Genomic DNA, 109349 nt, shown 5'->3' on the forward strand with positions numbered 1-109349 from the left:
GCTGTGCGGGGGCCGGGCGGGCCGGAGCGGCGGCGCGCGGGGCCGGCGCGGCGCCCTCCTCCAGCGGCGCGCCGGCGCCGTCGCGGCTGCCGAGCAGCTGCAGCTCGGTGGCGATGATGTCCACCGTGTTGCGCTCGATGCCGTCCTGCCCGGTGTATTTGCCGTACTTCAGCCGGCCCTCGACGTAGACCGGGCGGCCCTTGCGCAGGTATTCGCCGGCGATCTCGGCCAGCCGGTCGTAGAAGGTGACGCGGTGCCACTGGGTGTCTTCGACCGTCTCGCCGGTGGTGCGGTCCTTGCGCCGGCTGGAGGTGGCGATGCTGACGCTGGCCACCGGCTGGCCGGAGGGCAGGTAGCGGATCTCGGGGTCGCGGCCGCAGTTGCCGACGAGGATGACCTTGTTGACGGAAGCCATGGTGCGGGGAAACCTTCGCTGCAGGGGGATGGTGGAATGCGTGACGTCGATTGTGCACCACGCCGCCGCCGGCGCGCGCTCGCCCGGATGGGGGAGGCGGGCGGCGGCGCGGAGGCGAGCGTCACGCCGCGGGGGCCGTGCGCGCCCGGTGCCAGCGCCCGTCGCCGCGCGTCAGCACATCGTCGTCGGGCAGCAGCGCGTCGGGCGCCAGCGCCGGCATGGCCGCGACCCGTTCATAGAGCGGGGCGAAGTCGATCTCGGCCAGGCGCAGCAGATCCTCCAGCCGCTCCAGCACGAAGTAGGTCTGCTGGAAATCGTCGATGCGGTAGCGCGTGCGCATGACGCGCTCGAGGCGGAAACCCACCCGGTTGGGACTCGCCGACTCGAGGCAGAACACGCTCTCGGCCGCCGAGGAGGCGATGCCGGCGCCCAGGATGCGCAGCGCCCCGCCCTCGCGCACGAGGCCGAACTCGACCGTGTACCAGTAGACGCGCGCCAGCAGCTCCAGCGCCCCCAGCCGCTGCGCGCGCAGGCCGCCCTCGCCGTAGGCCTGCATGTAGTCGGCCATGACCGGATGCATCAGCATCGGCACGTGGCCGAACACGTCGTGGAAGACGTCGGGCTCCTGCAGATAGTCGAGCTGGTCGGCGCGGCGGATGAACTGCCCGGCCGGGAAACGCCGGTGGGCCAGGTGGTCGAAGAACACCTCGTCGGGCACCAGCCCGGGCACGGCCACGACCCGCCAGCCGGTGTGGCGCATCAGCACCTCGGACAAGCGCTCGAAGTCCGGGATGCGGTCCGGCTCGATCGGCAGGCTGCGCAGCCCTTCGAGGAAGGCGGCGCAGGCGCGCCCCGGCAGCAGGGCCGCCTGGCGCCGGTACAGCGTCGCCCAGGTGGCGTGCTCCTCGGGCGTGTAGGACGCCCAGTCCTGCGGGATGGTCCAGTCCGGGCTGGCCGGGCGGCCGGCCTCGCCGGCGGCCCAGCCGTGCAGCGTGACGGCCTCGGCGGTCATGGTGCAGGTCTCCTCGGTACGCCCGTGCCGCGACGGGCGGGTGGACGGACGGCGGCGCGGCTCAGGCGGGCCGTCCGCCCAGCGCGCCGGCGGCGACGTCGATGAAGCGCGCCAGCGCCAGGTCCCGCTCAGTGAGGCCACCGGCGTCGTGGGTGGTCAACACGATCTCGACCCGGTCGTAGACGTTGCGCCACTCCGGGTGATGGTCGGCGCGCTCGGCCTGCAGCGCCACGCGCGTCATGAAGGCGAACGCCGCGTTGAAGTCCGCAAAGCGCAGCGTGCGGCCGATCGCGTGGCGGGCTGGATCGAACGTCCAGCCCGGCAGGGCGGCCAGCGCCGCCTGCAGCGCGGCGCCGTCGAGCTTCGGCATCGGCATCCTCAGGTCTCCAGGGAGAGTTGGTCAGGACGGGGACACGCGGCTCAGGCCGGCTGGGGCGGCGCCGGCGCGGCGACCTTGAGCGTGCCGCGGCGGATCTGATCGCGCTCCAGGCTTTCGAACAGCGCCTTGAAGTTGCCCTCGCCGAAGCCCTCGTCGTTCTTGCGCTGGATGAATTCGAAAAACACCGGCCCGAGCAGCGGCTGGCTGAAGATCTGCAGCAGCAGGCGCTTCTCACCCCCCGCGGTGGAGCCGTCCAGCAGGATGCCGCGCGCCTGCAGCTCGGCCACCGGCTCGCCGTGGCCGGGCAGGCGCTCCTCCAGCATCGCGTAGTAGATGTCGTTGGGCGCGCTCATCAGCGGCACGCCGGCCATCTGCAGCGCGTCCACGCTGGCCAGCAGGTCGTCGGTCAGCAGCGCGATGTGCTGGATGCCCTCGCCATTGAACTGCAGCAGGAATTCCTCGATCTGGCCGCCGCTGCCGCCCTCCTCGTTGAGCGGGATGCGGATCAGCCCGTCGGGGGCGGTCATCGCGCGGCTCTTGAGGCCCGTGTACTCGCCCTGGATGTCGAAATAGCGGATTTCGCGGAAGTTGAACAGGCGCTCGTACCACTGCGCCCAGTAGGCCATGCGGCCGCGGTAGACGTTGTGCGTGAGGTGATCGATGACCTTGAAGCCGTGGCCGACCGGGTGGCGGCGCGCCGGATCCTCGAAGCCGGGCAGGAACTCGAAGTCGATGTCGTAGATGCTTTTGCCATCCTCGTAGCGGTCGATCAGGTACAGCGGCGCGCCGCCGATGCCCTTGATCGCCGGCAGGCGCAGCTCCATCGGGCCGGTGGGGATGTCGATCGGCTGCGCGCCGAGCTCCAGCGCCCGATAGTAAGCCTTGTGCGCATCACGGACGCGAAACGCCAGCCCGCAAGCGCTGGGGCCGTGCTCCTGCGCGAAGTAGTAGGCCAGGCTGCGCGGCTCGCGGTTGACGATGAAGTTGATGTCGCCCTGGCGCCACAGGTCCACGTCCTTGGAGCGGTGGCGCGCGATGCGCGTGAAGCCCAGCTTCTCGAACAGCGGCTCCAGCACGCCGGGGGTGGGCGCGGCGAACTCGACGAACTCGAATCCGCACAGCCCCATCGGGTTGTCGAACAGATCGGCCATGGCAGCGGCTCCTCATCGTTGGAATTGAACCCCTGCAGCGTATGCCCGCGGCGGCGCAATGGGATTGCGTCGTGGAGGCGGACTTTCCCGCATCCGTGCAATGATCTTGCGTCTTCGACCCCGAGGAGGAACGCATGACCCCACCCGAACCGCTCGACGCGGTGGATCGCCGCATCCTGCAGCGGCTGCAGGAAGACGGCCGCATCAGCAACCAGGCGCTGGCCGAGGCGGTGCACCTGTCGCCGGCGCAGTGCAACCGGCGCCACCGCCGGCTGGAGGAGCGCGGCCTGATCCGCCGCTACGAGGCCCGGCTCGACGCGCAGCGGCTGGGGCTGGGCGTGACGGCCTTCGTGCACGTGACGATGGAGCGCGGCCACATCCGCGAGGTCGAGCGCTTCCGCGCCCAGGTGCGCGCGATGCGCCAGGTGCAGGAGTGCTGGGCCGTCACCGGCGACTTCGACTATGTGCTGAAGGTGGTGGCGCGCGACCTCAAGGGTTTGTCGGACTTCCTGCTCGGCACGCTGGCGCAGCTGCCCGGGGTCAACGGCGTGCGCTCCAGCGTCTGCCTCGACGAGATCAAGTGCACCAGCGCGCTGCCGCTGGATACCTGAGTACCTGAGCGCGGCGCGGGGTGAAGGCGGCCCGTCCGGCGATCCGTGCTAAAAACGCGGGGCAACGTGAGCTGGGATCTCCCATTCGCCGCCTGCGGCAGGAGGGACCTCCAGGGGAGGAGAGGTTGACGACCACGACGACGGCCGCGATCGCCTGGGCGCTGGTGGCGCTCGTGCTGCTGGCCTTGGCGGCCGCTTGGGTGGCGGCGCGGCGCGCCCGCCGGGCCGAGCGTGCGCAGCGCGAACTGGCGGCGCAGCACGCTGCGTTGCTGCACGAGCTCGATGCGCTGCGGCGTGCCATGGCGGCAGCGCGCGTCGGTGTCTGGCAGGCCGACGCCGACGGCACCCTGCGCCACGCCGACGAGACGGCCCGCTCGCTGTGGCAGCGTGCCGACCTCGGCGACGGGAAGCCTTGGCCCCGCCTGTCCGAGCTGCGTGCGCCCGAACACCGGGCCGGACTCGCCGAGCGGTTGCGCGAGGTCGTGCAGCGGCACCGGCCGCTGGTGCGGCTGCCGAACCTGATCGTGCGCGGCGGCGGCGACCGCCTTTGGGTCAGCACCACCGCGGTGCCGCTGCTGGACGAGCACGGCACGGTGCGCGGCCTGCTCGGCTGCGACGTCGACATCGACACCCGTCAGCGCCTGCTGCTGGCGCTGCAGGCCGCCGAGCGGCGCTACCGGCTGCTGGCCGAGCACACGCAGTCGATCATCTACACCATCGACGCGGCCGGACACCTGACCTATGTGTCGCCGAGCTGGACCGCGCTGCTCGGGCACCCCGTCGAGGAGGTGATCGGCCGCGACTTTCGCCCCTTCGTCCATCCGGAGGACGTGCCGCTGTGCGAGGATTTTCTGGCGCGCACGCTGCGCGAGCGGCGCGTGCTGCCGCCGCTGACCTACCGCGTGCGGCACCGCGACGGCCGCGTGCGCTATCACCGCAGCGTGCTGGCCCCGGTGCTGGACGACGACGGCCGTCTGCAGGCCGTGGTCGGCAACGCGATCGACATCAGCACCGACGTCGAGCTGCGCGCCGAACTGGAACGGGTGGCGACCCACGACGCGCTGACCGGCGCGGCCAACCGGCGCCTGTTCCTCGAGCTGCTGCAGCGCGAGATCGAGCGCGCGCGCCGCCACGCAGCGCCGCTGGGCCTGCTGATGCTGGACCTGGACCACTTCAAGGCCATCAACGACACCCACGGCCATGCGGCCGGCGACGCCGTGCTGCGCGGCTTCGTGCAGCGCTGCGGCGCGGCGCTGCGTCCGAGCGACGTGCTCGGCCGCCTGGGCGGGGAGGAATTCGCCGCCATGCTGCCGGGCGCCGAGCCGGCCCAGATCGGCGCGATCGCCGAGCGGCTGCGCGCCGGCGTGGCCCAGCAGCCCTTCGCGTTGCCCGGGGGTGCGACGCTGGTGGCCACCGTCAGCGTCGGCGCCGTGGCGGCCCGCCCCGACGAGGACGCCGACGCGCTGCTGATGCGCGCCGACCGCGCGCTGTACGAGGCCAAGCGCAGCGGCCGCGACCGCGTGGTGCTGGACGGCGTGGCCGCCACCCCTGCCGGCGGTGGCGGGGCGCGGGCGGCGCTGCCGCCCTTTCCGCCGCTGGCGCGCCTGTAGCGCAGCCGCACGGCCGGCCCTGGCCTCAGCCGCGACCGACGAACGGCATCCTGGTGGCCATGACGGTGGCAAACAGCACGTTGGCTTGCAGCGGCAACCGCGCCATCGTCATGAAGGTCTGCACCACGGCGTCCATGTCCATGCGCGGCTCCGGGCGCACGCTGCCGTCGGCCTGCAGCACGCCGGCGGCCATGCGCTCGGTCATGTCGCTGGCCACGTTGCCGATGTCGAGCTGCCCCACCGCGATGTCGAAGGCTCGGCCATCCAGTGCCGCCGCCTTGGTCAGGCCGGTGATGGCGTGCTTGGTGGCGGTGTAGGCGATCGAGCCGGGCCGCGGCGCGTGCGCCGAGATCGAGCCATTGTTGATGATGCGCCCGCCGCGCGGCTGCTGCGTCTTCATCAGCGCGAACGCCGCGCGCAGGCAGTAGAAGGCGCCGTTGAGGTTGGTCTGCACCGCACGCTGCCAGTCCTCCAGCGCTACCGCCTCGGGCGCGGCCGCCGGCGGAAAGATGCCGGCGTTGTTGAACAGCAGGTCGAGCCGGCCGTGGGTGGCGCGGATGACGTCGAAGAGGCGCTGCACGTCCTGCGGCTCGCCCACGTCGGCCTCGAACGGGTGGACGCGCGCCGCGGCGGCCTGGCCGGCCAGGCGCGCCGTCTCCTGCAGCGCCGGCAGACGCCGGCCGGCCAGCCACACGGTCCAGCCCTCGGCCAGCAGCGCCAGGGCGCAGGCGCGCCCGATGCCGCTGCCGGCGCCGGTGACCAGGGCGATGCGGGAGGAGGAAAGGGCCTGTTGCATGGCCACGCATTGTGGCCCAGACGCCGGCGCGGCGGCACAATCGGCACCGGACCACTGCACAGGAGCCCGCCCGCATGGAGCCCTCCTCCGCCGCCACCGCCCAGACGCACCCGCAGCCGCGCACGCCCGCCGAGCTGTGGTCGCTGCTGGACAGCCCCGATGGCCAGACCCTGCGCGCGCGCCACGTCGGCGAGGCGCTGCTGCATCTGGGCCTGATCGACGAGCGCCAGCTGCGCGAGGCGCTGCAGGCCCAGCGCGAGGAGCGTCGCCTCGGCCTGAGCCGCCCGCTGGGCGAGCTGCTGGTGGAGCGCGGCGCGATCACCGAGACGCAGCTGCGCCAGGCCATCGCCGCCTGGCTCGGCAACCGGGTGGTGGATCCCACGCACTACCAGTTCGACCCGGCGGCGCTGGCGCTGGTGCCGCGCGTGGTGGCCGAGCGCGAGTCGGTGCTGCCGCTGGCGCTGCGCGGCGACGAGCTGGTGATGCTGATGGCCGACACGCTGGATCAGGCGCTGCTGGACGAGCTGCGCTTCATGACGCAGCGACGCATCGTGCCGGTGCTGGCCGCCGCCGGCACGCTGCCGGCAGCGCTGGCGCGCGCCTACGACCAGCCCGCCGCCCCCGCCGTCGCCGGCAAGGTGCCGCTGCGCCCGGGCGCACCCGGCCGACCCAAACCGGCCGCGCGCGAGCTGCTGGCCGACCTGCAGCAGGCCAGCGACATCGGCACCGAACAGCAGGCCGACATCGTCAGCGAATCCGACAACACGCTGGTGCGGCTGGTGCACACCATCATCGAGGAAGCCATCGCGCAGAAGGCTTCCGACATCCACATCGAGACCGAACCGCCCCCGAAGCCGGTGCGCGTGCGGCTGCGCATCGACGGCGAGCTGGTCAAGTACCTGGAGATCGAGTCGCGCTTCCGCTACGCGCTGGTGGCGCGCATCAAGATCATGGCCGGGATGGACATCTCGGAGCACCGCAAGCCGCAGGACGGCAAGATCGACTTCGCGCGCTTCGGCGGGCCGCGCACCGAGCTGCGCGTGGTCACCGTGCCCACCACCGGCGGGCTGGAGGACGTGGTGCTGCGGCTGCTGGCCGGCTCCAAGCCGATGCCGATCGACAGCATCGGCCTGGCGCCGCGTGACCTGGCGGCGCTGCGGCGCATGGCACTCAAGCCCTACGGGCTGATCCTGGTCTGCGGCCCCACCGGCAGCGGCAAGACCACCACGCTGCATTCGCTGATCGCCGACATCAATACCGAAAACCGCAAGATCTGGACCGCCGAGGACCCGATCGAGATCACGCAGCCGGGGCTGCGCCAGGTGCAGATGAACCCGCGCATCGGCTGGACTTTCGCCGCGGCGATGCGCACCTTCCTGCGCGCCGACCCCGACGTCATCATGATCGGCGAGATGCGCGACGAGGAGACCGCGCGCATCGCGGTGGAGGCCTCCCTCACCGGGCACCTGGTGCTGTCGACCCTGCACACCAACAGCGCGCCGGAGAGCATCACGCGGCTGCTGGAGATCGGGCTGGATCCGTTCAATTTCTCCGATTCGCTGCTGGCGATCCTGGCGCAACGGCTGGTGCGGCGGCTGTGCAGGCAGTGCGTGCAGGCGCGGCCGGCCACCGACGACGAGCTGGAGGCGCTGGCCACGCACTACCTGGAGTCGTGCGCCGCACCGGGCGAGCGGCTCGACGTGGCCGGCCAGATCGAGCGCTGGCGCGCCCAGTATGGCGTCGAGGAGGGCGGCCGGCGCATCCTGCGCACGTACGTCAAGCACGGCTGCCCGGCGTGCGAGGGGCGCGGCTACAAGGGGCGGCTCGGCATCTACGAGCTGATGCTCAGCGACGACACCATCCGCCACCACATCCGCCACCGCGCCTCCGCCGGCGAGATCCGCGCCAGCGCGCTGGCCGCCGGCATGCGCACGCTGCGCCAGGACGGCATCGAGAAGGTGCTGGCCGGGCTGACCGACCTGGCGGAGGTCATCGCCGCCACCAACGTCTGAACCGCGCCCCGGCCGGTCTGCCGCCCGGCCGCTACCTACAATGACCGCCATGCTGCGCTACGCCACCATCCCGGTCACCCCGTTCGCCCAGAACTGCTCGCTCGTGTGGTGCGACGCCACGCGCGAGGCGGCGGTGATCGACCCCGGCGGCGACCTCGACGCCGTGCTGGCCGAGGTGCAACGCCTGGGGCTGGACCTGCGGCAGATCTGGCTGACGCACGCGCACATCGACCACGCCGGCGGCGCCGGCGAGCTGGCCGAGCGGCTCGGTCTGCCGATCGTCGGCCCGCACCGCGGCGACCAGTTCTGGATCGACGGCCTGCCGCAGCAGAGCCGCATGTTCGGCTTTCCGCCGGCGCGGCCGTTTGCGCCGACGCGCTGGCTGGACGACGGCGACGAGGTCACCGTGGGGCAGGAGCGGCTGCACGTGCGCCACTGCCCGGGCCACACGCCGGGCCACGTGGTGTTCCATGCACCGCAGATCCGGCGCGCCTTCGTCGGCGACGTGCTGTTCGCCGGCAGCATCGGCCGCACCGACTTCCCCGGCGGCAACCACCAGCAGCTGCTCGACAGCATCACGCAGCGCCTGTGGCCGATGGGCGACGACACCGTCTTCATCCCCGGCCACGGGCCGGAGAGCACCTTCGGCGAGGAGCGCCGCCACAACCCGTTCGTCGGCGGCACCTGATCAGCGCGCGATCCCGAGGAAGAGCGCCAGGCAGCGCTCGACCTGCAGCATCGTGTCGGCTTCCAGCCGCCCGAACGCCGGCCCGAGCTTGTCGCGTGGCAGCGTCATCACCTTGTCGACCATGACTTGCGAGGTCTTGCGCAGGCCGTTGGCCGGCGACGGCTCGACGGTGACGCGCAGCAGGGGCGCTTCCACCAGCGTGCCGGTGACGAGCAGCACGCAGACGCTCGGGTGGGTGTCGAACAGGTCCGACTGGATGACGAGCGCCGGGCGCGGCTTGCCGAAGTCGCCCGACAACGCCACCGTCACCAGATCGCCGCGGCGCGCCATCGCGCTTGACCCGGTTCAGTCGGTCCAGCCATCCACCCGGGCCAGGGCCTCGTCCGTCCAGCGCGCCAGCTCCGCATCGCGCGCATCGGCCTGCGCCACGCGCGCACTCTGCTGCCGGCACGTCTCGGCGAAGCCGGGCTGGCGCGTGTCCGGCACCCAGATCTGCACCAGCCGCAGGCCGCTGCGGCGCTTGCGCTCGCGGGCGCGGGCGACACGGACGGCGGCGGGGGTGGACACGGGGCAGGCTCCTCTTTGCAACATGTTGCAGCATAGCACCGGCTGTGGCCGTGGCGCAACGGGCCGCCGCTACCCCGCGCGGCGCGCCTGTTCGTACAGCGCCTCGACCTTGGGGATGTTGGCCTCCAGGTCGCGGATGCGGCTCGGGCCGCTGGGGTGGGTGGAGAGGAACTCCAGCCCGTTGCCGCCGGCCACCTGCGCCATCTTCTGCCACAGCGTGACGCTGGCGCGCGGGTCGTAGGCGCCGCGCGCGGCCAGCTCCAGGCCCACCAAGTCGGCCTCGGTCTCGTCCTCGCGGCTGAACTTGAGCGACAGCAGCTGCGTACCCAGATCCGCCGCCAGCCGCCCGAGGTCGCCCAGCCCGAGCAGCTGCGCCCCGAGCGACAGGCCGATGCCCGTGGCCTGCGTCTTGGCAATGCGCGAGCGCGCGTGCTCGCGCAGCGCGTGCGCCATCTCGTGGCCCATGACCATCGCCGCCTCGTCGTCGCTCAAGCGCAGCTGGTCGAGGATGCCGGTGAAGAAGGCGATCTTGCCGCCCGGCATGCAGAAGGCGTTGATCTGCTTGCTGCCGATCAGGTTGACCTCCCAGCGCCACTGGCGCGCGCGCTCGTTCCACGGCAGCGTGTGCGGCACCAGCCGCTGGGCGATGGCGCGCAGCCGGCGCAGCTGCGGATGGTCGTCTGGAGCCAGCGCCCCCTTGGCGCGCGCCTGCGCCAGCAGCTGCGCGTACTGCTGCGCGGCGGCGGCCTCCAGCTGGCCGGCCGGCACCAGGTTGCGCATCGTCGACGGCGGCCCGACCTGCACCTGGGCCGGCGCCGGCGCGAACGCCAGCCCGGCCGCCGCCGCCCCGGCGGCGCGCAGAAACCCCCGGCGGTCGGCCAGGGCCCCCTTGGCGATGCACATCCAGCACATGCGCGCATGATAGGCACAATGGATGCCCGCGTGCGTGACGAAGCGTTGCGCCGCGCAACCGTCCGTCACCACCCGATGCCCGCCCTCACCGAGCCCGCCCCCCGCCCCGCCGCCGGCCGCGAACCCTGGTGGCGCCTGCTGCGCGACGCGCGCGTGCTGGTGATGCTGGCGCTGGGCTTTGCCGCCGGGCTGCCGCTGCTGCTGATCTTCTCGTCGCTGTCGCTGTGGCTCGGCGAGGCGGGCGTGGAGCGGCGCGCGGTGACCTTCTTCAGCTGGGCGGCGCTGGCGTACTCGTTCAAGTTCGTCTGGGCGCCGCTGGTGGACCGGCTGCCGCTGCCTGGGCTGACCGCGCGTCTCGGCCGGCGGCGCGGCTGGCTGCTGCTGGCGCAGCTGGGCGTCATCGGCGCCATCCTCGGCATGGCCGCCACCGATCCGGCCGCCGGCCCGGCGGCGCTGGTGCGCATGGCGGCGTTTGCGGTGCTGCTGGGCTTTGCCTCGGCCACGCAGGACGTCGTCATCGACGCCTACCGCATCGAGCTGGCGCCGCCCGAGCGGCAGGGGCTGCTGTCGGCGGCTTACGTGGCCGGCTACCGGCTCGGCATGGTGGTCACCGGCGCCGGCGTGCTGTTCCTGGCCGCGGCGTGGGGCTCGGCCAAGGGCGCCTACGCCTACGAGGCGTGGGCGGCGGCGTACGCGGCGGCGGCGGCGGCGATGCTGCTGGGCGTGCTGACCACGCTGCTGGCGCCGGAGCCGTCGGTGACCGTGGCGGACGGCAGCGCGCCAGCCGGCGGCCATGCGCGGCTGCTGGCGGTGTTCCTGCTGGCGGTGGCCGCGTTCGTGGCCGTGTTCTGGGGCGTCGGCGCGGGGTACGCCCGGCTCGGCTGGGGGGAGCTGTCGGCCCTGCCGGCGCTGCTGCTGGAGGCGCTGCGCCTCGGGGCGGCGCTCGCGGCGGCGTTCGGCGTCGGCGCGCTGCTGGTGCGCGCGGGGCTGGCCAGCCGCGCCGCGGCACGCGAGACGTGGGTCGAGCCGGTGCGCGCGTTCTTCGTGCGCCACGGCGTGCGCGACGCCGTGCTGCTGCTGGCGCTGATCGGCACCTACCGCATCGCCGACATCGTGCTCGGGGTCATCTCCAACGTCTTCTACCAGGACCTGGGCTTTGCCAAACCGGACATCGCCGCCGCGGTCAAGACGTTCGGCGTCATCGTCAGCATCGCCGGCGGCTTCGTCGGCGGGGTGCTGGCCACGCGGCTGGGCGTGCTGCGCGCGCTGGGCTGGGGGGCGCTGCTGGCGGCGCTGACCAACCTCGGTTTCGTCGCGCTGGCGCTGGCCGGGCCGGTGCGCTGGGGGCTGTACGCGGTGGTGGCGGCGGACAACCTGGCCGCGGGGTTTGCCAGCGCGGCCTTCGTCGCGTTCCTCTCCAGCCTGACGCAGGTGCGCTTCACCGCGGTGCAGTACGCGATCTTCAGCTCGCTGATGACGCTGCTGCCCAAGGCGCTGGGCGGCTACGCCGGCGCGCTGGTCGACGCCCTGGGCTACCCGGGCTTCTTCGTGCTGACGACGCTGCTCGGGCTGCCGGTGCTCGCGCTGGTGGCACGGGTGCGGCGGCGCTGGGGCACGGCGGTCGGCTGATGCGCCGCCTCCCCCAAACGGGGGATGTGCAGGCGCAGCAAACGGTTCGAAAATATCACTTGAGCGCTGTCACACGCCACCCGCCCCTCGGCCCCAGCCGCAGGCGGGGTCGAGGGAGCCGCAGGTGTGGCGTGGCAGTCGCCCCGTTCCCAACGACGTCCTGATGGACTTGGCCGCTTCGGCTCTGCCCGGGCGGCCTCTTTTTTCGCCTCGTGCCGGCTCGGGTGTGGCCTTCAGCCCGCCGACGCGGGGGCGCCGGCCGGTGCCGCGGGCTTGGGCACCGGGCGCGGGCGCCCATGTTCGTCGATCGCGACGTAGGTCAGCGTCGCCTCGGTGACCTTGACGCACTGGTACTGCGGGCGCTGGCGCTCGGCCCACACCTCCACCTGCACGGTGATCGAGGTGTGGCCGATGCGCTCGATGTGGGCGTAGAAGCTGAGCAGGTCGCCGACCTTGACCGGCTGCTTGAAGACGAACTGGTTGACCGCCACGGTGGCGAAGCGCCCGCCCATGTGGCGCGCCGGCAGCACCGAGCCGGCCAGGTCCACCTGCGCCATGACCCAGCCGCCGAAGATGTCGCCGTTGGCGTTGACGTCAGCCGGCATCGGGATGACGCGCAGCACGAGCTCCTTGTCCTGGGGGAGGCAGGCCCCCGTGGGGGGCGGTACGATTGCAGGTTTCGGTTCCATGACGGCGGATTGTCGACGATGAAGCGTGAGCGCGCGCTGCCGCTGCCGGCCGGCGCCCAGCCGGCAGCGGGTGCCCCGGCGGCACCGGACGAGGACATGCGCACGCTGCGGCGCCTGCTGCCGTGGCTGCGGCCGTGGCGCACGCGGGTGGCGCTGGCCCTGCTGCTGATGGTGGCGGCCAAGCTGGCCACCGTGGGGGTACCGCTGCTGCTCAAGGCCCTGGTCGATGCGCTCACGCCGCTGCCGGGCCTCGGCGCACAGGGCACGGCGCTGGTGCTGGTGCCGGCGGCGCTGGTGGCGGCCTACGGGCTGCTGCGCTGGTGCAGCTCCCTGCTGGCGGAGCTGCGCGAGCTCGTGATGCTGCGCGCCACCGAGGGGGTGACGCGCGCGCTGGCGCTGCGCGCCTTCGAGCATCTGCACGCGCTGGGCCTGCGCTTCCACCTGGAGCGTCAGACCGGCGCGCTGACGCGCGACCTGGAGCGCGGCACGCGCGCGTTGCAGTCGCTGGTGTCGTACGCGCTCTACAGCGTGGTGCCGACGCTGGTGGAGGTGGCGCTGGTGCTGGCGCTGCTGATCTGGCGCTTCGACGTCGGCTACGCCGCCATCACCGCCGCGGCGTTGGTGCTGTACGTGGTCTTCACCGTGCGCGTGACGCAGTGGCGCACCCGCATCCGCCGCCGCATGAACGAGCTGGAATCGGCCAGCAGCGCACGCGCGGTCGATGCGCTGCTCAACTTCGAGACCGTCAAGTACTTCAACAACGAGGCGTGGGAGGCGCGCCGCTACGACGACAGCCTGCAGCGCCTGGGGCGCGCGCGGGCGCAGACGCAGCAGTCGCTGTCGCTGCTCAACGCCGGCCAGCAGCTCATCATCGCCGTGGCGCTGGTGGCGCTGCTGTGGCGCGCCACGCAGGGCGTGCTGGACGGCCGCCTGACGCTGGGCGACCTGGTGATGATCAACGCCTTCCTCATCCAGCTCTACCTGCCGCTGAACTTCCTCGGCGTGCTCTACCGCGAGATCCGTCAGAGCCTGACCGACCTCGGACGCCTGTTCGCGCTGCTGGACCGTGCGCCGGAGGTCACCGACGCGCCGGATGCCCGGCCGCTGCAGCTGCGCCATGCACCGCAGGTGCGCTTCGAGGACGTGCGCTTCGGCTACGACCCGCGGCGCCCGATCCTGCACGGGGTCGATCTGGAGATCCCGGCCGGCCGCACGGTGGCGGTGGTGGGGGCCTCCGGCGCCGGCAAGTCGACGCTCGTGCGCCTGCTGTTCCGCTTCTACGACGTCGACGGCGGCCGCATCACGGTCGACGGCCACGACATCCGCACGCTGACGCAGGCCAGCCTGCGCCGCGCCATCGGCATCGTGCCGCAGGACACCGTGCTGTTCAACGACACCATCGAGGTCAACATCCGCTACGGCCGCCCGGATGCCAGCTTCGAGGAAGTGCGCGAGGCGGCGCGCGCGGCGCACATCCTGGACTTCATCGAAAGCCTGCCGCAGGGCTGGCAGACGGTGGTCGGCGAGCGCGGGCTCAAGCTGTCCGGCGGCGAAAAGCAGCGCGTGGCGATCGCGCGCACGCTGCTGAAGAACCCGCCGATCCTGGTGCTGGACGAGGCCACCTCGGCGCTCGACTCGGCCAGCGAGCGCGCGATCCAGACCGAGCTGCGGCGCCTGAGCGAGCGGCGCACGACACTGGTGATCGCGCACCGGCTCTCCACCGTGGTGGAGGCGCACGAGATCGTCGTGCTCGAGCAGGGCCGCGTGGTGGAACGGGGCACGCACGCCGAGCTGCTGGCGCGCGGCGGCGCCTACGCGCGGCTGTGGGCGCTGCAGCACAGCGCCACCGCGCCAGGCACCTGAACACACGACCGACACGAGGGAGGAGGCACAGCATGGAGACCAAGTGGCTGGAGGATTTCGTCACGCTGGCCCAGACCGGCAGCTTCAGCCGCGCCGCGCAGCTGCGTCACGTGACGCAGCCGGCGTTTTCGCGCCGCATCCAGGCGCTGGAGGCATGGGCCGGCGTCGACCTGGTGGATCGCAGCACCTACCCGACGCGGCTGACCGAGGCCGGCCGCACGCTGCACACCCAGGCGCAGGAGCTGCTGCAGCAGCTGCACGCCACGCGCGCGCTGCTGCGCCTGCACGCGGCCGCCGCCGGCGACACGGTGGAATTCGCGGTGCCGCACACGCTGGCGTTCACCTTCTTTCCGGCCTGGCTCGGGCGGCTGCGCGCGCATCTGGGCACCGTCAAGACGCGGCTGGTGGCGCTCAACGTGCACGACGCGGTGCTGCGCTTCACCGAGGGCGGCTGCGACCTGCTGCTGGCCTACCACCACCCGAGCCAGCCGCTGGGACTGGATCCCGAGCGCCACGAGATGCTGACGCTGGCGCGCGAGGTGGTGGCCCCCTTCTGCCGCCCCGGTCCGGACGGCCGGCCGCTGATGCGACTGCCTGGCTCGGCCCACGCGCCGGTGCCCTACCTCGCCTACGCGCCCGGGGCTTACCTGGCGCGCGTGGTGGACTGGCTGCTGCGCCAGGCCCCGCAGCCGGTGCACCTGGAGCGCGTCTACGAGACCGACATGGCCGAAAGCCTCAAGGCCATGGCGATCGAAGGCCACGGCGTGGCCTTCCTGCCGGCCAGCGCGGTGCGGCCGGCACTGGCCGACGGCCGGCTGGTGGCCGCCGGCTGCGCCGAGGAAGGCTGGCACGTCGAGCTCGACATCCGCCTCTACCGCCGGCGTGGCGGTCGGCCCAAGCCGGCGGCGCAACGCCTGTGGGACGACGTGGCGCGGCTGCTGGCGGCGGAGCCGCCCTGACCGGGGCAGGGTTTACCGCCAGCCGGGCGCGCGTCAGGAAGCGGTAAGATCGCCCCACCTTCGAACCACCCGAGAAAGGAACGCAGCATGAAAAAGTCTGTGCTCGCGCTGGCCCTGGCGGCCCTGGCGGCCACCGCCGCCCACGCCGACACCCTGGCCAAGATCAAGTCCACCGGCTCGGTCACCATGGGGGTGCGCGAATCGTCGGGCGTGCTGTCCTACACGCTGGGCGACGGCAAATACACCGGCTACCACGTCGAGCTGTGCCAGCGTGTGCTGGCCGACATCCAGAAGCAGCTCGGTCTGGCCAAGCTGGACATCAAGTACCAGCCCGTGACCTCGCAGAACCGCATTCCGCTGGTGCAGAACGGCACGGTCGACATCGAGTGCGGCTCCACCACCAACAACCAGGCGCGCCAGCGTGACGTGGCGTTTGCCGTGACCACCTTCGTCGAGGAGGTGCGCATCGCGGTCAAGGCCAACTCGGGGATCAGCTCGATCAAGGACTTGAACGGCAAGACGGTGGCCACGACCACCGGCACCACCTCGGTGCAGACGCTGCGCCGGCACGAGCGCGCCGGCGGCGTGGACTTCAAGGAGGTGTTCGGCAAGGATCACGCCGACAGCTTCCTGCTGCTGGAGTCGGGTCGGGCCGATGCCTTCGTGATGGACGGCTCGCTGCTGGCGGGGCTGATCGCGCGCTCCAAGAACCCCTCGGACTTCAAGATCGTCGGCGAGGTGCTCAGCGTCGAGCCGATCGCCATCATGTTCCGCAAGGACGACCCGGCGTTCAAGAAGGCGGTGGACGACTCCATCATCGCGATGATGAAGTCCGGCGAACTCGCCAAGATCTACGACAAGTGGTTCATGCAGCCGACCCCGCCCAACGGCGTGCGCATGAACATGCCGATGAGCGAGGCGCTCAAGGCCGCCATCGCCAACCCGAACGACCGTCCGATGGAGGCGTACCAGGCCAAGTGACGGCCTGAGACGCCGCCGCGACGCACGACCCCGGGCGCCCAACGCGGTGCGCCGGGGATCGTTTTTTGGCTTCGCCGGAGTCGATGCATGCAATGGGACTGGCAAGTCTTCTGTGAGGACACCCTCACGCGCGAGGTGCAGCCGCGCTGCTTCGGCCAGGGCGGCGACATCACGTACCTGGAGTGGATGCTGTCGGCCTGGGGCTGGACGGTGTCGGTGTCGCTGCTGGCGCTGCTGCTGGCGCTGCTGGTCGGCAGCGCCGTCGGCACGCTGCGCACGCTGCCCGCAAGCCCGTGGCTCGTGCGGCTGGGCAACGCCTGGGTGGAGCTGTTCCGCAACATCCCGCTGCTGGTGCAGATCTTCCTCTGGTACCACGTGATCCCGGCGCTGGTGCCGCCGCTCAAAGGCGTCTCAGGGTTCGTGCTGGTGGTGATCGCGCTGGGCCTGTTCACCTCGGCGCGCATTGCCGAGCAGGTCAAGAGCGGCATCCTGTCGCTGCCGCGCGGGCAGCGCAACGCCGCCCTGGCGCTGGGCCTGACGCAGGCGCAGGCATACCGCCACGTGCTGCTGCCGATGGCGTTTCGCATCATCATCCCGCCGCTGACCAGCGAGGCGATGAACGTGTTCAAGAACTCCTCGGTGGCGTTTGCGGTGTCGGTGGCGGAGCTGACGATGTTCGCGATGCAGGCGCAGGAGGAGACCGCGCGCGGCATCGAGATCTATCTCGCGGTCACCGCGCTGTATGTCGTGTCGGCGTTCGCGATCAACCGGCTGATGGCCTTCATCGAGCGGCGCGTGCGCGTGCCGGGCTTCATCGCCGCCGGCGGCGCGGGAGGGCACTGACCATGCTGGCCAACCTGGACTGGTCGTTCTACCGCTGGGACGTCATCGGCCCGTTCGTCTGGAAGGGGCTGCAGTTCAGCGTGATGCTGACGGTGGTGGCCACGCTCGGCGGCATCGCGCTGGGCACGCTGCTGGCGCTGATGCGCCTGTCGGGCCGGCCGTGGCTGGCGCTGCCGGCCACCGTCTACGTCAACGGCATGCGCAGCATCCCGCTGGTGATGGTGATCCTGTGGTTCTTCCTGCTGGTGCCGCTGATCATCGGCCGGCCGATCGGCGCGGAGCTGTCGGCGGTGATCACCTTCATCGCGTTCGAGGCGGCCTACTTCAGCGAGATCGTGCGCGCCGGCATCCAGTCGATCCCGCGCGGGCAGGTCTACGCCGGCCAGGCGCTGGGGCTGACCTACGGACAGAACATGCGCTACGTGATCCTGCCGCAGGCGTTTCGCAACATGCTGCCGGTGTTCCTGACGCAGACCATCATCCTGTTCCAGGACACCTCGCTGGTGTACGCGATCGGCGCCTACGACCTGCTGAAGGGCTTCGAGATCGCCGGCAAGAACCACGGCCGTCCGATCGAGGCGTATCTGGCCGCCGCGGTGGTCTATTTCGTCATCTGCTACACGTTGTCGGCGCTGGTCAAGCGCCTGCACGCGCGCATCGCCATCATCCGTTGAACCCTCATCCGGGGCCGCGCGGCCCGGCGCCCCGCCCCAGGCCGCACGCCGCCCCGCCGCCCACCGAAGGAGTCGTCATGGAACGACCGATGATCGAACTGAAGAACGTGTCGAAGTGGTACGGCGCCGTGCAGGTGCTCCACGACTGCTCCACCGCGATCCGCAAGGGCGAGGTGGTGGTGGTCTGCGGGCCGTCGGGCTCCGGCAAATCGACGCTCATCAAGACCATCAACGCGCTGGAGCCGATCCAGAAGGGCGAGATCTGGGTCAACGGCCAGCCGGTGCACGACCCCCGGACCAACCTGCCCAAGCTGCGCAGCCACGTCGGCATGGTATTCCAGCACTTCGAGCTGTTTCCGCACCTGACGGTGACCGAGAACCTGACGCTGGCGCAGGTCAAGGTGCTGGGCCGCAACCCGGAGGATGCCAAGAAGCACGGCCTGAAGTATCTGGAACGCGTCGGCCTGATCGCGCACAAGGACAAGTACCCGGGGCAGCTCTCCGGCGGTCAGCAGCAGCGCGTGGCCATCGCGCGCGCGCTGTCGATGGATCCGATCGTGATGCTGTTCGACGAGCCGACCTCGGCGCTGGACCCGGAGATGGTCGGCGAGGTGCTGGACGTGATGATCGGGCTGGCGCAGGAAGGCATGACGATGATGGTCGTCACGCACGAGATGGGCTTTGCGCGCAAGGTCAGCGACCGCGTCATCTTCATGGACGTCGGCGGCAAGATCCTGGAGGACTGCCCGAAGGAAGAATTCTTCGGCAACCCCGAGGCGCGCCAGCCGCGCACCAAGGATTTCCTCAACAAGATCCTGTCGCACTGAACGGGGATGCGCCAGCGGACCGCGACCGGCTTGGCGCCGCGGACCGCAGCCGCGGGCCGGCATGCCGGCCCGCTCGATGTGTCAGGGCCAGGCCGCCGTGATGCGTACGTTCCCCCAAACGAAAGGACTCCCCGCGGGGAGCCCTTTTGCGCTGGCGACGGGCGGGCGGCGTTCGCCCCCCTTCGGGATCACATCGCCGCCGGCACCGGCGCGTTCATCGCGCGCTTCTCGAGCGTCCACTGGTGCAGCGAGCCGTCGAAGTTGCGCGCCTGCGCGTTGCCCAGGATCTCACGGACGATGAACCAGGGCAGCGAGGAGTCGTTGCCGCTGTTGCAGTAGGTGATCAGCGGCTTGGACGGATCGACGCCGAGGGACTGAAACACCGCGCGGTAGGTCTCGGGTTTGAGCAGCCGGATCGCGCCGCCGCGGGTCACGAACAGCGTCTCCAGCGGCACGTTGCGCGCGCCGGGGATATGGCCGTAGGCGGAGACGTAGTCACGCTTGAAGACACCGAGGTACATGGCCGTCGAGCGGGTGTCGACCAGCTGCACGTCCTTCTTCTCCATCGCCGCGGCCACGTCCGGCGAGTCGGCCACGAGGCTGGCGAAGCGGTCGGCGGTGGCCTTCCAGGTGGTGGTCAGCGGCGCCGGGGCGTCCTTGCTCCACGCCCGCCCCTCCAGCAGCCAGGCCACCATGCCGCCGTCCAGCAGCGCCACCGGCGTGTCGGCGTACGCCTTGAAGAGGATGTGCAGGCGCGCCGCGTCGTTGAAGTCGGAGATCTTCTGCCCCTCGGGCACCAGCACGATCGGCTTGTCGGCCAGCACGCCCACCGACTGCACGACCTTCTCGAAGGTGGCGCGGTCCGGCAGCAGGTACTTGACCTTGTTGCCGCCGATCTCGCGCTCGGTGCGCAGCTCCTTGGCCAGGAACAGGCGCGAGCCGGGGATGTGGCCGCCGAACTCGTCCAGCACCTTCTTGCCGTCCTTGGTGGTCTCGAACTCCGGCTCGCGCGTGAAGCTCTTGGCGTCGGTACGGATCTCGATCACCTGGACCTTGTCGAGGTTGTCGGCCAGCCACTGCGTGCTGACCACCGGGCCGGGCAGCACGCCCTGGGCCCAGGCGCTGGCGGCCAGCGCGGCCGCGCCCAGCGCCACTGCGATGCGTCGAAGCGTTTTCATCGTCGTCTCTCCTTGGGGGCAAACAATCGGTCAGGTCAGGCCCAGCCGCCGCAGGCGCGGCGCCAGCGCCGCATCGGTGGCGCTGAGCACCTCGAGCGTGCGGTCCTCCCACACCTGCTCGGCCGCCCGGCGGCGCAGGTGGGGCTCCAGCGCCGCGTCGCGCGCGCGCAGCAGCGCGGCGAGCTCGTCGGCGAACAGCTGCACCATCGCGGTCAGCCAGCGCGCCAGCGGCGCCAGCCGCCCGCCGCGCCGCACGATGCGAAACGCCGGCAGGCGCGCGATCAGCTCCGCCGCCGGCGCCCAGCGCCCGGCGGTCACCCAGCGGTTGGTGGTGAACCAGCGCAGCGGCTGGCCGCGCGCATCCAGCGCCAGCGCCGCCAGGTGCACGTGCTCGCCCGGGGCGGGGCCTTCCCAGAACAGGTGGAAGTGGCCGTGCTCGGGCGCGGCGTCGGCGCCCCAGCGCTGCGCGCCGCCGTGCGCGTGGTAATAAAAACGCGTGCCGTGCGCCGCATCGACGACGTCGCGCGCCGGGTAGTGGCGCAGCTCCTCGAAGCGGCGCGCGCCGCCCAGCGCCGCCTGCGCCAGCGACACGCCGCGCTGCGCCAGCGCCAGCGGCACCTCCAGCGCCACGCGCGCCGCGGCGGCCAGCGCGGCGCGGTCGGCAGCGGCGGTGGGCATCCGGTCCATGGCGGTCGCGGACGGATCAGGCGCGCGCGGGCGATCGGGCGGTGGCGTCGCTCAGCGCTTCGGCGCGCACGGGTTGGCCGGCGCGCAGGGGTTGTCGCCCTCAATGCGCTTCTTCTTTTTCTTCTTCTCGGCGCCGGGCGCGCACGGGTTGCCCGGGGCGCACGGGTTGCCGGCGGCGCTGGCGGCCGGCTTGCCGTCGGCCTTCGGCGCCGGCTGCGCCATCGCGGCCGGGGCCACGAGGCTGGAGGCGACCAGCAGCGCGGTCAGGGTCTGGGTCAAGGGTTGCTTGCGGGTCTTCATGGTCGGTTTCGGTGTCGGTGACGAGGAAAGGAGGGTGGAGGGCGCCGGGCCGCGCGGAGGGTGCAGGTGGCCCCGGCGCACGGGAACCGCGCGGACGGGCTCAGCCGGCCTGACGCGCCTGCGTGGCGGTGCCGCAGCCCTGCGCGCCGCAGCCGCAGCCGGCCTCGCCGAGCACGGCCTCCTGCGCGTCGATCGGGCCGCCGTGGCGCTGCTCGAACCAGCGGCCGAGGTGGTACACGCCGACCAGCGCGGCGGCCATCGCGCCGATGATCCACCACGGCGAGATGCCCCAGGCGTCGTGCAGCGTGTCGCCCGACTCGACCTCGGCCATCGCCATGATGGCCTCGATCGCCGGGCCGTAGAGGCCCGCGAAGGCGAACGTGCCGACGATCAGCCCGGCGAAGAACACCAGCGCGTCCAGCCGGCCCGAGGCCACGCCGACCACCGAGGTGCCGGGGCAGTAGCCGCCGATCGCGAAGCCGGCGCCGACCAGCACGCCGCCGATGGCCGAGGCCATCATCAGCGACGTCGGCACGAACACCGCGTCCAGATCCAGCACGCCGGCCATGCCGAGCAGCTGCAACCCGACGGCGGCCACCACGATGGCCGTGAACATCACCTTCAGCACCGACCAGTCGCGCAGCGTGAACTGGCCGGTCAGCTTGCACGGGCTGCCGAAGCCGGCGTTTTCCAGAATGAAGCCGAACGCCACGCCGACCAGCAGCGCCGACCAGACGGTTTCCTGCAGCGGGAACATGGCCTCAGACCCCCTTGACGAGACGGCTGACGATCAGCCCGGTGACGAAGAACGCGCCGAGGAAGACGAACGCGGCGATCGACAGCGTGGCCGCGCCGGACAGGCCCAGCCCGCTGGTGCAGCCGGCGGCGATGCGCGCGCCGAAGCCGGCCAGCAGCCCGCCGATCAGCGCGGTGGCGATGCGCTTGCCGGTGCCGACGCGCGCGGCGCCATCGAGCTGCACGCGCAGCCGCCCGCCCAGGAACGCCGCCAGCAGCGCGCCGGCGAACACGCCGATCACCTGCCAGGTGATCCAGCCGTCGAGGATGTCGGGCCGCGCCATCGCGCCGAGGTAGGCGTTGGCCTGGATCACCTCCGGGGCGGCCTGCAGCCCGAGCCAGGCGCTCAGCCGCGTGGTGAAGCCGGTGGCACCCAGCCCGTGCCCGGTCAGCACGAAGGTGACCAGCAGCGTGACGCCCAGCGCCACGCCCGCCAGCCACGGGTTCCAGAGGGGTTTCGGGGTCGTCGTCATGATGGCGATCGTGAGAAAGATCAATGAACCTTACCCGGCAGAGTATAGGCAACGACGGCGACGGGTGCAACGGTCAGGCCGCCGGACCTGGCGGATCGCGGCGCGGGCGGGACCGTGGCGGCGTCGTTCAGACGCGCTCGACCGTGCCGCCGTAGCGCGCCACCGTGGCGTCGTGCGTCAGCAGGCGCATCGGCTCCACCCGTGCCTGCGCCACCAGCAGGCGGTCGAACGGGTCGGCATGCAGCGGCGGCAGGTCGGCCACCGCGACGGCGTGCTCCGGCGCCACCGGCAGGAAACGGTAGCCGGACGCCTCGAAGTAGCGCAGCGCCTCGGCGCCGGAGACCGGCATGTCGCCGCGCGCCAGCGCGTGCTTGATCGTGATCTCCCAAAGCGTCGCGGCGCTGATCCAGACGGTGGCGCGCGGCGACTCGATCAGCTCGCGCGCCCGCGCCGACAGACGGGGGCTGTCGGTGATGGCCCACAGCGCCACGTGGGTGTCGAGCAGCAGGTTCACGCGCCGCCCCCGAGGAACAGGCGCGCCACCTCGTCGTTGTGCGCGTCGATGTCGTCCGGCACGGTGAAGCGCCCCTTGGCCACGCCGATGCGCGGCCCCGCCGGCGCGGCCTCCAGCGGCACCAGCCGCGCCGCCGGGCGGCCGTTGCGCGCGATGACGATCTCGCGCTCGCGCCCCTCCTCCAGCGCCTGCACCAGGCGCGACAGCGAGGACTTGGCCTGCAGCATGTTGACGGCGGTCATGGGGACTCCTGCGTCATGGCACTGGTCTTAGTCTGGTCTGGCCAGAATGGTTTGTCAACCTGTCCGTCTGCCATCCGCCGCCGGGCCATGGCGTCCCCGAATCGCGCCGGATCCGGCCCCGCTCTGCGACAATGCCGCCCGATGAGCCCCGCCCCCGACACCCTGACCCTGATCCGCCCCGACGACTGGCACGTGCACCTGCGCGACGGCGCGGCACTGGCCACGACGGTGGCGCACACGGCGGCGCAGTTCGCGCGCGCCATCGTCATGCCCAACCTGAAGCCGCCGGTGACCACCGCGGCGCAGGCGGCCGCCTACCGCGAGCGCATCCTGGCGGCGCGGCCGGCCGGCGTGGCGTTCGAGCCGCTGATGACGCTGTACCTGACCGACCACCTGCCGCCGCAGGAGATCGAGCGCGCGCGCGAGGCCGGCGTGGTGGCGGTCAAGCTCTACCCGGCCGGCGCCACCACGAACAGCGACGCCGGCGTCACCGACCTGCGCCGCACCTACCGGACGCTGGAGGCGATGCAGCGCGCGGGGCTGCTGCTGCTGGTGCACGGCGAGGTCACCGACGCCGAGATCGACATCTTCGACCGCGAGGCGGTGTTCATCGAGCGGGTGCTGGAGCCGCTGCGGCGCGACTTCCCGGGTCTCAGGATCGTGCTGGAGCACATCACGACGAAGGAGGCGGCGCAGTACGTCGCCGACGCCGGGCCGAACCTGGCGGCCACGATCACCGCGCACCACCTGCTCTACAACCGCAACGCGCTGCTGGCCGGCGGCATCCGGCCGCACCACTACTGCCTGCCGGTGCTCAAGCGCGAGGTGCACCGCCAGGCGCTGGTGGCGGCGGCCACCAGTGGCCATCCGCGTTTCTTCCTCGGCACCGACAGCGCGCCGCACGCGGTGCAGCTCAAGGAGCACGCCTGCGGCTGCGCCGGCTGCTACACCGCGCCGGCGGCGCTGGAACTCTACGCCGAGGCGTTCGAGGCCGCCGGCGCGCTGGACAGGCTGGAGGGCTTCGCCAGCCTGCACGGGCCGGATTTCTACGGCCTGCCGCGCAACACGGAGCGCGTGACGCTCAAGCGCGAGGCGTGGACGGTGCCCGAGCGCCACCGCTTCGGCGACGCGGAGGTGCGGCCGCTGCGCGCCGGCGAGACGCTGCGCTGGCGGCTGCAGCCCGCCGGCGCAGCCTGAGGCGGCGTGCGCGGCGCCACCGCGCCCGCTACGATGCAGGCCACGCCAGCCCGCGCAACCGGACTGGCACCGGAGACGGCGATGCGCATCCTGACCTGGAACGTGCAGTGGTTTCGCGGCATGGACGGCCGCGTGGACGTGACGCGCGTGCTGCGCCACGCGCTCGAGTGGGGCCGCGAGCCGCACGTGATCGGCCTGCAGGAGGTCGCGCAGCACTACCCCGGGCTGGAGGGGGCGGGCGAGGCCGACCAGGTCGCGCAGGTGCGCGCGGCGCTGCCCGGCTACGAGGTCTTCTTTGCCGCCGCGATCGACGAATGGCGCCCAGGCCGCCCCACCCGGCAGCGCTTCGGCAACCTGATCGCCACGCGGCTGCCGGTGCTGCGCGTGCAGCCGCTGGCGCTGCCGTACCCGGCGGATGCGGCGGTGCCGTCGATGCCGCGCGTGCTGGCGGCGCTGACGGTGCAGGCGCCGTGGGGGCCGCTGCGCGTCGGCGCCACGCACCTGGCCTACTACAGCGCGGCGCAGCGGCTGGCGCAGGCGCGCTCGCTCGTGGCCTGGCAGCGCGAGGCCGCGGCCATGGCCGCGCAGCCGCCGGCGCTGGGCGAGGAGCTGCCCGACACGCCGTTTCAGCCGCGCCCGCATGCCGCCGAGGCGGTGCTGATGGGCGACTTCAACGCGCCGCCGCACGATGCCGCCTGCCTCGAGCTGACCGCCGCCACCGACGGCGCGCCGGCGTTCCTCGACGCCTGGGCGCTGGCGCACCCCGGCACGCCGCAGCCGCCGACGTTTCGCGTGCACGAGCCGGGGGCGCAGCCGGTGACCTGCGACTACCTGTTCATCACCCCGGGGCTGGCGCGGCGCGTGCGGCGGGTGGCGCTCGATTCTGCTACCCTGCTGTCCGACCATCAGCCGCTGCTGATGGAACTCGACGATCGCGATGGGGTCTGAGCGGGCTGCACGCCCCTGCGGCGCGCAGCGCTTGCGTGCGGGCGCCGCGCCCCCATCTACCGACCGATCCTCCCTCTCAACCTCGATTCCGGAAACGCCATGAAACGCATTCTGTTGCTGGTTCTGACCAACCTCGCCGTGATGGCGGTGTTGTTGATCACCACCCGCATCCTGGGCGTGGATCGCTTCCTGACCGCCAACGGGCTGGACGTCACGGCGCTGGCGTTGTTCTCGCTGGTGATCGGCTTCGGCGGCGCCTTCATCTCGCTGCTGATCAGCAAGCCGATGGCCAAGTGGAGCACCGGCATGGTCATCATCGACCAGCCGCGCAACGCCGACGAGGCCTGGCTGCTGGCCACCGTGCGCAGGCTGGCCGACAAGGCCGGCATCGGCATGCCCGAGGTCGGCATCTACGAGGGCGAGCCCAACGCGTTTGCCACCGGCGCGTTCAAGAACGACGCGCTGGTGGGCGTCTCCACGGGCCTGCTGCGCAACATGACGCGCGAGGAGGTGGAAGCGGTGCTGGCGCACGAGGTGGCGCACATCGCCAACGGCGACATGGTGACGATGACGCTGATCCAGGGCGTCATGAACACCTTCGTCGTGTTCCTGAGCCGCGTCATCGGCTACGTGGTCGACAGCTTCCTGCGCCGCGGCGACAGCGAGCAGTCCGGCCCTGGCATCGGCTACCTGGTCACCAGCATCGTGATGGAGGTGATCCTTGGTTTCTTGGCCGCCATCATCGTGGCCTGGTTCAGCCGCCAGCGCGAGTTCCGCGCCGACGCCGGCGCCGCGATGCTGATGGGGCGCAAGCAGCCGATGATCAACGCGCTGGCGCGCCTGGGCGGGCTGGAGCCGGGCGCCCTGCCGCAGGGCATGCAGGCGCTGGGCATCACCGGCAGCCTGGGCAAGCTGTTCGCCACCCACCCGCCGATCGAGGAGCGCATCGCCGCGCTGCAGGCGCTGTGACCGCGGGCTGACGACGTCCGCGTCAGCCGTAGGCCAGCGCCAGGCGCGCGGCGCGGTCGGGCGGCGGGCTTGGCGAGGCCCGCCGGAATGGTTACACTGGCGCCACCATGCGCGTCGTGCTCGACACCTCGGTGCTGGTGGCCGCCGCTCGCTCCCGCCGCGGGGCCAGCCACCGAATCGTGGCCGCCCTGCCGCACCCAAGGTTTCAGATCGCGTTGTCGGTGGCGCTGTACACCGAATGGCAGGCGGTGCTGACGCGGCCCGAGCATCGGCCTGCCGGGCTCGGCGTGGAGGACGTGCTGGATTACCTGCGTTACCTGGCGTCGATCGCCCACCTGCAGGACGTGCACTACCTCTGGCGCCCTTTCCTGCGCGATCCCGACGACGACATGGTGCTCGAGTGCGCGGTGGCCTCCGGCAGCCGCTACCTCATCACCCACAACGTCGCGGATTTCCGCGGCGCTGAGACGCTGGGCGTGCAGGCCGTCACGCCCGCGTGGTTCTGGACCGAAGGGCTGGGAGCCGAACCATGACCGCCTTGACCGTGCGCCTTCCGACCTCGCTGCATCAGCGCATCCGCGAACTGGCCGCCCGCGACGGCATTTCCGTCAATCAGTTCATCGCCAGCGCCGCCGCCGAAAAGCTGGCCAGCGTGCTGACCTTGGAATACCTGCGTCGGGAGGCATCCGGCGCCACGCGCACGGCGTTCGAGCGCTACCTGCAGGCGGTGCCGGACGTCGAGCCTGCGTTGGATACCGACCGGTTGCCCGCACCCACCGCGGGCCGAGACCCTCAGCCGTAGGCCAGCGCCAGGCGCGCGGCGCGGTCGGGCGGCGGCGGCTCGGCGCCGAGCAGGTGGCAGCCCAGCGCCTCGGCCACGCGCGTGCCGTCGATGGCCGCCGACAGGATGCCGCCGGCGTAGCCGGCGCCTTCGCCGGCGGGGTAAAGGCCGGCCAGTTGCGGGTGCTGGCAGTCCGGCCCGCGCGGGATGCGCAGCGGCGAGGAGGTGCGCGTCTCCACCCCGGTCAGCACCGCATCCGGCAGGTCGAAGCCGCGCAGCTGGCGTGCCAGCTGCGGGATGGCCTCGCGCATCGCCTGCACCGCCCACGGCGGCAGTACCGCGGCGAGGTCGACCGGTTTGACGCCGGGCTTGTACGACGGCACGACGTCGCCGAGCGCGCTGCCGGCCCGGCCGGCCAGGAAGTCGGCGACGCGCTGCGCCGGGGCGTCGTAATCGCGCCCGCCGGCCTCGAAGGCGGCCGCCTCCAGCGTGCGCTGCAGCACCACGCCCGCCAGCGGATGCACGCGCCCCTCGCGCGCCAGCCGCGCCGCCTCGCGCGCGTAGCGCTCGCCGGCCTCCGCGCCGAAGGCGGCGCGCCACGCGGCAGGGTCGGCCATGGCATAGTCGCGCGGCTCCACCCCAACCACCAGGCCGGCGTTGGCGTTGCGCTCGGCGCGCGAATACTGGCTCATGCCGTTGGTGACGACGCGCCCGGGCTCGCTGGTGGCGGCCACCACCGTGCCGCCCGGGCACATGCAGAAGCTGTAGACGCCGCGGCCGTTGGCGGCGTGGTGCACCAGCTTGTAGGCCGCCGCGCCCAGCAGCGGGTGGCCGGCGTGGCGACCCCAGCGCGCGCGGTCGATCAGGCTCTGCGGGTGCTCGATGCGCACGCCCACCGAGAACGGCTTGGCCTGCAGCGTCACGCCGGCGGCGTGCAGCGCCTCGAAGGTGTCGCGCGCGCTGTGACCCAGCGCCAGCACGACGTGCGTGGCCGGCACTTCGTGCAGCGCGCCGCTGACGAGATCACGCACGCGCAGCGCGCGCAGCCGCCGCGCACCGTGCTCGTCCTCCTCGACCTCGAAGCCCTCGACGCGCTGCTCGAAGCGGACCTCGCCACCGAGCGCCTCGATGCGCGCGCGCAGGCCCTGCACCACCTTGACGAGTTTGAAGGTGCCGATGTGCGGGTGCGCCTCGTAAAGGATCTCGGGCGGTGCGCCGCAGTCGACGAACGCCTGCAGCACGCGCCGGCCCAGGTGGCGCGGATCCTTGACCTGGCTGTAGAGCTTGCCGTCGGAGAACAGCCCGGCGCCGCCTTCGCCGAACTGGACGTTGGACTCGGGGTTGAGCACGCGGCGGCGCCACAGGCCCCAGGTGTCCTGCGTGCGGCGGCGCACCGGGCGGCCGCGCTCCAGCACGATCGGGCGCAGGCCCATTTCGGCCAGCGTCAGCGCCGCGAAGATCCCGCAAGGTCCGAAGCCCACCACCACCGGCCGCGCCCCACCGGGCGGCATCCAGCCGGCCGGCGCCAGCGCCGGCGGCCGCCACGTCATGTCCGGCGTCGGCTGCACGTGCGGATGGCCGGCCAGGCGCGCCAGCACCGCCGCCTCGGCGCCAGGGTCGGCCAGCGCGACGTCGACGATGTAGACCGCACGCACCTGCGCGCCGCGCGCGTCGAAGGCGCGCTTGTGCACCTGCAGCCGCGCGATCGCCGCCGGCGCCAGCCCCAGCACCTGCGCGGCCAGCGCGCGCAGCGCCTCCTCGGGGTGCGGCGGCGGGGCGCGGTCGGCCTCGGTCTCGGGGCCGGCGTCGGCGGCGCGCCGCTGCGGCAGCGGCAGCGCCGACAGCGGCAATTTCAGTTCGCTCAGGCGGATCATGGCGGTGCGCAGGGCCCGTGGTGATCGGGCAGGAAACCGGCGAGGTCCGCGATGATAGCCCCGTGGCGGCCCGCGCGGGCTGGACGCGGCTGCGGGATAATCGCCAGCGGTGAAGCCCGCCCGACCGTCGCCGGCGCAAGGCCCGCAAGGGCGCGCTGGAGGAACGTCCGGACTGCACAGGGCAGCGTAGGAGGTAACGCCTCTCCACCGTGAGGTGCGGATCAGAGCCACAGAGACGAGCCGGTTCAGACCGGGGTGAAACGCGGCAATCTCTACGCGCAGCAACACCAAGTAGGCCAGCCTGGGGGCGCCCCCTGCCCGTGGCCCGCGGGCCGTGCTGGCGGGTAGGTGGCATCGAGCCGTCCGGGTGACCGGCGGCCCAGAGGAATGACGGTCACGCGGGGGCTGCGGCTCTCCGCGCACAGAATCCGGCGTACCGGCGGACTTCACCCCTTCTTGCACGCCGGCGCTCGACCGCGGCCTCAGCGCGCGCCGGCCGCGATCCAGCGCACCAGGCGCAGCGACTCCTCGGGCGTGAGCTTCTCGTGCGCGGCGATGCCGCCCAGCAGCCGGTGCTCGCAGAGCTTTTCGGCCTTGCTGGCCAGCTCGGCGGCGCTCAAGCCGGCGTAGCGCTGCGCCAGCGCCGCCAGCGTCGGCGCCTTGCCGCGCGGCGGCTCGCCATGGCAGCTGAAGCAGCCCTTGTCCAGCGCCAGCGCGGCGTCGGCGTGCGCGCTGCCGACGGCGCCGAGCCAGGCGGCCGCCAGCGCCGCCGCGCGCAGCGCGCGCCACCGCCTGACCGCGCGGGGTCCGGGGGCATGTCGCAGGGTCATGCGTCGGTCTCCAGCAGGGCTTCGAAACGGGCGGCGTCGAGCCGCTTCAGGTGCGCCAGCAGCGAGCGCCGCGCCACCGGCCACAGCGCCGGCGAGACGTCATCGTAGGCCAGGCGCACCAGCGTGTCCAGATCGCCCTGCGGGTGCGCGGCCAGCGCGGCGGCCACCTTGGCCTCGCGCTGCAGCCGGTGCGCGATCAGCCGCTCGATGGCGGCTGGCGCCTCGCCCAGCACGTGGCCGTGCGCCGGCAGGATGAAGCGCACCCCCTCCTCGAGGCACAGCGCGCGCAGGCGCTCGAGCGACCTCAGGTAGGCGTCCATGTCGCCGTCGGGAGGGTCGATGACGGTGGTGCTGCCGTTGAGGATGTGGTCGCCGCTGAACAGCAGGCCGTCCTCCTCCAGCAGCAGGCACAGGTGGTTGGCGGCGTGGCCGGGCGTGTGCACCACGCGCAGCGTGTGGCGCACCACGCCATCGGGACCCGCCAGCGTCAGCCGCTCGCCGTCCACGAGCGAGCGCTCGGGCGCCCAGCGGCTGTGCGGCCGCGCCGTCGCCGCGCTGGCCAGCCCCAGCACCGGCGGGGCCGGCCGCCCGGCCGCGCGCACCCGCGCCTGCAGCGGGTAGGCACCCGGGGCATGGTCGGGGTGCGAATGGGTGCAGACGATGGCGCGCACGTCGCCGCCGGCAGCCGCGAACAGACGCTCGAGGTGCCCGGCATCGTCGGGGCCGGGGTCGACGACGATGCAGCCGGTGTCGGGCTCGCCGACGAGGTAGGCGTTGGTGCCGGGGCCGGTCATGCGCCCGGGGTTGGGCGCGGTCAGGCGCCGCAGGTGGCGCAGCAGGGGGACGGCGCTGTCGTGGCGCCAGTCCAGCGCGTGCACCAGCTGGCCGTCCGGCGCCACCAGCTCGAGCTCGCCGAACGGCGGTTCGTGCTCCATGAAACGCGCCTCCTGTCCGCCCAGCCAGCCGGCACGCGGGCAGCTGACCCAGGCCGGCGCACCGCGCGCGGCGCAGTCGGCCAGCAGCGCCGCGGCGCTCGTGTAGCGCTGCAGATGCTGCAGCGTGCGCACGGTGGGGAACACCATCGGGAAGTCGCCCCCCTCGTGGCGCCGCAGCGCCTCGGCCGGCGTCACCCACAGCGGCTCGAACTGCTCGCGCCCGTCGGCCTGCGGCGCCTGCTGCGGCGGCATCGGCGCGACGAAGAACGGCACGTCGAAGCGGATCGGCAGGTCACGGTCGGTGATCCAGTACGCCAGCCAGTGCACCTCGTCCAGCGCCAGCTCGAGCCCGTGCGCGCGGCACTGCGGCAGCAGCGGGGCATGGCGGTCCAGCACGGCCAACTCCCGCCCCTCCACCCAGCGTCCACGCGCATCGCGCGCCAGCAGCACGCCCAGCTCCTCGAAAGCCTCGCGCACCGCCGCCAGCATCGCCGCGACGGTCGCCGGCTCCTCGCCCGGCCGGCAACGCAGCGCCACGCCTTCCCGCACCGCCGCGTGGTCGGCGGCATCCACCGCCCCGCCGGGAAACACGTACGCCCCCGGCGCGAAGCGCGCCTGCGCCGAGCGGCGTGTCATCAGCAGCTGCGGCCCCTCGGGGCCGTCACGCACGAGCAGCAGCGTGGCCGCCGGACGCGGCGTCACCGGCGGCGCCGGGGGGTGCAGGAGCAGGTGGGGGCGAACCATGGCGGCCGTGTGGCAGTCGTTGCAAAGTGTGACCGCGCGGCCGGCAGGACTGGGCGGCGCGGCGGGGCTCGGGCACAATGGTAGCGGTGCGGCGCCGCCGGCGCCGGTCGTTCGATGAGGAGCCCGCCATGACCACCCACGCTGCCTTCGCCCGTCCTGCCATCCTCGCGGCGCTGGCCGCCGCGCTGACGCTGGGCGGCTGCGCCAACATGAGCGAGGAACAGAAATCCGGCACCGCCAAGGGCGCGATGATCGGCGCGGCGGCCGGGGCGGTGCTCGGCGCCGTCACCGACGGCGGCAAGGGTGCCGTGCGCGGCGCGGCGATCGGGGCCGCGGCCGGCGCGGCCGGCGGCTACATCTGGTCCAGCCGCATGGAGCAGCAGAAACGCGAGATGGAGCAGGCCACCGCCGGCACCGGCGTGGCGGTGACGCAGACCGCCGACAACCGGCTCAAGCTCGAGATCCCGAGCGACATCTCGTTCGACGTCGGCCGCGCCGACATCAAGCCGAACTTCCGCAGCGTGCTGGACACGTTCGCCGACGGGCTCAAGCGCAACCCGGCCGCGCGCGTGACCATCATCGGCCACACCGACAGCACCGGCAGCGACGCGGTCAACAACCCGCTGTCGATCAACCGCGCCGCCGCCGTGCGCGACTACCTGGTCAGCCGCGGCGTCGGCATCGAGCGCATCGCCATCGACGGCCGTGGCTCGCGCGAGCCGATCGCCAGCAACGCCACGCCGGAAGGGCGCGCGAAGAACCGCCGCGTGGAGATCTTCGTGGCCGAGCAGGCGAGCTGATGCGGCTGCGCTTCACCAAGATGCACGGCGCGGGCAACGACTTCGTCGTGCTCGACGAGACGCGCCAGCGCCACGGCCTGACCCCCGCGCAGTACCGCTGGCTGGCTGACCGCCACTTCGGCATCGGGGCCGACCAGATCCTGACCGTGCGCCCGGCGCCGACGCCCGACGTCGACTTCGAATACGTGATCCACAACGCCGACGGCGGCGAGGTGGAGAACTGCGGCAACGGCGCGCGCTGCTTCGTGCGCTACGTGCACGATGCGGGCCTGACCGCCAAGCGCCGCGTGCGCGTGGCCACGCGCGCCGGCGTGCTGACGCTGCAGCTGCAGGACGACGGGCGCGTGACGGTGGACATGGGCGCGCCGGTGTTCGAGCCTGCCGCGGTACCGTTCGACCCCGCGGGGCTGCAGCCCGAGCCGCTGGGCGACTGGCAGCGCTGGCCGCTGCCGCTGCCCGGCGTGGCCGAGCCGCCGCGCGTGGCGGTGCTGTCGATGGGCAACCCGCACGCCGTGCTGCGCGTGGACGATGTCGAGACCGCGCCGGTGGCCGCCTGGGGGCCGGCGATCGAGCAGCATCCGCGCTTTCCGCGCCGCGTCAACGCGGGCTTCCTGCAGGTGGTGGATCGCGGCCACGCGCGGCTGCGCGTGCACGAGCGCGGCGCCGGCGAGACGCTGGCCTGCGGCACCGGGGCCTGCGCCGCGGTGGTGGCCGGCATCCGCCTGGGCTGGTTCGACGAGACGGTGGAGGTGCAACTGCGCGGCGGGCGGCTGACGATCGAGTGGCCGCGCGGCCGCGACGGCCTGGGCGCGCACGTGCGCATGACCGGGCCGGCCGAGCCGGTCTTCACCGGCGAGGTGGAGGTGCCCGACCTGCCGTGACGGGTGCGCCTGCGCGACAATCGGCGCCGGCGGCCCGTCCCGGGCCGACGCCACCAGGAGAGAGCGCCTTGAACACGACGCCCCCGCTGCAGCCTTTGACCGAGGACGACATCGCGCAGTACCTGCTGAACCGGCCGGACTTCTTCGAGCGCCACGCCGAGCTGCTGGCCGCGGTGCAGCTGACCAGCCCGCTGACCGGCCGCGCCGTCAGCCTGCTGGAGCGTCAGGCCGAGATCCTGCGCGAGCGGCTGCGCCAGCTGGAGCTGCGCGCCGCCGAAATGATCCGCCACGGCCAGGACAACATGGGCCTCATCGACCGGCTGCACCGCTGGACCTGCACGCTGCTGGCATGCGACGAGCCGGCGCGCCTGCCCGCGCTGGTCAGCGAGGGGCTGGCGCAGACGTTCGCGGTGCCGCAGGTGGCGCTGCGGCTGTGGGACGTGGCGCCGGACTGGGCCGGCGCGCCGTGGGCCGCGCCGGTGGAGGAGGAGACGCGCGCCTTCGTGCAGTCGCTGCCGCGGCCGTTCGTCGGCGCCAATCCCGGCGTGCGGCCGCTGCAGTGGCTGCCGGATCCGGCTGCGGCGGCGTCGGTGGCGCTGCTGCCGCTGCGCCCGCTCGCGCAGGCGCCGGCCTTCGGCCTGCTGGTGCTGGCCAGCGACGACGCCCAGCGCTTCGGCGCCGACGCCGGCACCGACTTCCTGCAGCGGCTGGCCGAACTCGCCGCCGCCGCACTGGGCCGGCTGCGGCCGGCCGCGGCCTGATCGTCACCGTGCCGTCATGACCGCCGCGCCACCGGACGATGCCGCGCTGGTGCAGGCTTACCTGCAGCACGTGGCCACGCAGCGCCGCCTGAGCGCGCGCACCGTGGCGCTTTATGGCGAGCACCTGGCGCTGCTGCTCGAACGCACCGGCGGCGAGGGGCTGGAGCTGCGGCGGGTGCTGCCGGCGCACGTGCGGCGCTGGGTGGCGCAGCTGCACGCCGCCGGACGCCAGCCGCGCGGCCTGGCGCTGGTGCTGTCGTGCTGGCGCGGCTTCTACACCTGGCTCGGACGGCAGGGCGGACTCGACGTCCACCCGGTGCAGGGGGTGCGCGCCCCCAAGGCACCGCGGCCGCTGCCCAAGGCGCTGCCGGTGGAGGCGGCGCTGCGGCTGGCCGAGGGCGCGGGCCGGCGTCCGGACGGCGCGGCCACCGAGGCGGCCGCCGCCGAGGACGCGCGCGACCGCGCGCTGGTGGAGCTGCTGTACGGCAGCGGCCTGCGCCTGGGCGAGCTGCTCGGGCTGGACGTGCAACCCGGCCCGGCGGCGCGCGGCTGGGTCGACCTCGATGGCGGCGAGGTGCACGTGCTGGGCAAGGGCGGCAAGTGGCGCACGGTGCCGGTGGGCGCACCGGCGCTGGCGGCGCTGCGCACCTGGCTGCAGCGGCGCGCGACGCTGCAGCCCGCGGGTACGGCCGGAGAGCCGGCGCTGTTCATTGGCGCGCGCGGGCGGCGCCTGACGCCGCAGGTGGCGCGCCGGCGGCTGGCGCACTGGGCCCGGCAGGCCGGCCTGCCGCAGCACGTCCATCCCCACATGCTGCGCCACAGCTTCGCCAGCCACCTGCTGCAGTCCAGCGGCGACCTGCGCGGCGTGCAGGAGCTGCTCGGCCACGCCAGCATCGCCACCACGCAGGTCTACACCCGGCTGGACTTCCAGCACCTGAGCCGCGTCTACGAGGCTGCGCATCCGCGCGCACGCCGCCGCGGGGCCTGAGCCGCCGACCCGCGGCGCAGGCGGGGGCGCGGCGGCCGGTTCAGCCGCCAACAACCCCCGCCGGTATGTGGGAATATCCCATCTGGGCATGGAACGCCGGCACCTTGATAATAATCAAACCACCTGCCCTGACGTCGTTGACGAGGAGACCACCATGCGCACCCTCTGGCGTTTACTGACCGCCTGGCTGGCGGCGATGGCCCTGACGACCGCGGCACACGCCGCCGAACCGATCAAGGTCGTCTACCACCTGAGCGAAGGCATCCCGCAGGCCTCGCGCGCGATCGGCAACATCCGCAACCACCTCAACGCCGACCCCACGGCCAAGATCGTCGTCGTCACGCACGGGCTGGGCATCGACTTCCTGCTGGAAGGCGCCACCAACCAGCAGGATCAGCCGTTCGCTGGCGCCATCGCCGATCTGGCCAACCGCGGCGTGGAATTCCGTGTCTGCAACAACACGCTGGTGGCGCGCAAGATCGATGCCGGCAAGCTGGTGCCGGAGGCCAAGGTCGTGCCCTCCGGCGTCGCGGAGGTGGCCAAGCTGCAGGCGCGCGAGGGCTTCGTCTACCTGCGTCCCTGAGGCGGGTGCACCGCCATCGGGGGTGGTGGGACAATCCACCCCCATGAAGACGATCCGACTCAAGGCGGGCAAGGAGCGTTCGCTGCTGCGCCGCCATCCCTGGGTGTTCGACACCGCAATCGAGGGTGGCCGCGCCGACGATGGCGAAACGGTGCGCGTGCAGGCGGCCGATGGCCGCTTCCTCGCGTGGGGAGCGTACGCCCCGGCCTCGCGCATCCGCGTGCGCGCATGGAGCTTCGACGAGGGCGAACGCATCGACGCGGCGTTCTTCGAGCGGCGGCTGCGTGCGGCGCTGGCGCTGCGCGCGCGGCTGGCCATCGACAGCGACGGCGTGCGTCTGGTGCACGGCGAATCCGACGGCCTGCCCGGCCTGATCGTCGACCGCTACGCCGACACGCTGGTGGCGCAGTTCGGCGCCTGCGGCGTGGAGCGGCACAAGGCGCTGCTGGCGGATCTGCTGGTGCGCCTGACGGGTTGCACGCGGCTGTACGAGCGCTCCGACGCCGGCGTGCGCCAGCTCGAGGGGCTGCCGCCGGTGACCGGCTGGCTGCGCGGCGGCGGCGCCACCGAGGTGACGATCCGCGAGCACGGCTGGCGCCTGACGCTGGACGTGGCCACCGGTCACAAGACCGGCTATTACCTCGACCAGCGCGACAGCCGGCGCGCCTGCGCCGAGCTGGTGCGGCGCTTTGGCTGCGCCGAGGTCCTCAACGCCTACTGCTACACCGGCGGCTTCACGCTGGCGGCGCTCAGCGGCGGCGCGCGCCACGTCGTCTCGATCGACTCCAGCGCCCCGGCGCTCGAGCGCGCGCAGGCGCACGTGACGCTCAACGGCATGGAGGCCGCGCGCTGCACGTGGCTGGACGCCGACGTCAATGCCACGCTGCGCGCCTTCGTCGCCGAGGGGCGGCGCTTCGACCTGATCGTGCTCGACCCGCCCAAGCTCGCCCCCGGCGCGGCACACCTGGAGCGCGCCGCACGCGCCTACAAGGACGTCAACCGGCTGGCCTTCAGGCTGCTGCCGCCCGGCGGCGTGCTGCTGACCTACTCCTGCTCGGGCGCCGTCAGCGTCGAGCTGTTCCAGAAGATCGTCGCCAGCGCGGCGCAGGAGGCGGGCGTGGAGGCGGCCATCGTCGCGCGCCACGGCGCGGCCGCCGACCATCCGGTGGGACTGGCCTTCCCGGAAGGCGAATACCTCAAGGGCCTGGTGGTGGTGCGGCGCTGACGGCAGCGCCGTTCACACGCCCGGCTGCAGCGTCACCGTCACCTCGCGCGTCTGCTCGCCGCGGCGCACGCTCAGCCGCACCGAGTCGCCGACGCGGAAGTCGTCCAGCCGCGCCAGCAGGCGACCGGGGCCGTCGACGGGCCTGCCCTCCACCGCCACGATCACGTCGCCCGGCACCAGCCCCTCGGGCGTCATGCGCACGCCCTGCAGCCCGGCCTGCTCGGCCGCGCCGCGCGGCTGCACGCGCAGCACGTAGACCCCCTCCACCCCGGTGGCGGTGGCCAGGCGCCGGTTGAGCGTCTCGTCCACCTCGATGCCCAGCGCCGGGCGCACGTAGCGGCCGTGCTGGATCAGCTGCGGCACCACGCGCGCCACCGTGTCCACCGGCACCGCAAAGCCGATGCCGGCCGAGGCGCCCGACGGGCTGTAGATCGCGGTGTTGATGCCGATCAGCCGCCCGGCCGAATCGAGCAGCGGCCCACCGGAGTTGCCGGGGTTGATCGCCGCGTCGGTCTGGATCAGGTGCTCGATCGGCGGCTTGCCCGGGCCGCCGTCCAGCGTCCTGTCCAGCGCCGAGACGATGCCGGTAGTCAGCGTCCAGTCCAGCCCGAACGGGTTGCCGATCGCGAACACCTTCTGCCCGACCTTGAGGTCGTGGCTGGTGCCGATCGGCACCGGCGGCGGACGCTTGAAGCCGACCCCGATGCGCAGCACCGCGATGTCGTGCGCGGGCGACGCTCCCACCAGCGCGGCGCGGTAGTCGCGCCCGTCCGCGAGCCGCACGATGGCCGACGACGCGCCCTCGATGACGTGGTAGTTGGTGACGACGTGGCCGGCGTCGTCCCAGATGAAGCCCGAGCCGTTGCCGCGCGGCACCTCCCAGACGTTGCGCGTCCAGGCGTCGCGCACCACCTGCGCGGTGGAGATGAACACCACCGAGTCGCGCGCCTTCTCGAACAGCTCGATGGTGGCGCGCTCGTCGGCGGCCAGGTCGCCGCGCGGCGTGACGGTGCGCTCGGCCGCCGGCGCGGGCGCCGGCGCCAGCCAGCGCGCCTGCAGCGCCGGCAGCCACTGCCACAGCACCATCAGCGCCGCCACCACCAGCGCCAGCCACAGCAGCCGGCGCACGAAGGCATCCCCGCGCCGGGGCGCGGGCGAGGTCCACGGATCAGGGCGCATGGCGGGACTCCCCCTGCGCGGCGGCCGCGGCCCGCTCGGCGTCCAGCGCGCGCTGGTCACGCTCGCGCATCAGCCAGTAGACGATGCCCAGCGCCAGCGCCGCGCCCGACAGCGCCGCCACCTTGGCCGGCGAGGTCTCCGGGTCCAGGATCACGAACTTGCGCGACAGCGCGATCAGCGCGATCAGCACCACCGTCTTGACCTGCACGATGCTGTCCTGCCCCATGACCACGCGCACGATGGAGTGCTTGAACTCCATCGCGATCAGCAGCGTCATGATCATGCCGAACACCGTCTGGAACACCGTGTGGTCGAGCGGGTTGAAGGCGTCGAGCACCAGCAGCGTGAAGACGACGCGGATCAGCTGCACCAGCGACGTCACGATGATGACCGCGATCACCGCCGACAGCACGATCGCGACGACCTGCTCGAAGCGCTCGTACAGCGTCATCATCGGCCAGCGATCGCGCAGCGTCGGCCGCGCGTGCGCGCGTGGGTCGGGGGGATGGGGATGGGACACGGCTCCTCCTGCGGGAATCGACACGCCGCGGCAGCACGCGGCCGGCGCCATGCGGCCGAGTCTAGCAAGGCCGCCGCTCAACCCTCGGCCGTCGGCCAGACGACGTCGTCGTACACCGCGGCCACCGGCAGCTCGAGCCCGACGCTGGCCAGCCGCACCCGCTCGCCCTCGGCATAGGGGTGCAGCACCCAACGCCCGTCGTCGCCGCGGCGGAAGACCTCGACGCTGATGCGCTCGCTGTCCACCAGCGCCACCTCTTGCAGCGAGGGCAGCGTGCGGTACCACGCGAACTTCAGCCCGCGGTCGCAGCCGCCGGTCGAGGGCGACAGCACCTCCACCACCAGCACCGGCTCCTCCTTGACTTCCGGCCGTGCGCGGTCCGCCGCGGCGCAGGTGACGAACACGTCCGGGTAGACGAAGGCGTCGGCCGCCGCGATGCGCAGCTTCATGTCCGCGATGTAGGTGCGGCACGGGGTGCCGCGCAGATGCTGGCGCAGCGCCGTGTAGAGGTTGCCGGCGATCGTGACGTGGGCATCGCTGGCCCCAGCCATCGCGTAGACCTCCCCCCGCACGTACTCGTGGCGTACGGGTTGAGCGCGCTCCCACGCCAAATAGTCGTCGGGTGCCAGGCGGGCGGACTTCGGCACGGCGGTCATGACCGCGATGCCAAGGCAAGGCCGACGGTGGCACCAGAGCCGACCGCCGGTCGCCCCGCCGGGGATAATCGCCGCCATGAACGATGCCACCGTCCCGCCTCCCGGCCCCGGCCTGCAGCGCTGGCTGGCGCTGGACACGAGCGCCTCGACGCTCAGCGTGGCCGTGGGCGCGGCCGGCGCCGCCGAGCCGCTCGCGTGGCACGAGGGCGAGGGCGGCGCGCAGGCCTCGGCGACGCTGCTGCCGACGGTCATGGCGCTGCTGCAGCGCGCCGGCTGGCGGCTGGCGGAGCTGGACGGCATCGTCTTCGGTCACGGGCCGGGCTCCTTCACCGGGCTGCGCACCGCCTGCGCGGTGGTGCAGGGGCTGGCCGCCGGGGCGCGGCCGGGCGGCGTGCCGGTGCTGCCGCTGGGCACCCTGCTGGCGGTGGCGGAGGCCGCGCGCGCGCGCCATGCGCCGCGGTCCGCGCAGCTCACCGTGCACGCGGCGCTGGACGCGCGCATGGACGAGGTCTACGTGGCCCGCTACGCCTGGGACGCCGCGCACGGTTGGCGCGAGCTGGACGGCCCGCACCTGCGCCGCCCCGAGGACCTGCCGCAGGAGGACGGCGCGCTGCACGCCGGCAACGTCGCCGGCGTCTACGGCGAACGACTGCCGCCTGCCTGGCGCACCGAGGCCGGCGGTGCGACGCTGCCGTGTGCGCGCGCCCTGCTGCGCCTGGCGGCCGCGGGCGTGGCCGCCGGCCGCTGCGTCGACGCGCACGGGGCGCAGCCGCTGTACGTGCGCGACAAGGTGGCGTTGACGGTGGACGAGCAGGCCGCGCTGCGCGCCGGCCGCGCGGCGCGTTGAAGGGAAGCTGGACGGTGGGCGACACGGGGCCGACGGAACCCGCCGCCGGGGGCCGGCTGATCTGGCGGCCGATGACCGCCGCCGACCTGGACACCGTGGCCGAGGTGGCCAAGACCGCGCACGCGCACCCGTGGAGCCGGCGCCTCTATGCGGATTCGCTGGCCGCCGGGCACTGGGCGCGCGTGCTGGCGCTGCGCCCGGATGCGGCGCTCGATCCGCCGCACTGGGTGCATGCGCCGCGCACGCCGCAGGGCGACTGGCTGCTCGGCTCCCTGGTGACGATGGAGGGGGTCGGCGAGGGGCATCTGCTCGACGTCACGGTGGCGCCGGTGCACCAGCGCCAGGGCTGGGGTCGCTGGATGCTGCGGGCGCTGGCGGACTGGGGCCGCGCGCAGGGCTTGGCGCAACTGTGGCTGGAGGTGCGGCGCAGCAACGCCGCCGCGCGCGCGCTCTACGCCCGCTGCGGGTGGGTGGAAGCCGGCGTGCGCAAGGGGTACTATCCGGAAACGGCGCAGCGCCGCGAGGACGCCATCGTCATGCGGCTCGACCTGTGCCCGGCCCCCGACGCCACCGCGACGACCCGATGAACCTGCCGCGCGCCCTGCCCTGGCTCGACGAGCGCCGCTCGGCCCTGCTGGCCGAGATGGGCGTGCCCCCGTGGTGGCGACCGCGTGCGCTGCTGCCGTGGCCGCCGCAGACGGGTGAGACCCCGACGCCCGGCGCGACGACGGCCGACCCGGCGGCCAACGCCTCGGGCGGGGCGGCACGACCGGCCGCCGCGGCCACGGCCTGCCACCAGCCCGCGCCGGCCGAGCCAGCCCGGGGCGCTCGGCCCGTGTCCTTTCGGACCGAGGCCGGTCCCGGCGCCGCCGCCCCGTCCCAGCCACCGCGCAGCCCCTCGACGGTGTCGCCCGATCCCGGGCCCGGGGCCGAGATCGCCGCGCTCGACTGGCCCGAACTGGAGGCCGCGATCCACGCCTGCCAGCGCTGCGGGCTCGCCGCATGCCGCCAGCGCGCGGTGCCGGGCGTTGGCGACCGCCGGCCGACCTGGCTGATCGTCGGCGAAGCCCCGGGCGAGGAGGAGGACCGCCAGGGTGAGCCGTTCGTCGGCCGCGCCGGGCGGCTGCTGGACCGGATGCTGGCGGCGCTGGACCTGCAGCGCGGCCACGGCGTCTACATCGCCAACGTGCTCAAATGCCGCCCGCCGCGCAACCGCAACCCGGAGCCGGAGGAGATCGCGCGCTGCGCGCCGTACCTGCTGCGGCAGATCGCGCTGCTGCAGCCGCGCATCGTGCTTGCGCTGGGGCGCTTTGCGGCGCAGACGCTGCTGGCCGAAGGCGGCTGCCTGCCGCCGGCCGAAGCCGCGCGCGCGCCGCTGGGCCGGCTGCGCTGGCGCGTGTTCCAGGCGCGCCTGGGTGAGCTCACGCTGCCGGTGGTGGTCTCCTACCACCCGGCGTACCTGCTGCGCAACCCCGCCGACAAGGGCAAGGCGTGGGCGGACCTGTGTCTGGCAGCGGACACCCTCGCGGGCCCGAGCCCATGATCCAGCACCGGACCCACGTCTTTGCCGACCTGGACGGCTTGCAGGCCGAGCTTTCGTCCGAAGCCTTCACCCGCCTGGCCGAGTCCTCGACGGCGCTGCTGGTGCAGATCTACAGTGCCGAGACCGATCGCGCGCACATGCGGCCGATCGTCTCGCTTATCGCAGACCGGCTGCCCCGCGCCACCGTGGTCGGGGCCTCGACGGTGGGGGAAATCGCGCACGGGCGGCTGCTGACCCACCACACGGTGATCGGCTTCACCTTCTTCGCCTCGTCCGAACTCACCGTCGTGGCGATGGCGTGCCACGGCGGCGATGAACGGGCGGTCGGCGCGGAGATGGGCCGGCGCATCCGTCAGTGGCGGGCCGATGCGGCGGGCGTGCTGCTGCTGGCCACGCCCCTGAGCATCGACGCGGCCGCCCTGCTGGAGGGGATGGAATCCGCCGCCATTGGCTGCCGGGTCTTTGGGGGCGGCGCGGGTGACTACGCCGCCATGGCCCGATCCCTGGTGTTCGCCGGGTCGGAATTTTTTGACCAGGGCGCGGTGGCCGTGGTGTTCGCGGGCGGCGGGCTGTCGATCGAACCCCGGACCTACCTGGGCTGGCGGCCGTTGAGCCGCCCCATGCGGATCACCCGGGTCGATGGCATGCGGGTGCAGACCATCGACGAGCGCCCGGCCTTCGAGGTTTACCAGCGCTACCTGAATATCGCCAACGACGATCAATTCTTCCTCAACGCGCTGGAGTTCCCGCTGCTGCTGGAACGCGACGGGGAGCTCCTGGCCCGGGTCCCGATCGCGGCCGACGAAAGCGGCGCCCTGCAGTTCGTGGCCGATGTCCGGGCCGGCGAGGTCGTCCGCCTGGGCTATGGCGACCTGGACCTGATCGTTCAGGATGCGAAAGCGCTCCACCGTTCGATGACGCGCTTTTCGCCCCAGGCGGTCTTTCTCTACACGTGCGGTTGCCGCCGCTTCCTCATGCAGGAGGACGTGGAGCTGGAGACCCTGCCGTTCGAGACCCTCGCCCCCACGTTCGGCTTCTACACCTACGGTGAGTTTTTCGGTGCCGCGCGGCTGACCTTGCTGAACTCGACGATGGTGGCGGTGGGCCTGCGCGAGGGCCCGCCCGCGCGCCAGGCGTCGGCCCAACCGTCGCAGACCGAACCGGCGCCACCGGCGCTGCGCGACCCCTATGCCAACAAGCACGCGCGCATCATCGCGCGTCTGCTGCGCTTCATCGGCACGGTGACTGCGGAGCTCGAAGCCTCCAACCGGGAAATCACGAAGCTGTCGATCACCGACCGCCTGACCCAGCTGGTCAACCGCATTCGCCTGGATCAGATGCTCGACGAGCAGGTCGAGCTGGCCCGCCGATACGGCACACCGTTTGCCGTCATCCTGGTGGACGTGGATCATTTCAAGCAGGTCAACGACCTCCACGGCCACCTGGTCGGCGACGAGGTGTTGATCCGCATCGCCCACGCGTTGCGGGACCACACGCGCAAGGTGGATGTCGTCGGCCGCTGGGGTGGCGAGGAGTTCCTGGTCATCGCCCCGAACGCGGGCGTCGAGGAGGCGGCCCGGCTGGCCGACAAGCTGCGCGCGGCCATCGAGCGCCTGGTCATGCCCGGCGTCGGGCACCGGACGTGCAGCTTCGGCGGCGCCGCCTACGAGCGGGGCGACGATCCGACCACGCTCGTCTCCCGGGCCGATGCGGCGCTGTATGCGGCCAAGGCCGCGGGACGGAACCGGGTGGAAATCGGCACGCGCGGCGCGTGACGACACCCCACCCCATCGCGTCAAATCCGCCCCTCCTGCACCGCGTGGCAGGCCACGCGCACGCCGCCGATCGTCTGCAGCGCCGGACGCTCGGCCTGGCAGCGCGCATCCGCATGCGGGCAGCGCGGGTGGAACGCGCAGCCGCCGGGCGGATTGAGCGGGTTGGGCACCTCGCCCTGCACCGGCGTGCGTGCCTGGCCGGTGGCGTGCAGCTTGGGGATCGCCTCCAGCAGCATGCGGGTGTAGGGGTGGCGCGGCTGCGCGAACAGCGTGCGCTTGTCGGCCAGCTCCACCAGGCGCCCCAGGTACATCACGCCGACCTGGTCGCTGACGTGGCGCACCACCGCCAGGTTGTGGCTGATGAACAGGTAGGTCAGGCCGTGCTGGCGCTGCAGGTCCTTCATCAGGTTGAGCACCTGCGCCTGCACCGAGACGTCCAGCGCCGAGGTCGGCTCGTCGCAGACCAGGAACTGCGGCTGCGTGGCCAGCGCGCGCGCGATCGAGATGCGCTGGCGCTGCCCGCCGGAGAACTGGTGCGGGTACTTGACCATGTCGTGCGGGCTCAGGCCCACCGCGCGCAGCAGCTCGGCCACGCGCTCGCGCAGCGCGGCGCGGTCGCGCACCAGCCCGTGCTCGCGCAGCGGCTCGGCGACGATGGCCTCGACGCGCCAGCGCGGGTTCAGGCTCGCGTACGGATCCTGGAAGATCATCTGCACGCGCCGCCGCAGCACCCGGCCCTGACGCGTCGCCAGCGTGGCGTGCACGTCCTGCCCCTCGAACAGCACGCGACCGCGCGAGGGCCGGTACAGCCCGACCAGCAGCCGCGCCACGGTGCTCTTGCCGCAGCCGGACTCGCCCACCAGCGCCAGCGTGCACCCGCGCGGGATGTCGAAGGTGACGCCGTCGACGGCATGCAGCAGCTGGCGCGGCTTGCGCTCCAGCACGCGGTTGAGCCACGGCGCCGACACGTCGAACGTGCGCGCCAGATCGTGCACCGCCACCAGCGGGATGGCGGCCGGGTTGGTCACGGGGGTGCTCATCGGGCGGTCTCCGCGACGGCCGCGGTGGCGGCCGGCTCGTGCAGCCAGCAGGCGGCGCGGGTGGCGCCGGCCGGCATCAAGGGGGGGCGCGCGTCGTGGCAGCGCAGCATCGCCTGCGGGCAGCGCGGGTGGAAGGCGCAGCCATGCGGGATTTCCGACAGCCGCGGCATCGCGCCGTCGATCTGGTGCAGCCGCTCGCGCTCGGTCTCCATGTCGGGGATGCAGCGCATCAGCCCGGCGGTGTAGGGGTGCGCCGGCCGGTGGATGACCTCGTGCACCGGGCCGATCTCGGCCACGCGGCCGGCATAGAGCACGGCGACGCGGTCGCAGGTCTCGGCGATCACGCCCATGTCGTGCGTGATCAGCATCACCGCCGCGCCGCGCTCGCGGCAGATGCGCTTCAGCAGCGTGATGATCTGTGCCTGGATCGAGACGTCCAGCGCCGTGGTCGGCTCATCGGCCACCACCAGCTGCGGCTCGGCCGCCAGCGCCAGCGCGATGACGACGCGCTGGCGCATGCCGCCGGAGAACTGGTGCGGGTAATGGTCGATGCGCTCCTCCGCCGCCGGGATGCCGGTGTCCTTCAGCAGCTCGATGGCGCGGCGGCGCGCCTCAGCGGCGGAGACGTCCAGGTGCGTCTGGATGGTCTCGGTCAGCTGCCGCCCGATGGTGTAGAGCGGGTTCAGCGACGTCAGCGGATCCTGGAAGATCGCCCCGATGCGCCGGCCGCGGATGCGCCGCATCTCGTGCGGCGGCAGGTCGTCGATGCGCCGACCCTGCAGCCGGATCTGCCCGCCGGCGATGCGTCCCGGCGGCTCCAGCAGGCCGATGATGGCCGCACCGGTCAGCGACTTGCCGGCGCCGGACTCGCCCACCACGCCCAGGATCTCGCCCGGCGCGATGTCGAACGAGACGCCGTCCAGCGCGCGCAGCACGCCGCGACGGGTCGGGAATTCCACCACCAGGTCATGCACCTCGAGCAGCTTGTCCATCGTCACCCTCCCATCCGTCAGCGCAGGCGCGGGTTGAGCGCATCGCGCAGCCAGTCGCCCAGCAGGTTGACCGACAGCGCGATCAGCACCAGCATCAGTCCGGGGAAGATGGTGATCCACCACTCGCCGGAGAACAGGTAGTCGTTGCCGATGCGCACCAGCGTGCCCAGCGACGGCGCGGTGGGCGGCGCGCCCACCCCGAGGAACGACAGCGTCGCCTCGGTGATGATGGCGGTGGCGACATGGATGGTGGCCAGCACCAGCACGGGCCCCAGCACATTGGGCAGGACGTGACGCAGCATGATGCGCCACGGCGCCACGCCGATGACGCGCGCGGCCTGCACGTATTCCTTCTGCCGCTCCACCAGCGTGGAACCGCGCACCGTGCGCGCGTACTGCACCCAGCCGGTCAGCGTGATCGAGGTGATCAGCACGCCAAACGCCAGCGTCTCGTGCGCGTTCGGAAACAGCGCCTTGCCCACGCCGGCGATCAGCAGCGCGATCAGGATCGCCGGAAACGACAGCATCACGTCGCACAACCGCATCAGCAGCGCATCGAGCCAGCCGCCGACGAAGCCGGCCAGCAGCCCCAGCGCCACGCCGATGGCCACCGACAGCGCCACCGACACCAGCCCGACGAACAGCGAGATGCGCGCGCCGTAGATCAGGGCCGAGAGGATGTCGCGCCCCTGATCGTCGGTACCGAGCGGGTAGCGCCACGTGCCCTCCGGGTACCACACCGGTGGCAGGCGCGCGTCGGCCAGGTCGAGGCTGGCCAGGTCGAACGGGTTGTGCGGCGCCACCCAAGGCGCCAGCAACGCGGCCAGCCCGCACGTCAGCGCGATCGCCGCCGCCAGCATCGCGGTGGGCGAACGGCGCAAGCTGTAGCCGAGGTCGCTGTCCCACCAGCGCATCCAAGCTGCACGCATGTTCGGGGTTCCTTTCAAAAAGCGACGGCGCCGCCCGCTGCCGGCACGGCGGCGCATGCCCTGGTTCAGTGACCGCTGCCGCGCTCCACGCGCAGGCGCGGATCGACCGCGAAGTACAGCAGGTCCACGATCAGGTTGATGACCACGAAGATCAGCGCGATCAAGCAGAGGTAGGCCGCCATCACTGGAATGTCGGCGAACGTCACCGCCTGGATGAACAGCAGCCCCATGCCGGGCCACTGGAACACCGTCTCGGTGATGATCGCGAACGCGATCAGGCCGCCCAGCTGCAGCCCGGTGATCGTGATGACCGGCACCAGCGTGTTCTTCAGCGCATGGCCGAAGTGGATCGCGCGGTCGGTGAGCCCGCGCGCGCGCGCGAACTTGATGTAGTCGGTGCGCAGCACCTCCAGCATCTCGGCGCGCACCAGCCGCATGATCAGCGCGAGCTGAAACACCGCCAGCGTCAGCGCCGGCAGCACCAGGTGGCGCCAGCCGCCCGGCGCCAGCAGCGCGCTCGAGAACCAGCCCAGCTGCACCACCTCGCCGCGGCCGAAGCTGGGCAGCCAGCCCAGCTGCACCGCAAACACCAGGATCAGCACGATGCCGATCAGGAACGTCGGCAGCGACACCCCCAGCAGCGACAGCGTCATGAACAGCTGCGCCAGCCAGGTGCCGCGCCTGAGCGCCGCGTACACCCCCATCGGGATGCCCAGTGCCAGCGCCAGCGCCGCGGCCAGCAGCGCCAGCTCCAGCGTCGCCGGCAACCGCTCGGCGATCAGCTGCGCCACCGGCACGCCCTGGCGCAGGCTGACGCCGAAGTCGCCGCGCAGCGCCTGGCCGACGAAGTGCGTGAACTGCACGACGAAGGGTCGGTCCAGCCCCAGCTCGGCGCGCACGCGCGCCACCTCCTCGGGCGTGGCGTCCTGGCCCAGGATCTGCAGCACGGGATCGCCCACGTACTGAAACAGCATGAAGGCCACGAACGCCACGGCCAGCATCACCAGCGCCGCCTGCAGCAGGCGGCGCAACACGAAGGCCAACATCGGCAAAACCCTCCGGACGGCGCGCGCGGCACGGCGGACACGCGCGTCGTGACGACGTCAAGCGGACCCGGGCGCCCGCGACCGAGGGCGACGCCCGGGCGGCGGCAGGCGGCTCAGTTCACCTGGATCAGGCGCCAATCGAGCCGGTTGTCGGCGCGGTGCACGACCTCGACGTTCTTCTTCATCGCCCACGGAATGATCTGGTTGTGCAGCGGAATGTGCACCACGTCGTCGTTGTGCATCTGCAGCGCCTCGGTCAGCAGGCGCGGGCGGATGTAGGGGTCGGTCTCGGTCTTGGCGCGGTCGATCACGGCGTCCAGCTTCGGGTTGCTGTAGCGCCCGACGTTGTAGTTGCCGTCGCCGCCCGGCCCCGGCGTGTGCACCAGCGACTGCAGGCTGTAGAGCGCGTCGAACGTCGGCACCCCCCAGCCCAGCATGTAGATGCTGGCCTCGTAGCGCTGGATCATCGGGAAGTAGGTGGTCAGCGGCAGCGTGCGCAGCTTGGCCTTGACGCCGATGCGCGCCCACATCGCGGTGACCGCCTGGCAGATCTGCTCGTCGTTGATGTAGCGGTTGTTCGGGCAGGCGAAGTCCACCTCGAAGCCGTCCTTGTAGCCGGCCTCGGCCAGCAGCCGCCTGGCCGCCTCGACGTCGTACGGCAGACGCTTGTGCACCGACTCGCTCCAGCCGGCCACCTGCGGCGCCACCAGCGCGCCGGTGGGCTGGCTCAGGCCCCGCATCGTGACACGGTGGAGGGTGTCGATGTCGATCGCCTGGTACAGCGCCTTGCGCACGCGCAGATCCTTCAGCGGGTTCTTGCCCTTGACGTTGCTGCCGGGCAGCTCGTCACGGAACTGGTCCATGCCGAGGAAGATGGTGCGGTTCTCGACGCCGTCGATGACCTTCAGGTTGGGGTTGGCGCGCAGGCGCGGCAGGTCCTGCGGCGTGGGGTCGAGCACGAAGTCCACCTCGCCCGACAGCAGCGCGGCCATGCGCGTGGCGTCGGCCTTGATCGGGGTGTAGACGATCTCGGTGACGTTGGTGGCGGGCTTGCCCCAGTAGTCGGGGTTGCGCTCCAGCACCAGGCGCTGATCCGGCACCCACTGCTTCAGGCGGAACGGACCGGTGCCGTTGGCGTTGCGGTGCGCGAAATTTTCCTCCGCCGACTTCATGTCCTTGGGCTGCACCGAACGGTTTTTCTCGGCCCAGGCCTTGTTCATGATGCGCAGCTCGGTGAGCTGGTTGAGCAGCACCGGGTTGGGGCCCTTGAGCAGGATGTCCACCGTCAGGTCGTCCACCTTGACCACCTTGTCGATGCCCTGCGTGTAGATGGCGAAGTTGGAGGTCCTGGCCATCGCGCGCTGCACCGAGAAGACCACGTCGTCGGCCGTCAGCGGCGCGCCATCGTGGAACTTGACGCCCTTGCGCAGCGTGAAGCGGATCTGCGTCGGGCTGATCTCGCGCCAGCCCTGCGCCAGCAGCGGCTCGACCTTGAAGGTCTTGCTGTTGTAGTAGACCAGCGACTCGTAGACGGCGGCGTGGATGCCGTTGGACAACGCGTTGTTCTGCGAATGGATGTCCCAGGAGGGAATCTCGCCGGCGCTGGCCCACTTGAACGTCTTGGCCCACGCGCCGCCCATGCCGAGCGCAAGCGCGGCGGCCACGGCGATCACGGTGCGTTGCATGTCACTCACCTGTCAGGATGTTGAAAGCCTCTACTATGCCGCATCCGCCTCGCCGGGCGGCCGCAGGGAAACCCTCGCGCCGACGGGGAAAGCGCCCAAGGCGCCCGGAGTCGGCGGCGCGGTTGTCGTCTGCGCGACAGGTGAAGAGGCCGCAAGACGCCGGCCGGCGGCGCCTCAGCCGGCCGCCGGCTCGCCCAGGCTGACGCCGATCTGGCGCGCGGCGCGCAGCAGCGGGTGATCGAGCGGCACCTGGCGGTTGCCGTGCGCGGCGTCGGCCAGCGCGACGCTGCTCAGGCGCCCCTGCTGCAGCGTGACCATGCGGCCCCAGGCGCCGGCCATGACCAGCTGCGCGGCCTCGTTGCCATACTGCGTGGCCAGCACGCGGTCGAACGGCGTCGGGCTGCCGCCGCGCTGCACGTGGCCGAGCACGGTGGCGCGCACCTCCACCGGCACGCGCGGCTGCAGCGCCGCGGCCAGCACGTGCGCCACCCCGCCCAGGCGCAGCGGCTCGGGGCGGTCGGCGTGCACGGCCTGCACGGCGGGCTCGCCGCCGGCGGGCCTGGCGCCCTCGCCGATGCACACCAGCGTGTGGCGCCGGCGCTGCGCGCGCGCCCGGCACACCGCCGCCACCGCCTCGACGTCGAACGCGATCTCCGGCAGCAGGATGACGTCGGCCGCGCCCGCGAGCCCCGCCTCCAGCGCGATCCAGCCGGCCCAGCGGCCCATCGTCTCGACGATCATGACGCGGCCGTGGCTCTCGGCGGTGGTCTGCAGCCGCTCGATCGCCTCGGTGACGGTGGCCACCGCGGTGTCGAAGCCGAAGCTGCGCTCGCAGCCCGGGATGTCGTTGTCGATCGTCTTGGGCACGCCGACGACGCGCAGGCCGCGCTGCGCCAGCCCGTGCGCCAGCGCCATCGTGCCGTCGCCACCGATCACCACCAGCCCCTCCAGCTGCAGCGCCTGGGCGTGCCGCAGCACGCGCGCGGTGGTGGCCTCGTCCTGCAGCGGGTTGGCACGGTTGCTGGTGCCCAGGATCGTGCCGCCGCGCATCAGGATGCCGCTGACCGCCTCCCACGCCAGCGGGCGCACGCGGGGGCTCGCCTCCATCAGGCCGGCAAAGCCGTCCTCGATGCCGACCACCTCGGCGCCGCACTGGCGCATCAGCGACTTGGCCACCGCGCGGATGACGGCGTTGAGGCCGGGGCAGTCGCCCCCGCCGGTGAGGATGCCGATGCGTCGGGTCATGGATGCTCCTTGTTCTGCGTTCGGTCCCATCGTTGAGGCGCGCCGCGCCACGGTCGGGTCATTCGGCGGGCGGGGGCGGCAGCGGCTGCGCGCGCGGCCACAGCGCCCACAGCTGCAGCGGCTGTTTCAGCCCCGCGGCCAGCGGGTAGGCCTGCTCGCCCCAGCCAGTGAAGAAGTCCGCGCGCGCCGCACCGACGATGGCCGCGCCGGTGTCCTGCGCCACCACCAGGCGCCGCAGGCGCGCCACCGGCCCGCTGGAGACCAGCCACAGCGGCGTGCCGTACGGCACCGCGTCGCGGTCCACCGCCACCGACCGCCCCGGGGTGAGCGCCACGCCCTGCGCGCCACGCGGGCCGGCCTGCGCCGCCAGCGCATCCAGCGGCTCCTCGCGAAAGAACACCACGCGCGGGTTGGTCCACAGCAGCTCCTCGACGCGCTGCGGGTTGGCCGCGGCCCAGGCACGCAGCGCCTCCCAGGTGCCTTCGCGGATCTCGCCGCGCTGCAGCAGCGTGCGCATCACGCTCTGATAGGGGTGGCCGTTGTGCGCGGCAAACGCCAGCCGCACCAGGCGCACCTGGCCGTCCGGCTCGGTCAGGCGCAGCCGGCCCGAGCCCTGGATGTGCAGCAGCAAGGCATCAAGCGGGTCGGCCAGCCACGCCAGCGCGTGCGGCGCCAGCAGCGCCTGCACCTGCGGGTCGGCGTCGATCTGGCGCCGCGTGCGCCACGGTTGGCCGGCCGCGGCGGCCAGCGCCGGCGGCGGCGCATACAGCGGCACGCGGTGCACGGCGTCGCGCTGGCGCCGTGCCGGCAGCTCCGGCTCGTAGTAGCCGGTCAGCAGCCCGGCGGGCGCGCTGCCGTCCGTGGCCAGCACGCGGTACGGCTGCCAGTGGCGCATGACCCAGACGTGGCGCGTCTCGGCGTCGGCCAGCGTCAGGCGGCGGATCTCCGGACACAGCGCCCCCCAGGGCGCGGCCGGGCGTTCGCAGCTGCGCAGCCACGCGTCCCAGACGTCGTGCAGCGCATCGGTGCCCCAGCCGGGCAGGTCGCGGTAGCGCACCGGCTGCCACAGCGCCTTGCCGCGCGGCAGCGGCGGCGGCAGCGGTGCCGCATCGGCCCAGCGCCAGATCGGGTGCTGCGGCGCCAGCACCGGTTCGGCGCGCGTGTCGTCCAACGCCTCTGCCGTCGCGGCGGAGCCGGACGGCGGCGCCGGCACCGGGGCGGGAACCGCCGGGGCCGGCGCCGACTCTGCCGGTACAGTCGTGTCGCCCGGCGTGGCCACCGGCGCCGGCGTGCCGCAGGCCGCCAGCGCCAGCGCCAGCCCCGCCGGCCACGTCCGGCTCCACCCAACGCCGCCCGCGCCCTGCCCCATGACGCTGCTGCTGCTCGAAGCCCTCGGTGCCCTGCTGCTGTTCGTGTTCATCGTCTGGTGGACCATGTTCGCCGGCCGCAAGCGCGGCGAGCCGCCGCCGGTCGACGCCCCCGCGCCACCGGCGCGCGAGGACGACCCGCCGCGCTGAACCCGCCGGCGCGCCCCCATCACAGCCGCCGGTGCTGCAGCGCCGGCAGGCGGCGGCGCACCTCCTCCAGCCGGGCGCGGTCCAGCTCGGCCACCACGACGCCGGGCCCGGTGGCCTGCTGCGCCAGCACCACGCCCCAGGGGTCGACCACCATGCTCTGGCCCCAGGTCTGGCGGCCGTTCTCGTGCACGCCACCCTGCGCACTGGCGATGACGTAGGCCTGGTTCTCGATGGCGCGCGCGCGCAGCAGCACCTCCCAGTGCGCCTGCCCGGTGACGTGGGTGAAGGCCGCCGGCACCACCAGCACGTCGGCCGCCAGGGCGCGGTACAGCTCCGGAAAGCGCAGGTCGTAGCACACGCTCAGCCCCACGCGCCACGCGGTGCCGCCGCGGTCGGTCAGCGTGAAGGCCACCGGCTGCGCGCCGGCCTTGAGCACCGCGGCCTCGTCGTAGCCCTGCTGGCCATCGTGGAAGCGGAACAGGTGGATCTTGTCGTAGCGCGCCACGCAGCGGCCCTGCGGGTCGTAGACCAGCGTGGCGTTGGCGGCGCGCTGCGGGTCGTCGGTGGCCAGCGGCACGGTGCCGCCGACGATCCACAGGCCCAGCTCGCGCGCGGTGTCGGACAGGAAGTCCTGCACCGTGCCGAGCCCGAACTCCTCGGCGATCAGCAGCTTGTCCGTGTCGCGCCGGCCCATCAGGCAGAAGTACTCCGGCAGCACCGCCAGCTCCGCGCCGGCGTGGCGCGCCTGGTCCAGCAGCTCGTGGGCCTGGGCGAGGTTGGGGTCGAGGCTGGCGCCCGACACCATCTGGATGGCGGCGACTTTCATGGGGTGCGCTCCGTGGCAGGGTTGACTTCGCGGCCGGGTTCGATGGTACGCGCCACGCGCTCCACCTGAGGATCGTCCCAGCGGCCGGTGATGCGGAAGGTCTGGGTGGCGGCGGCCTGCAGCGGCTGGCGCAGCACCAGTTGCGCCAGGAAGGTGCCCAGACCGGTGACCGGGTTGACCAGCCCGGCCAGCAGCGAGGCGGTGCCGGCGTTGAGCTCCGGCACCACCACGGCGGTGAGGTCGGCAGTCTCGCGCACGAGGTCGGCGCTGCCCTCCATCAGCACGGCGGCGCTGACGCCGCGCATCTGCAGGTCGCGCGTGCTGGCCACGCCGCGCGCCAGCTGCACGTGGCCGCGCACGAGGTCGAAGGCGAAGCCCTCGCTGAAGACGTCGCGGAAGTCCAGCGTCAGCCGCCGCGGCAGCGACTGCAGGCTCAGCACCCCCAGCAGCCGTCCGATGCCGGGTTCGGCCTTGAGGAACTGGCCGCGCTGCAGGTCCAACGCCAGCTCCCCGGACAGCGTCGGGGTGTGCAGCGCCAGCGGCGAACCGATCCAGCCGAGGCTGCCCTCCAGCCGGCCGCGGCCGCCGCGCAGTGCGCCGCCCAGGCCGAAGCGTTCCAGCAACGCGCCCGCGTCGTCGATGTCCAGCCGCAGCTGCAAGGCGGTGCGCCGCGCCGCGGCGGCCTGGCCCGGCGCGGTCAGCGCGGCGGTCGGCGCCCAGTTGCCGCGCGCGCTCAGGCGCGCCTCCGGCAGCGTCAGCTGCAGCGACTCCAGCCGCCACTCACGCACGCTGCCGGCACCCTGCGCGGCCTCGCGGTTGACCGCCTGCACCTGAAGGCGGCCGAGCGCACGGCCGCCGAGCTCGAAATCCTCCACCACCACGTCCAGCGCCGGCAGCGTGCGCGGCTGCGTCGCCAGCCGCTCCACGTCCGCCTCGGCCCCGCGCGGCAATCGCAGCCGCGCCAGGCGCGCCGTCACGCGCGGCTGCGCACCGGCGTCGAGCTCCAGCGTGCCGTCGAGCTGGTGCGCCGCCACGCTCAGGCGCCAGACGTCGTCGCTGCGGCTGCCCCCCACGCTGACGGCGTCGAACGCGCGCCCATCCCACAGCAGCCGCTCCACGCCGACGCCGTAGCGGGTCGGCCAGTACGCGCGCGCCTGGACATCGGCCGGTCCGCCGCCGTCGGCCCCGGACGCGGCCAGCGCCGCCTGCCAGGCATCGACGTCCAGCTGCGGCAGGCGCAGCGCCGCCACCACACCGGCCTGCGGCCAGGACGGCACGTCGGCGCCCAGCGCCAGCCGACCGCGGCCGACCACCGTGCGTGCGCCGCGGTGCTCGCGCTCGTACTCGGCGTACAGCGCCCCGCCCGGCAACGCCGGCGCCTGCACGCTCAGCTGCAGGCGGTCGCGCCGGCTGCCGTCGCGCGCCGGCGCCAGCGGCTGCAGCGTCACGCGTGTGCGCCAGGCGGCCTCGGCCGGCTTGGCCAGCGGCGCCGGCAGGCTCAGCGCCAGCCCTGCCAGATCGCTGTCCACGGCCAGTTCGATATTGCCGCCTTGCGCCAGCAGCGTCACGCCGTAGCGTGCCTCGCCCTGCGTCACGCCGCCCAGCCAGCGCGCCCACGCCCAATCGGGGCTGGCGCGCAGGCCGGCGGCGGTGACCACGCCCTGGCCCTGAAAGCGCACCCGCCCGCCGTCCTGCGGCGCCATGCCGCCGCTGAAACGCAGCTCGCCACCCAGCAGGCGCGCGCTGGCCTGCGGCACGCGAAAGCCCTGCTCGGTGAAGTCCAGCGTGCCGCGCACCTCGCGCAGCCAGGGCGCCTCCGCCTCGAGGCGCAGGTCGTTGCCGGCCAGCCGCACCTGGCCACGCACGCGGGTGGCCTCGACGTCGTCCAGCGGCATGGCCAGCTCCAGCGCCACCTCGACGCTGCCGCTGGCCTGTGCGGCGGCCAGCACGCCGCCGGTGTAGCCCTGCACCGGCGACTGCGCCACGAAGCGCAGCGCCTCCGGCGCCGGCCCGCGCACCTGGCCCTGCACCTGCAGCCGGGGATGGTCGGCCAGGTAGTCCGGAATCAGGGCGCGCGTCTGCAGCGCGCGCAGCTGCGGCAAGCCGGCGACGCTGCCGTGCGCGTCGCGGATCTCCAGCCGCGTGCCCTCGATGCGCAGCTCGGCCTGCAGCCGCTCCAGCGCCGGCCAGGCCGGCTGCCCGGACGGCAACAGGTAGGCCGGCGCATAGTCCAGCGTCACGTCGTGCAGCTGCGCCTGCACCTCGAAGACGCCCTGGCCGCGCTCGGGGAACGGAAAGTCCCACAGGTCGCCCTGCAGGCGAAAGCGCACGTCGCTGGCGCGGCCGGCGCGGATCGCCGCCTTCAGGTAGGCGCGCGTGTCGGCCCCCACCGTCAGCGGCAGGTAACGCACCACGCGCGCGGCCTCGGCGCGGCTGAGGCGCACGTCCAGATCGAGCTCGCCGGGAAAGCGGTCGCGCGCGCCGCTGCGCTGCGGATCGGCGGTACGCCAGCGCAGCCGGCCGCGCCCCTGCGCGTCGGCGTTGGCAAAACGCAGCTCGCCCACCTCCAGTTCGATGCGCTGGCCGTCGTGCCACCAGCGCGCCTGCGCGTGCAGCTCGTCGAACGCCAGCCGCGGCTCCTCGAAGCCGCCGGGCAGCGTCACCGCCCCGTGCCGCAGCGCCACCTCGGCGCGCCCGCCGCGCTCGTCGAAATCGAAGCTGGCCTCCACCCCCTCCACGCCCGGCCGGCCCCAGGCACCGGCGGCATGCGCCTCCACCTGGCCAGCGGCCAGCGCCAGCCCCTGCACGCGCCCGCGCCCGGACCAGCGCGCCGGCTCGCCGGCACGCGCCGGCGCCTGCCAGCGCAGCTCCAGCTGCTGCGCCACCCCGCGCGGACGCAGCGCATCCAGCCAGCGGCTGGCCTCGCCCAGCGGCAACACGCGACCCAGCCGCTGCAGCATGTCCAGATCCAGACGCTCGGCCGCCAGGTTCCAGGCGCGCCATTCGCCCGCCTCACCCAGCGTGTAGCCCAGCCGCAGGTCGCCACCTGGCCAGGCGGCGCCGTCGGCGGCGCGCAGCGCCAGCCCCTCGGTCCGCCACGTCACGCTGGCACCGTCGCGCTGGGCGCGCAGGCGAGCGCGCAGGTCGGCCAGCGCCAGCGGCTCGTGCGCCGCCGCGCTCCAGCCGATGCGCACGTCCTGCACGTGCACGTCGGCGGTCAGCGCCTCCCAATGCCCGGCGCGCAGCTCACCCCAGGCGCGCAGCGCCCCGCGCCCCTGCAGCGTCTGCAGGCCCCACGGCGCCAGGTCCAGCGCCTGCGCCAGCGGCGCGGCGTCCAGCTGCGGCGCCTCCAGGTACCACGGCCCGGACCAGCGCCGCCAGTCGCCGCGATCCAGCTGCCACGGCGGCTGGGTGAAGCGGGCGCGCCAGCTCAGCCGCCGGCCCCAGCCGGGCGGTGGCGTGGCATCGATGCGCAGCTCGTGGCGCCAGCCGCCGTTGCGCGTCACCACCAGCACGTCGGTCAGCACCAGCGGCGGCGCCTGCGGTCGGCGCTCGTCGATCCATTCGATGCGCGCCGACCGCAGCGCCACCTCGCGCTGCGCGAACAGCCAGTCGGCCAGCGCCCCGTCGCTGCGGCCGGCGCCCACGTCCAGCCCCGCCACCAGGATGCGTCCGTCGGCCAGCCGGCGCACCTGCACGTCCAGCCCGTCGATGACCAGCTGCTCCAGCCCCAACGCCAGCAGCGCACGCGGCGACAGCAGCGCCTGCGCCTGCGGCACGTGCAGCGCCTCGCGTCCTTCGGAGTCGTACAGCCGGATGCCGTGCAGCACCACGTGGGGCGCCAGCCCCCCCCGGCGCACCTCCAGCCGCTCCAGGGTCGTGCGCACCCCCAGGGCGCGTGTGGCCGCGGCCTCCACCGCGCCGCGCCAAGCGTCGGCGCGCGGCACAATCCAGCCCTGCAACGCCCCCCAGATGACCAGCAGCGCCAGCCACCAGGCCACGGCGATCCCGAACAGCCAGCGGGACGCCAGCGCCAGCAGGCGCCACGGCCACGGCGGGGTCCGGTCAACCTGGGTCGAAGTCACGCCAAATTATGATCACGAGCAACCGCGCCGGTTCGGCCGCGGCGGATCACAGCCGCTTCGTGCAGCGCGTGCGGCGGCGCTACGAACGCGAGCTGGCCCTGCTGCCGCCCGGCCCGCCGCAGCCGGCCACGCTGCGCGCGGCGCTGCAGGCACTGCGTGCTGCCGGCCACGAGCCAGCCGCGGCCCTGCGCATCCTGCGCCACCTGACGCTGGAGCGGCTGGCGGTGCTGGACTGCGAGCAGGCTGCCGCGCTGTCGGTCGTCACGCACGGGGTGACGGCGCTGGCGGAGCTGGTGCTGGACGAGGCCGCACGGCTGGCGTGCGACGAGCTGGACGAGCTGCACGGGGTGCCCCTGGCCAGCGATCCGCCCCCGGGACCGGGCGCCCCGCCCGCTGCCCCGGACGGCCGCCGGCCGTGCGGCTGGTGGGTGGTGGGCATGGGCAAGCTCGGCGCGCGCGAGCTCAACGTCTCCAGCGACATCGATCTCGTCTACGTCTACGAAAGCGACGGCGAGACCGCCGGCAACGCGCGCGGCCTCAACCGCATCACCAACCACGAATACTTCGCCAAGCTGGTACGGCGCATGCAGGCGCTCGTCAGCGACATCACCGAGCACGGCCAGTGCTTCCGCGTCGACCTGGCGCTGCGGCCCAACGGCAACTCCGGCCCGCCTGCGGTGTCGCTGGGGGCGCTGGAGGACTATTTCCAGGCGCACGGGCGCGAATGGGAGCGCTTCGCGTGGCTCAAGAGCCGCGTCGTCGCCCCCGCCGACAGCGCGCGGCGCGACGGCAGCGGCGCCTGGCTGCGGCCGGTGGTGCTGCCGTTCGTGTTCCGGCGCTACCTCGACTACGCCGTCTTCGAGGCGCTGCGGCGGCTGCACCGCCAGATCCGCGAGCACGCCGCGCGGCGCGCCGCCGGCCACCCGGAGCGCGCCTACGACGTCAAGCTCTCGCGCGGTGGCATCCGCGAGATCGAGTTCATCGTGCAGCTGCTGCAGGTGGTGCGCGGCGGGCGGTTTCCGGAGCTGCGCACGCGCCCGACGCTGCAGGCGCTGCAGCGCATCGAGCAGGCCGGCCTGATGCCGGCCGACAAGGCGCGCCAGCTGGCCGAGGCCTACGTCTTCCTGCGCCGTGTCGAGCACCGCATCCAGTACCTGGACGATCAGCAGACCCACGTGCTGCCCACGCGCGACGACGACCTGGCCTGGATCGCCGCGACGATGGGCTTTGCCGACACGCCGTCGTTCCTTGGCGCGCTGGATGCGCACCGCGAGGTGGTGGCGCAGGAGTTCGACACCCTCCTGGGCGGCGCCGGCCACGGCGCGGGCTGCAACGGCAAGGGCTGCAACGGCCACCCGCGCGCCGGCGGCGAGGACCTGGAGACGCTGCTGCCACAGTGCCCGCCGGCGCTGGCCGAGCGGCTGCGCCCCTGGATCGGGCACCCGCGCGTGCAGACCCTGCGCGACGAGGCGCGCCTGCGTCTGGTGCGGCTGCTGGAGCGCACGCTGGCCTGGCTCGATGACGGCCGCGTCGGCGAAACCGCCGCCGTGCGCCTGCTGGACTGGATCGAGCCGCTGCTGCGCCGCGAAAGCTACCTGGCGCTGCTGCAGGAGCGTCCGACCGTGCACGAGCGGCTGCTGCGCGTGCTGGGCGCGGCGCGCTGGCCGGCGCGCTACCTGATGCGCCACCCGGGCGTCATCGACGAGCTGGCCAGCGCCGAACTCTACGAGACACGCTTCGACGCCGCCGCCTTCGTCGCCGAGCTGGAGGCACGCCGCTGGGCGCTGCACAAGACCGGCGAGGACGACGACGAGGCGCTGCTGGATCTGCTGCGCCGCGCCCACCACGCCGAGGTATTCCGCACGCTGGCGCGCGACGTCGAGGGTCTGCTGACCGTGGAGCAGGTGGCCGACGAGCTCAGCGCCCTGGCCGACGCGGTGCTGGACGTCACCGGCCGCTGGTGCTGGCAGCGCCTCAAGCAGCGTCACCGCGACGAGCCGCGCCACGCCATCATCGGCTACGGCAAGCTCGGCGGCAAGGAGCTCGGCTACGGCAGCGACCTCGACATCGTCTTCGTGTACGACGACGACGACGAGCGCGCCCCCGAGGCCTACGCCGCCTTCGTGCGCAAGCTCATCAACTGGCTCACCGTCAAGACCGGCGAGGGCGACCTGTTCGAGATCGACACCGCGCTGCGGCCCAACGGCAACTCCGGGCTGCTGGTCACCACCTTCCAGGCCTACGCCGACTACCAGCAGAACCGCGGCAGCAACACCGCCTGGACCTGGGAGCACCAGGCGATGACGCGCGCGCGCTTCGTCGTCGGCAGCCCCGACCTGCGCGCGCGCTTCGACGCCGTGCGCGAGGCCGTCATCACCGCCCCGCGCGACCATGCGGCGCTGGCTGCCGAGATCCGCGCGATGCGCCAGCGCCTCTACGACGCGCACCCGGTGCGCGCCGGCCGCTTCGACCTCAAGCACAGCCCCGGCGGCATGATCGACGTGGAGTTTGCCGTGCAGTACCTGGTGCTGGCGCACAGCGCGGCGCACCCGCCGCTGCGCGCCAACGCCGGCAACATCGCGCTGCTGCAGTGCGCCGAGGCCGCCGGCCTGCTGCCCCCCGGCGTCGGCCAGGCCGCCGCCGACGCCTACCGCCACCTGCGCCAGCTGCAGCACCGCGCGCGGCTGGACGAGGCCAGCACCCAGATCGACCCGACGACCGTGCAGGCCGAGGCCGCCGCCGTGCGCGCGCTGTGGCAGGCGGTGCTGGGGTCGCCCTGACCGTGACAAACGTCTCGCTTTAGTCCCCCTCATCGCGCCTCAGCCATCCAGCCGATTCAGTCCTTCCGGGGGATGCGCGCGACGGCGCCGCGGCTTCTAATAGTCGGGTGCGGATCGAAAGGCTGGGCGCTTGGCGCGCTGGCCCGTCAAGGCACCCCCGCTCGGTACCGAGCGGGCGGCGGGGGCACCGTGTCCCCGACGCTGGTCTGGCTGCGGTCTCGAGTCGCGACGGCCCGGTGACGGGATGGTTGGCGCTTCGCCTGTCGCCGACGGGTTCGCATCCGCATGCGACGACGGGCCGCCGACCGCTGCCATCGATGGGCGGCCCCCGAAAACACGTTTTGTCCAGGAGGCGAGGCGATGGCAACTTACACTTGGTCATTCGGTGCGGCAGGGTCGGGCCTGCAGTTCACGATCACCTACGACAGCGATACGCACCAGTTCACCGTCCGGGGTCTGGAGGGCTCTTTCGATCTCAACGCCCTCTGGTTCTCGAACGGGGATGGTAAGGTGGACGGCAACGTCACCCTTTCCAAGTCGGACAACAGCCTCAACATGAACGGCGCCAACACCGTCTGGTCCGACGACGGCTCGTCCAGCAGCGCCAAGATCGTCTGGGACGGCTACCAGAAGCTCTCCAACCCGGGTTTGGGGGCCGCCGGCATCGACAAGGACACGTTCATCGCCGCCGGAGAAAGCTACACGTTCGACGCCGCAGCCGGCTTCAGCCCGGAGGGCACCACGCTGGGCGTGCGGGCCACCAGCGTCAATGGCAGTGACAGCATCAAATGGGTCGACCGGGAGGCCACCGTGCAGACGGCTCCCCCGCCGTGGGGGCCGAACCCCTTCGTCGTCGACGCCAGTGCAGCCGGCTTGGACGGCACGAATGGCAACGACGGGGTTCCCGGCGCAGAAGGAGTAGCAGGATACCAAGGCGCAGAAGGCGTCGATGGCAGCGACGGCTCGCTTGGAGCCGATGGCATCAATGCGGTCGGGACGGGCAACGGCAAAACCGTCGCCCAGCCTGGCAGCCCGGGCACCGAAGGAAAGCCGGGCCTGGTCGGCGGAAACGGAGGAGACGGCGGCGACGGCGGGAACGGTGGGAACGGAGGCCCGGGTACCGATGGCCAGTCGGCCATCATCCTCGACCCGTCCGCGAACTACAGCGCGCTGCTGATCGACGCCAGCGCCGGACCGATCGTCATTCTCGGCGGCAACGGCGGAGACGGGGGAGACGGCGGAGCCGGCGGCCGAGGAGGAGATGGCGGGGAAGGCGGAGCCGGCGGTGATGGAGGCGACGGCGGCGACGGCGGCAACGGCGGCAACGGCTCGACCGCACAGGGGTACAAGAATGGCGCCAACGGCGGCAACGGCGGCGACGGCGGCAACGGCGGCGACGGCGGCAACGGCGGCGACGGCGGCGACGGCGGCGACGGCGGCAACGGCGGCAACGGCGGCAACGGCGCAGTGGCCATCGTCAACGGCAGCGTGACCAACGTCTACATCATGGGCAGCCACGACGTGACCATCCTGGGCGGCGAGGGCGGCGCTGGGGGCGCGGCCGGCGGTGGCGGCGACGGCGGCGACGGCGGCGCAGGTGGCACTGGCGGCGACGGCGGAACCGGAGGACAGGGTGGTGCCGGGGGGACGGCGGGCCCGGGTGGCACCCCCGGATCCGCGGGGCAGAAGGGGGCGGACGGTGCGAACGGTGCGGACGGTGCGAACGGTGCGGACGGTGCGAACGGTGCGAACGGTGCGGACGGTGCGGACGGTGCGAACGGTAAGGACGGCGCTGACGCGCCCGCGTTTTCCGACCCCGTGGTCGTCGATGCCACCGCCCACACCGGATACCTGACGATCTCCGGCTCGAATGGGGAGGACGTCATCAAGATCGGCTCCGGTGGCTCGACGATCTACGACACCCACGGTGTCGACACCTACTATCTCGGGTCCGGCAAGGACGTGGTGGTCTTCGGCCGGCACGATCTGGACGATGTCGACGTCATCCACGGCTTCGACGCCACACAAGGTGACGCGCTCGACATCAAGGATCTGCTTGAGGGCTACGGCGGCGGCGACCTGACCGGCTGGGTCAACTTGGCCGAATCCGGAACCGACACCACCGTGCAGGTCGACCGCGACGGCGGCGGTGACGGCTATCAGGACGTCGCCGTCCTGGTCGGCGTGACGGGGCTGAACGTCAGCCAGCTGCTGTCGGATGGCAACCTGCTCGTGTGACGTCCCGGGGAGGGCATGGCGGCGTCCTGCCGACGCCACCCCTACCCACACCCGTCGATCGGGCCGCCTGCGGGCGGCCCTTTCTCATCGAGGCAGGTTGCCCCCCGCGGCCCGCCGGCCAAGGCCATGCCGCAGCGCAAAGTCATACAGCGCCGTGCGGTTGGCCACCCCCAGCTTGGCGTAGATCGACGAGAGGTGGTTGCGCAGCGTGTGCTCGCTGATGTGAAGGCGCGCCGCGATCTCCCGCCCGCTGGCCGCCGGGTCGCGGGCGATTTCCGCCACCGCCAGGCGCTCCTTGCGGGTCAGCTGGGCGATGCGCTCCTGCTCGGGCGAGAGCCCCTGCTGCCTGCGCACCACGGACATCAGGATGCGCACCGTGGCGCTGCGGCCGAGCCAGAATTCGCCGGCGTGCACCTTGGTGATCGCCTTGCGCAGCACATCCGGCGCTTCGCGCTTGTCGACCACCCCCATGGCCCCGGCCAGCACGACGGCATCCAGCAGATCCGCGTCACGCGAAGCGCTCAGCGCGACGACGCGGCAGACGTGGCGCACCTCGCCGAGCAGGATCTCGACGGCATGAACGTCCAGATCGCCGTCCAGGTCGACGAGGGTAACCTCGGCGCGACACCGTTCGACCAGCTCCACCCCCTGCGCCGCATCCCGTGCGGCGCCCACGTACGTGAAGCCGGGTTGGCCGGTGCCGGATTCGAGAAGCTGGCGGACACCCAATTCGACGATGGGCTGATCGGTCAGCAGCGCGACCCGGATCGCTTCCCGGGCAGTGGTTTGAGACATCTGGCGAGCCTCTTTGTCAGCCGTCAACCGCGCGGTCTCACCACGCGGCCTCCCTCGGCACACCGCCAAGGCCCCGCGGGGCGTGGCAATGATGTGCACCATGCCCCAAGCATAGCCGAAAGACGCGCCCGATCCCGGCCTCGGGAACCCGTCACGGTGGCGTGGTCGTCCGCCCCTCCCGCTCGGGGCGAGCCGCCCGGCGCGTACCATCGAGGCCCTCTCATCCCCGCAGCCAGGAGCGACCGATGACGCGATCCTCCCTCCTGCCCTTGGCATGCACGTTCGCCCTGACCATGGCCGCAGCCCTCTCCCACGCGACGCCCAGCCCCGCCCCGGCGGCAGCCGCCGCCTGCCCGCCGATCCTGCAGCACACCTTCCCGCGCCTGCAGGACGAGGCACCGCAGAACCTGTGCCAGTACGCCGGCCAGGTGGTGCTGGTGGTCAACACCGCCAGCTACTGCGGCTTCACGCAGCAGTACAAGGAGCTGGAGGAGCTCTACCGCCGCTACCGCGACCGCGGGCTGGTGGTGCTTGGTTTTCCGTCCAACGACTTCGGGCAGCAGGAGCCCGGCACCAACCAGCAGATCGCCGAGTTCTGCGAAAACACCTTTGGCGTGCAGTTCCCGATGTTTGCCAAGAGCCACGTGCGCGGCCCGCAGGCCAACGCCCTGTTCCGGCAACTGGCCGAGCGCACCGGCACGACGCCGAAATGGAACTTCTACAAGTACCTGATCAGCCGCGACGGCCGCACCGTGCTGGCCTACGGCAGCCTGACGGCGCCGGACAGCGCGGCGCTGCGGCGCGACCTGGAGCGGCTGCTGGCCGCGCGTCCCTGAGTGCACGACGGCCGCAAACCGCCGCGGCGGGCGTGGCGCGGCACCTCAGCGCCCGCCGGCCGGGGCGGCCAGCCACGTGGCCGCCTGCGGCAGGTTGGCCAGCGCGGCGGACTCGGGCAGCTCGATGCGGCGCGCGCCGTCGTAGCGGCGCGCCCAGTAACGCTCGTTGAGGTCGCTGACCTTGACGCGGTCGCCCTTGCTGGGCGCGTGCACGAACTTGCCGTCACCCAGGTAGACACCGACGTGACTGAAGGCGCGCCGCATGGTGTTGAAGAACACCAGATCCCCGGGGCGCAGCTCCTCGCGCGCCACCGGCGTGGCAGCCTGCGCCTGCTCGGCGGCGCGGCGCGGCAGCACCAGCCCCAGCGTATGCGCGTAGACGTAGCGCACGAAGCCGCTGCAGTCGAAGCCGGCCTGCGGCGAGCTGCCGCCCATGCGGTACGGCACGCCGACCAGCCCGAGTGCCGTGTCGATCAGCTGGGTGGCCACCGCGCCGGTCTCACTGCCCACGGACTGCAGCCGCTGCACCCACGGCGCCGCGGCCGCGGCGACGGTCTCCACGCCGGTGGCGGGAGGCACGGGCTCATCCGCCCACACGGTGGCCGGGCCCGCCAAGGCGGCGGCCGCGAACAGGGCGACAAGCGTTCGGCGCATGGGCGCGGATGTTAGCAGAGCGGCGCAGCGGCCCGCGCGCAACCCGCCGCCACCGCCAGCGCCAACCGCGCCAGCGCCTGCCACGGGTCGGCCGGCCAGTCCGGATGCGGCAGCCCCTTGACGATGCCGTCCACCGTCTGCGCCTCGGCCAGCCAGCGCCCGGTCTGCGCGCTGCGCAGCCGCGGCAGCAGCCGCTCGTAACGCTGCTCGCGCGCGCCCCAGACGCGCTGCTCGCGCAGCACCAGCGGCAGCGGCCGGCCCGCCTCCAGCGCGCGGCGCGCGCGGTGCAGCGCGCGCACCTCCTCGGCCAGCGCCCAGAGCACCGGCACCGGCGCCACCCCTTCGGCCTGCAGGCCCTGCAGCATGCGCTGCACGCGCCCCGGCGCGCCATCCAGCACCGCCTCGGGCAGGCGGAACGGATCGAAGCGCGCCACATCCAGCACCGCCGCGCGCACCTGCTCGAACGACAGCTCGCCGGCCGGGTACAGCAGGCCGAGCTTGGCGATCTCCTGGTGCGCCGCCAGCAGGTTGCCCTCGACGCGCTCGGCGATGAAGGCCAGCGTGCGCAGCCCCTCCTCGCCGGCGGCCACGTGCTGGCCCTGCGCCTGCAGCCGCTGCGCGATCCAGCCCGGCAGCTGGGCGCGCTCCACCGGCTCCACCCGCACCACCACGCCGTGCGCCGCCAGCGCCGCGAACCACGCGCTCTTGAGCGCCGCCGCATCCAGCCGCGGCAGCACCAGCAGCGTCACCGTATCGGGGCTGGCGGCAGCCTGCGGCCCCAGCCGCTGCAGCGCCTCGGCGCCGTCCTTGCCGGGCTTGCCCGACGGGATGCGGATCTCCACCAGCCGCCGCTGCGCGAACAGGCTCAGCTCCGCTCCGGCGGCCAGGATCGCGCTCCAGTCGGCCTGCTGCCCCGTCACCGTGAACACGGTGCGCTCGGTGTGGCCGGCGGCGCGCGCGGCGGCACGGATCGCGTCGCACGCCTCCTGCACCAGCAGCGCCTCATCCCCGTGCACCACGTACAGCGGCTGCAGCCCGCGCTGCAGCTGCGCCGGCAGTTGGTTGGGGCTGACCTGCATGGCACCGATTCTAGGCCGCGCGTAAGATCGCGCCCGGTTCGCCCAGGAGACGCCCCCATGCCCACCCCTCCCACCGCCGTCAGCCTGATCGGCGCCCCCACCGACATCGGCGCCGGCTCCCGCGGCGCCTCGATGGGCCCGGAAGCCCTGCGCGTGGCCGGGCTGGCCGAGGCGCTGCGCGCGCTCGGGCTGGACGTCGCCGACCGCGGCAACCTGCACGGCCCGCCCAACCCCTGGCAGCCGGCGCACGGCGGCTACCGCCACCTGGACGAAGTGGTGGCATGGAACCGCGCGGTGCACGCGGCGGTGCAGGCCGAACTCGCCCTGGGCCGCTTGCCGATCCTGCTCGGCGGCGACCACAGCCTGGCCATCGGCTCCATCGGCGCCGTGGCGCGCCACTGCCGCCAGCAGGGCCGCCGGCTGCGCGTGCTGTGGCTGGACGCGCACGCCGACTTCAACACCAGCGCCATCACCCCCAGCGGCAACCTGCACGGCATGCCGGTGGCGGTGCTGTGCGGCTTCGGACCGCCGCCGCTGGTGCACCTGGGCGGCGACGGCCCGGCGCTGCAGCCTGCGCAGGTACGCCAGATCGGCATCCGCAGCGTCGATGCCGGCGAGAAGCGCTTCGTGCACGCGCAGCGGCTGGAGGTGTATGACATGCGCTACATCGACGAGATGGGCATGCGCGCCACCATGGAGCAGGCGCTGGCCGGCCTGGACGAGCACACCCACCTGCACGTCAGCTTCGACGTCGACTTCCTCGACCCCGAGATCGCCCCTGGCGTCGGCACCACCGTGCCCGGCGGCCCCACCTACCGCGAGGCGCAGCTGTGCATGGAAATGATCGCCGACACCGGACGGCTGGCCAGCCTTGATATCGTCGAGCTCAACCCGGCGCTGGACGAGCGCAATCGCACCGCGCGCGTGGCAGTGGAGCTGGTGGAAAGCTTATTTGGCAAGAGCACGTTGATGCGCGAGCACCAGGCGCGGCGGCGGGGGTGAGGCCGGTCATCGGCAAGCGGCTGGTCAAGACGCCCAAGCTCTACTTTCTGGACGTCGGGCTGGCGGCGTGGCTGGCGGGCATCCGCGCGCCGGCGCAGCTGCACACCCACGCGCTGCGCGGCGCGCTGTTCGAGACCTGGGTCGTCTCCGAAGTCGTCAAGGCGTTCGCCCACCGCGGCCGGTCCACGCCGCTGTTCTTCTGGCGCGACAGCACCGGGCTGGAGGTCGACCTCGTCTGGGAAAGCGCCGACGGGCTGCAGGGGGTGGAGATCAAGTCCGGCCGCACCTTCGCCGCCGACTGGCCGCAGGCGCTGGCGCGCTGGCGCGCGCTGCAGCCGGGGCCGCTGCCCACGCCATGGATCGTCTACGGCGGCCAGGGCGACCACGAGCGGCAGGGCTGCCGCGTGCTCGGCTGGGCCGAGCTGGCGGCCTGCCTGCAAGCCCGCGTACCCGATTGAGCGTCGCGCCGCCGCGACCGGCTCACGACCCGCGCACCGCCGCCAGCCGCACCAGCAGCTGGCGCACGATCGCCGTGCGCATGTCGTCGAACAGCAGCGCCTCCTCGGCCTCCTTGCCGAGCACCACCGTCTCGGCGAAGCTGAGCTCGCGCTCATGCAGCAGCTCGGCGGGCCCGATCAGCTCGCGCCCGTCCGGCGTACGCAGCGCGTAGCGCACGCGGCGGCGCAGCAGCAGCTCGCGCACCTGGCCGGCCGCGGTGGTGCCCACCACCACGCGCTCGCGCTGGTCCTGCAGGATCTCCAGCACCACGTCCGGCACCGGCGCCGCGGCCCCGGCGGGCGCGGCGGCGCGGCGCGGCTCCAGCACCTGCACGCCGCTGGCGGTCAGCTGCGCGCGCAGGCTTTGCGCCACGTCGCCGTCCACCGCGCCCTGCAGCCGCAGCGTGCGAAACGCGAACGCAAGGCCCTGCCCGCGCAGCCGAAAACCGCACCCGGCGGCCAGCGCCGCCACGGTGAGGGCCGCCCCGAGCAGCGCGCGGCGCGCCAGCGCCATCGTCACACCACCACGTTGACCAGGCGGCCCGGCACCACGATCACCTTCTTCGGCGCGCGGCCCTCGCCGAAGCGCGCCACCTCCGGCGCCTGGCGCGCCAGCGCCTCGATCGCGGCGGCATCGGCCTGCGCCGGCACGGTCAGGCTGCCGCGCACCTTGCCGTTGACCTGCAGCACCAGCTGCAGCTCGTCACGGCGCAGCGCCGCCTCGTCCGGCTGCGGCCACGGCGCATCCAGCAGGTCGCCGAGCGCCCCGGCGTAGCCGAGCCGCTGCCACAGCACCCAGGTCAGGTGCGGCGTGGCCGGGTACAGGCAGCGCAGCAGGATGCCGAAGCCCTCGATCAGCGCCACGCCGCCGCCGGGCTCGTCCGTCGGGTCGAACGCCTCCAGCGCGTTGAGCATCTTCATGCAGCCCGACACCACGGTGTTGTACTGCATGCGCTGGTAGTCGTAGTCCACCTGCTTGAGCACGCTGTGGATCTCGTGGCGCAGCGCCTTGGCGCGCGGGCCGAACGCCACGTCGGCCAGCGACCCGGCCCCCTGCACCGCCTGCTGCGCGGCGCTGAAGTCCATCGCCGCCAGCCGCTGGCCGAACGCCCAGACGCGCTTCAGGAAGCGGTGGCTGCCCTCCACCGCGGCGTCGTTCCACTCCAACGTGGCCTCCGGCGGCGCGGTGAACATGGTGTAGAGCCGCGCGGTGTCGGCGCCATACTTCTCGATCAGATCCTGCGGATCGACGCCGTTGTTCTTCGACTTGGACATCGTGCCGACGCCCTCGTAGTCGATCGGCGTGCCGGCCGGCAGCACGCCGTCGGCGCTGGCCACGTCGCGCTTCAGGCGCGCGCCGACGATGCGCCCGCCCTCGTCGAGGACGTTTTCCACGTCGTGCGGCCAGAAGTATTCCTTGCCACCCTTGGCGGTGCGGCGACTGTAGATGTGGTTGAGCACCATGCCCTGCGTCAGCAGCCGCTTGAACGGCTCGTCCACCTGCACCAGCCCCAGGTCGCGCATCACCTTGGTCCAGAAGCGCGCGTACAGCAGGTGCAGGATCGCGTGCTCGATGCCGCCGATGTACTGATCCATCGGCATCCAGTGGCGCGTGCCCGCGCCGACCATCGCATCGTCCAGGTGCGGATCGCAGTAGCGCATGAAGTACCAGGACGAATCGACGAAGGTGTCCATGGTGTCGGTCTCGCGCCGCGCCGGCTTGCCGCACTTGGGGCAGTCGACCTTCAGGAACGCCTCGCACTTGGCCAGCGGGTTGCCGCTGCCGTCGGGGATCAGGTCTTCCGGCAGCACCACCGGCAGGTCCTCGTACGGCACCGGCACCGGACCGCAGTCGTCGCAGTGGATGATCGGGATCGGCGTGCCCCAGTAGCGCTGGCGGCTGATGCCCCAGTCGCGCAGGCGCCAGGTGACTTTCTTTTCGCCCAGCCCCTTGGCTGCCAGCAGCTCGGCCACCTTGTCCACGGCGGCCTGATGCGGCAGACCATCGAGCGGCCCGGAGTTGACGCAGCGGCCGCGCTGCTTGTCGGCGTACCACTCGGCCCAGGCGTCGGCGGAAAACGTCTCCCCCTCCACCGCGATGACCGGCTTGATCGGCAGACCGTACTTCTTGGCGAAGGCGAAGTCGCGCTCGTCGTGCGCCGGCACGCCCATCACCGCGCCGTCGCCGTAGCCCATCAGCACGTAGTTGCCGACCCACACCGGCACCGCCTCGCCGGTCAGCGGGTGCGTGACCACGAGGCCCGTCGGCATGCCCTCCTTTTCCTTCAGCGCCAGCTCCGCCTCGGTGGTGCCGCCGAGCTTGCAGCGCTCGATGAAGGCGGCCAGCTCGGGGTTGCCGCGCGCCGCGTGCGCCGCCAGCGGATGCTCCGGCGCCACCGCGCAGAAGGTCACGCCCATGATGGTGTCGGCGCGGGTGGTGAACACCCACAGCCGCCCGTCCTGGATCAGATGGCCGCGCTCGTCGCGGATGTCGTGCGGGAAGGCAAAGCGCACGCCCTCGCTCTTGCCGATCCAGTTTTCCTGCATCAGCCGCACGCGTTCCGGCCAGCCGGCCAGGAAGTTCGGATCGTCCGGATTGGCCACCGCCGACAGCAGCTCCTCGGCGTACTTCGTGATCGCCAGGTAGTAGCCGGGGATCTCGCGCTTTTCCACCAGCGCGCCGGTGCGCCAGCCACGCCCGTCGATCACCTGCTCGTTGGCCAGCACGGTCTGGTCGACCGGGTCCCAGTTGACCACCTGCGTCTTGCGGTAGGCGATGCCCTTTTCCAGCATCTTCAGGAACAGCCACTGGTTCCACTTGTAGTACTCGGGGCTGCAGGTGGCGATCTCGCGGCTCCAGTCGATGGCCAGGCCCATCGCCTGCATCTGCCGCTTCATGTAGGCGATGTTGTCGTACGTCCACCGGGCGGGCGGCACGCCGTTCTTGATCGCGGCGTTTTCGGCCGGCAGGCCGAAGGCGTCCCAGCCCATCGGCATGAGGACGTTGCAGCCCTTCATGCGCAGCTGGCGCGCCATCATGTCGTTGATGGTGTAGTTGCGCACGTGCCCCATGTGCAGCTTGCCGCTGGGGTAGGGCAGCATGGAGCAGGCGTAGAACTTGGGCTTGGCGGGATCCTCGGTGACGCGGTAGGCGTCGCGCGCGGCCCAGGCGGCCTGGGCCTCGGCCTCGACGTCGCGGGGGGAGTAAGCGTCTTGCATGATGCGGATGCGCGGCGATGAAGGCACGGCGGGCACGCACGGCCTGCAGGCCGTGCGTGCCCGCCCTGCGAAGGTCGGGAATCGCCGGGGATTGTATCGGCCGCGCTCCGGCGCCGGCCACGACGCTTCTCAGGCCAGCGTCTCGGCCAGGAACTCGCGCATCGCCACCCACGAGCGCGCATCCGCCCGCGCGCTGTAGACGGTGCCGAAGTCCGGATCGTTGGCCTCCGGGTTGGTGAAGGCGTGCATCGTGCCGCCGTAGGCGTGCAGCTGCCAGTCGGCGCCGGCCTCGGTCATCTCTTTGGCGAACGCCAGCACCGCCTCGGGCGTGGCCATCGGGTCGTCCCAGCCGTGCAGCGCCAGCACCTTGGCCGTGATGCGCCGCCCCGCGGTGTTGCCGGGCGGCGTGAACAGGCCGTGGAAGCTGACCACGCCGCGCAGCGGCAGCCCGCAGCGCGCCATGTCCAGCACGCTCAAGCCGCCGAAGCAAAAACCGATCGCCGCCAGCCGCTCGCGATCCACTTCCGGCTGCGCCGCCAGCGTTTGCAGCGCCGCGCCGAGGCGCGCCTGCAGCAGCGCCCGGTCCTGCACCAGCGGCGTCATCAGCGCGGCGTTTTCCTCCTTGCTGCGGCCCCGCTTGCCCTTGCCGTAGACGTCCATCGCGAAGCCGACGTAACCCAGCCCGGCCAGCGCGCGCGCCTTGCCATCCTCGAACGGGCCGCGCCCGGCCCACGCATGCGCCACCGCCACCGCGGGCCGCGGCGCGCTGAAAGCGTCGTCCCACGCCAGCAGCCCCTCGAAGGTGACGCCGTCGTGCATGTACTCGATGGTGCGGGTCTGGATCGTCATCGTGCTTGCCTCCTCGTCACAGGGTTGACCCGGGCCGCCGCCACGCCGCGGCGCGTCAGCGCAGCCCGAGCACGTCGAACATGTCGTACAGGCCGCTTGCGCGCCCGGCCAGGAAGCGCACCGCGCGCAGGCTGCCCTGCGCGTAGGTGGCGCGGCTGCTGGACTTGTGCGTGATCTCGATGCGCTCGCCGCTGCCGAGAAACATCACCGTGTGGTCGCCCACCACGTCACCGCCGCGCACGGTGGCAAAGCCGATCGCGCCGGCCGGCCGCTCGCCGGTGTGGCCGACGCGCTCGTAGACGGCGCAGTCCTGCAGCCGCCGGCCCTGCGCGGCGGCGATCACCTCGCCCATCTTCAGCGCGGTGCCGCTGGGCGCATCGACCTTGTGGCGGTGGTGCGCCTCCACGATCTCGACGTCGTAGCCGTCGCGCAGCGCCTGCGCCGCCAGCTCCAGGAGCTTGAGCGTCACGTTGACGCCGACGCTCATGTTGGGCGCCAGCACCACCGGGATGCGCTCGGCCGCGCGCGCGATCGCGGTCTTCTGCGCCTCGTCGAAGCCGGTGGTGCCGATGACCATCGCCACGCCGTGGCGCACGCACGCCTCCAGATGCGCCATCGTGCCCTGCGGGCGCGTGAAGTCGATCAGGAAGCGGCTGCGCGCCAGCGCCGCGTCGAGGTCGGCGCCGATCGTCACGCCGCTCGTGCGGCCGGCAAACGCCGCCGCGTCCTGCCCCAGCGCCGGGCTGTCGGCGCGGTCCAGCGCGGCGCTGAGCCGGCAGTCGTCGGCGGCCAGCACCGCCTCGATCAGCATGCGGCCCATGCGGCCGCTGGCGCCGGCAATGGCGATCGGGTACGGGGGCGTGACGGCAGACATGCGGATTCGTGGCGTCAGAGTCGGGGCATCGAGGAAGCGCAGGGCGGCGCGCTCAGCGCGCCTCCAGCGGGGGATAGGCGGTGGCGGCCGGCGCCGGCGGCTGTGCGGCCGCGGGGGCGGCGGCCGCGGGCGCGCGGCCCTGGGCGGCACGCAGCTGCGCCTCGTCGGCCTCCAGCACCGGGGGCTTGCCGGCCGGGCGGCGCACCGGCAGGCTGGCGACGAACTCGCGCTCGCTGGGCAACTCGCCGTCGGCGTGCACGCGCGCCAGCCGCTCGCCCTCGAAGAACACCGACACCACGCGCCGCTGCGGCGGCTGGCCCTGGCGCTGGAACGTGAACACGTAGTCCCAGCGGTCGGCGTGGAAGATGCTGGCCACCAGCGGCGTGCCCAGGATCGCCTGCACCTGTTGCCGCGGCATGCCGGGCTGCAGCGCCTCCACCTGCTCGCGCACCACCACGTTGCCCTGCAGGATGTCCATGCGGTACGGGCTGATCGCCCCGCCCAGCGTGGCCAGCCGCTGCGCGCCGTCCTGCAGCGAGGCACAGCCGCCCAGCAGCAGCACGGCCAGCGCGAGCACCGCACCGTCGGAGCGGCCGGCGCGGGGACGACGAAGGAAGGTTCGTTCCATGGCCAAATCCGGTCGGCGCGCACGCGCGTCGCGCCAAGTTATATCATCCGGCCCATTGTAGTGGCGCGCCCGGGCCGGCGCTGCGCCGTCCTTGTCTCGTCCCGCCGATGACCCGTCTCGACGAACTCAAAAGCACCGGGCTGAAGGCCACGCTGCCGCGACTGAAGATCCTGGAGATCTTCCAGTCCGGCCGGCAGCGTCACATGACGGCGGAAGACGTCTTCAAGGCGTTGCTGGAGGATCAGGCCGACATCGGTCTGGCCACCGTCTACCGCGTGCTGACGCAGTTCGAGCAGGCCGGCATCCTCGTGCGCAGCAACTTCGAGTCCGGCAAGGCGGTCTACGAGCTCAACGAGGGCCAGCACCACGACCACCTGGTCTGCCTGGACTGCGGCCGCGTCGAGGAATTCTTCGACGCCGAGATCGAGCGGCGCCAGCAGGCCATCGCGCAGGAGCGCGGCTTTGCGCTGCGCGAGCACGCGCTGGCGCTGTACGCCCATTGCACGCAGACCGACTGCCCGCACCGCAGCCGGCCGGCGCGCCGCGGCGGCTAGGGCGACCGGCTCAGCCGTCGTCGCGCAGCATCGCGGCGCGCTGGCGCTGCACGAACTCCTGATAGGTGTCGATGCCGCGCAGCTGCAGCACGGTGTTGCGCACCGCCGCCTCCACCAGCACCGCCATGTTGCGGCCCGCCACCACCGGAATCAGCGTCTTGCGGATCGCCACGCCCAGCACGTCCTGATGCAGCGGCTCGCCCGGCAGGCGCTCGTAGTCGCGCTCCAGCGTGGCCAGGCGAACCAGGTGCACGATCAGGCGCAGGCGCATCTTGCGCCGCACCGCCGTCTCGCCAAAGATCGCCTTGATGTCCAGCAGGCCGATGCCGCGCACCTCCAGCAGGTTCTGCAGCAGCTCCGGGCAGCGGCCCTCGATCGTGGTCTGGTTGACGCGATAGAGGTCCACCGCATCGTCGGCCACCAGCCCGTGCCCGCGCGAGATCAGCTCCAGCCCCAGCTCGCTCTTGCCCAGCCCCGACTCGCCGGTGATCAGCACCCCCAGCCCCAGGATGTCCATGAACACCCCGTGCATCGTCGTGCGCTCGGCGAAGTGGCGCGACAGGTACGCGCGCAGCACGTCGATGACGAACGCCGCCGAGGCCGCGGTGGCAAACAGCGGGATGTGCGCGCGCTCGCACATCGCCACCAGCTCCGTCGGCGGCGGCTGGTCGTCGGCCACCACCAGCAGCGGCGGCTCCAGCGTCACGATGCGCGCCACGCGGCGGCGGCAATCCTCGTCGGTGGCGTTGTGCAGGTAGGCCACCTCGCGTGCGCCCAGCACCTGCGCGCGGTAGGGGTGGATGTAGTTCAGGTAGCCGACCAGGTCGGCGCCGGAACGCGCCTCGGCCACCGCCTTGTCGTCGAAGCGGCGCTCGCTGGCGCTCTGCCCCGCGATCCACTGCCACTTCAGGGTCTCGCGGTGGTGCTCGAACAGGACGTCGGCGCTGATGGCGCGGGGCTTCATCGGCGGGGGCGCGCGCGGGCGTTGCCGTGCGGCGCGCGTGGGGTCAGGCCGCGGCGTGCGCCGACTGCCAGCCGGCGATCAGGCCGTGCAGCGTGGCCGGGTTGTCGGCCGCCTTCATCTGCTCGCGCAGCTGCGCGTCGCTGAGCAGCTCGGCGATCTCCGACAGGATCTCCAGATGCTTCTGCGTGGCCGCCTCCGGCACCAGCAGGAAGATCAGCAGGCTGACCGGCTGCTCGTCCGGGGCGTCGAAGCCGATCGGCTGCGCCAGGCGGAACACCGCCGCCATCGGCTGCTTGAGCCCCTTGATGCGGCCGTGCGGAATGGCCACGCCATGCCCGAGCCCGGTGGAGCCCAGCCGCTCGCGCGCGAACAGGCTGTCGGTGATGAGCGCCCGGTTGAGGCCGTGCAGCGACTCGAACAGCAGGCCGGCCTCCTCGAAGGCGCGCTTCTTGCTCGTGGCGTCGACGGCCACGAGCACGTGCTCGGGCGGCAGGATGGCGGACAGACGGTTCATGAACGAAACCCCCTTCGGGAGAGCGGATGATACGCCCGCGCGTTGCGTTTTGCCCACGGCCGAAACGACAAACCGCCTGCTCCGGCAGGCGGTTTGTTGCGGCGCAGCAACAGCCGCGCCGGCGCGGCCTCAGGCCACCTCGCGCTTCATCGGCAGGTGGTGGTGCTCCTGCACCTTGTCCTTGTAGCGCAGCACCTGGCGGTCGAGCTTGTCGGCCAGCTCATCGACCGCCGCGTACAGGTCGGCGTGCGTGCTTTCGGCGTAGATCTCCTTGCCCTTGACGTGGATGTTGCACTCGGCCTTCTGGCGGTGATCCTTGTCCTTGATCTTGTCCACGGACAGCAGGACACGGATGTCCACCACCTGGTCGAAATGGCGCGAGATGCGCTCCAGCTTGGACGCGACGTAGCTGCGCAGCGCAGGCGTGACCTCGAGGTGGTGTCCGCTGATGGTCAGGTTCATGACGGGCCTCCTAACGTTGCTGATTCGGCGCCCGGCCGCCGACGGACCGGGCCGCGACGCGGGTGCGGCCACCGGCCGACACCCACGGCTCCTACTATGCCCGTTTGACCCCCGTGTGACAAGCGCCGGCGGGCACCCCGCGCCCCACGGGACAGCCCCGATGGACGCCACGGCGCCGGGCGGCGATACTGGGGTGCCCGTCGTGCCCCGCCCACGTCCTGCCCATGGCCCTCGAGACCCTGCTGGCCCAGGCCCTGCCGGTACGCGCACCGCCGCCCCCGCCGCGGCGCGCGCTCGTGCTGATGGGCGGCGGCGCCCGCACCGCCTACCAGGTCGGCGTGCTGCAGGCGCTGGCCGGGCTGCTCGGCCCGGGCGCGTTTCCGTTCGACGTCGTCATCGGCACGTCGGCCGGAGCGCTCAACGCCGCCTTCCTGGCCAGCGTGGCCGACGAGGGCACGGCCGCGTTCGAGCGCCTGGCGGCGTTCTGGGCCCGGTTGCGCTCCGGCCATGTCTACCGGCTCAGCGCCCTGCGGCTGGGGCGGCCCAACCTGCTCAGCGCCGGTCTGACGCTGCTGCGCCAGGTGCGCCATCACCGCGCGCTGCTGGACAGCCAGCCGCTGGTGGAGACGCTGCAACGGGCGCTGGAGCTGCCGCGGCTGGCCGCGGCGCTGCAGGACGGGCACCTGACCGCGCTGGGCGTGACCGCCTCCAGCTACACCAGCGGCGAGCACTGGACCTTCGTGCAGGCGCGCGCCGGCGCCTTCGAGCCGTGGCACCGGCCAGGACGCCGCGCCGAGGCGCAGGTGATCGGCATCGACCACCTGCTGGCCTCCGCCGCCATCCCGTTCCTGTTTCCGGCCGTGCCGCTGTGGGTGGACGGGCGGCGCGAATATTTCGGCGACGGCTCCATGCGGCAGCTCTCGCCGCTGTCGGCGGCCATCCACCTGGGGGCGCGGCAGATCCTCGTCATCGGCGTCGGCCAGCCGCAGCGCGCCACGCTGGCCGGCGCGGCCGAGGGCGAGCCGGGCGCCGGCACCATCGCCGGCCATGCGCTGGCCAGCGTGTTTCACGACACGCTGCAGGCCGACGTCGAGCAGGCGCAGCGCGTCAGCCGCGCGCTGCGCAGCCTGCCGCCGGCGCTGGCCCAGGCGCTGCCGTACCATCCGGTGGACGTGCTGGCCATCCAGCCCAGTGCCTCGCTGGACGCGCTGGCGCGCGAACACGCCGAGGCCCTGCCGCCGGCCACGCGCCACACGCTGGCCGGTCTGGGGGCGCTGGAAACGCGCCGCGGCGGCAACGGCAGCGCCGCCGCGCTGGCCAGCTACCTGCTGTTCGAGCCCCCGTTCGTGCACGCGCTGATGCAGCTCGGCCGCGGCGACGCGCTGCGCCACGCCGCGGCGCTGCGCGCCCTGTTCGCGGCGGGCGCAGCGCCGGCTTCGGTGCCATAATGCGGGCCTTGCTTCCTGACTTTCCGACCACCCTGGAGCTTCACCGTGGACAGCAGCCCTAGTCGCTGGCTTGCGGTGGCGTGGTCCGGTCGTCGGCACCGCGGCTGAGGCCGCCCGGCGGGGCGGTGCGCCGCGCGGGCGCCGGCGGTCGGCGCGCCGCGTCGCAAGCCATCTGCGCCCGCCCCTCCGTCGTCCCGCCCGGTGCCGCCATGCTCAACGTCTTCACGCTCGTCAACGGCCGCCTCGTCCAGGAAGAGATCGACTCGCTGGAGGATCTGGCGCGCTTCGCGCCGATCTGGGTCGACATGGAATCCCCCACGCCCGAGGAGCGGCGCTGGGTGCGCCAGCACTTCGGCCTGTCGATCCCCGAGGACGCGATGGACGAGGACATCGAGGAGTCGGCGCGCTTCTTCGAGGAGGACAACGGCGAGCTGCACGTGCGCTCGGACTTCCTGATCGACGACGAGGACGACCCGCGCCACGTGCGCGTGGCCTTCATCCTCAACGACCGCAACCCCGGGCTCAAGAGCCACGGCGTGCTGTTCTCGATCCACGACGAGGACCTGCCGGTGTTTCGCCTGCTGCGGCTGCGCGCGCGGCGCATGCCGGGCCTGATCGACGACGCCAAGGACGTGCTGCTGGCGCTGTACGACACCGACGTCGAATACTGCGCCGACATCCTGGAGGGCGTGCACGACGAGCTGGAGACGATCAGCGCGCAGGTGCTGTCGGGCCAGCTCACCGACGACACCGCGCAGCAGGTGCTGTCGGCCATCGCACGCCACGAGGACCTCTCCGGCCGCATCCGGCGCGACATGATGGACACGCGCCGCGCGATCAGCTTCCTGATGCGCATGCGGCTGCTGTCGGCCGAACAGTTCGAGGACGCGCGCCAGATCCTGCGCGACATCGACTCGCTGGAGGGGCACACCTCGTTCCTGTTCGACAAGATCAACTTCCTGATGGACGCCACCATCGGCTTCATCAACATCAACCAGAACAAGATCATCAAGATCTTCTCGGTGGCCAGCGTGGCGCTGCTGCCGCCGACGCTGATCGCCAGCATCTACGGCATGAACTTCCAGTTCATGCCGGAGCTGGAGTGGAAGCTGGGCTACCCATTCGCGCTGGCGCTGATGGTGGCCAGTGCGCTCGGGCCGATGTGGTACTTCCGCCGCCGCGGCTGGCTGCGCTGAGCGGCGGCAGGCGCCGCAGGCCACGGCGCGACGCCGCGGCGCAGGGCCGCCCTCGTCAGAGCAGGTTGAGCGCCTTGCGCACGATGCGCGCGCTGTAGTGGCGCGCCACGTCGCGCATGAACGCCTGGAAATCCACGTGCGCCTCGTCGTCGGCGCGGTCCGACAGCGTGCGCACCGCCGCAAACGGCGTGCCGTAGTCGGCGCACACCTGCGCCACCGCGGCGCTTTCCATGTCCACCGCCAGGGCGTCGGGCAGATCGCGGCGCAGCGCCTCCGACTCGGCCACGCTGGTGATGAAGCGGTCGCCGCTGACGATCAGGCCCTGGTGCACCGTCGGACGGTGCAGGCCGAAGGCACGCAGCGTCTGCTCGCTGACGAGTTTGGGCAGCCAGGTCACCGCATCGCGCGCCGCCTCGGTCAGCACCTGCACCAGCACCGCATCGCCGGGATAGCGGCTCACGCCCGTGCCCGGCACCTCCCAGCGCGGAAACAGCGGCGCGGCGCTCAGGTCGTGCTGCAGGTAGTGCGTGCCGACCACCACGTCGCCCACCTCCGCGCCCGGCGCCAGCCCGCCGGCCACGCCGGTGAACAGCACGTACTGCGGGGCGAAGCGCTCGTGCAGCACCGCCGCGGTGGTGGCGCCGGCCACCTTGCCGATGCCGCTGAGCACCGCCACCACCTCGTGCCCCTGCAGGTGGCCCTGCCAGAAGGCGCGCCCGGCGGCCTGCACCTTGCGTTCGTCGGGCATCAGGCGCAGGATTTCGGACAGCTCCTCGTCGACGGCGCTGATGACGGCGATGCGGGCCATGGCGTGGCTTCAGGCGGTGGGGTTGGCGGGCGGTTGCGGCGTACCCCGCAATTCTCGCCGCAAAATCTTGCCGACGGGTGACTTGGGCAGCTCGCTGCGGAACTCGATGACCTTGGGCCGCTTGTAGCCGGTCAGGTTGGCGGCGCAGTACTCGCGGATGTGCGCCTCGGTCAGCGACGGATCCTTGCGCACCACCACCAGCTTGACCGCCTCGCCGGAGTGCTCGTCCGGAATGCCCACCGCGGCGCACTCCAGCACCCCCTCCATCTGCGCCACCACGTCCTCCACCTCGTTGGGGTAGACGTTGAAGCCCGACACCAGGATCATGTCCTTCTTGCGGTCGACGATCCTGAAGTAGCCGCGCTCGTCCATCACGCCGATGTCGCCGGTGCGGAAGAACCCGTCGGCGGTCATCACGCGCGCGGTCTCCTCCGGGCGCTGCCAGTAGCCGGCCATCACCTGCGGGCCGCGGATGGCGATCTCGCCCGGCGTGCCCACCGGCACCTCGCGCCCCTCGTCGTCCAGGCAGCGCAGCTCGGTGCTGGGCAGCGGCACGCCGATGGTGCCGCTGAACGACCTGGCCGTCACCGGGTTGCAGCACACCGAGGGGCTGGTCTCGCTCAGACCGTAGCCTTCGCAGATCGGGCAGCCGGTGCGCTCCAGCCAGCGCTTGGCCACCGCCGCCTGCACCGCCATGCCGCCGCCCAGCGACACGCGCAGGTTGCGCCAGTTGACGGTGTCGAACTCCGGATGGTTGAGCAGCGCGTTGAACAGCGTGTTGACCGCCGGAAAGCTGTGGAAGGTGTGCTGGCGCAGCTCCTTGAGCACCGCCGGGATGTCGCGCGGGTTGGGGATGAGGATCGTCTTGCCGCCGGTGCGCAGGCCCAGCATCATGTTCACCGTGAAGGCGAAGATGTGGTAGAGCGGCAGCGCGCACACCGCGGTGGGCTGCTCGCCGGCCGGGATGGTGCGCCGCGCCGGCGCCTCCCACGCCTCGGACTGCAGCACGTTGGCCACCAGGTTGCGGTGCAGCAGCACCGCGCCCTTGCTGACGCCGGTGGTGCCGCCGGTGTACTGCAGCACCGCCACGTCGTGGGGGCCGACCTCCGGGCGGCGGTATTGGCCACGGCGGCCCTGGGCCAGCGCGGCGTTGAAGCGCACCGCCTGCGGCAGCTCGAACGGCGGCACCAGCTTCCTGACGTGGCGCACCACGGCGTTGACCACCGCCCCCTTCAGGCCCAGCAGGTCGCCCATCGCCGCCAGGATCACGTGCCGCACCGGCGTGTGCGCGATGCACTGCTGCAGCGTGTGCGCGAAGTTCTCGATGATGACGATGGCCGCCGCGCCGCTGTCCTTGAGCTGGTGCTCCAGCTCGCGCGCGGTGTAGAGCGGGTTGACGTTGACCAGCACGTAGCCGGCGCGCAGGATGGCCGCCACCGCCACCGGGTACTGGATGCAGTTGGGCATCATCACCGCCACGCGCTCGCCGCGCGCCAGCCCCAGGCCCTGCAGATACGCCGCCAGCGCGCGCGACAGCTCGTCCACCTGCGCGTACGTCCACTCCTTGCCGAGAAAGCTGTAGGCCGGGCGCTGCGCGTACTTCGCGAAGCTCTCCTCCATCAGCGCCACCAGCGACGGGTAGGTGCCGGGGTCGATCTCGGCCGGCACGCCTTCCGGGTACGCCGCCAGCCACGGCTTGTCGGCGCTGGTCACGGGGCGGGGCTCGGGGCTCGGGTTGCTCATGCGGTCTCCTGCTGCGGATGGTTCGGCCGGACGGAGCGCCGCCCGTGCGGCAGCGCCCGCCCGCCCCGGCGGCCGACGCCGGGCTGACACACGAGCCCATTATGGCGCAGGGACCCGCCCCCGGACGCGCGGGTTAGGGAAAATACGAACGTTCGTTTATTTTTGTGCATCGACCAGCGGCTGAACTTACCCCCGCCACCCGGCGGGAGCGTGCGGAGTACGCCCCCTTCCTCCTTCGTCGGGCCGGGTTCAGTCGGTGATCAGCTTGCCGTCGGTCTTCAGCTTGCCGAGGATGTCGGCATCCGTCGCCCCTGCCGCCAGCCCGAGCGCCGTGGCCAGCGCATCTTTGCTCGCATAGTTGTCAAACACGATGCGCTGCGTCTCAGCAAAGGTAGCCCCACCGTCGTGGTCGACCTGCAACACCAACTTGGTGGCCGACCCCGTACCTTCTGTCGAGAAACGCAGGTATTGACCCAGGTTACCGCTGTTTTCACCTTGCAGAAGGTCCCGAAGATCGAGCTTGTCCCCTTGTGCAGGATTGAAGTCGGCGATGACATCCCGGGCGGGGGCCGAGCTTGTGCCTTGGTCACCCAGGTTCCACTTGAAGACGTCGGCACCCAAGCCTCCCACCAGCACATCGTTCCCTGCGCCTCCAACGAGAACATCGTCTGCCTCTGCCCCACTCAGGGTGTCGTTGCCCGCCCCCCCGATCAAATAATCGCTCTCCACAGAGCCCAAGAGCGAATCTGAGCCAATCGTCCCCACGACGGTATTGACCGTAAAGTTGTCCGTTGACCGACCGCTCAACGTGATGTCGAAGGTCTGCGACACCGCGTCGCCATCACCGTCCACCAGGGAGAGGTTGAATCGATAATTGATGTCGATCGGGCTGATTTCACGCAACTGCCCCACCGTGACATTGTTCAAGCGGAAACCATCATTCCCATCCTGAACAGCAATTCCGAGGCCTGACTGCCCGTTACTCAAAACCTCAACGGACTGAAACGCCGTGCCACCCAACGTGTCACCAAAACCCGGCAGCGCATGGACGTCGACCTGCCCCCCATCCGAGGAATTCACGTAAAATGTTTCCGTCTGCCCACTCGCGTACACGAGCTTGATCTGCAAACCAACCAAACCACCACTCGGAGAACCAGTGAACCCAGTCGTTCTGAAACTAAAACTATTCACCGGCGAACTAAAGCTAAACTTTATTGATTCATTTCGATCAATCTGATTGTCATTGATAGCCCAGCCCTGCGAGCTTGGATTGACCTCATCCGCTGACTCGTTCGGTACGGCATCTCCATCGCTCCCCGTAATCGTCACGATCAGCCCGGAAATACTACTGTTGATATATTTGGCAAGCGACGGCCCAGACGCCGTAACATCTCCAGTCAACAACTCATCCGTAACCAGAATTTGAGGGCGATCAAGAACCTGCAGCGAATCAGGACCTGAGCCGTTCAGTGTCAACCGCCCCACGACAGCCGATCCGTACCTGAGCTCGACAACAGCCTGCCCATCCGTCGATCCCGGATTCAGTACGGCGCTCGCCCCTGTCGTCCCCGTGAATCCGGTAACATAATAAGCCCCTCGACCGTCCGAGCCGAACCCCCAATCGAGAAAATTCAGACCACCATAAATCGCATTGAGATTGGGCGCAACGATCTCAATGACAGAATCACCGTCCGGATCCAGCCGAGAACCTATCCCAGGCCCGTCGTCCTTGAAGCTCAGGGCCTGGCCGATGTCGAGGCTGGCCGAGGCGGTGGCGGTGTCGCCGTCCGCATCGGTGATGGTGTCGGTGCGGGTGAGCACGATCAGGTTGGCGTTGGCCAGGGTCACGGCGTCGTCCGGGTTGGTCGTCACCGGGTGCTTGATGGCAAGCTGCTGATCGAGGGTGACCTGGCCGCTGCCATCGACGCTGACGGTGAAGTACACCGTGCTGCCCACGCGGCCTTCGATCACCCCGCCGTTGTTGTAGAGCAGGATGTTCTGGCCGGCGAGGTTGTCCAGGCCGCTGTCGGTGCCGTCACCGCCGGTGATGCTGAGCGCGTAGGCGCTCGACACCGTGCCCGCACCGTCCATGCCGTAGCTGAAGGTGTTGCTGAAGTTGTCGGCGAAGTTGGCCGTGGCATCGGCCGTCAGCACCGACTCGTCCACCACCAGGGCATCCGGGGCGGCGCTCGCGCTGAGGCTGATGCTCGGTCCGTCGTCCTTGAAGCTCAGGGCCTGGCCGATGTCGAGGCTGGCCGAGGCGGTGGCGGTGTCGCCGTCCGCATCGGTGATGGTGTCGGTGCGGGTGAGCACGATCAGGTTGGCGTTGGCCAGGGTCACGGCGTCGTCCGGGTTGGTCGTCACCGGGTGCTTGATGGCAAGCTGCTGATCGAGGGTGACCTGGCCGCTGCCATCGACGCTGACGGTGAAGTACACCGTGCTGCCCACGCGGCCTTCGATCACCCCGCCGTTGTTGTAGAGCAGGATGTTCTGGCCGGCGAGGTTGTCCAGGCCGCTGTCGGTGCCGTCACCGCCGGTGATGCTGAGCGCGTAGGCGCTCGACACCGTGCCCGCACCGTCCATGCCGTAGCTGAAGGTGTTGCTGAAGTTGTCGGCGAAGTTGGCCGTGGCATCGGCCGTCAGCACCGACTCGTCCACCACCAGGGCATCCGGGGCGGCGCTCGCGCTGAGGCTGATGCTCGGTCCGTCGTCCAAAATGGTGACGACGAATTCTCCCAGCCCAAGGTTGCCCGCGCTATCGACAGCCTTGACTTTAATAACTATCTCAAGCTTGTCGTCTGGATTTTCAGCGACAGCGTGAACGAGCGCACCCAATTGAAGGAATTCGTAAACCCCACCATCTTTGAGGACAATCTTCCATCGCCCATCATTGTCCGAGAGCGTGCGGGAGTCTGCATCCCAAGTCGCACCCTCTGCCTCCAGCTCGACGGCCCCATCATCGCCCGGGCCAAAGTCAATATCGAGCCTCCCTGTGAGGATTTGAAGCCCTTCGCTTTCATCGCCCTGGACGCTCTGTGCACTCACAGACACATCGTCATCGATAATGGTTACCGTGGCGACAGGATTGCCTAGGACGGCACCCTGAACTGCGGTTATGACTATCTGATAAAACTCATTGCCTTCGGGCTTGTCATCCATTACGATCCCATGGGTTACCTCGAACCCCGCATAACCGACAGGAATAACTACTGTACCCTGAAGCGGCGTGAAGTCCTCACCAGCAGTAGCCGTGCCAGAACGAATTTCATAGGAAACCGAAACCGGCGAATCTGCGGGACGATCCAGCAAAATCAAAAACGTGACGTTCTTGACCCCCTCGCCAGTCCCTTCTGGAACCTCAATGGAGGTCACTCGCGCAACATTCGGGTCGGTCAGGATCAACTGCACACCACCATCGGTACCCGGAACACCGCCTTCTCCTCCAACGAGGCCTACTCCAATGCTCACATTGACCACGCTGACTTCGACCGGCGCCTCCGCCTGCGCGCTCAGCAGCGGCGCGTCGATCGGGCCTTCGGGGTCGAAGCGGTAGCTGTACGACAGCGGATCGACGCTTTCGGTGATGCGCAGCAGGCGCACGAAGCTGGAGCCGTCGGCCTCGCCGCCGCCGGCCGCGCCGGCCGCCGCGGGGTCGAGTTCCTCGGTGAGGTCGCCGCCCTGCTGCAGGATCTGGGTGATCTGCTCCACCGTCTGCGGCTGCACCGCGGCGTCGGCGGCGGTGGGGGTGGCGTCCGTCTGGGCGATGCTGTCGTCCAGCCGCACGGCCTGCTGCGGGCCGATGGCCACCGTCTGGCCGTCCTCCATCAGCAGCTCCACGCGCGCGCCGGCGGCGGTGCGCACGATCTGGCCGCTCTGCAGCACGTCGCCGACCTTGAGGGGGCGGGTACTGCCGTCGGCGAGGACGAGGGCGGCGTTGCCGGTGAGCTGGACGACGGTGGCCTTGGCCATGGCGGACTCCTTGCGGTCTGGGTGATGCGATCCACTCTAGCGCGGGCGCGCGCCGGCGACCATTGGACGAAAGTCCAATTCTTCGCGGGGGCGGGGCGGTCACGCGCCCGGCCCCCGCGGGCCGCGGCGTCAGCCGTCGCGCGGAGCGCCCTTGTCCTTCTGCTGCTCCAGCAGGTCGATCTCGCTGCTGGGGCCGGCGTCGAGCTGCAGGCCGATGATGGTGAGGTCGGCGGGGTCGGATGGGGCGTCGGGGGCGGCGCCGGCAGCCGCCTCCGCGCCGGAGGCGGCTTCGCCGGCCGGCGGCAGCAGGTCGTCCAGCGTGGTGTCGGCCTGCGGCCCCTGCAGCGCGTCGTCCAGCGCATCCTCCAGCGCGAGCGCCGCGCCGTCGGCGGCACCGTCGTCCGCGTCCAGGTCGCCCGCTTCCGGATCGTCTGCGGCGGTGGCGGAGGGGCCTTCGTCCTCCAGCGCGTCGGGGATGCCGTCCCCGTCGCGGTCGGCGTCAGGCGCGGCCAGCGCGGCGGATGCCAGCCCCGCGCCAGCGTCGTCGTCGGCTTCGGCGGCGGCGAACGCGTCCGCCGCGGCCTGCGGGGCCAGCGGGTCGAGCACGGTGCGCGTCACCGTCACGGTCAGCGTGGCGGTGCTGCTGTCGCCGTCGGGGTCGGTCAGGGTGTAGGAAAACGTCTCCTCTCCGCCGGCCGCATCGGGCGAGGGCGTGTAGGTGAAGCCGCCGTCGGGCGCGACGCTGAGCGTGCCCTGCTCCCCCGCGACGAGCCAGGAGCCGTCCGGCTGCGGCGTGCCACCGACCAGCGCCCAGGTGTGTTCGGCCAGCGTGCCGTCGCCCGCCACGTCGTTGGCCAGCAGGTTGCCGGTGGCGGGGCGCACTTCCACCTGCTCCGGCCCCGGCACGGGGTCGAAGAACCACGGCGTCGGCTCCAGCGCCACGGTGGCGCTGGCCTTGTCGGCGCCGCCGGTGTTGTCGCGCACCGCGAACTGCACGCGGTACTCGCCCGGCTCGTCGAAGGTGTGGGTGTAGCTGCCGTCGGCGCTGGTGAGCACGCCGGCGGCCTGCCAGCCGGCGTCGGTGAGGCGGTACAGCGTGACCTGGTATTGGTCGGCGCCGCGGTCGTCGGTGTCCAGCACCGCGGTGGCGCTGAAGGTGAGCCGGTCGCCGGGCGCAGCCTGGAAGTTGGGCGTGACGACGAAGGCCGGGTCGCGGCCGCCCCCTTGGTCGGTGATGGTGAAGGGGTGCGGCAGGGTGCCGCGGGCACTCTGGAACGAGGCGTCGCTGAGCAGCCACTGGCCGTCGTTCTTCTCCTGCGACAGGCGCTGCTCGAAGCTTGCCGCGCCCTCGCCGGCGCCCATCACGCGCACCCTCGACTGGGCGTGGCAGGGCAACGCGCGCGTGATGGGCGCCGGGGGCGGCGGCGCGGCAGGCTCCGGCGCCGGGGTCGGCGCGGCCTCCGCCTGCGGCAGCAGCGGGGCGTCGATCGTCGGGGCCAGCTCGACGCCGTATTCGTAGACGTTGGGGGTGACGTCCTCGACGATGCGCAGCAGGCGCACGAAGCTGTTGCCCTCGCCCTCGGCGCCGCCCGCGGCGCCGGCCGCGGCGGCCTCCAGCTCGTCGAGGTCGCCGCCGCGCGCCAGCACGTCGAGCACGGCCTGCAGCGCGGCGGTGGCTTGCGGCGTGCTGGGCACGGGCGCCTCGGCGCCGACCAGCCACGCCAGCCGGTCGTCCAGCAGCAGGGTGCGGCCGTCGTCCAGCAGCAGCTCCACCGCCGCGCCGGCCGCCGGGCGCACGGTGACGCCGGCGGGCAGCACCTCCCCCGCGGCCAGCAGCCGCGGCGGCCCCTCCGATCCTATCGCGAGCACCTGCCCGCTGACGGCGATCACCCTTGCCTGCTGTGCCATGGTAGGTCCTTTCCCGAGGTCGCGCCAAGCCGCGGTGCGCGGGGCGCACCGCTTCCCGCTCCATCATCGAAGCCGTCCGGCGGGGCGATTTGACGAGGATCAAGGGCACGCCGCCGGCGGGGCACCGCCGGTCGGGCGACCGGCGGCGGGGGACGTCAGAGCACCGCGCCGTCGTCGTCCAGCAGCTGCAGCCGGCGGCTGAGGGTGGCGCGGGTGGCGCGCCGCCGCAGCAGCTTGGCCTGCGCCGCAGGCGGGAAGTCGGTGAACTGGATCACGCCGCGCGCGATCAGGATGTCGATCAGGTCCTCGGTGATGCGGGCCAGCTCCGCGTCGGTGCGGGCCAGCGCATCGCGCGCGGCCAGCGGGTCGGCGCCGGCGGGATCGTCGTCGAAGGGTTCGTTCACGGGGAGACCTCCGGGCCGGGCTCGGCGGGGGAGCGGGCGGCGGGCACCGCCTCGGCCAGCCGCAGCGCCAGCTGCACGCGGTCGCGCACGCCGAGCTTGGCGAACACCTGACCGAGGTGGGCCTTGACGGTGCGCTCGCTGATGCACAGCTGCGCCGCGATCTCGCGGTTGGACTTGCCGGCGGCCACCGCCCGCGCCACCTGCGCCTCGCGCTCCGACAGCTGCGACAGGTCGACCAGCTCACGCGCGGCGGCGGGCTGGCGCTGCAGCAGCGTGCGCGTGGCCGCCAGCAGGCGCTGCACCAGCTCCGGGCCGGCCCACAGGCCGCCGTGGCGCACCACCTGCTCCACCTCGCGCAGCACGGCCGGCACGGCCAGCAGGTGGACGTAGCCACGCGCGCCGGCGTCGAGCGCGCGCAGGCCCTCGGCGTCCTGCGGCACGGGGCTGAGCACGACCACCGGTGCGTCGGCGCGCTCGCGCACGAAGGCGCGCACGTGCGCCTCCCAGTCCGGTTCGGTCACCGGCACCCAGACGGTGTCGCCGGGGCGCACGCCGGCACGCAGCGTGGCCCAGGTGCAGACGCGCCCGTCGGGGAAGGCCTGCAGCCAGCGCGGCGGCGGCAGCGTCGGCGCCTGCGGCCCGGCGTCGCGACCGGTGACGAGGAAGTGGCGCTTGCCGCTCATGGTCGGGGCTCCGTCGGGGCGGGGTTTCAGCGTTCGGTCAGCGCGTTGGCCTTGGCGCGCAGCACGGGCTTGAGCAGGTATTGCAGCACGGTCTTCTTGCCGGTGAGGATGTCGACCTGCGCCACCATGCCGGGGATGATCGGCAGCCCCTCGCCGAGGCTGGCCTGGCGCGTGCGCAGGCGCACGACGTAGTAGGCGTTGCCCCGGTCGTCGACCACCGAGTCGGCGCCGATGCTGACGACGTCGGCCTGCAGCCCGCCGTAGATGGCGAAGTCGTAGGCGGTGAACTTGACGGTGGCTTCCAGCCCCGGGCGCAGGAAGGCGATGTCCTTCGGCGCGATGCGCGCCTCCAGGATCAGCGCGTCGTCCAGCGGCACGATCTCCACCACCTCGCGGCCGGGCTGCACGACGGCACCGACGGTGTTGACGTGCAGCCGCTTGACGGTGCCGCGCACCGGCGACTTGAGGTCGGCCTTGAGCACCTTGTCCTCCAGCGCGCGGCCGCCCTCGGCCATCGCGCGCAGGCGGCTGAGGGTCTCGGACAGTTCCGCGCTCATCTGCGCGCGCGCCTGCAGCTGCACCTCGTCGATGCGGCGCTGCGCCTCGGCGATGGCGGCCTGCACGCGCGCGATCTGGGCGGTGGCCTGCTCGCGCTCGCCGCGCAGGCGCGCCACCTCGCGTTCCAGCCGCAGCACCTCGACCTCGGAGACGGCGCCGCTGCGCACCATCGGGCGCGTGGCGTCGAGCTCGCGCTGCGTGAACTCCAGGCTGCGCTCGGCCTGGTCGCGCCGCGCGCGCGCCTCGTTGAGCTCCTGCTGGCGCTGGCTGAGCTGGCTCTGCGTGATGCCGATTTGCGCGGCGATCTCGGCGCGCTTGGCGTCGAAGGCGGCGCGCTCCTGCGCCACCAGCTGCGGCGCCTCGCGCTGCAGCTCGGCCGAGGGGCTGAAGGCGCGCCCCTGGATGAGGGCCTGCAGCCGCTCGGCCTTGGCCTGCAGCGCCAGCTGCATCGCGCGGCTTTCGCTCAGGTTGGCGGCGAAGCGCGTCGGGTCCACGCGCAGCAGCAGCTGGCCGGCCTGCACCAGCTCGCCCTCGCGCACCAGGATGTCGGTGACGACGCCGCCATCGACGCTCTGCACCACCTGCACCTGGCTGGAGGGCACGACACGCGCCTCGCCGCGCGTGACCTCGTCGACCTCGGCCACCGCGGCCCAGCCGATCAGCACCGCCACCACCAGCGCCGCGATGCGCACCAGGCGGCGCGCACGCAGCGGCTCCTGCTGCAGCTGCGCCCAGTCGGCGTCGGCGCCCCAGTCCTGCGCCAGCCGCGCTTCGTCGGGCGGCGGCCCGCCGGCCAGCCGGTCCACCACGCGGCCGAACAGCGTGCGCCCCAGCCCGCCGCCGACCTGGGTGACTTGGCCGATGCGCTCGAACCCCTTGGCGCCGATCTCGCTCATGGGTTGGCCTTTCCGATGCGGCCCTCGCGCAGGGCCTGCACCACCAGGTCCTTGGGTCCGTCGGCGACGACGCGGCCGGCATCCAGCACGATCAGGCGGTCCACCAGATCGAGCAGCGAGGTGCGGTGCGTCACCAGCACCAGCGTCTTGCCGGGCAGGATGCGCTTCAGGCGCGCCTTGACGGTCTCCTCGGTGCTGTGGTCCATCGAGGCGGTGGGCTCGTCCATCAGCAGGATGGTGGGGTCGTGGACGAGGGCGCGCGCGATGGCCACGCCCTGGCGCTGACCGCCGGAGAGCGACTCGCCGCGCTCGCCCACCAGCATGTCGAAGCCCTGCGGGTGGGCGTTGACGAAATCGGTGATGCCACCCACGGTGGCGGCGCGCAGCAGGTCCTCGTCGTCCGCCAGCGGCGCGCCCAGCGTGATGTTGTCGCGCAGCGTGCCGTAGAAGAGCATCACGTCCTGCTGCACGTAGCCGATGTGGCGGCGCAGCTCGGCCGGGTCGAGCTGGCGCACGTCGACGCCGTCGACCAGCACCGCACCCGAGGTGGGCCGGTAAAGGCCGAGGATGAGCTTGTGCACCGTGGTCTTGCCCGAGCCGACGCGCCCCAGGATGGCCACGCGCTCACCGGGCTGGATGCGGAAGCTCACGTGGCGCAGCGCGCCGTTCTGCTGGCCCGGGTACTGGAACGAGACGTCGCGGAACTCGATGGCGCCGTCGAAGTGGCCGCGCGTGACGAAATGCGCCTGCGGCGGGCGCTCGACCTCGCGCTTCATCAGCTCGTCGAGCGAATCCAGCGCCGTGCGTGCGGTGTGGTACTGCACCAGCAGGCCGGCCACCTGTCCGATCGGCGCCATCGCGCGCGAGGCCAGCATCGTGCAGGCGATCAGGCCGCCGAGCGAGAGCTGGCGCTCGCCGATCAGGTACACGCCGATCATGACCATGACGACGTTGACCGTCTGCTGCACGAACAGCGAGGTGTTGCCGGCGCTGCTGGACAGCAGGCGCAGCTGCGCGCCGACGCGCGCCAGCAGCGCGGCGCTCTGCTCCCACTTGCGCTGCAGCGGCGACTCCGCCGCCAGCGCCTTGACGGTCTCGAAACCCACCAGCGCCTCCACCAGCGTGGCGTTGCGCTGCGCACCGGCGCGGTAGGTGGTTTCGGTGAGCTGCTGCATGCGGCCCTGCACCGCCAGCGCGTACAGCAGCATCAGCAGCGCACCGATCACCAGCGGGATGACCATCGGCGGCGCGATCCAGACGATGACGCCGAAGAACAGCAGCGCGTAGGGCAGGTCGATGAAGGCCATCACGGTGGCCGAGCCGATGAAGTCGCGCACCGACTCGAACGCGCGCAGGTTGGCCGCGAACGAGCCGGCGGAGACCGGTCGCTGCTCCATGCGCATGCCCAGCACCCGCTCCATGATCAGCGCCGAGAGCCTGACGTCGGCGCGGCTGCTGGCCAGGTCGACGAAGCGGCCGCGCAGCACGCGCAGCACCAGGTCACCCGCCAGCACCACCAGCACGCCGGCGGCCAGCACCCACAGCGTGTCGAACGCCTGGTTCGGCACCACGCGGTCGTACACGTTCATGATGAACAGCGGCATCGCCACCGCGAACAGGTTGGTCAGGAAGGCCGCCACCAGCACGTCGCGGTACAGGCCCGCGTTGTCGGCGATGACGCTCCAGAACCAGTGACCGTCGCGGCTGCGCGGCACGGTGCCGGCGCGCGCCTCGAAGTGCTGGCGCGGCCGCACGTACAGCGTGCGGCCGGCGTAGCGCGCCTGCAGCGCCGCCAGCGGCACCTCCACCGGCGCCTCGCCGAGCTCGGGGTAGACGACGCGGCAGGTGCCGTCGTCGCGCCGCTCCAGCAGCACGCAGGCGTCGCGCCCTTCCAGCAGCAGGATGGCCGGCAGCAGCTCGGGCCGCAGCCGCTCGATCGGCAGCCGCACGATGCGGCTGACCAACCCGCAGCGGTGCGCGGCGCGCTCGAACAGGCTGGGCGACAGGCGCCCGCCGACCAGCGGCAGGCCGGCGGTGGCCGCCTCGGCGCTGCTGGCGCGGCCGTGCGCGCGCGCCACGATCAGCAGGCACTGCAGCAGCGGATCGGCCACGGCGGCCGCCGCGGCGTCGGCGGACGCGGGGGACGCGGCGGCGGGGGCGGCGGTCATGCAGGATTCTCCAGCGACGGCGGACGGACGGCCCGCGGGGGCCTGGGCCGCCAGCGCACCGATCTGATGAAACTGAGTGTAGCAGCGGCGCGCGCCGGCTCAATCGGCCAGCAGCAGCGCCGGCTCGTCGCTGGCCACCACCTGCTGCGCCCAGGCGCGCAGCTTGCGCGTGTCGCTGCGCAGCACCTGCTGCTTGACCGGCAGGATCTGCGTCGGGTGCATCGAGAAGCTGCGCAGCCCCAGGCCCAGCAGCAGCCGCGTCAGCGTGACGTCGCCGGCCATCTCGCCGCAGACGCTGACCGGCTTGCCGGCCTCCTGCGCGGCGGCGATGGTGTCGGCCACCAGCCGCAGCACCGCCGGGTGCAGCGGGTCGTACAGGTGCGCCACCGACTCGTCGACGCGGTCGATCGCCAGCGCGTACTGGATCAGGTCGTTGGTGCCGATCGAGATGAAATCGAAATGGCGCAGGAACAGCCGCACCGCCAGTGCCGCCGCCGGCACCTCGATCATCGCGCCGACGCGCACCGGGCCGTAGACCGCGCCGCGGCGGTCGAGCTGCTCGCGCGCCTTGGCCAGCAGCGCGTGCACCTGGCGCACCTCGCTCAGGTGCGCCACCATCGGGATGAGCACGTTGACCTTGCCGTGCGCGGCGGCGCGCAGGATGGCGCGCAGCTGCGTCAGGAACATCGCCGGCTCGGCCAGACTCCAGCGGATCGCGCGCAGCCCCAGCGCCGGGTTGAGGTGGTCGTCGCGCCGGTGCGCCTCCAGCGGCTTGTCGGCGCCGACGTCCACCGTGCGGATCGTCACCGGCAAGCCGTGCATGCCCTCCACCGCACGGCGGTAGGCGTCGTACTGCTCTTCCTCGTCGGGCAGCTTGCCGCCGCGGCCCATGAACAGGAACTCGGTGCGGAACAGCCCCACCCCCACCGCCCCCACGGCCAGCGCCGGCAGCGTGTCCTCCGGCAGCTCGATGTTGGCCAGCAGCTCGATGCGCTGGCCGTCCAGCGTCACCGCGGGCGTGTTCTTGATGCGCGTGAGCTTCTCGCGCTCGACCTCGCCCTGGCGCTGCTTGTAGCCGTATTCGGCCAGCATCATCGGCGAGGGGTCGACGATGACCACGCCCGCATCACCGTCGACGATGACGAGATCGTCCTGCTGGATGAGCTGGCTGGCGTTGCGCACGCCCACCACCGCCGGAATCTCCAGGCTGCGCGCCACGATGGCGGTATGGCTGGTGCGCCCGCCGACGTCGGTGACGAAGCCGGCGAAGACGCCGTGCTTGAAGTGCAGCATGTCGGCCGGCGACAGGTCGTGCGCGACCAGCACCAGTGGCTCGCCGCCGGCGCCGGCCGCGGGGGCAGCGGCCGCCAGCGGCGAGGACTCGCCGCGCAGCGCGCGCAGCAGCCGCTCGACCACCTGCTCCAGGTCGGCGCGGCGCTCGCGCAGGTAGGGGTCCTCCATCTCGTCGAACTGGCGCGCCACCACCTCCAGCTGCGCCGTCAGGGCCCACTCGGCGTTGTAATGGCGCTCCAGTACCCACTGCTTGACACCGTCCTGCAAGTGCTCGTCCTGCAGCAGCATCAGGTGCACCTCCAGCAGCGCGGCCAGCTCGGCGTGCGCCTCCACGCCGTCGTGCGCCAGCCCCTGGCGCAGCCGCTCGATCTCCTCCACCACGGTGTCGCGCGCGCGGCGCAGGCGGCCCAGCTCGTCGGCCACCTGCTGCGGCGCGATGAAGTAGTGCGCGACGTCGACGCGGCTGGCCGCGGCCAGCACCGCGCGCCCGATGGCCACCCCGCGCGAGACCGCCTGCCCGTGCAGCGTGAAGGTCATTGCCCCTCCCCGAACTTGTCGTCGATCAGCGCCAGCAGCGCCTGCATCGCCTGCTCCTCGTCCGGGCCGTCGCATTCGATCTCGACGGTGGCGCCCTGCCCTGCGGCCAGCATCATCACGCCCATGATGCTCTTGGCGTTGATGCGTCGGCCGTGGCGGCTCATCCAGACCTCGCAAGCGAAGCTGCTGGCCAGCTTGGTCAGCTTGGCGGCGGCGCGGGCGTGCAGCCCGAGCTGGTTCTGGATGGTGGCCTGGCGCTGGATCATCGTGGCGAGGGGGGGACGGCCGCCTGCCCGGGCGGCGGACACGGCGCAGCCGGCGTCAGCGGCATGACGCCCTGCGTGCCGCCGGCGGTGGCGCGCGCCGCCAGCGTGGCGATCGGCTCGTGCCGGTAGGTGAAGGCGCGCAGCAGCATCGGCAGGTTGACGCCGGTGACCACGTGCGTGTGCACGCCGTCGCCCAGCTGCGCCGCCACGTTGCAGGGGGTGGCGCCGATGAGGTCGGTCAGCACCAGCATGTCGTCGCCGCCATGCGCCGCCAGCAGCGCGCGCGCCTGCGCCAGCGTGACCTCGGGCGGCTGGTCCGGCGGCACGTCCAGCGCGTCGACCACGCGCTGCGCCTCGGGAAACACGTGCAGCACGCACTGCCGCAGCGCGGAGGCCAGCGGGGCGTGCGCGATGACGAGGATGCCGTTCACGATGCCGCCAATTATGAGCCAGGGCCGCGCCAGGCCAGCGCGCCGAAGAACGCCTCGTGCGCCGCGGCCGGCAGCGCCGCACCATCGGACAGGTAGGCGGCGGCCTGCACCAGCCAGGGACCGCGCGCGCTCCAGTGCAGCTCGGCCCGCACCGCGCGGCCGTCGGGCGCCCGGCCGGGGCCGCGCAGGCAGCGCTGCAGCGCCGCGCCGCGGCCGGCGCACGGCACCTCGGCCCAGCCCGGTGGCAGCGCGCCGGCCTCGGCGGCCGCTGGCGGCGCGCCCAGCGTCGCCCAGGCGGCCCGCTGCCACGCGGCCAGCGCCGCGGCCGCTTGCGCCCCATCGGGCAGCCGCGCCTCGGCCAACGCCCAAGTGGCGCCACCGGCCGTGCAGCTGGCCATGCGCAGCGTCACCGGCGCCGCCTGCGGACCCAGCAGCGGCACCGCGCGCTCGGCGCGCTCCGGCTTGCACGGCAGCAGCGCCAGCAGCGGCGCGGCCAGCCCCGCGTCGCGCCAGTCCAGGGCCGGGCTGCACGCCGCCAGCGCCAACGTCGCCACACCGGCCAACCCTGCACGCTTGGGCCATCGCATGCACAATCGCATGGCCGCATCCTAGCCGAGTCCGCCGCATGTCCACACCCACGCCCCCCCATGACCAGTTGCCCGTGCCGGCCTCGCTGCCACAGGCCGCGCAGGCCGCCGCCGCGCGCGGCGAGCCGCTGGTGGTGATGGTGACGCTGCGCGGCTGCGCCTTCTGCGACGTCGTGCGGCGGCATCACCTGCTGCCGATGCTGCGCCGCGGCGAGGTGCACGCCGTGCAGGTGGACATGCTGGACCGCGCCACGCCGCTGGAAGGCTTCGACGGCCGCCGCACCACCGGCTACGAACTGGCGCGCGCCTGGCGCATCGGCGTGGCGCCGACCCTGCTGTTCCTCGACGCGCGCGGCCGCGAGCTGGCCGAGCGGCTGGAGGGCATGGGGCTGGCCGAATTCTACGGCCCCTACCTGGAGGAGCGGCTGCGGCAGGCGCGCCAGCGGCTGCGCACTCGCTAGCGCCATCCGGACAAGCCGCAACGCGCGGTCAGCCGGCGGCGGCGTCTTCACCGAGGACGGCCGCGCAGACGCGCGCGCGCCCCAGCCGCTTGGCCTCGTAGAGCTGGGCGTCGGCCAGGCCCAGCAGGGCGGCCGGCTGCCAGCCGGGCCGGGACGCACCGGCGCGCGTGGCCACGCCGAAGCTGGCGGTCAGCACGCCGCCGATGCCGCCGTGGTGGTGCGGAATGGCCAGCAGGCGCACCGCTTCCAGCAGCTGCTGCGCCAGTGCGCGCGCATCCTCCGCCGTGGTGTCGGGCAGCAGGCAGGCGAACTCCTCGCCGCCGTAGCGCGCCACCAGGTCGGTACCGCGGCGCACGTGCTCGCGCAGGCAGGCGGCCACGCGCCGCAGCGCATCGTCCCCGGCCTGATGGCCGTAGTGGTCGTTGTAGGACTTGAAGTGGTCGACGTCGACCAGGATGAGGCTGAGCGCGCTGCCGTGGCGCTGGGCGCGCGCCCACTCGATGCTGAGGCGCTCGTCGAACTGGCGCCGGTTGGCCACGCCGGTCAGGCCGTCGATGAACGCCAGCGCACGCAGCAGGTCGGACTGGAACTTCAGCGTCAGGTGCGTGCGCACACGCGCGCGCACCACGCTGGGATTGACCGGCTTGGGGATGAAGTCCACCGCACCGGCCTCCAGGCACTGCGTCTCGATGTCCTCGCCGCTGTGCGCGGTGACGAAGATGACCGGGATGTCGGCCGTGTCACGCTGGGCGCGCAGCTGGCGCAGCACGGCAAAGCCATCCGCATCCGGCATGACGACGTCCAGCAGGATCAGATCCGGCCGTTGTTCGCGCGCCACCTTCAGCGCCTGCTCGCCGCTGGTGGCCATGAAGAGCTGGTGCTCGGCGCTGAGCGTGCGGTAGAGCACCTGCAGGTGCAGCGGCTGGTCGTCCACCAGCAGCAGGCGCGGCTTGCGCGCCGGCCAGGCCGGCGCGGCGATCTCAGCCAGTCCCGTCATCGCCCGCCTCCCCGAGGCCTGCGGCCCGCAGCAGCGCCTGCACCGCAGCCTGCGCCGCCTCGAAGTCCATCGCCTCCATCGCGCGGTGCAGATCCGCCCAGCGCGCATCCTGCGCCACCGCCGGCTCGGCCAGCAGCGCGTCGTGCACCTCCAGCGCCTCCATGTCGCTGGCGGCCAGCAGGCTGGCCAGGCGCTCGAGCGCCTCGCGCCAGCGTGCCGGGTCGGCCTCGGCGGCGGCGTCGGCGGCGACCGCCTCCGCCACCGGGATCAGACCGCGCGCCTGCAGCTCGGCCAACACGCGGTGCAGCGCCTGCTCGCTCTGCGTCATCTCGTCGGCCAGCGCCGGCCACCACGGCGGCACCGGCGCGCGCGCCGCGGCGCGCTCCTCGGCCGAGGCGGCCTTGACGGCGCGCTCGGCCTCGGCGGCGCACGCCGCCAGCCGCACCGCCCCTACGGTGCCCGCGGTACCCTTCAACGTGTGCAGCAGCGCGGCCAGGCGCGGCCCGGGCGGCTCGCCCAGCAGCGCCTGCAGGTCGGCCCGGGTGTGCGGCAGCCCCTCGACGAAGCCGCGCACGATGCGCGCATACAGCGCCGCATCGTCGCCCAGCCGCGCCAGCGCGGCGGCGACATCGACCCGCTCGTCCTGGGGCCAGGGCGCCTGCACCTTGGCGGCCGCGGTGTCCGACGACGCCGCGCTGGCCTGCTCCCCATCCGCCGCGGGCCGCAGCGCATGGGGCGCCCAGTGCCGCAGCACGCGCACCAGCTGGTCGATCGCGAACGGCTTGCCGACGTGGTCGTTCATGCCGGCGGCCAGGCACGCCTCGCGGTCGCTGGCCATGGCGTTGGCGGTCATCGCGATGATGGGCAGCCGGGTCAGCCCCAGCTGGTGGCGGATCGCCTGCGTGGCCTGCAGGCCGTCCATCACCGGCATCTGCATGTCCATCAGCACCACGTCCCAGCCGTCCGGATGCGCCTTGAGCAGGTCCAGCGCCTGCTGGCCGTGCTCGGCCAGCGCCACCTCCGCCCCCTCGCGCTTGAGCAGGTCGCGCGCGACCTGCTGGTTGATGGCGTTGTCCTCCACCACCAGGATGCGCATGCCGGCCAGCCGGCGCGCGGCCGTCGCCGGCTCGACGACGGCCGGCTGGCCGTGCGCGGCCGCCCGCGCGTTGCGCACCGCCTCCAGCAGCATCGAGGCGGTGACCGGCTTGACCAGGAAGCCGTCCAGCGCCGCCTGCTTTTCCTGCGGCACCTGCGCGAGCACCTCGCGGCCGCTGGCGGTGACCATGACGATGGCGGCGCGCCGCTCGGGCGGCACGTCCTGGCGCAGCGCCAGCGCCAGCGCCAGCCCGTCCATGCCGGGCAGCGACCAGTCGACGAAGACGACGTCGAACGGCTGCTCGGCGCGGTTGACGGCGGCCAGCGCGGCCTGCGCGTCGGCCACCGCGGTGCAGCGCCAGCCCAGCTGCTGCACCGCCGCGCACAGCAGCTCGCGCGCCAGCGGGTGGTCGTCCACCACCAGGCAGCGCAGCGCGGTCAGCTCCCGCGGGATGGCCTCGGCCGCCAGCGCCGCCGGCACCTCGCGCGCCACCGGCAGCTCGATCTCGAAGGCAAACGTGCTGCCCCGCCCCGGCGCGCTGTCCACCGTGATGGTGCCGCCCATCATCTGCACCAGCCGCTGGCTGATCGCCAGCCCCAGCCCCGTGCCGCCGAAGCGCCGCGTGGTGGAGCTCTCGGCCTGCGTGAAGGCCGAGAACAACCGCGCCTGCGCCTCCGGCGCAATGCCGATGCCGGTGTCGATGACCGCCAGCCGCAGCCGCACGCGCTCGGACCCGTCGGGCTCCACGTGACGCGCCAGCAGCCGCGCCTGCAGCGTCACGCTGCCGGCGGCGGTGAACTTGATGGCGTTGCCGGTCAGGTTGATGAGCACCTGCTGCAGCCGCATCGCGTCGCCCACCAGCACGCGCGGGATGGCCGCATCGAGGTCGAACAGCAGCTCCAGCCGCTTGCCGCGCAGGTTGGCCGCCATGATGGTGGCCAGATCCCGCCAGAGGCGGTCGACCACGAACGGCTCCGGATCCAGCTCCAGCTTGCCGGCCTCGATCTTGGAGAAGTCCAGGATGTCGTTGATGATGCCCAGCAGCGACTTGGCCGCCGACTCGGCCTTCTCAACATAGTCGCGCTGGCGCGCATCCAGCGCGGTGCCCAGCAGCAGCTGCAGCATGCCCAGCACCGCGTTCATCGGCGTGCGGATCTCGTGGCTCATGTTGGCCACGAACTGGCTCTTGGCGCGGCTGGCCTCCTCGGCGGCGCGGCGCGCGTTCTCGATGTCGGTGACGTCGTAGCGCAGGCCGACGTGCAGCCCGCCGGAGGTGAGGCGCTCGATGATGCGCAGCGCCTGGCCATCGGGGCGGTGCACGACGCGGTCGGTGGTGCCGGCGCGGAAGTCCGCCAGCCGCTGCGCCAGCCACGCCTCGGGATCCTCGCCGCGCAGGTCGATGGCGCGGCGCTCGACGCCGGTGCGGATGAAGGTCTCGAAGGTCACGCCCGGGTGCAGCACGTCGGCCAGCTGCTCGTGCAGACGGTAGAAGCGCTCGTTGGCCCACACCAGGCGCTCCTGCGCGTCGAACACCGACACCGCCGCGCCCACCGCCTCCAGCGCGCTGACCAGCAGCTCGCGATTGGCCTCGGCCTCGGCGCGCGCGCGCTCCAGCTCGGTGATGTCGACGCGAAAGCCCACCACGTAGCCGTCGGGCGTGCGCCGCTCGATGACGCGCAGCACCCGGCCGCTGGCCAGATGCTGGATCAGATCGCGGTCGGCGGCGCGGTGCTGCGCCAGGCGCTCGGCCACCCAGGCCTCGACGCGGCCGATGGCCTCGCTGTACTCGCCGCGCTCGGCGCCGTAACGGATGATCTCCTCGAACGTGCGCCCCGGCTCCATCAGCGGCGCGGCCACCGGGTAGAGCTCGCGGTAGCGCTCGTTGCAGAACACCAGCCGATCCTGCGGGTCGTACAGCGCGAAGCCCTCGCCGATGGTCTCGATGGCGCTGCGCAGCAGCCGCTCGGCGCGCGCGGCGCTTTCCTCGGCGGCCTTGACGTCGGTGATGTCGAGGCTGGTGCCGTAGACATGCCTGGCGCGGCCCTCGGCGTCACGCTCGAAGGCCTGACCGCGCGTGCGCACCCACAGCCAGCGCCCGTCCGCGTGGCGCAGGCGCAGCGTGTACTCGAACGCATCGCTCAAGCCTTCCACGTGCGCCTGCAGCCCCAGCATCACGCCGGGCAGGTCATCGGCGTGCACCAGCTCGGCCCAGGTGGCCATGCCGATGCGCATCGGCGCCGGCTCGGGCCGGCCCAGCATGCGCAGCCAGCGCTCATCCACTTCGACCTCGCCGGTGGCGGGATCGAGCACCCAGGTGCCGGCCCCGGTGGCGCGCAGGATGTTGTCCAGCCGCTGCTGCGAGGCCTGCAGCGCCGCCTCGGCCTGCTTGCGCGGCGTGATGTCGAAGCGGATCGACAGGTAGCGCTCGATGCGGCCGTTGGCGTCCAGCAGCGGCGCCACGATGCTGTCCACCCAGTACAGCCGGCCGTCCTTGGCGCGGTTGCAGATCTCGCCGCGCCAGGCACGCCCGCTGCCGATCGTGCCCCAGAAGTCGGCCCAGAAGGCGGCGTCGTGATGGCCGGAGTTGATGATGCTGTGCGGCGCACCGATCAGCTCGTCGCGCGTGTAGCCGCTGATGGCGCAGAAGGCCTCGTTGACGTCGACGATGGTGCCATCGGGGGCGGCCTGGCTGACGATGGCGTGCTGGCGCACGGTGGTCATCAGCGTCTCGGCCTCCGCGAGTGCCACCTGCAGCCGCTCCTGCGTGCGCACGCGCTCGGTGATGTCGATCTCCACCGCCATGAAGCCGTTGCACGCGCCGGCCTCGTCGTGCAGCGGCACGAGCTCGATCGAGACCCAGTACTCGCGGCCGTCCTTGCTGCGGTTGAGGATGTCGACTTCGCAGCCGACGCCGCGGCGCACCGCATCGCCCAGCACCGCCACCGCCTGCGGGTCGGTGGCCGGCGACTGCAGCAGCCGCCCCGGAATCTGGCCGAGCAGCTCCTCGCGCGTGTAGCCGGTCAGCCGCTCGCAGGCCGCGTTGACCCAGGTGATGCGTCCCTGGCGGTCGGTGAAGAGGATGGCGTTGTGCGTGTGCCGTGCCACCAGCGACAGGCGCGCCACGTCGCCCTGCAGCGCGCGCAGGCGCTCGCGTTCGGCGCGGCGCAGCCGGAACACCGCGGTGGTGGCCCAGCCGGCCAGCAGCGCCACCGGCAACGCCCCCACGCCGATGATGGCCGCAGCCAGGGGCTGCCACTGGCGTTCCAGCAACGGCGTGCTGCGCACCGCCAGCACGTAACGCCGCTGCGCGAGCCGCACCTCGCGCCGCGCGCCGGCCCAGGCCTCGCCCAGCCACGCCGAGACCGACAGCAGCGAGCCGCCACCGTGGCGGTCGCTGTCCACCATGTCGACCCCGCCGCCGCGCGCCAGCACGTCCGGCGGCAACGGCTGCCCCGGCGCGGCCACGGCCGCCTGCGGCGAGGCCTCCACGTCCACCCAGTGCCAGTCGTAGCGCTCACTCGTCAGCCCGGCCTCGCGCGCCAGCTCGGCCACCGGCACGCCCATCACCGCAAAGCCCTGCAGCGCGGCCTCGCGCTCGGCCGGCGCCGCCGGTGTCCAGCCGCCGCGGTAGACCGGCAGCACGAACAGCAGCCCGTACTCCGACCGCTCGGTGTTGGCCAGCCACACCGGCGCCGTCACCGTCAGCTCGCCGCTGGCGGCGGCATGCCGCATCGCCTCGCGGCGCACCGGGTCGGAACCCAGCTCCAGGCCGATCAGGTGCTCCTGCCCCGACGGCTCGATCCAGTCGATGACGTAGCGCGCGTCCTCGTCGCCCTGCAGCGGCCGCAGCGTGCGGTAGCGCACGTCCACCGGCAGGCCGCGCCCCCGCGCGGCGCTCAGCCAGTCGGCCACGCCGTCGGGCGGCAGGCGGCGCACGAACGCCACGCCGCTGGCCGACGGGTAGCGCTCGGGCAGCTCCAGCGGCCCGACGTAGGCGCGCGCCTCGCGCCAGTCCGCCTGCGGCTGCGCGTGCAGCCAGCCGCGCACCCCCAGCAGCAGCGCCCCATAGCGCTCGACCACGGCGGCCAGCTGACGCTCGGCGTTGTCCAGCTCGTGCTCCAGATAGGCCTGCAGTTCCGCGCGCGCGCGCTGCTCCAGCCACACCGCCACCAGCAGCCCGGCGGCCAGCACCAGCAGCGCCACCAGCAGCGCCACCCAGCCTACCCCGACACTGCCGAGCCGCCCGCCGCCGCGCCACCGCGCCATCGCCCGCCTCCCCCGGCTCAGCCCAACACGCGCCGGATCTCGGCGGCCAACCGCTCCGCGTCCAGCGGCTTGGCCACGTAGCCGTCGGCGCCGGCGTCCAGCAGGCGGCGCCGGTCCTCCGGCAGGTCGTAGGCGGTGACCATGATCACCGGCGTGCGCCGCTGCATGCCGGCGGCCTCGCGCGCGCGCAGCTCGCGCAGCGCCTCCACGCCGTCCATGCCCGGCATCGTCACGTCCATCAGCACCAGGTCGAACGTTTGCGCGCGCAGCGCCTCCAAGGCCTTGTGGCCGTCGCCCACCAGCACGCCGCTGTGCCCCATGTCGCGCAGGATGCGCGTGGCCAGCCGCAGGTTGAGCGGGTTGTCGTCGGCCACCAGCACGCGCAGCGGCCGCATCGCGGGGGTCGTCGTGGTCATGCCGCCCATCGTACCCGCAAACCGTGCTTCAATTCACCCCCTTGGATCGAGGATTCTGCCCGCATGGATGTCCGCCTGAGACCCTGGCTGCTCGCCGCCCCGCTGCTGGCCCCGCTGGCCGCCGGGCTGGCCGGCTGCGCCGGCGCCGAGCGCGCGCCGGCCTCCACCTTCCACCTGCTCGACGGTCGCACCCTGACGATGACCGAGCTGCAGGGCAAGGTGCTGCTGGTCAACTTCTGGGCCACCACGTGCGCCAGCTGCGTCAAGGAAATGCCGCTGCTGGTGCAGACGCACCAGCGCTTCGCCGCGCGCGGCTTCGAGACGCTGGCCGTGGCGATGAGCTACGACCCTCCGGAGTGGGTCGCCAACTTCGCGCGCACGCGCCAGCTGCCGTTCACGGTCGCGCTGGACCGCGACGGCGAGCTGGCGCGCGCCTGGGGCGAGGTCAAGCTGACCCCGACCACCTTCATCGTCGACCGGCAGGGCCGCATCGTCAAGCGCTACGTCGGCCCACCCGACTTCGACGCCCTGGCCGGCCTGCTGGACGAGTTGCTGGGTTGAGACCCGGCGTCGCCCTCACTCGCGGTAGGCGTCGTGACAGGCCTTGCAGGTGGCCGCCGCGTCGCCGAAGGTCTTCTTGATCGCATCGAGGTTGCCGGTGCGGGTGGCGGCCTGCAGCTCCGCCACCGCCTTGACCATCTTGTCGGCGCCGGCGCGCACCTTGTCCATCTCCATCCAGGCCTCCGGCTTGGTGCGGCTCTTGATCTTCTCGGTCTCGGGCGTGAAGCCGGCCCACGGCAGCGTCGACAGCGCCACGACGATGGCGGCGTTGTCCTGCGCCACCTTGGCGTCGAACGGCACGCGGCCCTGCACCATGGCACCGATGCGGCTGAAGTGCGCGCCCATCACGGTGAAGGCGGCCTGGCGGTACTTGACGGCGTCCTCGGGCTTCTGGAACGCGGACTGGGCGTGCGCACCGGCGGCGACCGCCAGCGCAGCCGCGGCGAGGGCAAGGGAACGAATCGACATCGGACAACCTCCTGTGAAGGTGGAGAACAAGGACGGCGGAACACGCGTACGGGTGGACGTACACCGGTACAGTGTATGCTGATCCGCGCGGCGGCGCTGCGGCTGCCCCCTCGGGAGAACGAGCGTGACGGACGTTGACGTGACAAGGGTGCGGGTGTGGGACCTGCCGACGCGGCTGTTCCACTGGCTGCTGGTGGCGGCGGTGGCGGGGCTGGTGATCACCGGCAACCTGGGCGGCAACTGGATGACGTGGCACCAGCGGCTGGGCTACGCGGTGCTGGCGCTGCTGCTGTTTCGCGTGCTGTGGGGCGTGGCCGGCGGGCACTGGTCGCGCTTCGCCAGCTTTCTGTACGGGCCCGGCACGCTGCTGGCCTACCTGCGCGGCCGCGCGCCGGCCGACGTCGAGGTCGGCCACTCGCCGCTGGGGGCGCTGTCGGTGTGGGCGCTGCTGCTGGCGCTGGGCGCGCAGGTGGCCACCGGCCTCATCAGCGACGACGAGATCGCCTTCACCGGACCGCTGGCACGCTACGTCGAGGCGGCCACCGCCTACGCCGCCACCGCCTGGCACAAGGGCCCGGGCAAGCTGATCCTGCTCGGCCTGGTGGGCCTGCACGTGCTGGCCATCGTCGTGTACCGGCTGCGCGGCAAGGCGCTGCTGCCGCCGATGATCCACGGCGACAAGATGCTGCCGGCGGGCACGCCGGCCAGCGCCGACGGCTGGCGCCAGCGCCTGCTGGCGGCGGCGCTGGCGGCGCTGAGCGCGGCGGTCACCTGGGCCTTCGTCAACGCGGCGGACTGGCTCGGCTGAACGGCCGGACACGCTGGCGGCGCCGCGCGGCGCGACGTATCATCCCGCCATGGATGAGCACGGGACGCAGCCCGCCGCACGCGACGACGGCGGCTCCGCCATCGAGCTGCAGTTGGTCACGCCCGCGGCCCCGGCTGCCGACACCGACGCCGTGCGGGCGCTGTTTCTCGAATACCAGGCCGACATCGGCATCGACCTGGCTTTCCAGGGTTTCGCCGAGGAGCTGGCGCGCCTGCCGGGCGTCTACGCGCCGCCGCTGGGGGCGCTGGTGCTGGCGCGCGTGGACGGCGAGCCGGCCGGCTGCTGCGCGCTGCGGCCGCTGTTCGACAGCGACCACGGCAACGCCTGCGAGATGAAGCGGCTGTTCGTGCGCCGGCCGTTCCGCGGGTTCGGGCTGGGGCGCCAGCTGGCCGAGCACGTCATCATGCTGGCGCAGCAGGCCGGCTACGACTGCATGCTGCTGGACACGCTGCGCGAGATGGAGACCGCGCGCGCGCTGTACCAGGAGCTCGGCTTCACGGAGATCGCCCCCTACTACCACAACCCGCTGCCGGGGGCGCACTACCTGAAGCTCGAGCTGTGATCAGCCGCCCTTGAGCTGGCGCGCCTGTGCCAGCAGGGTGTCGGCGTCGCTGACCTCGAACGCGCCGGGCGCCTCGACGTTGAGCGTGCGCACCACGCCGTCCTGCACGAGCATCGAGTAGCGGTTGCTGCGCAGGCCCAGGCCGCGCGCAGTCAGATCCAGCGTCAGGCCGGTGGCGCGCGCGAACTCGGCACTGCCGTCGGCCAGCATGCGGATCTTGCCGTTGGCCCCCTGGTCACGGCCCCAGGCGTGCATCACGAAGGCGTCGTTGACGGCCACGCACCAGACCTCGTCGACGCCGGCGGCACGCAGCTCGTCCAGCCGCTGCAGGTAACCGGGCAGATGCTTGGCCGAGCAGGTCGGCGTGTAGGCGCCCGGCACCGCAAACAGCGCGATCGTCTTGCCGGCGGCGGCCTCGCGCACCCGCACCGGGTTGGGGCCGATGCTGCAGCCGGGCGCCTCGGTCTCGCAGTACTCCATCAGGGTCACGTCGGGCAGCCTGTCGCCTACCTGGATCATCGCGGTCTCCTTGCCGTGGGGGGAAAACGAAAAAGGACGACCGCGATTGTCGGTCGTCCTCGATGTCCCGCCAAGCGGGCCGGGTTTGCGCGCGGCTCAGACCTCGGCGGCCTTCTGCACCAGGCGCGTGGCCACCCAGTTCTTGGTCTTGGACAGCGGCCGGCTTTCGGTGATCTCGACGATGTCACCCACCTTGTACTCGCCGTTTTCGTCGTGTGCGTGGTACTTGCTCGACTTGACGACGATCTTGTCGTACAGCGGGTGCTTCACGCGCCGCTCCACCAGCACCGTGATGGTCTTGGCGCGCTTGTCGCTGACCACCTTGCCGATCAGGGTACGCTTGATCTTGCCTTGCGTCATGGTGGTCCTCTCCTTACTGGCCGGCGGCGGCCTTCTCGGCCAGGATGGTCTTGGCGCGCGCGATGGCCCGGCGCGTCTGGCGCAGCGCGGCGGTGTTGGCCAGCTGCTGCGTGGCCTTCTGCATGCGCAGGTTGAAGTGCGCCTTTTGCAGCGACTTGATCTCGGCCTGCAGCGCGGCCACGTCCTTCTGGCGCAGTTCAGCGGCTTTCATCGGTCATCCTCCTCACTGGCCCAGCATGCGGGTGACGAACGTGGTGCGCAGCGGCAGCTTGGCCGCCGCCAGCGCGAAGGCCTCGCGCGCCAGCTGTTCGGGCACGCCGACGATCTCGTACAGCACCTTGCCCGGCTGGATCTCGGCCACGTAGTACTCCACGTTGCCCTTGCCGTTGCCCATGCGCACCTCGGCGGGCTTCTGGGTGATCGGCTTGTCCGGGAAGACGCGGATCCAGATGCGGCCGCCACGCTTGACGTGACGGCTGATGGCGCGGCGCGCGGCCTCGATCTGGCGCGCGGTCAGGCGGCCGCGGTCGGTGGCCTTCAGGCCGTAGTCGCCGAACACGACGGTGGTGCCACTGGTGGCCACCCCGGTGTTGCGGCCCTTGTGCTCCTTGCGGAACTTGCGACGAGCGGGTTGCAACATGATCAGACTCCTTGGCCGTCCGCAGCTGCAGGTGCGGGTGCGTCGGAACGAACGCGCTTAACGGCGGGTTGGGCGGTGGCCTCGGCCGGCTTGTCGGAGCCGTCGGCCGGTACAGCGTTGGTGCCACCGCGGCGGGCGCCCGGACGGCCGGTGCGCGCGCCGTCACGGCGCGGGCCGCGGCCGCGGCGCTCCTCGTCGGCCGGCCGCGGCGTGCTGTCCAGCGACGGCACGTCGTTGCGGCCCAGCGTGTCACCCTTGTAGACCCAGACCTTGACACCGATGGTGCCGTAGGTGGTCTTGGCCACCGAGGTGCCGTAGTCGATGTCGGCGCGCAGCGTGTGCAGCGGCACGCGCCCTTCGCGGTACCACTCGGTGCGCGCGATCTCGATGCCGTTCAGGCGGCCCGACGACATGATCTTGACGCCCTGCGCGCCCAGGCGCATGGCGTTCTGCATCGCGCGCTTCATCGCGCGGCGGAACATGATGCGCTTCTCGAGCTGCTGGGTGATCGAGTCGGCGATCAGCTGCGCGTCGACCTCGGGCTTGCGGATCTCCTCGATGTTGACCGCCACCGGCACGCCCAGCATCTGCGCCAGATCCTTCTTCAGGCGCTCGATGTCCTCGCCCTTCTTGCCGATCACCACGCCCGGACGCGCCGAGTAGATGGTGATGCGCGCGTTCTTGGCCGGGCGCTCGATGACGATGCGCGAGACGGCGGCGTTCTTCAGCTTGCTGCGCAGGTACTCACGCACCTTGATGTCGTCGGCCAGCATGCCGGCGAAGTCGCGGTTGTTGGCGTACCAGCGGCTGGCCCAGTTGCGGGTCACCGACAGGCGAAAGCCCGTAGGATGGATTTTCTGCCCCATGGTCTTCCTTTCCTTGTCAGTTGCCCACGGTCACGTAGATGTGGCAGGTCGGCTTGCTGATACGGTTGCCGCGACCCTTGGCGCGCGCGGTGAAGCGCTTCAGCGTCGTGCCCTGCTCGACGTGGATGGTCTTGACCTTCAGCTCGTCGATGTCGGCACCCTCGTTGTGCTCGGCGTTGGCGATGGCGGACAGCAGCGCCTTGCGGATGATGCCGGCGGCCTTCTTCGGCGTGAAGGCCAGGATGTTGAGCGCCTGGTCCACCTTCTTGCCGCGAATCAGGTCGGCCACCAGCCGGCCCTTCTGGGCGGACAGGCGCACGCCGCGAACGATACAGCGGGTTTCCATGAGTCTCTTTCCTTACTTCTTGGCCTTCTTGTCGCCGGGGTGGCCCTTGAAGGTGCGCGTCAGCGAGAACTCGCCCAGCTTGTGGCCCACCATCTGCTCGGTGATGTAGACCGGCACATGCTGGCGGCCGTTGTGCACGGCAATCGTCAGGCCGATGAACTCGGGCAGGATCGTGGAGCGCCGCGACCAGGTCTTGATGGGCTTCTTGTCCTTGCTGGCCTGGGCCTTCTCGACCTTGGCCATCAGGTGATGGTCGACGAACGGACCTTTCTTCAGTGAACGCGACATGGCTCAACCCTTTACTTCTTGCGGCGCGACACGATCATGCTCTGCGTGCGGCGGTTGCGGCGGGTGCGGTAGCCCTTGGTCAGGTTGCCCCACGGGTCGCGCGGCGGCTGACCGGTGCCGGTGCGGCCCTCGCCACCACCGTGCGGGTGGTCGATCGGGTTCATCGCCACGCCACGCACCGTCGGGCGGATGCCCATGTGGCGCTTGACGCCGGCCTTGCCGATCTGGCGCAGGCTGTGCTCGGGGTTGGAGACCTCGCCGATGGTGGCGCGGCAGTCCACGTGCACCTTGCGCACCTCGCCGGAACGCAGCCGCACCTGCGCGTAGACACCCTCGCGCGCCAGCAGCACCGCCGAGGTGCCGGCCGAGCGCGCCAGCTGCGCACCCTTGCCCGGCTTGAGCTCGATGCAGTGGATGGTCGAGCCCACCGGAATGTTGCGGATCGGCAGCGTGTTGCCGACGCGGATCGGCGACTCCGGACCGCTGACCACGGTCTGGCCGACCTCCAGCCCGCGCGGCGCGATGATGTAGCGGCGCTCGCCGTCGGCGTAGCACACCAGCGCGATGTGCGCGGTGCGGTTCGGGTCGTATTCCAGCCGCTCCACCTTGGCCGGGATGTTGTCCTTGTCGCGGCGGAAGTCGATGATGCGGTAGTGGTGCTTGGCGCCGCCACCCTTGTGGCGCACCGTGATGTGGCCGTCGTTGTTGCGGCCCGAATGCTTCTTCAGCGGCTCCAGCAGGGGCGCGTAGCCGGGGCCCTTGTGGAGGTTTTCGCGCGTGACCTTCACCATGCCGCGACGGCCCGGCGAGGTCGGCTTCATCTTGATGACTGCCATGATGATCAGGCCCCCTCAGCGCCGAACTGGATTTCCTGGCCCTCGGCCAGCGTCACGTAGGCCTTGCGCACGTGGTCGCGGCGACCGACCGTCTTGCCGAAGCGCTTGACCTTGCCCTTCTGGTTCAGGACGTTGACGTCCTTGACCTTGACGTTGAACAGCAACTCCACCGCCGCCTTGATCTCGGGCTTCTCGGCGTCGCGCAGCACTTTGAACAGGTAGGTGTTGGTCGCCTCACCCACGCGGGTGGCCTTCTCCGAGATGATCGGCGCCACCAGCACCTGCATCAGGCGACCTTCGTCGAACTTACGCTGGCTCATGCGAACATCTCCTTGATCTTGTCCAGCGCACCCTTGGTGACCAGCACCTTCTTGAAGTGCACCAGCGACACCGGATCGGCGTGGCGCGGCTCGACCACCAGCACGTTGGGCAGGTTGCGCGACGCCAGGTACAGGTTCTCGTCGATCTCGTCGGCGATGATCAACGCCGAGTTCAGGTTCATGGCCTTGAGCTTGCTGGCCAGCAGCTTGGTCTTGGGCGCCTCGACCTTGATCGAGTCGACCACCGACAGCCGGCCCTCACGCACCAGCTGCGAGAAGATGGAGGCCATGCCGGCACGGTACATCTTCTTGTTGAGCTTCTGCGTGAAGTTCTCGTCGGGGCTGCTCGGGAAGATCTTGCCGCCGCCGCGCCACAGCGGCGAGGAGTTCATGCCGGCGCGGGCGTTGCCGGTGCCCTTCTGGCGGAACGGCTTCTTGGTGGTGTGCTTGACGGCGCCGCGGTCCTTCTGCGCGCGCGTGCCCTGGCGGGCGTTGGCCTGGTAGGCCACCACCAGCTGATGCACCAGCGCCTCGTTGAATTCGCGACCGAAGACGGTCTCGGGCACCTCGACGGTGGCGGTGGCCTGACCCTGGTCGTTGAGGAGTTCGACTTGCATGCGCATCGCTCCTTACTTGGCGGCCTTGACGGCCGGACGGACGGTCACGAAGCCACCCTTGGCACCGGGCACGGCGCCCTTGATGAGCAGCAGCTGGCGTTCGGCGTCGACGCGGACGACGTCGAGGTTCTGCACGGTGACGGTCTCGTCACCCATGTGACCGGTCATGCGCTTGCCGGGGAAGACGCGCCCCGGGTCCTGCGCCATCGAGATCGAACCCGGCACGTTGTGCGAGCGGCTGTTGCCGTGCGAGGCGCGCTGCGAGCCGAAGTTGTGGCGCTTGATGGTGCCGGCGAAGCCCTTGCCGATGCTGGTGCCCTGCACGTCGACCTTCTGGCCGGGCTGGAACAGCTCGGCCACCGGGATCACCGCGCCGGGGGGATACTTGGCCGCCACCTCGGGCGTGACGCGGAATTCGCGCAGGATCTCGCCGGCCTCGACGCCGGCCTTGGCGTAATGGCCCGCCATCGGCTTGGTCACGCGCGAGGCGCGCCGCTTGCCGTAGGCCACCTGCAGGGCATCGTAGCCGTCGGTGGCCTGGGCCTTGACCTGGACCACGCGGTTGTTGGAGACGTCCACCACCGTAACGGGCACCATGTCGCCCTCCTCGGTGAACAGGCGCATCATGCCCACCTTGCGGCCCAACAACCCCAGGGAGTTGCTCAGACTCATCGTTTTCTCCGAATCCCGACTGCAATTGGCCGGGTCTGATGGGGCACCCCGCGCGGCACGCCGCGCAAGCCACCCGGTTGCCAAAAAGCCTTCGCCCCAAAAGAGCGAAGCCCTCAAGTGTACCTTGAGGGCTTCATGACGTCAAGGGGTCAGGCCGCTTACTGCAGCTTGATCTCGACGTCCACGCCGGCCGGCAGATCCAGCTTCATCAGCGCGTCCACCGTCTTGTCGGTGGGATCGACGATGTCCATCAGGCGCTGGTGCGTGCGGATCTCGAACTGGTCGCGGCTGGTCTTGTTGACGTGCGGCGAGCGCAGGATGTCGAAGCGCTTCATGCGCGTCGGCAGCGGCACGGGGCCGCGCACGATGGCGCCGGTGCGCTTGGCGGTGTCGACGATCTGCGCCGCCGAGGCGTCGATCAGCTTGTAATCGAACGCCTTGAGGCGGATCCGGATCTTCTGCTTGGTCATGGTGCGTGCTCCGGCCTCACTCGATGATCTTGGACACCACGCCGGCGCCCACGGTGCGGCCGCCTTCGCGGATGGCAAAGCGCAGGCCTTCCTCCATCGCGATCGGCGCGATCAGCTTGACCGTGATCGTGACGTTGTCGCCCGGCATCACCATCTCCTTGTCCTTGGGCAGCTCGATCGCCCCGGTCACGTCGGTGGTGCGGAAGTAGAACTGCGGCCGGTAGTTGTTGAAGAACGGCGTGTGGCGACCGCCCTCTTCCTTGGACAGCACGTACACCTCGCCCGTGAAGTGCGTGTGCGGCGTGATCGTGCCCGGCTTGGCCAGCACCTGGCCGCGCTCGACTTCCTCGCGCTTGGTGCCGCGCAGCAGAATGCCGACGTTGTCGCCCGCCTGACCCTGGTCCAGCAGCTTGCGAAACATCTCCACGCCCGTGCAGGTGGTCTTCTGCGTCGGCCGCAGACCCACGATCTCCACTTCGTCGCCCACCTTGATGACGCCGCGCTCGATGCGCCCGGTCACCACCGTGCCACGCCCCGAGATCGAGAAGACGTCTTCCACCGGCATCAGGAAGGTGCCGTCGATCGCACGCTCCGGCGTCGGAATGTAGGTGTCCAGCGCTTCCGCAAGCTTCATGATGGCCTGCTCGCCCAGCTCACCCTTGTCGCCTTCCAGGGCCTTCAGCGCCGAGCCCTTGATGATGGGAATGTCGT

Annotated in this window: 110 protein-coding genes and 1 other RNA gene; 40 read left to right on the plus strand and 71 right to left on the minus strand. The window is 72.2% G+C overall.

The features are described 5' to 3' along the window. From Tsedi_RS08445 to hppD, 4 genes are all read right to left on the minus strand, one after another. The coding region (locus Tsedi_RS08445; protein WP_143895610.1) for a single-stranded DNA-binding protein at window positions 1-415 on the minus strand (415 nt) is incomplete at its 3' end. 121 nt (window positions 416-536) lie between these two features. Further along, window positions 537-1427, minus strand: coding sequence for a phenylalanine 4-monooxygenase (phhA, locus tag Tsedi_RS08450; protein WP_143895612.1), 891 nt, complete (start codon window positions 1425-1427; stop codon window positions 537-539). Window positions 1428-1488: 61 nt separating this feature from the next. Next, window positions 1489-1797, minus strand: coding sequence for a 4a-hydroxytetrahydrobiopterin dehydratase (locus Tsedi_RS08455; RefSeq protein ID WP_143895800.1), 309 nt, complete (start codon window positions 1795-1797; stop codon window positions 1489-1491). A 50-nt stretch (window positions 1798-1847) separates the two neighbouring features. Beyond that, window positions 1848-2957, minus strand: a complete 1110-nt coding sequence (hppD, locus tag Tsedi_RS08460) for a 4-hydroxyphenylpyruvate dioxygenase (RefSeq protein ID WP_143895614.1) — start codon at window positions 2955-2957, stop codon at window positions 1848-1850. Between the two features lie 134 nt (window positions 2958-3091). Here hppD and Tsedi_RS08465 point away from each other — a divergent pair, with 134 nt between their 5' ends. Together Tsedi_RS08465 and Tsedi_RS08470 are read left to right on the plus strand one after the other, a co-directional pair. Continuing rightward, window positions 3092-3568 carry an Lrp/AsnC family transcriptional regulator gene (locus Tsedi_RS08465; protein WP_143895616.1) on the plus strand — a complete coding sequence of 159 codons (477 nt, stop codon included), beginning with the start codon at window positions 3092-3094 and terminating at the stop codon, window positions 3566-3568. A gap of 125 nt (window positions 3569-3693) precedes the next feature. Further along, window positions 3694-5178: a sensor domain-containing diguanylate cyclase gene (locus Tsedi_RS08470; protein WP_143895618.1), complete on the plus strand. Its 1485-nt coding sequence runs from the start codon at window positions 3694-3696 to the stop codon at window positions 5176-5178. A 25-nt stretch (window positions 5179-5203) separates the two neighbouring features. Here Tsedi_RS08470 and Tsedi_RS08475 read toward each other — a convergent pair whose 3' ends face one another. Continuing rightward, window positions 5204-5974 (minus strand): SDR family oxidoreductase, encoded by a 771-nt coding sequence (locus Tsedi_RS08475; RefSeq protein WP_143895620.1) that lies wholly within the window; start codon window positions 5972-5974, stop codon window positions 5204-5206. A 74-nt stretch (window positions 5975-6048) separates the two neighbouring features. Here Tsedi_RS08475 and Tsedi_RS08480 point away from each other — a divergent pair, with 74 nt between their 5' ends. Further along, window positions 6049-7986, plus strand: coding sequence for a GspE/PulE family protein (locus Tsedi_RS08480; RefSeq protein WP_143895622.1), 1938 nt, complete (start codon window positions 6049-6051; stop codon window positions 7984-7986). Window positions 7987-8035: 49 nt separating this feature from the next. After that, window positions 8036-8674, plus strand: a complete 639-nt coding sequence (locus Tsedi_RS08485; RefSeq protein WP_143895624.1) for an MBL fold metallo-hydrolase — start codon at window positions 8036-8038, stop codon at window positions 8672-8674. Here the strand turns inward: Tsedi_RS08485 and Tsedi_RS08490 are convergent, their stop codons facing one another. From Tsedi_RS08490 to Tsedi_RS08500, 3 genes are all read right to left on the minus strand, one after another. Beyond that, complete coding sequence (locus Tsedi_RS08490; protein ID WP_143895626.1) at window positions 8675-9004, minus strand: type II toxin-antitoxin system PemK/MazF family toxin; 330 nt, start codon at window positions 9002-9004, stop codon at window positions 8675-8677. A 15-nt stretch (window positions 9005-9019) separates the two neighbouring features. Next, window positions 9020-9241, minus strand: coding sequence for an antitoxin MazE family protein (locus Tsedi_RS08495; protein WP_246099237.1), 222 nt, complete (start codon window positions 9239-9241; stop codon window positions 9020-9022). Between the two features lie 69 nt (window positions 9242-9310). Beyond that, window positions 9311-10153: a M48 family metallopeptidase gene (locus Tsedi_RS08500; RefSeq protein WP_143895630.1), complete on the minus strand. Its 843-nt coding sequence runs from the start codon at window positions 10151-10153 to the stop codon at window positions 9311-9313. Between the two features lie 75 nt (window positions 10154-10228). On the opposite strand from Tsedi_RS08500, the gene Tsedi_RS08505 reads away from it, so the two are divergent. Then, window positions 10229-11782 carry an AmpG family muropeptide MFS transporter gene (locus tag Tsedi_RS08505; protein ID WP_185970618.1) on the plus strand — a complete coding sequence of 518 codons (1554 nt, stop codon included), beginning with the start codon at window positions 10229-10231 and terminating at the stop codon, window positions 11780-11782. A gap of 233 nt (window positions 11783-12015) precedes the next feature. Here the strand turns inward: Tsedi_RS08505 and Tsedi_RS08510 are convergent, their stop codons facing one another. Beyond that, a complete protein-coding gene (locus Tsedi_RS08510) occupies window positions 12016-12471 on the minus strand; it encodes an acyl-CoA thioesterase (RefSeq protein ID WP_143895632.1) in 456 nt (151 codons plus the stop codon). 18 nt (window positions 12472-12489) lie between these two features. Here Tsedi_RS08510 and Tsedi_RS08515 point away from each other — a divergent pair, with 18 nt between their 5' ends. From Tsedi_RS08515 to Tsedi_RS08540, 6 genes are all read left to right on the plus strand, one after another. Continuing rightward, window positions 12490-14334: an ABCB family ABC transporter ATP-binding protein/permease gene (locus tag Tsedi_RS08515; protein ID WP_143895634.1), complete on the plus strand. Its 1845-nt coding sequence runs from the start codon at window positions 12490-12492 to the stop codon at window positions 14332-14334. Window positions 14335-14366: 32 nt separating this feature from the next. After that, on the plus strand, window positions 14367-15293 hold the full coding sequence (locus Tsedi_RS08520; RefSeq protein WP_143895636.1) for a LysR substrate-binding domain-containing protein: 927 nt from the start codon (window positions 14367-14369) through the stop codon (window positions 15291-15293). An 87-nt stretch (window positions 15294-15380) separates the two neighbouring features. After that, window positions 15381-16274, plus strand: a complete 894-nt coding sequence (locus tag Tsedi_RS08525) for an amino acid ABC transporter substrate-binding protein (protein ID WP_143895638.1) — start codon at window positions 15381-15383, stop codon at window positions 16272-16274. 87 nt (window positions 16275-16361) lie between these two features. Further along, window positions 16362-17117, plus strand: a complete 756-nt coding sequence (locus Tsedi_RS08530; protein WP_143895640.1) for an amino acid ABC transporter permease — start codon at window positions 16362-16364, stop codon at window positions 17115-17117. A 2-nt stretch (window positions 17118-17119) separates the two neighbouring features. Continuing rightward, window positions 17120-17791, plus strand: a complete 672-nt coding sequence (locus Tsedi_RS08535; protein WP_143895641.1) for an amino acid ABC transporter permease — start codon at window positions 17120-17122, stop codon at window positions 17789-17791. Between the two features lie 89 nt (window positions 17792-17880). Continuing rightward, complete coding sequence (locus Tsedi_RS08540; RefSeq protein ID WP_143895804.1) at window positions 17881-18618, plus strand: amino acid ABC transporter ATP-binding protein; 738 nt, start codon at window positions 17881-17883, stop codon at window positions 18616-18618. 188 nt (window positions 18619-18806) lie between these two features. On the opposite strand, the gene Tsedi_RS08545 is transcribed toward Tsedi_RS08540, so the two are convergent. The 7 genes from Tsedi_RS08545 to Tsedi_RS08575 all read right to left on the minus strand — a co-directional run bounded on the left by Tsedi_RS08545 (window position 18807) and on the right by Tsedi_RS08575 (window position 22807). Continuing rightward, window positions 18807-19796 (minus strand): sulfurtransferase, encoded by a 990-nt coding sequence (locus tag Tsedi_RS08545; RefSeq protein ID WP_143895642.1) that lies wholly within the window; start codon window positions 19794-19796, stop codon window positions 18807-18809. Between the two features lie 30 nt (window positions 19797-19826). Then, window positions 19827-20483, minus strand: a complete 657-nt coding sequence (locus Tsedi_RS08550; protein ID WP_143895643.1) for a DUF6969 family protein — start codon at window positions 20481-20483, stop codon at window positions 19827-19829. A gap of 51 nt (window positions 20484-20534) precedes the next feature. Further along, on the minus strand, window positions 20535-20783 hold the full coding sequence (locus Tsedi_RS08555; RefSeq protein ID WP_143895644.1) for a hypothetical protein: 249 nt from the start codon (window positions 20781-20783) through the stop codon (window positions 20535-20537). 100 nt (window positions 20784-20883) lie between these two features. Beyond that, complete coding sequence (locus Tsedi_RS08560; protein WP_143895645.1) at window positions 20884-21540, minus strand: DUF6691 family protein; 657 nt, start codon at window positions 21538-21540, stop codon at window positions 20884-20886. Between the two features lie 4 nt (window positions 21541-21544). Continuing rightward, entirely contained in the window at window positions 21545-22051 is a 507-nt protein-coding gene (locus tag Tsedi_RS08565) for a YeeE/YedE thiosulfate transporter family protein (RefSeq protein WP_143895646.1), read from the minus strand. A 127-nt stretch (window positions 22052-22178) separates the two neighbouring features. Then, a complete protein-coding gene (locus tag Tsedi_RS08570) occupies window positions 22179-22565 on the minus strand; it encodes a type II toxin-antitoxin system VapC family toxin (protein WP_185970619.1) in 387 nt (128 codons plus the stop codon). Continuing rightward, complete coding sequence (locus tag Tsedi_RS08575) at window positions 22562-22807, minus strand: type II toxin-antitoxin system Phd/YefM family antitoxin (protein WP_143895647.1); 246 nt, start codon at window positions 22805-22807, stop codon at window positions 22562-22564. Before Tsedi_RS08575 ends, Tsedi_RS08570 begins: the two co-directional genes overlap by 4 nt. Window positions 22808-22948: 141 nt before the next feature. On the opposite strand from Tsedi_RS08575, the gene pyrC reads away from it, so the two are divergent. The 5 genes from pyrC to Tsedi_RS08600 all read left to right on the plus strand — a co-directional run bounded on the left by pyrC (window position 22949) and on the right by Tsedi_RS08600 (window position 26723). Next, window positions 22949-24004, plus strand: a complete 1056-nt coding sequence (gene pyrC / locus Tsedi_RS08580; RefSeq protein WP_143895649.1) for a dihydroorotase — start codon at window positions 22949-22951, stop codon at window positions 24002-24004. 81 nt (window positions 24005-24085) lie between these two features. After that, window positions 24086-24952, plus strand: a complete 867-nt coding sequence (locus tag Tsedi_RS08585) for an endonuclease/exonuclease/phosphatase family protein (protein WP_143895651.1) — start codon at window positions 24086-24088, stop codon at window positions 24950-24952. A gap of 99 nt (window positions 24953-25051) precedes the next feature. After that, entirely contained in the window at window positions 25052-25921 is an 870-nt protein-coding gene (gene htpX, locus Tsedi_RS08590; protein ID WP_143895653.1) for a protease HtpX, read from the plus strand. A gap of 107 nt (window positions 25922-26028) precedes the next feature. Beyond that, the gene (locus Tsedi_RS08595; RefSeq protein ID WP_143895655.1) at window positions 26029-26454 is read left to right on the plus strand and encodes a putative toxin-antitoxin system toxin component, PIN family; all 426 of its coding nucleotides are present in this window, start codon (window positions 26029-26031) and stop codon (window positions 26452-26454) included. Further along, the gene (locus tag Tsedi_RS08600; protein ID WP_143895657.1) at window positions 26451-26723 is read left to right on the plus strand and encodes a toxin-antitoxin system HicB family antitoxin; all 273 of its coding nucleotides are present in this window, start codon (window positions 26451-26453) and stop codon (window positions 26721-26723) included. Before Tsedi_RS08595 ends, Tsedi_RS08600 begins: the two co-directional genes overlap by 4 nt. On the opposite strand, the gene Tsedi_RS08605 is transcribed toward Tsedi_RS08600, so the two are convergent. Further along, window positions 26714-28576 carry an NAD(P)/FAD-dependent oxidoreductase gene (locus tag Tsedi_RS08605; protein ID WP_143895659.1) on the minus strand — a complete coding sequence of 621 codons (1863 nt, stop codon included), beginning with the start codon at window positions 28574-28576 and terminating at the stop codon, window positions 26714-26716. The genes Tsedi_RS08600 and Tsedi_RS08605 overlap by 10 nt on opposite strands. A 111-nt stretch (window positions 28577-28687) precedes the next feature. On the opposite strand from Tsedi_RS08605, the gene rnpB reads away from it, so the two are divergent. Further along, window positions 28688-29028, plus strand: an RNA gene (rnpB, locus tag Tsedi_RS08610) — RNase P RNA component class A. Window positions 29029-29058: 30 nt separating this feature from the next. On the opposite strand, the gene Tsedi_RS08615 is transcribed toward rnpB, so the two are convergent. Both Tsedi_RS08615 and Tsedi_RS08620 read right to left on the minus strand, forming a co-directional pair. Continuing rightward, on the minus strand, window positions 29059-29406 hold the full coding sequence (locus Tsedi_RS08615) for a c-type cytochrome (protein ID WP_143895662.1): 348 nt from the start codon (window positions 29404-29406) through the stop codon (window positions 29059-29061). After that, complete coding sequence (locus Tsedi_RS08620; protein ID WP_143895664.1) at window positions 29403-31085, minus strand: MBL fold metallo-hydrolase; 1683 nt, start codon at window positions 31083-31085, stop codon at window positions 29403-29405. The genes Tsedi_RS08615 and Tsedi_RS08620 overlap by 4 nt, the downstream gene beginning before the upstream one ends. A 128-nt stretch (window positions 31086-31213) precedes the next feature. On the opposite strand from Tsedi_RS08620, the gene Tsedi_RS08625 reads away from it, so the two are divergent. The 6 genes from Tsedi_RS08625 (at window position 31214) to Tsedi_RS08650 (ending at window position 36323) form a co-directional block, all read left to right on the plus strand. Continuing rightward, window positions 31214-31885 (plus strand): YiaD family glycine zipper/OmpA-like lipoprotein, encoded by a 672-nt coding sequence (locus Tsedi_RS08625; RefSeq protein WP_143895666.1) that lies wholly within the window; start codon window positions 31214-31216, stop codon window positions 31883-31885. After that, window positions 31885-32766, plus strand: a complete 882-nt coding sequence (gene dapF / locus Tsedi_RS08630) for a diaminopimelate epimerase (RefSeq protein WP_143895668.1) — start codon at window positions 31885-31887, stop codon at window positions 32764-32766. Before Tsedi_RS08625 ends, dapF begins: the two co-directional genes overlap by 1 nt. Window positions 32767-32834: 68 nt before the next feature. Further along, window positions 32835-33527: a DUF484 family protein gene (locus Tsedi_RS08635; RefSeq protein ID WP_143895670.1), complete on the plus strand. Its 693-nt coding sequence runs from the start codon at window positions 32835-32837 to the stop codon at window positions 33525-33527. Window positions 33528-33543: 16 nt separating this feature from the next. Beyond that, window positions 33544-34515 carry a tyrosine recombinase XerC gene (locus Tsedi_RS08640; RefSeq protein ID WP_143895672.1) on the plus strand — a complete coding sequence of 324 codons (972 nt, stop codon included), beginning with the start codon at window positions 33544-33546 and terminating at the stop codon, window positions 34513-34515. A gap of 154 nt (window positions 34516-34669) precedes the next feature. After that, window positions 34670-35098, plus strand: a complete 429-nt coding sequence (locus Tsedi_RS08645) for a DsrE family protein (protein ID WP_143895674.1) — start codon at window positions 34670-34672, stop codon at window positions 35096-35098. 43 nt (window positions 35099-35141) lie between these two features. Further along, window positions 35142-36323, plus strand: coding sequence for a class I SAM-dependent rRNA methyltransferase (locus Tsedi_RS08650; RefSeq protein ID WP_143895676.1), 1182 nt, complete (start codon window positions 35142-35144; stop codon window positions 36321-36323). 12 nt (window positions 36324-36335) lie between these two features. On the opposite strand, the gene Tsedi_RS08655 is transcribed toward Tsedi_RS08650, so the two are convergent. The 3 genes from Tsedi_RS08655 to Tsedi_RS08665 form a co-directional block, all read right to left on the minus strand. Continuing rightward, window positions 36336-37502: a S1C family serine protease gene (locus Tsedi_RS08655; RefSeq protein ID WP_143895678.1), complete on the minus strand. Its 1167-nt coding sequence runs from the start codon at window positions 37500-37502 to the stop codon at window positions 36336-36338. Further along, entirely contained in the window at window positions 37492-37956 is a 465-nt protein-coding gene (locus Tsedi_RS08660; RefSeq protein WP_246099243.1) for a phosphate-starvation-inducible PsiE family protein, read from the minus strand. Before Tsedi_RS08660 ends, Tsedi_RS08655 begins: the two co-directional genes overlap by 11 nt. A 143-nt stretch (window positions 37957-38099) precedes the next feature. After that, window positions 38100-38678: a Uma2 family endonuclease gene (locus tag Tsedi_RS08665; RefSeq protein WP_143895682.1), complete on the minus strand. Its 579-nt coding sequence runs from the start codon at window positions 38676-38678 to the stop codon at window positions 38100-38102. A gap of 76 nt (window positions 38679-38754) precedes the next feature. Here Tsedi_RS08665 and tsaB point away from each other — a divergent pair, with 76 nt between their 5' ends. From tsaB to Tsedi_RS08685, 4 genes are all read left to right on the plus strand, one after another. Next, a complete protein-coding gene (tsaB, locus tag Tsedi_RS08670) occupies window positions 38755-39525 on the plus strand; it encodes a tRNA (adenosine(37)-N6)-threonylcarbamoyltransferase complex dimerization subunit type 1 TsaB (RefSeq protein ID WP_143895684.1) in 771 nt (256 codons plus the stop codon). Window positions 39526-39596: 71 nt separating this feature from the next. Next, window positions 39597-40112, plus strand: a complete 516-nt coding sequence (locus Tsedi_RS08675; protein ID WP_143895686.1) for a GNAT family N-acetyltransferase — start codon at window positions 39597-39599, stop codon at window positions 40110-40112. Next, a complete protein-coding gene (locus tag Tsedi_RS08680) occupies window positions 40109-41068 on the plus strand; it encodes a uracil-DNA glycosylase (protein ID WP_143895688.1) in 960 nt (319 codons plus the stop codon). Before Tsedi_RS08675 ends, Tsedi_RS08680 begins: the two co-directional genes overlap by 4 nt. Then, a complete protein-coding gene (locus Tsedi_RS08685) occupies window positions 41065-42843 on the plus strand; it encodes a sensor domain-containing diguanylate cyclase (protein ID WP_143895689.1) in 1779 nt (592 codons plus the stop codon). The genes Tsedi_RS08680 and Tsedi_RS08685 overlap by 4 nt, the downstream gene beginning before the upstream one ends. A gap of 20 nt (window positions 42844-42863) precedes the next feature. On the opposite strand, the gene Tsedi_RS08690 is transcribed toward Tsedi_RS08685, so the two are convergent. From Tsedi_RS08690 to Tsedi_RS08720, 7 genes are all read right to left on the minus strand, one after another. Beyond that, entirely contained in the window at window positions 42864-43883 is a 1020-nt protein-coding gene (locus Tsedi_RS08690; RefSeq protein ID WP_143895691.1) for an ABC transporter ATP-binding protein, read from the minus strand. Next, window positions 43880-44875 (minus strand): ABC transporter ATP-binding protein, encoded by a 996-nt coding sequence (locus Tsedi_RS08695; RefSeq protein ID WP_143895693.1) that lies wholly within the window; start codon window positions 44873-44875, stop codon window positions 43880-43882. Before Tsedi_RS08695 ends, Tsedi_RS08690 begins: the two co-directional genes overlap by 4 nt. A 17-nt stretch (window positions 44876-44892) precedes the next feature. Beyond that, window positions 44893-45804: an ABC transporter permease gene (locus Tsedi_RS08700; RefSeq protein WP_143895696.1), complete on the minus strand. Its 912-nt coding sequence runs from the start codon at window positions 45802-45804 to the stop codon at window positions 44893-44895. Between the two features lie 65 nt (window positions 45805-45869). Beyond that, the gene (locus Tsedi_RS08705; protein WP_143895698.1) at window positions 45870-46850 is read right to left on the minus strand and encodes an ABC transporter permease; all 981 of its coding nucleotides are present in this window, start codon (window positions 46848-46850) and stop codon (window positions 45870-45872) included. Window positions 46851-46963: 113 nt separating this feature from the next. Beyond that, entirely contained in the window at window positions 46964-48535 is a 1572-nt protein-coding gene (locus tag Tsedi_RS08710; protein WP_143895700.1) for an ABC transporter substrate-binding protein, read from the minus strand. Between the two features lie 174 nt (window positions 48536-48709). After that, on the minus strand, window positions 48710-49780 hold the full coding sequence (locus Tsedi_RS08715) for a 6-phosphofructokinase (RefSeq protein ID WP_143895702.1): 1071 nt from the start codon (window positions 49778-49780) through the stop codon (window positions 48710-48712). 58 nt (window positions 49781-49838) lie between these two features. After that, window positions 49839-51215 carry an MltA domain-containing protein gene (locus Tsedi_RS08720; protein WP_143895704.1) on the minus strand — a complete coding sequence of 459 codons (1377 nt, stop codon included), beginning with the start codon at window positions 51213-51215 and terminating at the stop codon, window positions 49839-49841. On the opposite strand from Tsedi_RS08720, the gene Tsedi_RS12190 reads away from it, so the two are divergent. Beyond that, window positions 51148-51297 (plus strand): hypothetical protein, encoded by a 150-nt coding sequence (locus Tsedi_RS12190; protein ID WP_185970624.1) that lies wholly within the window; start codon window positions 51148-51150, stop codon window positions 51295-51297. The genes Tsedi_RS08720 and Tsedi_RS12190 overlap by 68 nt on opposite strands. A gap of 19 nt (window positions 51298-51316) precedes the next feature. Here the strand turns inward: Tsedi_RS12190 and Tsedi_RS08725 are convergent, their stop codons facing one another. Further along, window positions 51317-52123, minus strand: coding sequence for a carbon-nitrogen hydrolase family protein (locus Tsedi_RS08725; protein ID WP_143895706.1), 807 nt, complete (start codon window positions 52121-52123; stop codon window positions 51317-51319). Continuing rightward, window positions 52120-56208 (minus strand): YhdP family protein, encoded by a 4089-nt coding sequence (locus Tsedi_RS08730; RefSeq protein WP_143895708.1) that lies wholly within the window; start codon window positions 56206-56208, stop codon window positions 52120-52122. The genes Tsedi_RS08725 and Tsedi_RS08730 overlap by 4 nt, the downstream gene beginning before the upstream one ends. Window positions 56209-56216: 8 nt before the next feature. Here Tsedi_RS08730 and glnE point away from each other — a divergent pair, with 8 nt between their 5' ends. After that, a complete protein-coding gene (gene glnE, locus Tsedi_RS08735) occupies window positions 56217-58988 on the plus strand; it encodes a bifunctional [glutamate--ammonia ligase]-adenylyl-L-tyrosine phosphorylase/[glutamate--ammonia-ligase] adenylyltransferase (RefSeq protein ID WP_143895710.1) in 2772 nt (923 codons plus the stop codon). Between the two features lie 360 nt (window positions 58989-59348). Beyond that, window positions 59349-61226, plus strand: coding sequence for a type I secretion C-terminal target domain-containing protein (locus Tsedi_RS12195; RefSeq protein ID WP_185970621.1), 1878 nt, complete (start codon window positions 59349-59351; stop codon window positions 61224-61226). Between the two features lie 84 nt (window positions 61227-61310). Here the strand turns inward: Tsedi_RS12195 and Tsedi_RS08750 are convergent, their stop codons facing one another. Beyond that, a complete protein-coding gene (locus tag Tsedi_RS08750) occupies window positions 61311-62021 on the minus strand; it encodes a response regulator transcription factor (RefSeq protein WP_143895808.1) in 711 nt (236 codons plus the stop codon). 245 nt (window positions 62022-62266) lie between these two features. On the opposite strand from Tsedi_RS08750, the gene Tsedi_RS08755 reads away from it, so the two are divergent. Further along, window positions 62267-62857: a glutathione peroxidase gene (locus tag Tsedi_RS08755; RefSeq protein WP_143895716.1), complete on the plus strand. Its 591-nt coding sequence runs from the start codon at window positions 62267-62269 to the stop codon at window positions 62855-62857. A 45-nt stretch (window positions 62858-62902) separates the two neighbouring features. Here the strand turns inward: Tsedi_RS08755 and Tsedi_RS08760 are convergent, their stop codons facing one another. Further along, window positions 62903-63511 (minus strand): C40 family peptidase, encoded by a 609-nt coding sequence (locus Tsedi_RS08760; RefSeq protein WP_143895718.1) that lies wholly within the window; start codon window positions 63509-63511, stop codon window positions 62903-62905. Window positions 63512-63522: 11 nt separating this feature from the next. After that, window positions 63523-64590 carry a DNA polymerase III subunit delta gene (gene holA / locus Tsedi_RS08765; protein WP_143895720.1) on the minus strand — a complete coding sequence of 356 codons (1068 nt, stop codon included), beginning with the start codon at window positions 64588-64590 and terminating at the stop codon, window positions 63523-63525. 57 nt (window positions 64591-64647) lie between these two features. Here holA and rocF point away from each other — a divergent pair, with 57 nt between their 5' ends. After that, window positions 64648-65592 carry an arginase gene (gene rocF / locus Tsedi_RS08770; protein WP_143895722.1) on the plus strand — a complete coding sequence of 315 codons (945 nt, stop codon included), beginning with the start codon at window positions 64648-64650 and terminating at the stop codon, window positions 65590-65592. Continuing rightward, entirely contained in the window at window positions 65589-66050 is a 462-nt protein-coding gene (locus tag Tsedi_RS08775) for a DUF4143 domain-containing protein (protein WP_246099239.1), read from the plus strand. Before rocF ends, Tsedi_RS08775 begins: the two co-directional genes overlap by 4 nt. 22 nt (window positions 66051-66072) lie before the next feature. Here Tsedi_RS08775 and Tsedi_RS08780 read toward each other — a convergent pair whose 3' ends face one another. The 5 genes from Tsedi_RS08780 to Tsedi_RS08800 form a co-directional block, all read right to left on the minus strand. Continuing rightward, window positions 66073-66603 carry an LPS-assembly lipoprotein LptE gene (locus tag Tsedi_RS08780; protein WP_143895725.1) on the minus strand — a complete coding sequence of 177 codons (531 nt, stop codon included), beginning with the start codon at window positions 66601-66603 and terminating at the stop codon, window positions 66073-66075. Between the two features lie 2 nt (window positions 66604-66605). Then, complete coding sequence (gene leuS, locus Tsedi_RS08785; protein ID WP_143895727.1) at window positions 66606-69308, minus strand: leucine--tRNA ligase; 2703 nt, start codon at window positions 69306-69308, stop codon at window positions 66606-66608. A 129-nt stretch (window positions 69309-69437) separates the two neighbouring features. After that, window positions 69438-70157: a dienelactone hydrolase family protein gene (locus Tsedi_RS08790; RefSeq protein WP_143895729.1), complete on the minus strand. Its 720-nt coding sequence runs from the start codon at window positions 70155-70157 to the stop codon at window positions 69438-69440. 55 nt (window positions 70158-70212) lie between these two features. Beyond that, on the minus strand, window positions 70213-71031 hold the full coding sequence (dapB, locus tag Tsedi_RS08795) for a 4-hydroxy-tetrahydrodipicolinate reductase (RefSeq protein ID WP_143895731.1): 819 nt from the start codon (window positions 71029-71031) through the stop codon (window positions 70213-70215). Window positions 71032-71083: 52 nt separating this feature from the next. Then, window positions 71084-71659 (minus strand): outer membrane protein assembly factor BamE, encoded by a 576-nt coding sequence (locus Tsedi_RS08800; RefSeq protein WP_143895733.1) that lies wholly within the window; start codon window positions 71657-71659, stop codon window positions 71084-71086. A 107-nt stretch (window positions 71660-71766) separates the two neighbouring features. Here Tsedi_RS08800 and fur point away from each other — a divergent pair, with 107 nt between their 5' ends. Next, the gene (fur, locus tag Tsedi_RS08805) at window positions 71767-72213 is read left to right on the plus strand and encodes a ferric iron uptake transcriptional regulator (RefSeq protein WP_143895735.1); all 447 of its coding nucleotides are present in this window, start codon (window positions 71767-71769) and stop codon (window positions 72211-72213) included. Between the two features lie 10 nt (window positions 72214-72223). Here the strand turns inward: fur and hprK are convergent, their stop codons facing one another. The 3 genes from hprK to hpf form a co-directional block, all read right to left on the minus strand. Beyond that, a complete protein-coding gene (hprK, locus tag Tsedi_RS08810) occupies window positions 72224-73177 on the minus strand; it encodes an HPr(Ser) kinase/phosphatase (protein ID WP_143895737.1) in 954 nt (317 codons plus the stop codon). 43 nt (window positions 73178-73220) lie between these two features. Further along, entirely contained in the window at window positions 73221-73691 is a 471-nt protein-coding gene (locus Tsedi_RS08815) for a PTS sugar transporter subunit IIA (protein ID WP_143890510.1), read from the minus strand. 129 nt (window positions 73692-73820) lie between these two features. Next, complete coding sequence (gene hpf / locus Tsedi_RS08820; protein WP_143895739.1) at window positions 73821-74153, minus strand: ribosome hibernation-promoting factor, HPF/YfiA family; 333 nt, start codon at window positions 74151-74153, stop codon at window positions 73821-73823. Window positions 74154-74377: 224 nt separating this feature from the next. Between hpf and Tsedi_RS08825 the strand changes: the two genes are divergently transcribed. After that, window positions 74378-75601, plus strand: a complete 1224-nt coding sequence (locus Tsedi_RS08825; protein ID WP_143895741.1) for a patatin-like phospholipase family protein — start codon at window positions 74378-74380, stop codon at window positions 75599-75601. A 209-nt stretch (window positions 75602-75810) separates the two neighbouring features. Beyond that, entirely contained in the window at window positions 75811-76797 is a 987-nt protein-coding gene (gene corA / locus Tsedi_RS08830) for a magnesium/cobalt transporter CorA (RefSeq protein WP_143895743.1), read from the plus strand. A gap of 55 nt (window positions 76798-76852) precedes the next feature. Here the strand turns inward: corA and Tsedi_RS08835 are convergent, their stop codons facing one another. The 12 genes from Tsedi_RS08835 to Tsedi_RS08890 all read right to left on the minus strand — a co-directional run bounded on the left by Tsedi_RS08835 (window position 76853) and on the right by Tsedi_RS08890 (window position 93048). Next, entirely contained in the window at window positions 76853-77605 is a 753-nt protein-coding gene (locus tag Tsedi_RS08835) for a 5'-methylthioadenosine/adenosylhomocysteine nucleosidase (RefSeq protein WP_143895745.1), read from the minus strand. A 9-nt stretch (window positions 77606-77614) separates the two neighbouring features. Next, complete coding sequence (locus Tsedi_RS08840; RefSeq protein ID WP_143895747.1) at window positions 77615-79348, minus strand: long-chain-fatty-acid--CoA ligase; 1734 nt, start codon at window positions 79346-79348, stop codon at window positions 77615-77617. Window positions 79349-79597: 249 nt separating this feature from the next. Beyond that, the gene (locus tag Tsedi_RS08845) at window positions 79598-83317 is read right to left on the minus strand and encodes a retention module-containing protein (protein WP_143895749.1); all 3720 of its coding nucleotides are present in this window, start codon (window positions 83315-83317) and stop codon (window positions 79598-79600) included. Between the two features lie 129 nt (window positions 83318-83446). After that, window positions 83447-85225 carry a retention module-containing protein gene (locus Tsedi_RS08850; protein ID WP_143895751.1) on the minus strand — a complete coding sequence of 593 codons (1779 nt, stop codon included), beginning with the start codon at window positions 85223-85225 and terminating at the stop codon, window positions 83447-83449. A 155-nt stretch (window positions 85226-85380) separates the two neighbouring features. Continuing rightward, entirely contained in the window at window positions 85381-85629 is a 249-nt protein-coding gene (locus Tsedi_RS08855; protein ID WP_143895753.1) for a tryptophan synthase subunit beta like protein, read from the minus strand. Then, entirely contained in the window at window positions 85626-86312 is a 687-nt protein-coding gene (locus tag Tsedi_RS08860; protein WP_143895755.1) for a response regulator transcription factor, read from the minus strand. Before Tsedi_RS08860 ends, Tsedi_RS08855 begins: the two co-directional genes overlap by 4 nt. Window positions 86313-86338: 26 nt before the next feature. Continuing rightward, window positions 86339-87766 carry an HlyD family type I secretion periplasmic adaptor subunit gene (locus Tsedi_RS08865; RefSeq protein ID WP_143895757.1) on the minus strand — a complete coding sequence of 476 codons (1428 nt, stop codon included), beginning with the start codon at window positions 87764-87766 and terminating at the stop codon, window positions 86339-86341. After that, a complete protein-coding gene (locus Tsedi_RS08870) occupies window positions 87763-89934 on the minus strand; it encodes a type I secretion system permease/ATPase (RefSeq protein WP_143895759.1) in 2172 nt (723 codons plus the stop codon). The genes Tsedi_RS08865 and Tsedi_RS08870 overlap by 4 nt, the downstream gene beginning before the upstream one ends. Window positions 89935-90033: 99 nt before the next feature. Further along, complete coding sequence (gene ptsP / locus Tsedi_RS08875; RefSeq protein ID WP_143895760.1) at window positions 90034-91764, minus strand: phosphoenolpyruvate--protein phosphotransferase; 1731 nt, start codon at window positions 91762-91764, stop codon at window positions 90034-90036. Further along, complete coding sequence (locus Tsedi_RS08880) at window positions 91761-92030, minus strand: HPr family phosphocarrier protein (RefSeq protein ID WP_143895762.1); 270 nt, start codon at window positions 92028-92030, stop codon at window positions 91761-91763. The genes ptsP and Tsedi_RS08880 overlap by 4 nt, the downstream gene beginning before the upstream one ends. After that, entirely contained in the window at window positions 92027-92464 is a 438-nt protein-coding gene (locus tag Tsedi_RS08885; protein ID WP_185970623.1) for a PTS sugar transporter subunit IIA, read from the minus strand. Before Tsedi_RS08885 ends, Tsedi_RS08880 begins: the two co-directional genes overlap by 4 nt. An 8-nt stretch (window positions 92465-92472) precedes the next feature. Next, the gene (locus Tsedi_RS08890) at window positions 92473-93048 is read right to left on the minus strand and encodes a hypothetical protein (protein ID WP_143895766.1); all 576 of its coding nucleotides are present in this window, start codon (window positions 93046-93048) and stop codon (window positions 92473-92475) included. Window positions 93049-93086: 38 nt separating this feature from the next. Between Tsedi_RS08890 and Tsedi_RS08895 the strand changes: the two genes are divergently transcribed. After that, window positions 93087-93509, plus strand: a complete 423-nt coding sequence (locus Tsedi_RS08895) for a thioredoxin family protein (protein ID WP_143895768.1) — start codon at window positions 93087-93089, stop codon at window positions 93507-93509. Between the two features lie 28 nt (window positions 93510-93537). Here Tsedi_RS08895 and Tsedi_RS08900 read toward each other — a convergent pair whose 3' ends face one another. From Tsedi_RS08900 to Tsedi_RS08910, 3 genes are read right to left on the minus strand one after another with little or no spacing between them, the layout of a single operon-like run. After that, the gene (locus Tsedi_RS08900; RefSeq protein ID WP_143895770.1) at window positions 93538-94506 is read right to left on the minus strand and encodes a diguanylate cyclase domain-containing protein; all 969 of its coding nucleotides are present in this window, start codon (window positions 94504-94506) and stop codon (window positions 93538-93540) included. Next, window positions 94490-99868, minus strand: coding sequence for a PAS domain S-box protein (locus Tsedi_RS08905; RefSeq protein ID WP_143895772.1), 5379 nt, complete (start codon window positions 99866-99868; stop codon window positions 94490-94492). The genes Tsedi_RS08900 and Tsedi_RS08905 overlap by 17 nt, the downstream gene beginning before the upstream one ends. A gap of 17 nt (window positions 99869-99885) precedes the next feature. Further along, complete coding sequence (locus Tsedi_RS08910; RefSeq protein WP_185970622.1) at window positions 99886-100284, minus strand: response regulator; 399 nt, start codon at window positions 100282-100284, stop codon at window positions 99886-99888. 63 nt (window positions 100285-100347) lie between these two features. Here Tsedi_RS08910 and Tsedi_RS08915 point away from each other — a divergent pair, with 63 nt between their 5' ends. Next, window positions 100348-100845 carry a TlpA disulfide reductase family protein gene (locus Tsedi_RS08915; RefSeq protein WP_143895777.1) on the plus strand — a complete coding sequence of 166 codons (498 nt, stop codon included), beginning with the start codon at window positions 100348-100350 and terminating at the stop codon, window positions 100843-100845. 15 nt (window positions 100846-100860) lie between these two features. Here the strand turns inward: Tsedi_RS08915 and Tsedi_RS08920 are convergent, their stop codons facing one another. Then, window positions 100861-101313, minus strand: coding sequence for a c-type cytochrome (locus tag Tsedi_RS08920; protein WP_143895779.1), 453 nt, complete (start codon window positions 101311-101313; stop codon window positions 100861-100863). Between the two features lie 124 nt (window positions 101314-101437). On the opposite strand from Tsedi_RS08920, the gene Tsedi_RS08925 reads away from it, so the two are divergent. Continuing rightward, window positions 101438-102121, plus strand: coding sequence for a cytochrome b/b6 domain-containing protein (locus Tsedi_RS08925; protein WP_246099240.1), 684 nt, complete (start codon window positions 101438-101440; stop codon window positions 102119-102121). 49 nt (window positions 102122-102170) lie between these two features. Further along, window positions 102171-102704, plus strand: a complete 534-nt coding sequence (locus Tsedi_RS08930; RefSeq protein WP_143895781.1) for a GNAT family N-acetyltransferase — start codon at window positions 102171-102173, stop codon at window positions 102702-102704. On the opposite strand, the gene Tsedi_RS08935 is transcribed toward Tsedi_RS08930, so the two are convergent. The 13 genes from Tsedi_RS08935 to Tsedi_RS08995 form a co-directional block, all read right to left on the minus strand. Further along, window positions 102705-103223: a peroxiredoxin gene (locus Tsedi_RS08935; RefSeq protein ID WP_143895783.1), complete on the minus strand. Its 519-nt coding sequence runs from the start codon at window positions 103221-103223 to the stop codon at window positions 102705-102707. A gap of 96 nt (window positions 103224-103319) precedes the next feature. Continuing rightward, on the minus strand, window positions 103320-103583 hold the full coding sequence (rpsQ, locus tag Tsedi_RS08940) for a 30S ribosomal protein S17 (protein ID WP_143895785.1): 264 nt from the start codon (window positions 103581-103583) through the stop codon (window positions 103320-103322). A 13-nt stretch (window positions 103584-103596) separates the two neighbouring features. Continuing rightward, window positions 103597-103794 carry a 50S ribosomal protein L29 gene (gene rpmC / locus Tsedi_RS08945; protein ID WP_143895787.1) on the minus strand — a complete coding sequence of 66 codons (198 nt, stop codon included), beginning with the start codon at window positions 103792-103794 and terminating at the stop codon, window positions 103597-103599. 12 nt (window positions 103795-103806) lie between these two features. Then, complete coding sequence (gene rplP / locus Tsedi_RS08950; protein WP_132963697.1) at window positions 103807-104223, minus strand: 50S ribosomal protein L16; 417 nt, start codon at window positions 104221-104223, stop codon at window positions 103807-103809. Between the two features lie 2 nt (window positions 104224-104225). Next, window positions 104226-105089 carry a 30S ribosomal protein S3 gene (gene rpsC / locus Tsedi_RS08955; protein WP_143895788.1) on the minus strand — a complete coding sequence of 288 codons (864 nt, stop codon included), beginning with the start codon at window positions 105087-105089 and terminating at the stop codon, window positions 104226-104228. Between the two features lie 16 nt (window positions 105090-105105). Further along, complete coding sequence (rplV, locus tag Tsedi_RS08960; RefSeq protein WP_143895790.1) at window positions 105106-105435, minus strand: 50S ribosomal protein L22; 330 nt, start codon at window positions 105433-105435, stop codon at window positions 105106-105108. 12 nt (window positions 105436-105447) lie between these two features. Continuing rightward, window positions 105448-105723 carry a 30S ribosomal protein S19 gene (gene rpsS, locus Tsedi_RS08965; protein ID WP_132963694.1) on the minus strand — a complete coding sequence of 92 codons (276 nt, stop codon included), beginning with the start codon at window positions 105721-105723 and terminating at the stop codon, window positions 105448-105450. 11 nt (window positions 105724-105734) lie between these two features. Further along, window positions 105735-106559, minus strand: coding sequence for a 50S ribosomal protein L2 (gene rplB, locus Tsedi_RS08970; protein ID WP_143895792.1), 825 nt, complete (start codon window positions 106557-106559; stop codon window positions 105735-105737). A 5-nt stretch (window positions 106560-106564) separates the two neighbouring features. After that, window positions 106565-106879 carry a 50S ribosomal protein L23 gene (gene rplW / locus Tsedi_RS08975; protein ID WP_143895794.1) on the minus strand — a complete coding sequence of 105 codons (315 nt, stop codon included), beginning with the start codon at window positions 106877-106879 and terminating at the stop codon, window positions 106565-106567. After that, window positions 106876-107496 carry a 50S ribosomal protein L4 gene (gene rplD, locus Tsedi_RS08980; RefSeq protein WP_143895796.1) on the minus strand — a complete coding sequence of 207 codons (621 nt, stop codon included), beginning with the start codon at window positions 107494-107496 and terminating at the stop codon, window positions 106876-106878. The genes rplW and rplD overlap by 4 nt, the downstream gene beginning before the upstream one ends. A gap of 12 nt (window positions 107497-107508) precedes the next feature. Next, entirely contained in the window at window positions 107509-108168 is a 660-nt protein-coding gene (rplC, locus tag Tsedi_RS08985) for a 50S ribosomal protein L3 (protein ID WP_143895798.1), read from the minus strand. 158 nt (window positions 108169-108326) lie between these two features. Continuing rightward, window positions 108327-108638 (minus strand): 30S ribosomal protein S10, encoded by a 312-nt coding sequence (rpsJ, locus tag Tsedi_RS08990; protein WP_132963689.1) that lies wholly within the window; start codon window positions 108636-108638, stop codon window positions 108327-108329. Between the two features lie 16 nt (window positions 108639-108654). After that, window positions 108655-109349: EF-Tu C-terminal domain-related protein (locus Tsedi_RS08995; RefSeq protein WP_246099241.1), on the minus strand; the 695-nt coding region annotated here is incomplete at its 5' end.

This window comes from Tepidimonas sediminis (assembly GCF_007556605.1).
In the GTDB taxonomy this organism is placed as follows: domain Bacteria; phylum Pseudomonadota; class Gammaproteobacteria; order Burkholderiales; family Burkholderiaceae_C; genus Tepidimonas; species Tepidimonas sediminis.

Coding starts and splice junctions, on each gene's coding strand:
- phhA (WP_143895612.1), bottom strand. CDS start 1,427: ATGACCGCCGAGGCCGTCACGCTGCACGGCTGGGCCGCCGGCGAGGCC.
- Tsedi_RS08455 (WP_143895800.1), bottom strand. CDS start 1,797: ATGCCGAAGCTCGACGGCGCCGCGCTGCAGGCGGCGCTGGCCGCCCTG.
- hppD (WP_143895614.1), bottom strand. CDS start 2,957: ATGGCCGATCTGTTCGACAACCCGATGGGGCTGTGCGGATTCGAGTTC.
- Tsedi_RS08465 (WP_143895616.1), top strand. CDS start 3,092: ATGACCCCACCCGAACCGCTCGACGCGGTGGATCGCCGCATCCTGCAG.
- Tsedi_RS08475 (WP_143895620.1), bottom strand. CDS start 5,974: ATGCAACAGGCCCTTTCCTCCTCCCGCATCGCCCTGGTCACCGGCGCC.
- Tsedi_RS08480 (WP_143895622.1), top strand. CDS start 6,049: ATGGAGCCCTCCTCCGCCGCCACCGCCCAGACGCACCCGCAGCCGCGC.
- Tsedi_RS08485 (WP_143895624.1), top strand. CDS start 8,036: ATGCTGCGCTACGCCACCATCCCGGTCACCCCGTTCGCCCAGAACTGC.
- Tsedi_RS08490 (WP_143895626.1), bottom strand. CDS start 9,004: ATGGCGCGCCGCGGCGATCTGGTGACGGTGGCGTTGTCGGGCGACTTC.
- Tsedi_RS08500 (WP_143895630.1), bottom strand. CDS start 10,153: ATGTGCTGGATGTGCATCGCCAAGGGGGCCCTGGCCGACCGCCGGGGG.
- Tsedi_RS08505 (WP_185970618.1), top strand. CDS start 10,229: ATGCCCGCCCTCACCGAGCCCGCCCCCCGCCCCGCCGCCGGCCGCGAA.
- Tsedi_RS08510 (WP_143895632.1), bottom strand. CDS start 12,471: ATGGAACCGAAACCTGCAATCGTACCGCCCCCCACGGGGGCCTGCCTC.
- Tsedi_RS08515 (WP_143895634.1), top strand. CDS start 12,490: ATGAAGCGTGAGCGCGCGCTGCCGCTGCCGGCCGGCGCCCAGCCGGCA.
- Tsedi_RS08520 (WP_143895636.1), top strand. CDS start 14,367: ATGGAGACCAAGTGGCTGGAGGATTTCGTCACGCTGGCCCAGACCGGC.
- Tsedi_RS08525 (WP_143895638.1), top strand. CDS start 15,381: ATGAAAAAGTCTGTGCTCGCGCTGGCCCTGGCGGCCCTGGCGGCCACC.
- Tsedi_RS08530 (WP_143895640.1), top strand. CDS start 16,362: ATGCAATGGGACTGGCAAGTCTTCTGTGAGGACACCCTCACGCGCGAG.
- Tsedi_RS08535 (WP_143895641.1), top strand. CDS start 17,120: ATGCTGGCCAACCTGGACTGGTCGTTCTACCGCTGGGACGTCATCGGC.
- Tsedi_RS08540 (WP_143895804.1), top strand. CDS start 17,881: ATGATCGAACTGAAGAACGTGTCGAAGTGGTACGGCGCCGTGCAGGTG.
- Tsedi_RS08545 (WP_143895642.1), bottom strand. CDS start 19,796: ATGAAAACGCTTCGACGCATCGCAGTGGCGCTGGGCGCGGCCGCGCTG.
- Tsedi_RS08550 (WP_143895643.1), bottom strand. CDS start 20,483: ATGGACCGGATGCCCACCGCCGCTGCCGACCGCGCCGCGCTGGCCGCC.
- Tsedi_RS08555 (WP_143895644.1), bottom strand. CDS start 20,783: ATGAAGACCCGCAAGCAACCCTTGACCCAGACCCTGACCGCGCTGCTG.
- Tsedi_RS08560 (WP_143895645.1), bottom strand. CDS start 21,540: ATGTTCCCGCTGCAGGAAACCGTCTGGTCGGCGCTGCTGGTCGGCGTG.
- Tsedi_RS08565 (WP_143895646.1), bottom strand. CDS start 22,051: ATGACGACGACCCCGAAACCCCTCTGGAACCCGTGGCTGGCGGGCGTG.
- Tsedi_RS08575 (WP_143895647.1), bottom strand. CDS start 22,807: ATGACCGCCGTCAACATGCTGCAGGCCAAGTCCTCGCTGTCGCGCCTG.
- pyrC (WP_143895649.1), top strand. CDS start 22,949: ATGAGCCCCGCCCCCGACACCCTGACCCTGATCCGCCCCGACGACTGG.
- Tsedi_RS08585 (WP_143895651.1), top strand. CDS start 24,086: ATGCGCATCCTGACCTGGAACGTGCAGTGGTTTCGCGGCATGGACGGC.
- htpX (WP_143895653.1), top strand. CDS start 25,052: ATGAAACGCATTCTGTTGCTGGTTCTGACCAACCTCGCCGTGATGGCG.
- Tsedi_RS08595 (WP_143895655.1), top strand. CDS start 26,029: ATGCGCGTCGTGCTCGACACCTCGGTGCTGGTGGCCGCCGCTCGCTCC.
- Tsedi_RS08600 (WP_143895657.1), top strand. CDS start 26,451: ATGACCGCCTTGACCGTGCGCCTTCCGACCTCGCTGCATCAGCGCATC.
- Tsedi_RS08605 (WP_143895659.1), bottom strand. CDS start 28,576: ATGATCCGCCTGAGCGAACTGAAATTGCCGCTGTCGGCGCTGCCGCTG.
- Tsedi_RS08615 (WP_143895662.1), bottom strand. CDS start 29,406: ATGACCCTGCGACATGCCCCCGGACCCCGCGCGGTCAGGCGGTGGCGC.
- Tsedi_RS08620 (WP_143895664.1), bottom strand. CDS start 31,085: ATGGTTCGCCCCCACCTGCTCCTGCACCCCCCGGCGCCGCCGGTGACG.
- Tsedi_RS08625 (WP_143895666.1), top strand. CDS start 31,214: ATGACCACCCACGCTGCCTTCGCCCGTCCTGCCATCCTCGCGGCGCTG.
- dapF (WP_143895668.1), top strand. CDS start 31,885: ATGCGGCTGCGCTTCACCAAGATGCACGGCGCGGGCAACGACTTCGTC.
- Tsedi_RS08640 (WP_143895672.1), top strand. CDS start 33,544: ATGACCGCCGCGCCACCGGACGATGCCGCGCTGGTGCAGGCTTACCTG.
- Tsedi_RS08645 (WP_143895674.1), top strand. CDS start 34,670: ATGCGCACCCTCTGGCGTTTACTGACCGCCTGGCTGGCGGCGATGGCC.
- Tsedi_RS08650 (WP_143895676.1), top strand. CDS start 35,142: ATGAAGACGATCCGACTCAAGGCGGGCAAGGAGCGTTCGCTGCTGCGC.
- Tsedi_RS08655 (WP_143895678.1), bottom strand. CDS start 37,502: ATGCGCCCTGATCCGTGGACCTCGCCCGCGCCCCGGCGCGGGGATGCC.
- Tsedi_RS08660 (WP_246099243.1), bottom strand. CDS start 37,956: ATGATGACGCTGTACGAGCGCTTCGAGCAGGTCGTCGCGATCGTGCTG.
- Tsedi_RS08665 (WP_143895682.1), bottom strand. CDS start 38,678: ATGACCGCCGTGCCGAAGTCCGCCCGCCTGGCACCCGACGACTATTTG.
- tsaB (WP_143895684.1), top strand. CDS start 38,755: ATGAACGATGCCACCGTCCCGCCTCCCGGCCCCGGCCTGCAGCGCTGG.
- Tsedi_RS08675 (WP_143895686.1), top strand. CDS start 39,597: ATGACCGCCGCCGACCTGGACACCGTGGCCGAGGTGGCCAAGACCGCG.
- Tsedi_RS08680 (WP_143895688.1), top strand. CDS start 40,109: ATGAACCTGCCGCGCGCCCTGCCCTGGCTCGACGAGCGCCGCTCGGCC.
- Tsedi_RS08685 (WP_143895689.1), top strand. CDS start 41,065: ATGATCCAGCACCGGACCCACGTCTTTGCCGACCTGGACGGCTTGCAG.
- Tsedi_RS08690 (WP_143895691.1), bottom strand. CDS start 43,883: ATGAGCACCCCCGTGACCAACCCGGCCGCCATCCCGCTGGTGGCGGTG.
- Tsedi_RS08695 (WP_143895693.1), bottom strand. CDS start 44,875: ATGGACAAGCTGCTCGAGGTGCATGACCTGGTGGTGGAATTCCCGACC.
- Tsedi_RS08700 (WP_143895696.1), bottom strand. CDS start 45,804: ATGCGTGCAGCTTGGATGCGCTGGTGGGACAGCGACCTCGGCTACAGC.
- Tsedi_RS08705 (WP_143895698.1), bottom strand. CDS start 46,850: ATGTTGGCCTTCGTGTTGCGCCGCCTGCTGCAGGCGGCGCTGGTGATG.
- Tsedi_RS08710 (WP_143895700.1), bottom strand. CDS start 48,535: ATGCAACGCACCGTGATCGCCGTGGCCGCCGCGCTTGCGCTCGGCATG.
- Tsedi_RS08715 (WP_143895702.1), bottom strand. CDS start 49,780: ATGACCCGACGCATCGGCATCCTCACCGGCGGGGGCGACTGCCCCGGC.
- Tsedi_RS12190 (WP_185970624.1), top strand. CDS start 51,148: ATGACGCTGCTGCTGCTCGAAGCCCTCGGTGCCCTGCTGCTGTTCGTG.
- Tsedi_RS08720 (WP_143895704.1), bottom strand. CDS start 51,215: ATGGTCCACCAGACGATGAACACGAACAGCAGCAGGGCACCGAGGGCT.
- Tsedi_RS08725 (WP_143895706.1), bottom strand. CDS start 52,123: ATGAAAGTCGCCGCCATCCAGATGGTGTCGGGCGCCAGCCTCGACCCC.
- glnE (WP_143895710.1), top strand. CDS start 56,217: ATGATCACGAGCAACCGCGCCGGTTCGGCCGCGGCGGATCACAGCCGC.
- Tsedi_RS12195 (WP_185970621.1), top strand. CDS start 59,349: ATGGCAACTTACACTTGGTCATTCGGTGCGGCAGGGTCGGGCCTGCAG.
- Tsedi_RS08750 (WP_143895808.1), bottom strand. CDS start 62,021: ATGTCTCAAACCACTGCCCGGGAAGCGATCCGGGTCGCGCTGCTGACC.
- Tsedi_RS08755 (WP_143895716.1), top strand. CDS start 62,267: ATGACGCGATCCTCCCTCCTGCCCTTGGCATGCACGTTCGCCCTGACC.
- Tsedi_RS08760 (WP_143895718.1), bottom strand. CDS start 63,511: ATGCGCCGAACGCTTGTCGCCCTGTTCGCGGCCGCCGCCTTGGCGGGC.
- holA (WP_143895720.1), bottom strand. CDS start 64,590: ATGCAGGTCAGCCCCAACCAACTGCCGGCGCAGCTGCAGCGCGGGCTG.
- rocF (WP_143895722.1), top strand. CDS start 64,648: ATGCCCACCCCTCCCACCGCCGTCAGCCTGATCGGCGCCCCCACCGAC.
- Tsedi_RS08780 (WP_143895725.1), bottom strand. CDS start 66,603: ATGGCGCTGGCGCGCCGCGCGCTGCTCGGGGCGGCCCTCACCGTGGCG.
- leuS (WP_143895727.1), bottom strand. CDS start 69,308: ATGCAAGACGCTTACTCCCCCCGCGACGTCGAGGCCGAGGCCCAGGCC.
- Tsedi_RS08790 (WP_143895729.1), bottom strand. CDS start 70,157: ATGACGATCCAGACCCGCACCATCGAGTACATGCACGACGGCGTCACC.
- dapB (WP_143895731.1), bottom strand. CDS start 71,031: ATGTCTGCCGTCACGCCCCCGTACCCGATCGCCATTGCCGGCGCCAGC.
- Tsedi_RS08800 (WP_143895733.1), bottom strand. CDS start 71,659: ATGGAACGAACCTTCCTTCGTCGTCCCCGCGCCGGCCGCTCCGACGGT.
- fur (WP_143895735.1), top strand. CDS start 71,767: ATGACCCGTCTCGACGAACTCAAAAGCACCGGGCTGAAGGCCACGCTG.
- hprK (WP_143895737.1), bottom strand. CDS start 73,177: ATGAAGCCCCGCGCCATCAGCGCCGACGTCCTGTTCGAGCACCACCGC.
- Tsedi_RS08815 (WP_143890510.1), bottom strand. CDS start 73,691: ATGAACCGTCTGTCCGCCATCCTGCCGCCCGAGCACGTGCTCGTGGCC.
- hpf (WP_143895739.1), bottom strand. CDS start 74,153: ATGAACCTGACCATCAGCGGACACCACCTCGAGGTCACGCCTGCGCTG.
- Tsedi_RS08825 (WP_143895741.1), top strand. CDS start 74,378: ATGGCCCTCGAGACCCTGCTGGCCCAGGCCCTGCCGGTACGCGCACCG.
- corA (WP_143895743.1), top strand. CDS start 75,811: ATGCTCAACGTCTTCACGCTCGTCAACGGCCGCCTCGTCCAGGAAGAG.
- Tsedi_RS08835 (WP_143895745.1), bottom strand. CDS start 77,605: ATGGCCCGCATCGCCGTCATCAGCGCCGTCGACGAGGAGCTGTCCGAA.
- Tsedi_RS08840 (WP_143895747.1), bottom strand. CDS start 79,348: ATGAGCAACCCGAGCCCCGAGCCCCGCCCCGTGACCAGCGCCGACAAG.
- Tsedi_RS08845 (WP_143895749.1), bottom strand. CDS start 83,317: ATGGCCAAGGCCACCGTCGTCCAGCTCACCGGCAACGCCGCCCTCGTC.
- Tsedi_RS08850 (WP_143895751.1), bottom strand. CDS start 85,225: ATGGCACAGCAGGCAAGGGTGATCGCCGTCAGCGGGCAGGTGCTCGCG.
- Tsedi_RS08860 (WP_143895755.1), bottom strand. CDS start 86,312: ATGAGCGGCAAGCGCCACTTCCTCGTCACCGGTCGCGACGCCGGGCCG.
- Tsedi_RS08865 (WP_143895757.1), bottom strand. CDS start 87,766: ATGAGCGAGATCGGCGCCAAGGGGTTCGAGCGCATCGGCCAAGTCACC.
- Tsedi_RS08870 (WP_143895759.1), bottom strand. CDS start 89,934: ATGACCGCCGCCCCCGCCGCCGCGTCCCCCGCGTCCGCCGACGCCGCG.
- ptsP (WP_143895760.1), bottom strand. CDS start 91,764: ATGACCTTCACGCTGCACGGGCAGGCGGTCTCGCGCGGGGTGGCCATC.
- Tsedi_RS08880 (WP_143895762.1), bottom strand. CDS start 92,030: ATGATCCAGCGCCAGGCCACCATCCAGAACCAGCTCGGGCTGCACGCC.
- Tsedi_RS08890 (WP_143895766.1), bottom strand. CDS start 93,048: ATGCGATGGCCCAAGCGTGCAGGGTTGGCCGGTGTGGCGACGTTGGCG.
- Tsedi_RS08895 (WP_143895768.1), top strand. CDS start 93,087: ATGTCCACACCCACGCCCCCCCATGACCAGTTGCCCGTGCCGGCCTCG.
- Tsedi_RS08900 (WP_143895770.1), bottom strand. CDS start 94,506: ATGACGGGACTGGCTGAGATCGCCGCGCCGGCCTGGCCGGCGCGCAAG.
- Tsedi_RS08905 (WP_143895772.1), bottom strand. CDS start 99,868: ATGGCGCGGTGGCGCGGCGGCGGGCGGCTCGGCAGTGTCGGGGTAGGC.
- Tsedi_RS08910 (WP_185970622.1), bottom strand. CDS start 100,284: ATGACCACGACGACCCCCGCGATGCGGCCGCTGCGCGTGCTGGTGGCC.
- Tsedi_RS08915 (WP_143895777.1), top strand. CDS start 100,348: ATGGATGTCCGCCTGAGACCCTGGCTGCTCGCCGCCCCGCTGCTGGCC.
- Tsedi_RS08920 (WP_143895779.1), bottom strand. CDS start 101,313: ATGTCGATTCGTTCCCTTGCCCTCGCCGCGGCTGCGCTGGCGGTCGCC.
- Tsedi_RS08930 (WP_143895781.1), top strand. CDS start 102,171: ATGGATGAGCACGGGACGCAGCCCGCCGCACGCGACGACGGCGGCTCC.
- Tsedi_RS08935 (WP_143895783.1), bottom strand. CDS start 103,223: ATGATCCAGGTAGGCGACAGGCTGCCCGACGTGACCCTGATGGAGTAC.
- rpsQ (WP_143895785.1), bottom strand. CDS start 103,583: ATGACGCAAGGCAAGATCAAGCGTACCCTGATCGGCAAGGTGGTCAGC.
- rpmC (WP_143895787.1), bottom strand. CDS start 103,794: ATGAAAGCCGCTGAACTGCGCCAGAAGGACGTGGCCGCGCTGCAGGCC.
- rplP (WP_132963697.1), bottom strand. CDS start 104,223: ATGTTGCAACCCGCTCGTCGCAAGTTCCGCAAGGAGCACAAGGGCCGC.
- rpsC (WP_143895788.1), bottom strand. CDS start 105,089: ATGGGGCAGAAAATCCATCCTACGGGCTTTCGCCTGTCGGTGACCCGC.
- rplV (WP_143895790.1), bottom strand. CDS start 105,435: ATGGAAACCCGCTGTATCGTTCGCGGCGTGCGCCTGTCCGCCCAGAAG.
- rpsS (WP_132963694.1), bottom strand. CDS start 105,723: ATGTCGCGTTCACTGAAGAAAGGTCCGTTCGTCGACCATCACCTGATG.
- rplB (WP_143895792.1), bottom strand. CDS start 106,559: ATGGCAGTCATCAAGATGAAGCCGACCTCGCCGGGCCGTCGCGGCATG.
- rplW (WP_143895794.1), bottom strand. CDS start 106,879: ATGAGCCAGCGTAAGTTCGACGAAGGTCGCCTGATGCAGGTGCTGGTG.
- rplD (WP_143895796.1), bottom strand. CDS start 107,496: ATGCAAGTCGAACTCCTCAACGACCAGGGTCAGGCCACCGCCACCGTC.
- rplC (WP_143895798.1), bottom strand. CDS start 108,168: ATGAGTCTGAGCAACTCCCTGGGGTTGTTGGGCCGCAAGGTGGGCATG.
- rpsJ (WP_132963689.1), bottom strand. CDS start 108,638: ATGACCAAGCAGAAGATCCGGATCCGCCTCAAGGCGTTCGATTACAAG.